Source organism: Photobacterium sp. GB-50, assembly GCF_003026755.1.
Classification (GTDB): Bacteria; Pseudomonadota; Gammaproteobacteria; order Enterobacterales; family Vibrionaceae; genus Photobacterium.
In genome coordinates, this window is the sequence record NZ_PYNX01000005.1 from 1 (window position 1) to 115,343 (window position 115,343).

Here is a 115,343-nt window from a genome sequence, read left to right on the forward strand (position 1 = left end):
TTGAGGCTTATCACTTTTAAGTAATGGTGCGCGCGGGAGGATTCGAACCTCCGACCGCCTGGTTCGTAGCCAGGTACTCTATCCAGCTGAGCTACGCGCGCACTAAATCGGTGTAACAGCAACAAGCATTGAGGCTTATCACTTTTAAGTAATGGTGCGCGCGGGAGGATTCGAACCTCCGACCGCCTGGTTCGTAGCCAGGTACTCTATCCAGCTGAGCTACGCGCGCACTAAATCGGTGTAACAGCAACAAGCGTTAAGGCTTATCACTTTTAAGTAATGGTGCGCGCGGGAGGATTCGAACCTCCGACCGCCTGGTTCGTAGCCAGGTACTCTATCCAGCTGAGCTACGCGCGCACTAAATCGGTGTAATAGCAACAAGTGTTAAGGCTTATCACTTTTAAATAATGGTGCGCGCGGGAGGATTCGAACCTCCGACCGCCTGGTTCGTAGCCAGGTACTCTATCCAGCTGAGCTACGCGCGCACTAAATCGGTGTAACAGCAACAAGCATTGAGGCTTATCACGTTTAAATAATGGTGCGCGCGGGAGGATTCGAACCTCCGACCGCCTGGTTCGTAGCCAGGTACTCTATCCAGCTGAGCTACGCGCGCACTGTTCTTTCTTACTTAGAGAAAGATATTCCTTTGAGCTATAAAAGGAAATAGTGCAGTCGACAAACCTTACCTTGCGATAATCGTTGACGAATGCAAAATAAATGGCGGTGAAGGAGGGATTCGAACCCTCGATACGGGATAAACCGTATACTCCCTTAGCAGGGGAGCGCCTTCAGCCTCTCGGCCACCTCACCACACAAATCGGTGTGAATAACAAGTTTACCACTCATCATCCTAAATAATGGTGCGCGCGGGAGGATTCGAACCTCCGACCGCCTGGTTCGTAGCCAGGTACTCTATCCAGCTGAGCTACGCGCGCACTGGGTGCTTCTCGCTAAAGAAACACCATATTGATATCAACAAGGTTGCCATCAATAATAATGGCGGTGAAGGAGGGATTCGAACCCTCGATACGGGATAAACCGTATACTCCCTTAGCAGGGGAGCGCCTTCAGCCTCTCGGCCACCTCACCACACAAATCGGTGCGAATAACAAGTTTACCACTCATCACTCTAAATAATGGTGCGCGCGGGAGGATTCGAACCTCCGACCGCCTGGTTCGTAGCCAGGTACTCTATCCAGCTGAGCTACGCGCGCACTAAATGCCTTAATGGCTAACTTATCTTATCAAGATAAAACAAGTTGAAAGATGGCGGTGAAGGAGGGATTCGAACCCTCGATACGGGATAAACCGTATACTCCCTTAGCAGGGGAGCGCCTTCAGCCTCTCGGCCACCTCACCGTCTTTCGGGGGCTCATATTACTGTCAGCCAAAAATAAGTCAATCACTTTATTGATAAAAAATGACAATCACGAACCGCATGCGTACTTAATAATCAATGAGGTAATTTATACAACGTAAGCGTTGAATTATTCACTTACTTTTAACTTAATGGGGCCTGTAATTACTCGCGATTAAATAAATATTTAAACGCATTCATTTATAACAAAAAAGGCCTAGTTTTATACCAGACCTTCTTCACATTAATAGTTACCAGAACCCTGAGAGTCTGTTTCTTTTTCCGCTTGAATTCGCATGTAAATTTCTTCGCGGTGAACAGATACTTCTTTAGGTGCATTAACACCAATACGTACTTGGTTACCTTTAACACCTAAAACAGTTACGGTCACTTCATCACCGATCATTAGGGTTTCACCTACGCGACGTGTCAAAATTAACATTTATGTGCTCCTTGAGTCATCTCAATCTTATAAGAATTTAACGTTTACTATCCAATATTATTTACGACTTCGTAAATAGCCACTGCTCAAGAAACAGCGAGATATGATTGATTATCCAGACTTTGGCCGTCAACCACAAACCTTTTATGGATTAAATCTACAGCAGCGACATGATCATCATCATTAATTAACAAAGATAAACATTGTTTGTCACTCTGGTAAGTATGCACTTTAATGTTAGCCTCCTTTAACACCTTTTGAACTGAATCCAAATAGTGTTCCGTGTTATCTCCTACTAAGGAAAGAATGGAGACCATACCAATATGGCGCATTTTACTATCAAAAACTAGCTTCAAGCGTGCAATATCATCATTTACAACAACTATTTGTGATTTATTCTCATCACTTGCATGAGCAATAATCCACGCAGTTCCACCAAATAATGCTAAATGTTTGCTGATCTCAGTTTCTGGAAGCGCTATTTCAAGCAACGCATGTTGATTTTGTAACGCGATACCAATAATAGTTGATGAAACCATACTATCAAAATTTACTAGCGTCCCTTCACTATCATCAAAAGAAGAAAGTACACGAAGTGGAACGCGATGCTGGCAAGCATACTCAACAGATTGTAGCTGTAGTACTTTCGCACCCAAACGAGCCATTGACGTCATGTAGTCAAAATGAATGACATCGAGTCGTATTGCTGTAGGAACAATTCTTGGATCGGTAGAATAAACGCCATCAACATCAGTAAAGATCTGACATTCGTCTGCATCTAACGCACTTGCAATCGCTACTGCGGTGGTATCAGAACCACCGCGCCCCAATGTCGTAATATTGCCATCAATATCACGACCTTGAAAGCCAGCGACAATAACAATGTTATCGTCGCCAAGTAATGCGGTTATTCGCTGCGTTTCAACTTCACGAATAGTGGCATTATTAAATGCATTATCTGTTCGAATAACAACTTGATCAGCGATCAACGATACCGCACTGTAGCCACGTTTATTCAATGCCATGGCTAACAAGGCAATTGACACCTGCTCTCCCGCTGCAAGCAATACATCTAGCTCACGCGGTGTTGGTATTTCGTCTATTTGCTTAGCTAAACCTAATAAACGATTGGTCTCCCCTGCCATCGCAGAAAGAACAACGACAACTTGATGGCCTGACTGGCGTGCTTTTATCACACGCTCAGCCACCGCTTCAATTCGCTCTATTGAGCCAACCGATGTTCCACCAAATTTCTGCACTAATAGTGCCACATTACCTCTCCAGTAATTACAGTTTATCAGCTAGCCATGGTGCAACGGTTTCTAGTGCTGCAGGTAATGCTGCAGCATCTGTACCACCAGCTTGCGCCATATCAGGACGACCACCGCCCTTGCCGCCAACTTGTTGAGCAACTAAGTTAACGAGTTCACCCGCTTTAACTTTGCCAATAAGATCTTTTGTTACACCTGCAATTAAGCCTACTTTGTCGTCGCTTACATTACCAAGTAGAACAACACCACTGCCTAGCTGATTTTTAAGTTCATCAACCATGCCACGAAGTGCTTTATTATCTGCGCCATTAAGTTTTGCGATTAAAACTTTAACGCCATTAATCTCTTGTGTTTGATTGATAAGTGTTGCGCCTTCTTGTGCCGCTAACTTATCTTTTAATTGTTGGATCTCTTTTTCAAGTTGCTTGCTGTGCGAAACTAATGCTTCCACTTTGCTTACAATTGATGCTGAATCAGATTTCACTAGACGAGCAGTCTTAGCTAGCATTACATCTTCGTTATGCATCGCTTCAATTGCCGCAGCGCCTGTTACCGCTTCGATACGACGAATACCAGCCGCGATACCGCTTTCAGATAGGATCTTAAATAGACCAATGTCACCAGTGCGAGTTGCGTGAATACCACCACAAAGCTCAGTTGAAAACTCACCCATGCTTAGTACGCGTACTTCATCATCGTATTTCTCGCCAAATAGTGCCATTGCACCTTTCGCTTTCGCCGCTTCGATGTCCATAATATTGGTTTCAATCGCATGGTTAGCACGGATTTGGTCGTTAACCATGGTTTCTACAGCGCGTAGTTGTTCTGGTTTAACGGCTTCTAGATTAGAGAAATCGAAACGTAGACCATCAGCTTTGACTAATGAACCTTTCTGAGCTACGTGCTCACCTAAAATGTTACGCAGTGCTGCGTGCATTAGGTGTGTTGCTGAGTGGTTTAGGCTGATTGCTGCACGGCGCGTTGAATCTACAGACGCTGTTAGTTTTTGACCAACAGTTAGTGTACCTTCAGCAACTTGACCTTTATGACCAATTGCTGCACCAAACTTTTGCGTATCAGCAACGTTGAACAGTACACCTTCAGCAGTAAGAATACCGCTATCACCACACTGACCACCTGACTCTGCATAGAATGGTGTATTCGTAAGTACGACTAGCGCCTCTTCAGCTGCATTTACGCTATCAACAGCAACACCATCACGGTATAGGGCAACAATTTCACCTTCACCGTCTGTTGCGCTGTAGCCACAGAATTCTGTTTCAGCATCAACTTTGATTGCATCGTTGTAATCAACACCAAAGTTACCCGCATCACGAGCACGTTGACGTTGTTCTTCCATTGCCGCTTCAAAACCGTCTTCATCAATAGTGAAGCCACGCTCACGAGCAACATCGTTGGTTAAATCAGCAGGGAAACCGTACGTATCGTATAGTTTAAATACTGTTTCACCATCAAGCACTTTACCGTCTAAGTTATCTAGTGCTTCGTTAAGAATTGTCAAACCTCGGTCAAGAGTACGACCAAAGTTGTCTTCTTCAATCTTAAGAACTTTTTCTACTAGTTCTTGCTGTGCTTTTAGCTCTTCACCAGCGGTACCCATGATCTCAGCAAGTGGACCTACAAGCTTGTAGAAGAATGCACCTTGTGCGCCTAGCTTGTTACCGTGACGCACTGCGCGACGGATAATACGACGAAGTACGTAACCACGACCTTCGTTTGACGGCATAACACCATCAGAGATCAAGTAAGCACATGAACGGATGTGGTCAGCCACAACGCGTAGTGATTGGTTAGACAGATCGTCAAAGCCGATCACTTTCGCCGCTTCTTTGATTAGCGTTTGGAAAATGTCGATTTCGTAGTTTGAGTGTACGCCTTGCATAATTGCAGCAATACGCTCAATACCCATACCGGTATCAACAGAAGGCTTAGGTAGCGGTTCCATTGTACCGTCAGCTTGACGGTTGAACTGCATAAATACGTTGTTCCAGATCTCGATGAAACGGTCACCATCTTCTTCTGGTGTACCTGGACGTCCACCCCAAATGTGATCACCGTGATCGTAGAAAATTTCTGTACATGGACCACAAGGACCTGTATCCCCCATCTGCCAGAAGTTGTCAGACTCAAAAGGTTTGCCACCTTTCTTATCGCCGATACGCACGATACGATCAGCTGGAATACCTATTTCTTTGTTCCAGATTTCAAATGCTTCGTCATCGGTTTCATAAACAGTCACAACCAAACGATCAGCTGGCAGTTTAAGAACAGAGGTTAAAAATTCCCAAGCGTATGCAATTGCATCATGCTTGAAGTAATCGCCAAAGCTGAAGTTACCTAACATTTCGAAGAATGTATGATGACGCGCTGTAAAACCTACATTTTCAAGGTCGTTATGCTTACCACCTGCGCGTACACAGCGCTGAGCCGTTGTCGCTCGCGTGTAGCTGCGCTTTTCTAAACCTAAGAAAACATCTTTAAATTGGTTCATACCCGCGTTTGTGAACAACAATGTTGGGTCGTTCGCAGGTACAAGAGAGGAGCTTTCCACTATTTGGTGGCCTTTGCTCTCGAAAAACGCAAGATACGCACGGCGGATCTCATCAGTGCTCATGTACATTGGCAAATCCTGAATTAATGCTTTATTGAAAGACAGAAAATCATACTTATGTGATCTTCCTCCTCGCCTTTTTGGGTATGAAAAACATACTTTAGTTAAAAGGTCGAGCTGAGTAATCGAACTAAGATAAATTTTTTGGGGGCTATTGTAAAACAACGGCAGCAATAACTGAAAATGTTATATGGGAAAATGCATTAAATAATCCGATTATTTAATGCATTTGGTAGGTGATAGCTCAGGATTGAATGAGACGTTCGCGTAATTTATGAGATAAACACTTTTCGGCTACCTATTTCGAGATCTCTTTTGCTGATAAGCCTTGAACAGAGTTAAGAAGTGAAGAAACGATCGAATCACTATCAATACTTTCACCATTTAACACCCGCGCTAAAATATCACTAGCAAATTGCTGCGGTGAAATCACAATATCAGGATTCACACTTTTCACTTTATTAATATTTTTACTGTCATTTACCAATGCAACCGTACGTGCACTGCTTTCTAATTCAATCGCTGACAGCACAATAAAAGCATTATCAGCATCGTCATCACTTAATGCGAGCACCGCTTTTGCATTCATGACACCGGCTTGAGTTAAGATCTCACCGTCGCTGTAATCCCCCACTACAACATCTAAATCTTCAAGTAAATCCTTCGCTGCTTGTTGAGTCCGAGGAGATACGATCACGGTGATTGGTTGTTTACGAGAAGACAGTTGCTTTATTGTATTGATTGCAAGGCTAGATAAGCCACAAATAATAAAATGATTAGTTCTATTCATTTTTTTAGTATTACCTTTAACAAGTCGCTCAAAACCACTATGAACAACAGGACCTAATACTGATGTCGCCGATGTAGCAAAGACCGTGATACCAGACACTATGACTGAGATAGTAAATAATCGTGCAGGCTCCGAAACGGGAACAATATCACCATACCCCACTGTCGACATAGTTTCTATCGCGTAATAAAACGCGGTCAATAATGAGGTAATTTTAGGGTCAAAACCATCTCCAAAATACAGCGCACCATAGGTTGACGTGAGCATTAACGTGATCACGCTGATCAACGCAAAAATACTACCCGCAGCAACACTGCTTCTTGAAAAATGGCGACGAACTAGAAATAAAATTAATAAAGAAATTAAGCCATAGTGAATATTATAGGTCTGATCAGGGTGGATATGCGCGGTATAAAGCGTATCGATGATCATTAAAGTGAAACTGATCATCCACGATATTCGAGCTCTAAAAAAGAGTCCAATAGAGCTTAAAGCTATAAATACACCCAGCATGAAATAAGGCGCGTTAGTTAAAAAACTATGGTTAATTTGCTCATAATCTTTCACATTAAAGATCGCGATCAAATCAATCGGTAAACCATAAATAGTATGGAAAATTAAACCGCTATTAACCAATACAAATAATGCGACAAAAATATGCCTAATACTATAGAGCCATAACGCGAAACGCTTAAAAATGCGTCCTGTCCAATGTAATAACGAAAAACCGTCTTTCACTTTCTATATACCTATTAAGCGATATCAATGAGTTACCGTTATAGCTTAGTAAAAAATAACGTTCATTTATATTAAAACAAAATACAACACTAAGGAGGATCTAATTTTCATTCTATAACTAAAATACACCAGATATAAAAAAACCCAATCCTAAGATTGGGTTTCTTGATACGAATTAACGTAATTTAGAATGCTTCGTCTTCTTCAATATCACTATTTTTCTCGTCAACTTGATCACCCTCAGTCACAGGTGTTAGTAGCAAGTCACGTAATTTTTTCTCAATTTCTGCAGCAATTGCAGGGTTTTCGACCAAGTACTTACAAGAGTTTGCCTTACCTTGACCAATTTTATCACCTTGGTAACTATACCAAGCACCCGCTTTTTCTACTAACTTATGCTTAACACCCAAATCAATGAGCTCGCCGTTACGGTTGAAACCTTGACCATAAAGAATTTGAGTTTCAGCTTGCTTAAACGGTGCTGCAATTTTGTTTTTAACTACTTTAATACGTGTTTCGTTACCAACAACTTCGTCTCCTTCTTTGATTGCGCCAGTACGACGGATATCAAGACGAACAGAAGCATAGAACTTCAGTGCATTACCACCAGTAGTCGTTTCAGGGTTACCGAACATCACACCAATCTTCATACGGATTTGGTTGATGAAGATACACATACAGTTTGACTGCTTAAGGTTGCCCGTTAACTTACGCATCGCTTGTGAAAGCATACGTGCTTGGAGACCCATGTGTGAGTCGCCCATTTCACCTTCGATTTCAGCTTTAGGTGTTAGAGCAGCCACTGAGTCAACAACGATTAAATCAACCGCGCCAGAGCGAGCTAATGCATCACAAATTTCAAGCGCTTGCTCACCTGTATCTGGCTGAGAAACTAATAGCTGATCGATATCAACACCTAGCTTCTGCGCATAGATAGGATCAAGTGCGTGTTCAGCATCGATGAAAGCACAGGTTTTTCCTTTACGCTGAGCTGCTGCAATCGTTTCAAGGGTTAAAGTTGTTTTACCAGATGATTCTGGACCGTAAATTTCTACAATACGTCCCATCGGTAAACCACCAGCACCGAGTGCAATATCTAACGATAATGAACCAGTTGAAATGGTTTCGATATCCATAGTACGGTTATCGCCCAACTTCATGATTGAACCTTTACCGAACTGCTTCTCAATCTGGCCTAACGCTGCGGCAAGAGCCTTTTGTTTGTTGTCGTCCATTCGACTCTCCAACGGATGCTAAAATGAAATGAGTGAAGTATTTCTATGCCGCCTAGTATACTGTCTATTCATACAGTGTCTATAGATGATCATAATTTTTTTGTTAAATGTGCATTAGCCTTGTGCTACTCCACCACACTTGATGCTCGTTCAAGCATGACAGACAATGCCTTAGCAATCGCTTGTAATCGTATATTTTTTCGATCGCCTTCAAAGTGGCAACACGTTGTTTGTCGCCAACCCGTTACATCAGCCCAACAAAACCAGACAGTACCGACAGGTTTTTCTTCACTGCCACCATCAGGGCCAGCAATGCCACTGATCGCCACACTGATATCTGCCCGTGAAGCCGCTAATGCGCCACAAGCCATTTCAAATACCACAGCTTCACTTACCGCACCAAATTCTGCTAACGTCGCGCTAGAAACACTTAACATTTCTTGCTTTGCTTCGTTGCTATAGGTAACAAACGAGCGATTAAACCAAGCAGAGCTGCCCGCAATTTCAGTGATCGCATAAGCAACACCACCTCCAGTACAAGATTCCGCTGTCGTTGCAACCCAATTTTTATTTTTTAATGCCTGACCTAAATCTGTCGCAAGTTGTTCTATATTCATTTTTATTTGCTCCTTGCTAGCGCTATCAACGTGAAATGCTCTCGATATTTCGTTTCATAATACGAATTACAATTTCTTTTCTCGACTTTACCCCTATCTAAGGCTAATGCAAATATCTAAAAAAACGTATTTCGCTACTTTGCCCTATAGCCAGATTCACGTATCCTTAGCGATCAAATATTCATGGGTCATGCTGTTATGTCGGCATGACCACGTTCAAGCAAGAGTAGGCAATATCGTGACGATAAAAGGCTTAGAAAAACATACACCTATGATGCAGCAGTTCTTAAGAATCAAAGCTGAGAACCCTGATATATTATTGTTCTATCGCATGGGTGATTTCTATGAAATGTTTTTTGATGATGCGAAACGTGCCTCTCAACTGCTTGATATTTCGCTAACCAAACGTGGCTCAACCAATGGCGAGCCTATTCCGATGGCCGGTGTGCCTTACCATGCGGTTGAAGGTTATTTAGCTAAATTGGTTCAGCAAGGTGTATCTGTTGCGATTTGTGAGCAAATTGGTGATCCGGCTACCAGTAAAGGCCCTGTTGAACGTAAAGTCGTACGTATCGTCACGCCAGGTACGGTCAGTGATGAGGCGTTACTCAACGAGCGACGTGATAACTTAATTGCCGCTATCTATACTGCAAATAATAAATTTGGCTACGCAACATTAGATATCACCTCTGGTCGCTTCATGCTCACAGAGCCAAACAGCGAAGAAGAAATGCAGGCTGAATTACAACGTACTAGTCCTGCTGAACTACTTTATCCTGAAGATTTTACCTACCTACATTTAGTAGAACCGTTTAAAGGCAAACGTCGTCGCCCTATTTGGGAGTTTGAATTAGATACCGCGCGCCAGCAACTCACTCTGCAATTTGGTACCCGTGATTTAATCGGCTTTGGGGTTGAGAATGCGGAGTTAGGGCTATGTGCGGCTGGCTGTTTAATGCAATATGTCAAAGACACCCAACGTACGGCATTACCACATATTCGTGCGATCACTTTAGATACTAAAGATCATGCGGTTATCTTAGATGCTGCGACACGTCGTAATTTAGAGTTAACGCAAAACCTTGCCGGTGGCTACGATAACACACTAGCTGCCGTCCTCGATCAAACCTCAACGCCGATGGGGAGTCGTTTATTAAAACGCTGGCTTCACCAACCTATTCGCGATCAAAAACAATTAAATGGTCGCCTAGATGCCATTGAAGCATTTAAAAATAGCGGCATGTTTGTCGATGTATCGGGCGTCTTGCGTCACATGGGTGACTTAGAACGTATTCTTGCGCGTCTTGCATTACGTTCAGCACGTCCACGCGATTTAGCACGCATGCGAACAGCAATGCAGTATCTACCAGAACTTGCTGAATTATTAGCGGAAATACCCCAAACACGCATTAACGACTTAGCCACTCACGCAGCGCCGATGGACGAGCTATGTGAATTACTTGAGCATGCCATTATTGAAAATCCACCGGTTATCATTCGTGATGGTGGCGTTCTTGCACCGGGTTATAACGCAGAACTTGATGAGTGGCGTGATTTAGCAGATGGCGCAACTAAATTCTTAGAAGAATTAGAAGCCAGTGAACGCGAACGTCACGACATCGACAGCCTAAAAGTGGGCTTCAACCAAGTACACGGTTTCTTTATTCAAGTAAGCCGTGGTCAAAGTCACTTAGTACCAAGTCATTATGTTCGTCGCCAAACACTGAAAAACGCAGAGCGTTACATCATCCCTGAGCTTAAAGAGCATGAAGATAAAGTCTTAAATTCTAAATCAAAAGCACTCGCTCTTGAGAAGAAGTTATGGGAAGAGCTGTTTGATAAGCTATTGCCTCACCTTGAACAACTGCAAAATGCAGCAAGTGCATTATCAGAGCTTGATGTATTAACCAACCTTGCTGAACGTGCTGATAGCCTTAATTACTGTCGCCCTGAGTTAATGACAGAAACAGGTATCGAAATCACAGCAGGTCGTCACCCTGTCGTTGAGCATGTGCTAAGTGAACCGTTCATTGCCAACCCTATTTCGCTTCATCAAGACCGTCGTATGTTAATCATCACGGGTCCTAATATGGGGGGAAAATCAACCTATATGCGCCAAACCGCATTAATTGCGTTAATGGCACATGTTGGCTCTTTTGTCCCAGCTGAAGCGGTAAAAATTGGTCCATTAGATCGCATCTTTACCCGTATTGGTGCCTCTGATGACTTAGCATCTGGTCGCTCAACTTTCATGGTTGAAATGACAGAGACGGCTAATATTCTTCACAATGCGACCAAGCAAAGTTTAGTCTTAATGGATGAAATTGGTCGTGGTACCAGTACTTATGACGGCTTATCGCTGGCATGGGCAAGTGCAGAATGGCTCGCGGATAAAATCTCAGCCATGACACTTTTTGCGACTCATTACTTTGAATTGACTGAGCTGCCATCACTATTAACAGGGTTAGCTAACGTCCACCTTGATGCCGTTGAGCATGGTGATGAAATCGCCTTTATGCATGCTGTACAAGAAGGTGCCGCAAGCAAGTCTTATGGTTTAGCGGTAGCGAGCTTAGCTGGGGTGCCTAAGACGGTGATTAAACGCGCTAAGATCAAACTACAGCAATTGGAGGCATCAGGTCACCAACAAGCTCTGCAACCTAGCGAGATCACAACGGGCGCACCTAAAGAAGAGCATCAATTAAGTTTGATCCCAGAGCCGAGTGAAGTAGAAGAAGCTTTAGCAAACGTTAATCCTGATGAGTTAACACCACGTCAAGCACTTGATGAGCTCTATCGTTTAAAAGCGCTGCTTTAATTAAACATCATTAAAATCAGATACAAAAAAGGACGCTGAAGCGTCCTTTTTTATTACTTTAAATTCATTATTGACTCTTAAAAAGTGATTTAAATAATTGTTAAAGCCATATTGAATCTAAACTTCTTGATTAAATAGTGATTCGATATTTAACCCTTGATGAGTCAACATATCACGCAAACGTCGTAAGCCTTCAACTTGAATTTGACGTACTCGTTCACGGGTTAAACCAATTTCTCGTCCCACATCTTCTAATGTTGATGCCTCATAACCTAATAGGCCAAATCGACGCGCTAACACTTCACGTTGTTTAGGGTTGAGTTCTTGTAACCAGTGAACAATAGAGTTTTTTATATCATCGTCTTGGGTTGATGATTCAGGACTGCCACCTTTCTCATCAGGAATAATATCAAGCAGTGCTTTTTCAGAATCCCCACCGATCGGATTATCGACCGAGCTCACACGCTCATTTAAGCGCAGCATACGGTTCACATCATCAACCGGTTTTTCCAGTTGTTGAGCGATATCTTCTGCTGTTGGCTCATGATCCAGCTTTTGTGCTAATTCACGTGCTGTACGTAAATAGACATTGAGCTCTTTAACGACATGGATTGGCAGCCGAATAGTACGGGTTTGATTCATGATAGCCCGTTCAATCGTTTGACGGATCCACCATGTGGCATAGGTAGAAAAACGGAATCCACGCTCGGGATCAAACTTCTCAACCGCGCGGATCAGGCCTAAATTACCTTCTTCGACTAAGTCGAGTAACGCAAGTCCTCGGTTACTATAACGGCGTGATATTTTAACCACTAAACGAAGATTACTTTCAATCATACGTTTACGGGCGACTTCATCGCCTCTTAATGCGCGTCGTGCATACAATACTTCTTCTTCTGCGGTAAGTAAGGGCGAATAGCCAATTTCACCGAGATAGAGTTGAGTTGCATCCAGTGCTTTTTGAGTGGACTCATATTTGGCAAGTTCAGCATCATCTGTATCATCGGTTACAGGTGATGCTGCGGTAGTTTCAGAACTATCATCAGCAGACGTAGGTGCTGGTACATCAATATCCAGTTCTTCGTCTAAAGTGAATGAATCAAGGTTTGTGGCTGTGCTGCTTCTACTCATAGCGCCTCCCAGATGGCGAGTTAGCAAGACATTACAACTTCATCATGTCATCTCTTATTACTGCATCATTGATCTTTCACTTTTTACTTCGGTAAATAACGCATCGGATCGACGGATTTACCCTTATAGCGAATTTCAAAGTGTAGCCTTACACTGCTAGCCCCAGTGCTTCCCATGGAAGCTATCTTTTGCCCAGCTTTTACTTGTTGTTGTTCTTTTACGAAAATTTTGTCGTTGTGTGCATAAGCACTTAAGTAGTCTTCACCATGCTTAATAATGACTAAATTACCGTAACCCGGTAGCGCATCACCAGCATATACAACAAGACCTGCGGCAGTCGCCTTAATAGCTTCTCCTCGCGTACCTGCAATATCAATACCTCTATTGCCGTTATCTGAATTAGAAAAACCAGCAATAATTTTACCTTTTACAGGCCAAGCCCATTTAGATGTTGCTGAACTTGTACTTGGCTTAGTTGTTACAGGTTTGTTAACTTTTGAGTTTTCAGAGTACTCTTTTGGTTTTGGCTGTGCAACCGTTTTATTGGTTGTTTTTTGCTCTGGTTGTTTAACAACTGGCTTTTTCGGTGTTGTTGGAGTGGTATTTACAACAGGAGGCTTGACCACAACAGGAGGCGTTGAAGAACTATATGATGAACTATTACTTCCACTAGAGAGCACTAAACGCTGGCCTGGATAGATAATATAAGGCTCTGATAGATTATTGATTTTCACAATATCTTTTACATTTTGCCCCGTAACATAGGAAATAAAATATAACGTATCTCCTTTCTTTACCGTGTATGAATTTCCTTTAAAACTACCACGCTCTAATTGTGAGTAATCTTTGCTGAGATTGGCAACCGGTGCTGGTGTATGACTACTACAAGCTGATAGCAGGATCATACTCGTCACCGCTAACAAGGAAGGTTGAATTATTTTTTTCATCATACACTCTGTATTCATGGTTTAAGCCAAATCTCCAGCCAATAAAGGCACAAATCTTACGGGTTCAATCACGGTTTCGCAAAATGCTTCGCCATTTCGAACAATCAATTTCAATTCTTGCTGTTGACAACCAACAGGTAAAATTAATCGTCCACCATCAACAAGTTGAGCAAGTAAGCTCTGGGGGATCTCACTTGCTGCAGCTGTCACGATAATCGCATCAAAGGGACCTTTGCTTGCCCATCCTTGCCAGCCATCGCCATGTTTGGTTGATATATTATGTAACTCTAACTGCTTGAAACGTCGTTTGGCCTGCCACTGCAACGCTTTAATTCGTTCAACCGAATAAACATGCTCAACCAGCTGTGCTAATACGGCGGTTTGATATCCAGAGCCAGTACCAATCTCTAATACAGAGGATTGATAGGTTAACCCTAGTAACTCTGTCATCCTTGCTACAATATAAGGCTGAGAAATCGTTTGTCCGCTACCTATGGGTAACGCATTGTTTTCGTATGCCTGATAGGAAAAAGCTTCATCAATAAAACGCTCTCGAGGCACTGTTGCAATCGCATTGAGAACACGTTGATTACTTATCCCTTTATTGTTTAAAAATGTTATCAAGCTATCTACTTGATTTTGATACCGCATGACTACTGGATCTCCACATTTTTCATCCAGCCCTCAATTCCAACCATGGCATCATGCGCGGTTAAATCGACTTGTAGAGGCGTGATTGATACCGCTCCTTGCTCTATCGCATAAAAGTCAGTACCAATACCAGCATCTTGGCATTGACCAGGAGGGCCTAACCAATATAGTGGTTGGCCTCTTGGATCATGCTCTTTGATCATATTTTCAGCACGATGTCTTGCCCCAAGACGAGTGACTTGCCAAGCTTTAAGTTGCTCAAAAGGCACATCAGGAACATTAATATTTAATATATTGTTGCTGGGTAATGGCTGCTTAGATAGCTGTTCAATCACTTGTTTCACAACCTTTGCTGCCGTTATAAAGTGTGTATTACCAACAAGTGATACTGCAATAGCAGGAACACCTAGAAAGTGCCCTTCTGTTGCCGCTGCCACAGTACCGGAATACAGCACGTCATCACCTAAATTAGCGCCATGATTGATCCCTGCAACGACAATATCGGGACGTTCATCCAACCATTCATTCAGTGCAAAATGCACACAATCAGTTGGCGTTCCTTGTACTGAAATACGGTTTTCAGCTTCTTGTCGAATACGCAGTGGATAATCTAAGGTCAATGAATTTGAAGCACCCGATCGATTTCGATCGGGTGCAACCACAATTACATCGGCCAGTTGGCTTAATTCTTTTGCAAGTGTATTAATGCCTTCGGCAAAAATGCCATCATCATTGCTGATCAATATTCTCATCATTCACAACCTCAGAGTTAAGTGGCATGATTAACTCACGCACTACCGAGGTGGCAAAACTACCAGCAGGCAGAGCAAATGAAACAATCAAATCTTTGTCTTCAAAATGCCATTGCATATTATTAGGCATTAATAATAATGCGCGACGATCATGACGCATTCGGTTATCTCGAACAAGCTTAACCAAAGCAGGTTCTTGCTCAACAATTGCTAACTCAAATGCTTGTGCTTCAGCTTGAGTTGGCAGAGCATTATCACCAAGCAACGGACCGGTAATCGCTACCTCGCCACTATTGACTTGCTGTTGGAGTACATCGGTTACCACATCAGCAACAAACGTGCGCTCATCGCCTGCCATTTGTAAGCAATCGCCTACCATAATGGTTGAGGTTAAACCTTGCTCAATTCGCTTTGATAATACTTGGTTAAACATCCAAGAACGTGCTGCTGATAAGTAAAAACTTCGCTTACTCTTATCACGTACACGGAATTCATCATTACCCCAAGCACGTGCTTTAACCACGTTATTACCACCATGACCAAAACGCTGCTCACCAAAATAGTTTGCAACACCTTGTGCTTTGATCATTTCCAGACGCTCAGTTAATGCATCAAGGTTATCTAGATCAGTAAGGCGTAATTGGAACCAGTTCCCCGCTAAATCACCTGGGCGTAATTTTTTATCATGGCGTGTCACTTCAAGAATTTCGACACCTGGATGTTCAGCTTCAAATTGGCTTAAATCAGGATCAGCTTTACCCGGTAAGTGAACGCTTAACCATTGCTCAGTGATTGCATGGCGATCTTTCAACCCAGCCCAGCTAACATCACGTGATTTAACACCACATGCTTTAGCTAACTCATTCACTACATATTTGGTGTTTTCACCGACTTTGCGAATTTTCACCATCAGGTGCTCGCCTGTACCGCTAAATTTAAAACCAAGTTCTTCATTAACGATGAAGTCCTGAGGACTGGCTTTAAGACGTCCGTGACAGATTGGCTTTGCATGTAGCCAATTAAAACAATCCATTATATTTTCTGCAGTGTTGGAGTGAGACATAAGCTCAAGATACCTTTTTAATTAAAACAACCGCTTCACAAGCAATGCCTTCTTTACGTCCAGTAAAACCTAAACGTTCAGAGGTCGTTGCTTTAACATTTACATTGGTGATATCTGTTTCCAGATCGTCTGCAATCGCTTGACACATCGCATCAATATACGGCGCCATTTTTGGCGCTTGTGCAATAATAGTAACGTCTACATTACCAAGGCTGTAACCTTGTGCTTTAACTTTACTGTAGACATCACGTAATAAAAATCGGCTATCAGCACCAGCCCATTCCGCATCTGTATCGGGAAAATGACGACCAATATCCCCTGCGCCTATTGCGCCAAGTAATGCATCACATACCGCGTGTAGTGCAACATCACCATCAGAATGAGCGATCAGACCTTGCTCATAAGGGATCGCTACCCCACCAATAATTACCGGGCCTTCACCACCAAATTTATGAACATCAAAACCATGACCAATTCGCATTATGGTTATTCCTTTAATAATTGTCGTAGGTAGAACTCAGCTAAAGCTAAATCTTCAGGTTGGGTTACTTTTAGATTATCCGCACGCCCTTTCACCAACACGGGGGAAAAACCACAAAATTCAAGCGCAGACGCTTCATCAGTGATCACCGCCTTTTTTGCTAAAGCGGTCGTTAACGCATCACGTAGCTGACCGACACGAAACATTTGAGGTGTTAATGCATGCCATAGTTGCTCACGGTCAACGGTGTGATCAATCACTGCTCGTGTATTTGAATTAACAGTACTGCGTTTCATGGTATCGCGTACTGGCGTGGCAAGGATTGCACCATATTCAGACGTTTCAGCCGCAGCCATTAATTGACGAAGATCTTCGATACGTACACAAGGGCGAGCGGCATCATGTACCATCACCCAAGCGTTATCATCATTGATTGCAGCTAAGCCTGAAAATACCGAATCCACACGCTCATTACCACCATCAACCACAATAATGCGAGGATCGCTCGCTAATGGTAACGTTGAAAAGTAAGGATCGTTCCTACTCACCGCAACCACAACATGTTGGACTTCAGGCAAGCTTAATAACCGCTCAACCGAATGTTCTAGAATAGTTTTACCAGCAATCGTTAAATATTGCTTAGGACGATCAGCGGCCATTCGGCTACCAATCCCTGCAGCAGGTACAATAGCAATGCATTTATCGATCATGAAAGGTTATCTCATCACTTAACTAAAATATGTAATTAGTTACTATCACTAACAACACGAATAAATGTTTCCCCTGGTTTCACCAAACCAAGATCGGTACGTGCACGCTCTTCCACAGCTTCTTTGCCGCCATGAAGATCTTTGATCTCCGCATACATTTGCTGATTACGCTGATGTAATTCGGCATTAGCGGCTTGTTGTAAGCTTACGCTCTCTGTGACAGCGGTAAATTCTTTCATACCGTTTTTGCCATACCAGAAATCATATTGTAGCCAAGCGATAAGAACCAATAATACAATAATAAACAGGCGCATACTTCTCCCTGCGACATAATTTTAAACAGCAAGCTGCATTCCGATTATTGAATAAACCTAAATAATTGGAATACATTTTGCGAGTCAGCAATAATCCCATAATCAGTCAATGGTGACTACTATTATGCCATGAGACTTTACATCTCCCTTACTTAGCCCTTCTTTTTGTTGAAAATAAAAACAGCATTCATGACAACAATACAAAATAAGCATTGATTCCTGCATAAATATTGATGCCGCTTAGTGATGCGTTTTTTATTTTAGCGATAAAAAAACCGCCTCTTGCAAGGCGGTTTTATTTACCAAATTGAGTAAACTCAATCATCGCTTAATAAAAAATTAAGCTTGGCCTTTAACTTCTTTAAGACCGTTGAAAGGAGCACGCTCACCTAGTGCTTCTTCGATACGGATAAGTTGGTTGTACTTAGCAACACGGTCAGAACGGCTCATAGAACCCGTTTTGATTTGACCTGCAGCAGTACCTACCGCTAGATCAGCGATAGTTGCGTCTTCTGTCTCGCCTGAACGGTGAGAGATAACAGCAGTGTAACCAGCGTCTTTAGCCATCTTAATAGCAGCTAGAGTTTCAGTTAGAGAACCGATTTGGTTAAGCTTGATTAGGATTGAGTTAGTGATACCTTTCTCAATACCTTCAGCGAAAATCTTAGTGTTTGTAACGAATAGATCGTCTCCTACTAGTTGAATTTTGTCACCTAGTAGTTCAGTTTGGTGCTTGAAGCCAGCCCAATCTGATTCGTCTAGACCATCTTCGATAGAAACGATCGCTGGGAACTTCTCAGTTAGATCTTTAAGGAAGTAGTTGAACTCTTCTGAAGTGAATTGCTTACCTTCACCTTTAAGATCGTAGATGCCTTGCTCTTTGTTGTAGAACTCAGATGCAGCACAGTCCATTGCTAGAGTAATATCAGTACCTAGCTCGTAACCTGCAGCTTCAACAGCTTCTTTAATTGCTTTAAGAGCAGCTTCGTTTGACTCTAGGTTTGGTGCGAAACCACCTTCGTCACCTACCGCTGTGCTCATGCCCTTAGACTTAAGAACTTTAGCTAGGCTGTGGAATACTTCAGAACCCATACGTACAGCTTCACGAAGTGTCTTAGCACCTACTGGCTGAATCATGAACTCTTGAATATCAACAGTGTTATCTGCGTGCTCACCACCGTTGATGATGTTCATCATAGGTAGAGGCATAGAGAACTGACCAGCAGTACCGTTTAGCTCTGCAATGTGCTCGAATAAAGGCATGCCTTTAGATGCCGCAGCTGCTTTTGCGTTAGCTAGTGATACAGCTAGGATTGCGTTAGCACCGAAGTTTGATTTGTTTTCAGTACCGTCAAGGTCGATCATAACTTGGTCGATTGCAGCTTGGTCTTTTGCATCTTGGCCGATTAGTGCTTCAGCGATTGGACCATTTGCAGCAGCAACAGCTTTCAGAACGCCTTTGCCTAGGAAACGAGATTTATCACCATCACGAAGCTCTAGAGCTTCACGAGAACCAGTTGAAGCACCAGATGGCGCAGCAGCCATACCTACGAAACCACCTTCTAGGTGAACTTCAGCTTCAATTGTTGGGTTACCACGTGAGTCAATGATTTCACGAGCTAGAACTTTAACGATCTTAGACATTGTGTTTCCTCTTGCTTTATCTTCAAATTAAAAGCTAAAAAAATAGCTGTAGCCATAACAACTACAGCTATCAGTAATCCTTACTGGTTAAGCTCACCACGGTGGTATGCACCCGCCGCTTTTACAAAACCTTCAAACAATGGGTGCCCATCACGAGGTGTCGATGTGAACTCAGGGTGGAACTGTGCAGCTACGAACCAAGGGTGATTCGGAACTTCAATAATTTCAACAAGTTTCTTGTCAGCAGACAAACCAGATACTTTTAGACCTGCTTTTTCAAGCTTAGGTAGTAACGTGTTGTTTACTTCGTAACGGTGACGGTGACGCTCATGGATCGTTGGCTGACCGTATAACGTACGCGCTTTAGAACCATCTTGTAGATGACATAGCTGAGAGCCAAGGCGCATTGTACCGCCTAGATCTGATTTCTCAGTACGCTCTTCAACTTTACCTTCACTATCAATCCACTCAGTAATAAGACCAACGACTGGATATTTAGTTTCAGCATTAAATTCAGTTGAATGCGCATCAGACATTTTGGCTACATTTCGAGCAAACTCGATTAATGCTACCTGCATACCTAAACAAATACCTAGGTATGGAATATTATTTTCACGTGCGTATTGAGCAGTAAGGATCTTACCTTCAACACCACGGCTACCAAAACCACCTGGAACCAAGATTGCATCAAGGCCAGCCAGTACTTCTGTACCTTTTGACTCAACATCTTGAGAATCGATGTATTTGATTTTTACTGATAGACGATTTTTCAGGCCCGCGTGTTTAAGTGCTTCGTTAACTGACTTATATGCGTCTGGCAGTTCAATGTACTTACCAACCATACCAATAACGACTTCAGAGGTAGGGTTCGCTTCTTCATAAATAACTTGTTCCCACTCAGAAAGATCAGCTTCTGGTGCTGTAATACCAAAGCGCTTACACACTAAATCATCAAGACCTTGAGCCTTAATTAATTGTGGGATTTTGTAGATTGAATCTACATCTTTCATTGAGATAACAGCTTTTTCCTGCACGTTACAGAACAGGGCAATTTTTGCACGCTCATTGGCAGGGATCATACGATCAGAACGACACACTAAGATGTCTGGCTGAATACCAATAGAAAGAAGTTCTTTTACTGAGTGCTGAGTTGGCTTAGTTTTCACTTCGCCAGCCGCTGCTAGGTAAGGAACAAGTGTCAAGTGCATGAACATGGTGTTTTCACGACCTTGCTCTACGGCTAATTGACGAATAGCTTCCATAAATGGGAGTGATTCAATATCACCCACAGTACCGCCTACTTCAACGATTGCTACATCATGACCTTCAGCACCCGCTAACACGCGAGATTTGATTTCATTCGTGATATGAGGAATTACCTGAATCGTTGCACCTAAGTAATCACCACGACGCTCTTTGCGTAATACGTCTGCGTACACGCGACCAGCTGTAAAGTTATTACGCTTAGTCATCTTGGTACGAATGAAACGCTCGTAGTGACCTAAGTCTAGGTCAGTCTCTGCACCGTCTTCCGTAACGAATACTTCGCCGTGTTGAATTGGGCTCATTGTGCCTGGATCAACGTTGATGTAAGGGTCAAGCTTCATCATAGTCACGTTAAGACCACGTGCTTCTAAAATCGCTGCAAGTGATGCAGCAGCAATGCCTTTACCTAGAGAGGAAACTACTCCGCCCGTAACAAAAATGTAATTCGTAGTCATGTTTAACCTGGAAGATTGGTGTAGAGGATAAATGTATCTGGACGGGAAATTAGTATACCAGACACCATTTATCGCCACAACGTGAAAACTATCACACCGCCATTTGATTTTTTTTGCTTCACATCAAGTAAGCGTTATGAACTGAAATATCAAGCTTTAACAAGCAGAACAATACCATAATGGTATAATGCATTTAAAAATCATGCTGAATTTTTAATTACTGGTTTTTACTTTCTTTCTCTTTAACACGATTCCATGCTTCATCTAGCTCAGTTAATGAACACTGACTAATGATCTTTCCTTGTTCTAGCACACTTTTTTCCACTTGGCGAAAACGCTTTTCAAATTTTTTATTGGCTTTTTGTAATGCCATCTCTGGTTTTACTTTTAAATGACGACTTAAATTCACCACTGAAAATAGTAGATCACCGAGCTCTTCTTCTATTCGTTGTTGTTCTGGCACCGCTTGAATCACTTCGTCCATCACTTCATCAAGCTCTTCTTTTACCTTATCAACCACTGGTGCTAATTCATCCCAATCAAAACCAACATTCGCGCAGCGTTTTTGAATTTTATCAGCACGCATTAATGCCGGTAATGTGTTAGGAATATTGGCAAGCAAGCTCTCATCTTGCTCTTTAGCTGCGCGCTCTTTGGCTTTTTCGGCTTCCCAGTTTTGTTGAACGGCTGCTTCATCATCAAAATCAGCATCACTAAAAACATGGGGATGGCGACGGACCAGCTTTTCACTTATGCCTGCCACTACATCGTCAAATTCAAACAACCCTTGTTCTTTGGCCATCTGACTATAAAAAACAACTTGGAACAATAAATCACCTAATTCTTCTTTTACATCGTTCCAGTTTTTCTGCTCGATGGCATCAGCCACTTCATAGGCTTCTTCAAGGGTATAGGGAACGATTGAATCAAAGTTTTGTTTCAAATCCCACGGACAACCACGATGTGGGTCTCGCAACTGAGACATAATTGCTAATAATTGTTCCATTTGAGACGCCTGTTTATTATCCATACCACCAACTCTTTAAAATGGCGCTTTAAGCTTCTAACTTTAAAAGCGCCAAAACTTCGATAGTTAATACTAGAAAACTAATTTAGAAATTCATAGCAACGATCAATCATCATCATGTTGGCAATGTTCATGTTGCTTATGATGATCTCTAGCATGATCACAATTTTCATGTCCATTATCGCCATCATAATGATGATTCTCACATCGATGTTGATGTGACTCATGGCGATGGTGTCTACACCCTTGGTGATGTGAATCATGGTGTTGGCAATCAGAGTGATGAGAGCACGTGTGATTAGAAGAATCTACGCTATAAGACTCTGCTAACGCATAGTTTGGCAACAGAAATGACATTAACAATAACAGTACTATTGTAAGACTTTTTTCTCTAATCATGCTTAATACATTCGACTTCATAATACCCCCGTTAATTATTTAAACGTTACTTTATCTGCACCCACTTTCATTCCCTGCAGGCAAAGAATAAAAAACAGCAATTGTTTGATGTCATCACTAGGTACATTGATAAAATTATTATCAGGAATAAGAAATGTTGAAATAAGTAATAAAACACTCGTAATACTATTTTTAGTTAATAATTTTAATAGTAAATTTTTCATAATAGTTCTCTTGCCGCTTTATTTATAAAGCAACATCATTAATTAATAACAACCATCACTCATCTATATAATTAAGATGGGATAATTAATTTGTGAAATTAACACTTACTTTGAATCCAATTTAGATCCAGAAATAAGCAAACTATTAGGCAATAGGAGGGCGATAAATTGATTTTATAACGGCAAGAACAAGCGAATCTTGAAGATATTCAATCGGTAACAGCTTACTGACACGAGTGATAATCAGCGGAGGAAAAGAGAGTAGATGAAATGGATTACTGCCAGTACGAGGCAGTACTCGACAACATGAGCACTGTGAACAATCATTACAACTATTCTCACATTGCAAACTACAGTGGTGAGATTGTTGAGTAGCCGTTTGCTGGTATTGCAGTTCGCTCTTAATATTACTTGCTAAATTAGCAACATTAGAGACTTGAACATTTTGACTCATATACGCAGCATTCACACTACTACTTAACAGTAACATTGCTATAAATAATGCATATAATATTTTATGTAATTGAGATAAATACATACAGAGTCTTTATTTTAAAGTTAATAGAATACTATCGGTCTATTATATATGAGTCAACATCAAGTCTTATTTTAGATCATTAAATAAATAAATTATTCCATTTTAAGATGTGCGCGTTAATAATTACTACTATTCATTATGTCGTAATAAATAAAAAGGGAAGCATATTGCTCCCCTTAATTTATATTTTAATCAGTTAATTAACCGTATAAACGTTTAGCCTCGGCAACATCTTTAACTTGTTCGATGCGTTTAAGTACACGTCCCAACACTTCTAAATCAGTTAATTCAAGTTCAAAGTCCATGATAGACATTTGCTTTTTATAATCAACTCGGCTTTTCATTCCCGCTACTTTCACTTTTTCATTCATTAAAGTATTGGTTAATTCTTTCAATAAGCCATTACGCTCAGAAGCCGTCACACGCACGGTAATGGTATAGTTACCGACAAAACCACCGCCCCAAACCGTATCAATAATACGCTCTGGCGCATGATGACGAAGCTCTTCAAGCTGCTCACAATCCATACGGTGAACAGAAATACCACGGCCTTGTGTAACAAAACCTTGAATATCATCGCCAGGAATAGGCTGACAACAACGCGCAAGGTGAGTCATCAGGTTATCAACACCTTCAACAACAACAGCATCACGTTGCGGTTTTTTGTGGCTTGTGGCTTGTTTATTACTTGCCTCAGATAGCTTTTCTAAAAGCTGCTGATCTTCTTCTTCAGCTGTTGGTTTATTCACTAGCGCATTAATATGGTTGATCACCTGATTAATACGTAAATCACCACTGCCAATCCCCGCATATAGCTCTTCAGGCGATTTCACATTAAAACGTTTTGCCGCATAATATTGCGCATCTTTTAATGTTGCATGAATTTTTACCAGCTCAGCTTCTAAGATCTCTTTACCCGCAATAATATTCTTATCACGATCTTGCTTACGGAACCACGCATGCACTTTGGCACGAGCACGGCTAGATGTCACAAACCCTAAGTTAGGGTTTAACCAATCTCGTGACGGATTCGGCTCTTTTTGCGTGATGATCTCAACTTGATCGCCCATTTGAAGATGATAAGTGAAAGGGACAATACGCCCTTCTACTTTGGCACCAATACAACGGTGGCCCACTTCAGAGTGAATATGATAAGCAAAATCAAGCGGTGTCGCATTCGATGGCAAGTCAACCACATCCCCTTTAGGGGTGAAAGCATAGACGCGATCATCAAATACCTGACTACGAAGCTCATCCAGCATTTCGCCAGAATCTGACATTTCTTCTTGCCATGCTAATAGCTTACGCAGCCAATTGATTTTCTCATCGTAAGCCGATTGTGCACCGCCTGATGCTGTACCTTCTTTATACTTCCAGTGTGCCGCAACCCCTAATTCAGATTCTTCATGCATTTGCTTGGTACGGATCTGAATTTCAATCGTTTTACCTTCAGGGCCTAACACCACAGTGTGGATAGACTGGTAACCATTAGGTTTTGGGTTGGCAACGTAGTCATCAAACTCTTTCGGTAAGTGACGGTATTTAGTGTGCACCACACCTAATGCGGCGTAACAGTCTTGTAGCTCTTCAGCAACAATACGTACAGCTCGAACATCAAAAAGCTCATCAAATTCTAAGCTTTTCTTCTGCATTTTGCGCCAAATGCTATAAATATGCTTAGGACGACCTTGCACTTCTGCTTTAATATTTGATGCTTTCATCGCGTCAGATAAATCATCAACAAAATGGGTAATGTAGCCTTCACGGTCGATACGACGCTCAGATAACTGCTTAGCAATTTGTTTGTAAGTATCAGGATGCTGATAACGGAAGGCGTAATCTTCAATTTCCCATTTAAGCTGACCAATACCAAGACGGTTTGCTAATGGTGCATAAATGTTGGCACATTCTTGCGCTGCAGCACGACGCACTTCATCTGGCTGATCTTTAACTTCACGTAAATTACAGATACGTTCAGCCAATTTAATAACCACACAACGGAAATCATCAACCATCGACAGTAACATACGTCGAATATTATCCACCTGCGCAGCTTGCGCAGTTTCTTCCGCCGTTGATTTTAACTGACTGATTGCACACATTTGTTCAACACCTTGAACTAAATGTAAAATCGTCCCGCTATATTCTTCTTTTAACGCGTCAGTGCTGTAACAACCACCTTCCACTAATGGGTATAACAAGGCTGCAATTAACGTATCAGCATCCATACTCAAGGTGACAAGGATTTCGACTAGCTCACGACCACGCCACAACAGTAACTGACCATTTTCTTGTTCAGCGGCAAGTTCAATACAACGCTGATATGTTCCTTCTATCCGACTCGATACTTTTGCATCTTGACGTAAACTCTCGACCCACGAGACAAGCTCAAATGTGGTATTTTCCTTTAAATGCGCACCGCGAACTGCGACCATGTTTCTATCCTGTTTTCTCTGAATACCGATGATTGTCTTACATCACATTGCTATTTTTTTTATGGTGATTAGCTTTTAACAAACAACGCCATTGATTCTAAATGCCCTGTATGAGGGAACATATCCATCATACCAAGACGTGCCAACTTATACCCTTGCTGCAACAACATTTGACTATCACGAGCCAATGTTGCTGGGTTACATGATACATAGACCACTTTGCTTGGCGCTAAATTTACAATATGCTGCATCACGCCAGCCGCCCCAGCTCGTGCTGGGTCTAGTAAAATCTTATCAAATTGCTCTTGCGCCCACACTAGTTTCGTTACATCTTCATCCAAATTTGCTTGATAAAATGTTGCGTTATCTAGACCATTTGCTGCCGCATTAGCAGTCGCTCGCGCGACCATATCATCAACACCTTCCACGCCGACTACCGCTTTCGCTCGTCTTGCTAGCGGAAGGCTGAAATTGCCTAGCCCACAGAATAAATCGAGTACCCTATCCTGCGGCTGAATATCAAGCCAATTTATCGCTTGCTCAACCATTTTTACGTTTACGTCTCGATTAACCTGAATAAAATCTTTTGGTGAGAACGTCAGTCTTACATCGTCAATATCGTAGTACGGCTCCTCACCTAACACATGCTCAAGCTCATCTGACGACGGCGCTAAAAATAGCATCAATGCATGTTCAGTAGCGAAAGCTTTAATCGCTGCGAGATCGTTGTCATTGAATGGCTGCAAATGACGAATTAACAATACGCGACCATTATCTGCATTAACCAATTCTATATGGCCAACATGTTTACGTCCTTTAAGGTTGCTTAACAGTTCACGTAATGGCGGTAACAAATCATTAAGTGTGGTTGCCAAAACAGGACAAGCATTCACATCAACGATGTCTTTACTCTGTTTTTTACGAAAGCCAAATACCATTTTGCCATTAGGTAGCATACGGACACTAAAACGTGCACAGCGACGATAATGTTCACTTTGCCCAACAATAGGCTCAACTTGTGAGGCATCGTCTTTTTCTGTGATCGCAAATTTCGCCATCAATTCACTTAGCGCCTGTTGTTTGGCGATAACTTGACCTTGGTGGGATAAATGTTGCAAGTTACAACCGCCACACTGGTCATAGATTGGACAATGAGGTTTAATACGCGCAGCACTGTCTTTTAAACGTTTGATCACGCGAGCTCGGGCATAATTTTTTTTGTCTTCCGTCAATTGCACAACAACGGTTTCATCGGGTAATGCACCATCAATGAAAACAGGTTTGTTGTTCAAATGGCCGATGCCAGCGCCGATATGATCTAAACGGCTGATAGTTATTTCTTTATGCTTCGTATCAGTTTTACGTTTTTGAGGCTTAAAAAAGCGTGCCATAAAATTTTGCTCACTGTTCAGGCATTGAGTATTTGTCGAACAGCACTGATTTATTTAATCTAGTGCTACTGATGGGAACCAATTCTCCCACAGATTTATCTGCTTGTAATTAAGAGAACCATGACCAGATATGGACTTCGTGCCAGAGTATTTACTCTGACATTAGCACCTACACTTATTATTGGCTTATTATTAAGCGCTTTTTTCACCATGAGCCGTTATCAGGATCTAGAACATCAGCTGATTTCTACAGGTGCAAGTATCATCGAGCCGTTAGCTATTTCAGCGGAATACGGCATGACAGAAAAAAACCGAGAAGCAATTCGTCGGTTGATTGGTTATACCCATAGAAAACATTCCGACATCATCCGCAGCATCGCGGTGTTTGATAACCATAACCATATTTTTGCCACATCTAACTTTCACCGTAATTTTGATTCCTTCATGTACCCAAAGGGCAAACCTATTCCTCGGCTACTGGATACCCAGTTAACCGATAACACCTTAATATTACGCGCGCCCATTCTTACCGAAGGTCAATTTGGAACGAATGTTGGTAGCGATGTTCGTGGTAAAGCCCTCGGCTATATCGCTATCGAGCTGGATCTCAGCACGCTACGTCTACAACAATACCAAGAAGTATTTACCGCCTTAATGGTGTTATTACTGGGCTTAACCCTGTCATCATTGTTTGCGTATCGCTTGATGCAAGACGTAACACAACCCATTTCTCATATGATCAGTGTGGTAGATAGGATCCGTCGCGGCCACCTTGATATTCGAATTGAAGGCCGATTGTTGGGCGAATTAGATACCCTGAAAAACGGTATTAATGCTATGGCAATTTCGTTGTCGGAATACCACATTGAAATGCAACAAAGTATCGATCAAGCAACATCCGATCTACGTGAAACCTTAGAGCAGCTAGAAATTCAGAACGTTGAATTAGATATTGCGAAAAAGCGTGCGCAGGAAGCGGCACGGGTGAAATCAGAGTTTTTAGCCAATATGTCTCATGAGCTCCGCACTCCGCTAAATGGGGTCATTGGCTTTACCCGACAAATGCTCAAAACCAAACTGAATACTAGCCAGAAAGATTACCTATTAACGATTGAGAATTCAGCCAATAACCTGCTGACCATCATCAATGACATTCTCGATTTCTCGAAGCTCGAAGCGGGTAAACTGTTACTGGAAAACATTCCTTTCGACTTTACAGATTCACTCGATGAAGTCATGCGTTTACTTGCACCAAGTGCCCACGAAAAAGGCCTAGAGCTGACACTGAAGATTGACGATCGTATTCCAGCAGGCTTAATTGGTGACCCATTACGTATTCAGCAAGTGGTCACTAACTTAATTGGTAATGCCGTTAAGTTTACCGAGCATGGCAATATTGATGTCTCTGTCGAGTTAAAATCCGAAGTCGATAATAATATCGCCCTGCAATTTATGGTCCGCGATACTGGTATTGGTATTTCAGAGCGTCAGCAAGCGCAATTATTCCAAGCATTTAGCCAAGCCGACGCCAGTATTTCTCGCCGTTATGGCGGTACAGGATTAGGTCTAGTGATCACCCAGAAACTGGTAAGTCAAATGGGCGGTGAAGTGAGCTTAACTAGTCGCTTACACCAAGGCTCGACCTTCTGGTTCACCATCAAAATGAACAAAACAGATCTACCTGTATCACAGCCTATTGATACCACTTCACTTGAAGGTAAGTCATTACTTCTGGTTGAGGCCAACATGCAAGCAGCATCAGTGATACAGCAACGTCTAATGTTAGCAGGCGTACATGTTACTTACCGCGCTTCTATGCCTGATGATATTGATCACCATGACTTCGCTCTATTGTGTTTATCGCCGGGTGAGCAGCCACCACTGCCAGTCATACTCAATGATGTATTTAAAGCAGAGCAAACCGCTGAAAAGGTCTTGGTTTGCTTACCGACAACAGAACTTGCGTTATCAGAAAAACTGACCCAAACAGGTGTGTCGGCCTGTCTAGGTAAACCGCTGGCGCAACGTAAACTGTTTGAAGCACTCTGCGATAATGATGATGAGCAGCAAAGTGAATTAGAAGTACCTTTATTACCCACCACTACCGAAACACTACAACCACTAACGGTGATGGCGGTTGATGATAACCCAGCGAACTTAAAACTGATTTCTGCACTACTTGGTGAACGAGTAGAAACCGTTATTACCGCAACCGGTGGTAAAAAAGCGGTTGAATATGCTCAAAGTAAAGCCTTTGATTTGATCTTTATGGATATTCAAATGCCGGAAATGGATGGCGTGACAGCCTGTCAGAAAATCCATGAAACAGCACTTAATAAAAATACCCCAGTGATTGCTGTTACCGCTCATGCTATGGCAGGTGAGCGCGAGCGCTTAATCAATGCAGGTATGGATGATTACCTCACCAAACCGATTGAAGAGCAGATTCTGCAGCAAATTTTAGCAAAATGGATTGCCCCAACCGCAGCACAAGCAACGCCACCATCTGTAAACAGAATGCCAGTGACGCTTGAAGGACAAGTTAATGATGTCGCTCCAGTAATAAACAATAACCACGTTAGTTTTGATTGGGATTTAGCGTTAAAACAAGCGGCAGGAAAAGAAGATTTAGCCTATGACATGCTGCAAATGCTGCTTGATTTCATGCCTGAGGTAGAAATGCTGGTAAATGAAGCACTGGATGGTAAAGATGTTGAACTCTGGCCACCGATTCATAAATTACACGGTAGCTGCGCTTACAGCGGTGTTCCACGCCTGAAGAATTTATGTTTGGAAATTGAAACCGCACTTAAGGCTAATGCAACCCTGTCCAATATTGAACCAGAGCTATTAGAGCTGGTTGATGAAATGGATAACATTGTCAAAGCGTCTAAAGACTATCGAAACTAACCCGTTTTTGTTTTAAAACAGATAAGCTAACGATCAAAAAAGCGGTAGATATATTATCTACCGCTTTTTATTTATTAACGTGAAAAACGAATCACGATTCAACGTTCTAAAATGACCGTTGCAACAGCGTAATGACGCTCATCAGCAATGGTAAGGTGAACATGATTCACGCCCATTGCTTGCGCTAGTTCATTTGCTTTACCTGATAAGCTCAGTAATGGCTTACCACGCTCATCATTTTTAACCGTAAAATCATGGAAAGAGACGCCACACGCAATACCGGTACCGAGTGCTTTTGATGCTGCTTCTTTTACCGCAAAACGTTTTGCTAAAAAGCGCCCTTTTAGCTTCAATTGCTGAAACTGTTCAAGCTCAGAGCTAGACAGTATTTTCTGGGCGAACGCATCACCTGAGCGAGCAAAGACTTTTTCGACTCGCTCAATTTCAGCAATATCAGTCCCTAAACCAACAATCGCCATTAACCACGCGCTTCCTGCATTAGCAAACGCATATCAGCCACTGACTTTTCTAACCCATCAAACATTGCTCGTCCCATAATAGAATGACCAATGTTAAGTTCATACAGCTCTGGCAATGCGGCTATCGGCTTAACATTGTGATAAGTTAAACCATGTCCTGCATTTACTTTAATACCTAAATTGTGAGCGTAGCTTGCACCTGCAGCAATCTTCTTCAGCTCATCCGATTGTGCCTCTTCGGTTGTCGCTTCTGCGTATTGCCCAGTATGAAGCTCAATAAACGGTGCGCCACATGCATGAGCTGCATCAATTTGCGCGCGATCAGCATCAATGAAAAGTGACACTTTGATCCCAGCAGCTGTAAGTTTTTCTGTTGCCGCTTTTACTTTTTCAAGTTGACCTGCGACATCTAGACCACCTTCTGTGGTTAACTCTTCACGCTTTTCTGGTACTAAGCAAACATATTCAGGCTTAACATCTAACGCAATTGCCACCATTTCATCAGTGACGGCCATTTCTAAATTCATGCGAGTTTGGATCGTCTCACGTAAAATACGCACATCACGATCATTAATGTGACGACGATCTTCACGCAAATGAATAGTGATGCCATCAGCGCCTGCTCGCTCGGCTACTTCTGCAGCATGAACAGGATCTGGGTAACGTGTACCACGTGCATTACGTAATGTCGCAATATGATCGATGTTCACGCCAAGTAATATATTGTTCATGTTCCGATTCTCCTTCCTCGCGGGATAAACAATTCCCGGCTTTTTAATGGCTTAGAACCAAGATACGGTTTTAATGCCATCCTTGTAAATCGTTTTGCTGCGCGCAACTGCTCTGGGGTTTCAAATCGCCTCGCAGCAATGGCTTTTAATTCATTACCACGAAAGGTTAATAAACCAATTTTCATTGAAGCAATAAACCCCTGCTGCTCGCGATAGTTATAGGTCATATCATCTTCAACACTTAATCCACTACCAGCGCAATGCAGAAAATCAATCCCGTAGCCTAGATGATGTAGCAAAGAAAGCTCGAAGCGGCGCAAAGCAGGCTCTGGGTTATCCGCTTGTGCTAGCTCTCTAAGCACATTCAAATAATCCAGAAACAACTGTGGGTAAGGGGTATGGTTGCCCAATACACGTACCAGTATTTCATTCACATACATTGCTGAATATAAAATATAGCTGCGTAAGGGTAAACCTATACTGATAGGTTCGGCATGAGTGAGAACAGGCATCGCACCTTTACCACTCCACTTCATAAATAAGGGAGTAAAAGGTTGGAGTGTGCCTTTTAGATTAGAACGTTTACGGCGAGCGCCTTTAGAAAGAAGAGTAAGACGGCCATGATCCTCGCTAAATACATCAAGGATCAGGCTCGTCTCACTATAGGGACGAGAATGAAGGACAAAACAACGCTGTAGCCCTTCCATTACTACCCTTATAAGTCGTCGATGTAACCAAGGCTACGCAGTGCACGTTCGTCATCTGCCCAACCTGATTTCACTTTAACCCAAAGTTCAAGGTAAACTTTACGTTCAAACAAGTCTTCCATGTCTAAACGCGCTTCGCGCCCTATCACTTTGATTTTATCGCCACCTTTACCAATCACCATTTTCTTCTGGCCTTTACGTTCAACCAGAATCAAACCATTGATATCGAAACCATCGGTTTCAGGGTTGTAATCGAATCGCTCGATTTCAACCGTCACAGCGTATGGCAATTCATCACCCGTAAAACGCATCAGCTTTTCACGGATAATTTCAGAGGCCATAAAGCGTTGAGAACGATCAGTTACGTATTCTTCAGGGAAGTAGTACTCACACTCAGGTAAGTGCTGACGTACGATTTTCTCTACCGCATCAATGTTTGTACCATGCTTTGCTGATACCGGAATCACATCAACAAACTCCATCTTACTTGCAAGCTCTTGCAAGTGAGGGAATAGCTCATGCTTATCTTTTACGTTATCAACTTTATTCACTAACAATACCGTTGGTAACTGGCTCTTTGCCAGCTTGTTTAATACCATCTCATCGTCAGCCGTCCACATAGTGCCATCAACTAAAAACAATACTAATTCAACATCGGTTAATGAACTGCTTGCAGCACGGTTCATTAAACGGTTAATTGTACGTTTTTCTTCAATGTGCAATCCTGGAGTATCAACATACACAGCTTGATAGCCGTCACGTGTGTCTACACCCATAATACGGTGGCGCGTGGTTTGTGGTTTACGAGAAGTAATAGATAACTTCTGCCCCACTAAACGGTTTAGCAAGGTTGATTTACCGACATTCGGTCGACCAACAATGGCGATAAAGCCACAATGTTGTTTATCTGTCATGATTCCAACTGATTTAGTGCAAGTTCTGCTGCTGCCTGCTCTGCCTTGCGCCGACTGCCGCCTTTGCCAATTACAGGTTTATCCAAACCTGTTACGTCACACTGTACTGTGAACTCTTGATTATGAGCTTCACCTTGTACCTTAGTTACAGTATATGCAGGTAGCGGTAAACGACGACCTTGTAAACACTCTTGAAGACGTGTTTTTGGATCTTTTTGATTGATACCTGGCTCAATCGTATCAAGACGAGTTTTATACCAAGCCAATACGATACTTCGTACTTGCTCAACATCGCTATCTAGATAAATCGCGCCAATGATTGCTTCAACACAGTCAGCAAGAATCGAATCGCGACGGAAGCCACCACTCTTTAACTCGCCAGGTCCCAGTAACAAATGGTCGCCAAGCTCGAATTCCCGACCTAGCTCTGCCAATGTTTTGCCACGGACTAGTGTTGCACGCATTCGGCTCATATCACCTTCATCCACTGAAGGAAAACGGTGATATAAGTCATCAGCAATAACAAAACTTAAAATAGAGTCACCTAAAAACTCTAGGCGCTCATTGTGGGTGCCATTAGCACTGCGATGTGTCAGTGCTAATGTCATCAACTCACAATTAGTAAATTGGTAGCCCAGCTTGCGCTGAAGCCTATTCGCTGGAGTTGTCATTTTCTCTCGATTATTTAATGCTACCGATACGATTAAAACGTACACCGGTAGGGATCCAAGATGGAAGTAAACTATCTGCTTGTCGATCAAACTCAAAGCTGATCCAAATAGCTACCGCCTTGCCAACAAGATTCGCTTCTGGCACAAAGCCCCAGTAACGACTGTCAGCACTATTGTCACGGTTATCACCCATAACAAAATAGTTTCCTTCTGGTACAACCCACTCACCAATACCAGGACGAGGCTCATATGCCATACGACGATCACGACGTAATGGGTTGATCAGAATATGGTGATCAACATCACCCAGTTGTTCTTTAAACTCAACTAAACGTGCCATTCCTTGCTTAAAGTCACTATCAGTCATATCGGTTAATTTAACCGGTTTACATACTGAAGTACCTTTAGGTTGAATACACAGTTGCTTATCTTCACTGTAGCGAACAGTATCGCCAGGTAGGCCAACAACACGCTTAATATAATCAATCTTTGGCTGAGGTGGGAATTTAAACACCACTACATCACCACGCTTTGGCTCACCTGTACTGACGATTTTATCGTGGAAAACAGGGTCTCGTAGACCATAAGCAAATTTTTCAACCAGAATAAAATCACCTACGTATAAAGTTGGTAGCATTGATTCTGATGGAATTTGAAAAGGTTCATAAATAAAAGAGCGGAATACCATGATCAAAGCAATGACAGGGAACATTGAACTTGCTGATTCAACCCATGCAGGCTGTGGCGCAACACTTTCTAGCGTTTTAGCATCAACTTGACCACCGGATTGTTCAGCTGCTGCAGCTATTTTTAATTGACGCTTCGGTGCCCAAAGAAACTTATCAAGTGCCCAAATGATCCCTGTTACTAGCGTAGCTAGTACCAGAATCAAAGAAAAAGTGTTTGCCATGTTATCCCTTATGTTTAACCCGACCAACAGAAGAATGTTGATCTGCTCTGCCCCATTTAGAGCGTCAGAGTAAAAGAAAGTGCCATTTAATTAATAAATAAGCACTTTCTAATCGTTTTGAAGCTTACTAGCTAAAGATAATTATTTATCTTTACCCACATGAAGAATCGCTAAGAATGCTTCTTGAGGCAGTTCTACGTTACCGATCTGCTTCATACGCTTCTTACCTTCTTTCTGTTTCTGCAACAGTTTCTTCTTACGACTAATATCACCGCCATAACACTTAGCGATTACGTTTTTACGTAATTGCTTCACGGTAGAGCGAGCAATAATATGCGTACCAATCGCGGCTTGAATTGCAATATCAAACATCTGACGAGGGATAAACTCTTTCATTTTTTCAACAACATCACGACCACGAGATTGTGAGTTATCTTTGTGAGTAATGATAGCAAGTGCATCAACACGCTCACCATTAAGAAGAATATCAACACGTACCATGTCTGATTCTTGGTAACACTGGAAATTATAATCAAGTGACGCATAACCACGAGATGTTGATTTCAAGCGATCAAAGAAATCCAGAACCACTTCTGACATTGGAATATCATACGTTAGTGCAACTTGATTGCCGTGGTAAACCATATCAACCTGTACACCACGCTTTTCAATACATAAGGTAATAACATTACCTAAGTATTCGCTTGGCACCAAAATATTACAGCGAGCAATTGGCTCACCCATAATCTCGATATCATTCACTGCTGGCAGTTTAGCTGGGCTATCAACGTACAACATTGTGCCGTCTGTTTTCTTCACTTCATACACTACAGTCGGTGCTGTAGTGATCAGGTTTAGATCATATTCACGCTCTAGACGCTCTTGAATAATCTCCATATGAAGCATACCCAAGAAACCACAACGGAAACCAAAACCTAACGCAGACGAGCTTTCTGGCTCATAAAACAATGACGCATCATTCAGGCTTAATTTACCTAAAGCATCACGGAAGTTTTCATAATCATCAGAAGAAACAGGGAATAGACCTGCGTATACCTGCGGTTTCACTTTCTTAAAGCCAGGCAGCGCGGTTTCACAACCACCTTTTGCCAGCGTTAAAGTATCACCTACAGGTGCGCCAAGAATATCTTTAATACCACAAACAACCCAACCAACTTCACCTGTATTTAGCTCTGTTGTATCAATTTGTTTTGGTGTGAAAATACCTAAACGGTCAACACCCCAGATTTGACCTGTGGTCATAACTTTAATCTTGTCATTTTTCTTTAGCTTACCGTTTTTAATACGAACTAAAGAAACAACACCTAAGTAGTTATCAAACCATGAATCAATGATTAGCGCTTGTAATGGCGCATCTGGATCACCTTCAGGTGCAGGAATTGCTTCAACAATCTTTTCAAGAACATCGTCAACACCCAAGCCTGTTTTCGCTGAACAGCGAACAGCATCAATAGCATCGATACCAACAATGTCTTCAATTTCTTCAGCTACACGCTCAGGTTCAGCCGCAGGTAAGTCAATCTTATTTAAGATTGGCACTACTTCCAAATCCATCTCAATGGCAGTGTAACAGTTAGCAAGAGTCTGAGCTTCAACGCCCTGACCCGCATCAACCACCAGCAATGCGCCTTCACAAGCAGCAAGTGAACGAGAAACTTCGTATGAGAAGTCTACGTGTCCCGGTGTGTCGATAAAGTTTAATTGATAAGTTTCACCATCTTTAGCCGTGTAATCGAGCGTCACGCTCTGGGCTTTGATGGTAATACCGCGTTCGCGTTCAAGATCCATAGAATCTAAAACTTGTGAAGCCATTTCTCGATCAGAAAGGCCGCCACAAACTTGAATTAGACGGTCGGATAAGGTCGACTTACCATGGTCGATATGTGCGATAATCGAAAAGTTACGAATGTGCTTCATGAATGGCGTGACTAGCTCGTGATTAAAATGAATGGGATCTTACGATCAAGTTGTCGGATTCTACCGAATTTAAACGCTACTCGCTATCTTTCGATGCGGCATTTATCAGCTTATCTGATGAAATCGGTGCGCCGAGAACTCGAATAAGGGTTGGCTTATACGCTGAATTACCTTCTAAGCGTTTGGCATAGTGCCGTGCAATCAGTAATCCTAACGTTGTCGCAATAACAGCAGAACTGATAACACCCAGTTCGTTACTGTGGGCTAAATCAACAAATACCCATTGCCCCAATGCACTGCCTAACAGTAAAAAAAGCAATGGGAGCATATAGATCAATAAGGCAGAGCTTAACATACTTCGCTCAGATAAGCCGATTTCAACTACCTGCCCGATAGAGAGCGGCGATTGCGTCGCTATTTTTACATCATGGACACGACCAGGCATTGCTTTCGTTACAATGCCTGTTCCGCAACTATCACGTGATGCACAATGGCCACAGCTTGTTTGTTGCTGGCAACTTACCGTTACCATTCCTTTTTCAACAGCGGTCACTGTCGCTAAAGTGCGCATCATGACTAATTACCTTTTACTGCCTTATTGGGTGTCCCTTTAGTGTTATCGAAAGTGACACTTTCTGCAATCTGTCTTGCTGTTGGTGGCGGAATATCGCCGACAACCGTAATTTCTTTATTGTCTTTAACTATATTGCTCAATGTTCGGCGACCTTGACGGACAAGTTGCCCACTTAACGCATAACTATCAATATCAGACACATATACAGAGAAGCTAAATAAACCATCACTGTACATCCGACTTTCAACCGGGCGCTCTGTCATTAATAGGCGGTGGCGATCGCCTGAAATTAATTTAAAGCCATCTGGTAACCATGACACTTTCCAATCAAGGTTAGCTTTTTCTTGTACTGGTAATTTTACCACTTCTGGTAGTTTTACCGTTTTTAACTTGCTGAGCATTTCAGCCACTTTCGGATTCACCGCATAAGAAACAGCGCGAAATTGCTCTAATAAATCACCATTTCGATCTAATAAATCAGCACGCATCACTAAGTGACTTAGCTGATCAATCCATATTAAATATGAGTAACGTTCGCCGTCTTTGGGTGCAATACGGATAACATCGCAGGTAACACCCGCTTCTCGTGCGCGGCCCATTGAAATGAAATCATAGTAATGGGCTAACTCTTGAATATTAGCCTTCATAAGCGGCATGATAGGCGCCACTATTTTTGCACTTTTTACGGTGAATGGATCAAGACCGGGCTCAAAGTAACTCACCTCATTACCGCGTTGAATCACTTCTTGAGGAGGGCCACTTAAGTAGAGTAAATGACTATAGCCTTGACCATCCTCTAACGCATGTCGATAACGCAAGGTATCAATACTGTTCTTTTTTACTCGAATGTAAGATATTTCGTAACTCAGCTTTTGGCTTGCCTGCTCCATTTGAAGCAACAAAGCCTCTGCCGAAGGCTTTTCAGCTTCAGCAAAGGCTTGGAGAGGCAAAAGCAAGCTGACCAATGCTATCGCACCGACCAGAATCTTTTTCATTAATCTGCCACAGAATTATGTTGTTTAAGTAAAGAGTGATCAAGGCTGCCGTCTTGCGCATTAAAACGCAGCTGTAACTCATAATCTTGCAACATGGAGTTAATACGACGACGTTGCTCCATCAACTGCGCTTCAGTTGGTGCACGATCTGTATTGCTTGCCATATTGGTATTTAAACTTACCGGTTCCGCTTTACCTGTAAACGGAATGGTTTGTAACACAGGCACATCATTGTTAGTTGAACCTGATGAATTATCTTCATTATCATACTGCTGGACGCCAACAATAACAGCTAAAGAGACACAAGCAGCAACGGCCACTTGGCCAAATTGAGTAAGCCATGACGGTAACGTGTGCTTGGCTTTAAATGGTGTTGGTTGATCTTCAATTGCTTGCGAAATTGGCTCTGCAACAACCGCAACGGGTGTTTCAGTATGTCCAACTGAATGGGCAGGTTCATCGTCTAACGCTAATGCGACATTCGCTGCAATATTCCATTCTTTGCATTGCGGAGCATCACCGCGTAACACATCACCAATTAAGGTATAGTCACGCCATATAAGCTCATCTTCTTTGTCAACAGTCAGCGCATTTATAATGCTCTGATCTAGCTCTTCGCCATCAAGTAATGCCGAGATCTTTTCTTTATCAGCCATTTTTTCCACCGTTGGGTGCAACATTATTGCTGCATGAGAGGACGGATACGTTTTTCAACCGCCTCACGTGCACGGAATATACGAGAGCGAACTGTACCTACTGGACATCCCATTACCTCTGCAATTTCCTCATAACTTAGACCATCCAGTTCACGTAATGAGATTGCGGTTTTGAGATCATCTGGTAGCGCTTCAATCGTGCTAAAAACAACCCGCTTCAATTCATCTGACAACATTTGGTTCTCAGGGTTCGAAATTTCTTTCAGCGCACTACCACTTTCATAGTATTCCGCATTTTCTGCATCAACATCAGATGCAGGCGGACGACGCCCCTGAGCGACTAAATAGTTTTTTGCGGTATTGACTGCAATTCGGTAGAGCCATGTATAAAAGGCACTCTCACCACGGAATGTTGGCAACGCTCGGTACGCCTTAATAAACGCCTCTTGCGCCACATCTGGTACATCACCAGAATTACTGACATAACGTGATACAAGGTTACAAACTTTGTTCTGGTATTTAATAACCAGAAGGTTGAAAGCTTGCTTATCTCCCCGCTGTACTCGCTCAATTAATACCTGATCAGTTTGCTGCTCGCTCATTCGAGCGTGTACTCCTATATCTGTCTTTACTCAATATTGCATTAGCTAAATAAAGCCACAAATACTTGCGTTAAGTGCTCTATCAAAAATGCTATATCATGATTTGTTCGGCGTCGTAACGCGAAATAAGCCGAGTGTCACCTTAAACAAATCATTGAGTTATGAAATATTTATGAGCATGAGCACTACTTATGACCGGAGGATAATGGCAAAGTTCCTACGCCCATTAAATAATTTCGGCTTATTTTACTAATTATTTTATCACTGTGACTTATGCACGGTGTATATAAGTGATCACTATCTTACCTTAATTCACGATATTAACGGGCTTTTCAGCGTGAAAAAAGCAAAATTAATAACAAGTTTTAGGATTATTACGTGACATAAGTTTTTTGTTATTCACCTTTTATCGCCATTCGTTCGCGCATTGACGCTAGGTATAAAAATTGTCATGCGATATATTTGAATACTTAATCGTCTATAAAACTTATTTGTCGTACAATTTTCATGCTAATTTGACGTGAATTTGTTAGGATACGGACAGATAACAAAAGGATATGAGATCAAGTATGAATCAGATTCATCAACATAACTGCGATGTACTGGTTATTGGCAGCGGTGCCGCTGGCCTATCATTAGCACTACACCTTTCTTCTTCTGCCAATGTTACCGTGTTATGTAAAGGACCGCTGAATGAAGGCGCAACTTATTACGCACAGGGCGGAATAGCTGCAGTATTTGATGAATCAGACAGCATCGATTCACATGTTGAAGATACCCTTATTGCTGGCGCCCACTTATGTGATAAAGACGTCGTTCGTTTTATTGCCGAGAATGCTAAAGAATGTGTTCAGTGGTTGATTGATGGCGGCGTACCGTTTGATCGTGAAGAATCTGATAGTGATGATAACCCTCGTTTTCACTTAACCCGTGAAGGCGGCCACAGCCATCGTCGTATTCTCCATGCCGCTGATGCAACAGGCATGGCAATGCAGACCTCACTTCAAGATCAAGCCCGTAATCATCCCAATATTACCATTTTAGAACGTCATAATGCGCTCGATTTAATCACTGAAAAAAAACTTAATCCAGATACCGAATCAAACCGCGTATTAGGCGCTTATGTGTGGAATCGTGATAAAGAAATGGTAGAAACACTGGGGGCTAAATTCGTTATTCTAGCCACTGGCGGTGCTTCAAAAGTCTATCAATATACCTCTAACCCAGACGTTTCTTCCGGTGATGGTATCGCCATGGCGTGGCGTGCTGGTTGTCGTGTGGCAAACCTTGAGTTCAATCAGTTTCACCCAACCTGTTTATTCCACCCTGAAGCCCAGACTTTCTTGCTAACAGAAGCACTGCGTGGAGAAGGGGCGTATTTACGTCGTCCTGATGGCTCTCGTTTTATGCCTGAATTTGATGAGCGTGCAGAGCTCGCGCCTCGTGATATTGTTGCCCGTGCCATCGACTATGAAATGAAACGTTTAGGCGCTGACTGCATGTACCTTGATATCAGTCATAAACCTGCAGACTTTGTTAAAAAACACTTCCCGATGATTGATGAAAAGCTACAAAGCTACGGCATTGATATCACGAAAGAGCCTATTCCTATTGTTCCCGCCGCTCACTATACCTGTGGTGGCGTTATGGTTGATAAAAAAGGTAAAACGGATATTGATGGCTTATATGCTATTGGGGAAGTGAGTTACACAGGCTTGCATGGTGCCAATCGTATGGCATCAAATTCACTGCTAGAGTGTGTGGTTTATGCTTGGTCAGCAGCAAAAGATATTCAAGCAAAAATGGATACCATTGTCATACCACCAGCGCTACCAATATGGGATGAAAGTAAAGTAAGTAACTCGGATGAAGAAGTCGTTATCCAACATAACTGGCACGAATTACGTTTATTTATGTGGGATTATGTCGGTATTGTCCGTTCAACCAAACGACTTGAACGTGCCATGCACCGAATAGAGTTACTGAAAAATGAAATTAGCGAGTATTACAGCCATTTCCGAGTTTCAAACAATTTAATTGAACTACGTAACCTTGTATTAGTTGCTGAGCTCATCATTCGTTGTGCTATTGAGCGAAAAGAAAGCCGCGGTCTTCACTATACCCTGGATTACCCAGAGTTAGACGAAAATGCCAAACCCACCGTATTAGTACCTGAAAATCGCTAAGTTACCAGTAGCCAGCTTCAATAAAAATCCCGACCAAATGTCGGGATTTTTTCGTTACAACCACTACACTTTATAGCCAGTAATAGCTTTGTCTAATTCTTCGGCTTGCTCTGCCACTACATTTGCTACCACGGCATTTTGATGAGCAACCTGAAAATTGTTTTCTGTAATATCTCGAATAGAAGTAATGTTCACCGTAATATCTTCAGAAGTGATACTTTGCTGCTCCACAGCAGTCGCTATTTGTGTACTCATATCCATAATTTGCTGCATTTCTGACATAATGCTCGCAATCTTATGCTCAGCACTATTAACTTGCTCTACACTGGCTTCGCCCTGCTCGCGACAATCCACAATATGCGTTACTACTTGATCTGTTTGCCGCTGTAACGAACTAATAATGGTTGTGATTTCTTCTGTCGATTGGCGTGTACGTAATGCCAGAGAACGAACTTCATCAGCAACAACCGCAAAACCTCGACCTTGCTCCCCAGCCCTTGCCGCTTCAATTGCCGCGTTTAATGCTAATAAATTCGTTTGCTCTGCAATCGACATTATTACATCTAATACTGAGCCAATTTCTTCAGATAAACTCGATAAACTTTCGACTTCCCCATTGGTATTTTCTAAATTCACGGCCAATAAACGAATACGATCCTTCGTCGCGCTCACTTCATCAATACCTTCTTGTGCAATATGCTGGCTACGCTCAGCATTCGCAGCTGCCACTTCAGTATTGTTTGATATTTCACGGATAGTTATGCCCATTTCAGTAATAGCAGTGGCAACAGAATTAGTCTCTTCTTGTTGTTGTTTCATTGCCTTTTCGGTATCACGACTTCGTTGCTGTAATGATCCTGATGCATCGCTTAGTTGCTCTACAGCGGCTTTTACATTTCCAATCAACTGACGTAAATGTGCTAATAGATAGTTAAAATTTTGAGCCATTTGACTAAATTCATCATTACCGCTTTGATCTGCTTGTAAACTTAAATCATGGCTCTTTGCAATTTGAGCCATTAACGAACTTAAACTGGTTAACCGGCGTTGAATCGACATACTAATAACCCACGATAAGCCAAGTAATAGCGCTATAATTATAATTACAACCACACTGGTTATCGCGATAATCTTTTGTTTTTGCTCATCAATCAGCTGCGTCAACCGCTCACTAACAGTCGCAAATGTCTTTTCAACCAAATGGGATTGAGTGCGAATATCTCCTCGTAATCCTTGGTTGTAACTGAGCCCAATAATCATTTTTTGTTGTAATACAGCCTCAACAGCGGCGGTAAAAACACTAAATGCATTGCCATAATCAGCCATAAACTGGGCGTTATTCTTCGCCAACTGTTGTTGATATAACGTGGCGTATTCAGGATCACCAGTAAGAACAAACAACTTAGCCGTTTGAATAAGTTCATATAATGCTGGCGCATTGATGTCTTTCTCAACCACTAACTGATTGATTTTTTCAGAAGAAGATAAAAAGGTGCGGTATTTACCCTGCGAAGTATCTAAGCCCTGCACCTCATAGGCTGAAATTAACGCCATCATTTTTTGCTGGTAATTTGTCATCGCAACAGGCAATTTATCAAGTTCAGGAACAGCGATAGACAGATCGGATAACTCTTGATTTAAGAGAGAGAGTTGTTGCTTGAATAAACTGATATTATTTTGAAACTTAGCGCGATACTTCAAGTTCTTACGCATCAAAAAGTCTTTTTCATTACGCCTTAAGTTAAGCAATGTTACTTCTAGTTGACCTATCCCTTGCACCACATGACCGATAGTTTCAACTCTGTCGTTAGCTAGTTTACTCATAGCAAGTACAGAAACTAAAGCGATAACAGAGATAACACTGAGCCCCATTAACTTATGTTTTATTTTCATTTTTAATTCCTGTTTTTATATTTATTATTATTTTTATCAATATATATTTTTACCGCGAATTGAAATAAAAATGTAATAAAAATTTTAAATAAAGATAAAAACTCTGAATTCAGCTCACAATCTAACTAGTACAAACTGAGGCTTTCCAAAATTAACGGAACGAGAAGTAAAGATAAGTAAACATTTTTAAATGGCGATAATGACGTTCGGACAAACTATCACGCCAGACAATAACCCAACGATGAGATAGCCCCTCCACTTTAAATATGATCAACCAACGGGTTAACGGGCGAGCATAAATCACGCGACCTCGTTGCTGTTGATAATAAACTTCCCCCACAGAAGAAAGTCGCAAACGCCCTTGTAATCGATAACTGTATATCGCCGAATTAAGGTATTCGTCATACAGCTTCTCACACAAAATCAAAGTAATAGGAAGAATAAGTAAGGAACTTGAGAATAAGAGGAATATAGCCACACACAGGTAAGCTACCGTTAATGTGGCTATCTGTAATTTAGATGGGAATAAATAAAGATCAGCGTAATTTACTGTTGTTGTGAGCAACAATCATATCCACCATATTTGCATGGGCTTCATTTTCACTGCGGCCGTGTTTCATCACCCATGTAAAAAGATCAGGATCATCACACGTTAATAGATTAATAAAATCTTGCTGCTGTTGCTCTGATAGTTCATCAAAACGCTCTTCAAAGAACGGCATAATAATCACATCTAACTCTAGCATTCCACGTCGGCATGCCCATTTAACTCGTGCTTTATCTTCCGCGCTTAACATATTTAACCTCGATAACTAGAACTAAAAACCTATTTAATGCTGTAGATTTAAAACAAAGAGAAACAGCTATTTATAGTAGCAGTGACATCACTTCCCGACCATGCGCTTAAACAAGCAATCATTAAAGATGAGACATGAAAACGATAAATCCCCTCTCAATGACTCTTGTCTGATTTCCACAGCGAGACGATGGTTAATTATTTCATTTACTTGGTATACCATGTCGTAATAATGACAACATTCTGTGGACAGAGATATGAGTACTTGGTCAACAAATCTAACGTTTTCCCCCCTTGCTTTATCATCGCAAGATCCTCTTCCAGCTTTAGCATTAAGTAAGCTTGATGACTGGGGGATGGTCACGTTAATTGGTGCCGACAGTAAAGCCTATTTACAAGGTCAGTTAACCTGTGATCTTGTATCACTAGAAGCGGGTAAATCAACATTAGCAGCACATTGTGATGCAAAAGGTAAAATGCGTACTGTGATGCGTATTTTCCATATCGACAATGGCTATGGTTATCTTCAACGCCAAACTGTCATGGCAACCCAGATCCCTGAGCTAAAAAAATACGCGGTTTTCTCTAAAACCGACATTAATCAATCAACTGACGTAGTCCTAGGTCTTAGTGGAGAACAAGCTCAAAACGCGATTGATAACTACTTTACAGGTAATGATGATGTCCGTCATAACGACACAGCAACCGCGGTAAAAGTAGATAACTTACGTTGGTTTGTTATCACACCACCTGAGCATGCTGAAACGGTTGCTCAACACTTTGCGGCTAACGCAACGCTAACCGATGCTGCGTTGTGGAACTTATACGATATAAAAGCAGCCCTCCCCCGTGTTGAAGCAGTAACTGAACTTGAATTTATTCCACAAGCGATGAACCTTCAGGCGGTTAATGGTATTAGCTTTAAAAAAGGGTGTTACACAGGCCAAGAAACGGTTGCTCGTGCAAAATACCGTGGTATTAACAAACGCGCAATGTACATCGTGAGCGGTGAATCCACACAATGCCCACAGGCAGGTGATGCACTTGAACGTAGCGTTGGTGAAAACTGGCGTAAAGGTGGTACGGTTATCACTGGCTACCAATTTAATGATCAACAAGCGTTAGCTTTAGTGGTATTACCAAACGATCTCGATGACGATGCACAATTTCGATTTGCATTACAACCAGATGCTATCTGGGAAAAACATCCATTACCTTACGCTTTAGATGATGACGCATAATTCTATCGATACTGCTGTTACCCGTTTTCTTGAAGAAGAAGGCGTTGATTTTCGCCTTCTTCATCACAGCAAGCCAGCAAAAACCATAGAGGAAGCGGCTCAAGAACGTGGGGTTGACCCAAAGCAACTGGTCAAATCCATTTTGCTCAAAGATATGGCAGGGTTTCATGTTTTAGCCTGTGTACCAGGCCCGAATGCTGTTGATCCTAAGAAAGTCCGTGAGCTATTTGGTTGTCGTCGTATGACCTGTGCTGATGCGTCTGATGTTGAAAAAATCACAGGTTTAGTCATTGGCACGGTTGCGCCATTAGGCTTGAAACGCCCACTACCTATTATTTTCGATCATCAAATAGAGCAACATACTAAAGTGAACATTAGTAGTGGTGATCGTATGGCTGGGCTTGAGTTAGCTACCGATGATTTAGTGATCTTATGTGATCCTATGTTTGGTGATATCAGCCGAGACTAATCCATTAAAAATAAAGCCCCAAACTAAGGGGCTTTCATTTAATTCTAACACGTTAACTGGCTTTACTTATCTCATCATCTTCTACCCATCCACCGTGGTCTTGGCGTGGATGATAATGCGTGGGTAATTTTTTACTTCTTTGCGTCCATGGCGATTCTTTAATGGCTTTCGTCATATCTTCATAGCCGGCTTCACGGCGTAAACGAATAGAACGACGTGAGAACTCTGCATCACTTAATGGAATATGGCCTTTCAGTGGATCAAACGTAATATGCACGATATCAATATGCCTGCCTATTTTTAGTGACACCACATCAGGCACTTGTTCACTATCAACAACATCTTTTGAATGTTCTAAAATATGATCAAGATTACGTTTTGCTACAAGCGCTTCAATATGCTCACAAGAGCGACTCGCGTATTGGATCTCTTTTTCACGCCATAACACTTCACTCATGGTTTGTGGTAATTCACCTTTCGCATTCCATAAATCAACCATAAAGACGAGTAAATCTTCATCTTTTTCAGCTAAATCTAAAATACCATTGATCGGTGAATTGGAAACGCACCCACCATCCCAATAATGATCATCACCAATTTTGGTGGCTGGAAAACCGGGTGGTAAAGATCCACTCGCAATAGCATGAGCGGGTTGTAATGGCTGTGTATGACTATCAAAAAATACCAACTCTCCCTTGGTGACACTTGTTGCGCCAACAGTTAAACGGGCTTTCTGTTGATTAATAAGAGAAAAATCAGACAGGTCATCGATAGTGGAAAATAACGGGCTAGTATCATAAAAGCTGGTTGCTGATTCACCAGGCAATGACAACCATGGATTAATAATACGAGGTACAAAAAAGCCAGGTTGGCCCATTGTTAATGCTTGAGATGCACTAAAAGTATTAAACATCGGTGCCATGGCTGGTAATAAATCAACATCAGTCTCAGGTCTTGATATACGATCCCAAAAGTCAGCCAATTTATTTAAACGATCTTCAGGTTCATTGCCAGCCAAGATGGCACTGTTCAACGCGCCGATAGAAATGCCAGCAAACCAGTCTGGTGTGTATCCCGCTTCTTCCAGTGCTTGATACGCGCCAATATGATAAGCACCTAATGCACCACCACCTTGTAGAACAAGGCAAACCTTTGGTTTTTTCTTAGTACGTGTTCTAGCCATCATCATCCCTATTTATCTGATAAGTCCGAGTATTACTCTACAGATTAAAAAGGCACCAGCTTGATAAAAAAACAGATAATCGATATAAAACAAGGCGAACTCACAAGCTGTTTTTTATCAATTGCAATTTGTTTCATATTTTACTCTTGCAATTAGCACTCTTTGATACTCGCTCTTTTATTGTGCCAATTTCGCTTATTAATGTTATTTCTTACTAGGTATTCCACACTATGTCTGTTTCTCCTTCACATAAAAAAGATATCAACTGGCGTGGGGTTGATCTCAACCTACTGATCTCCTTTTCCGCTCTATTGGAAACACAAAGTGTTACGAAGGCAGCAAACAAACTTGCGATTGGACAATCTGCCATGAGTCATAATTTGTCTCGTTTAAGGCAACTCCTTGACGATCCTTTATTTGAACGTCAAGGACATAATATGATCCCAACACAAAAAGCGTTAGAGCTCTCGGTCACTGTCGAAAAAATTCTAAACTTAATCACTAGAGAGTTATTACAACCGAGCACATTTGAGCCAGAGCTGTTCACTGGAACGTTTAAAATAGGCCTAACCGACTACGCAGAGTTACTTTTCGCCCCCGCCATTTTTGATGCCATTCATACTTGCTCACCACATAGTCATCTCAGCTTCTTTAATGTTGATCGGCATAACTATCAAACCGTTTTTAATGATCAACGATTAGACTTGGTGATTGGCTCAATGACAAATATGGGCAAAGACATTAGTAGCCAATATTTATATACCGAAGATCATGTTTGTTTATTCGATAGCAAAGCAACCGGACTCAATGCCCCTATCACCATAGAACAATATAGTGCGCATCCGCATGCATTAGTTTCACCAGATGGACAACTCACTACCCAAGTTGATGAGCAACTAAAAAATCATGCCTTACAACGTCAAGTCGCGGTAGGTTCACGTAACTTTTTGACCATCCGCCATTTACTCAAAGGAAGGGATTTACTGTGTGTGGTTTCTCGCTTAATGGCACAATTAGATCTGTTTCATGATGATTTGACCCAATGCCCAACCCCTGTCGATATTGCAGATTTCGATATTCGTTTATTATGGCTACATCGCAATGGCACTCACCCTCGTAATGAGTGGCTACGTCAACGAGTTGCCAGTACGGTTATCGAACAGGTAAAACAACTCCAGCAATAATAACGGATAACAAAAAAGCAGAGTCATGCATACTCTGCTTTCTACGACTACTTACCCGATTGAGGTTCTTGAATTTGGTATAACTTGTGTTCGTCACAAGGTTCATCGCAGTTACATTCTTTATCAACACCCACGTTGGCTAAACCACCACAACTGCCTTTGATGGTACGTTGTTTTAAAAACCAACCTATCGCCATAGCAAAAATAACAAGCAGAAAAATACCTAGTGTTAACAGAAATGTGGTCACAACTTAAAACCTCCAATTTTTGTTAAACCGCTAACAGGCGATAATGATGACATCCCTACTTTAGCAACAGGCGCTTTCTTTTTAGTGCCGCAACCGCAGCCACATGCGCCTTTTTCACGCTTACAATCTCGACCTTGCTCTGCCGATGTTAACGCTTCTTTTACTGCGCTACCTGATAACACATCAGCCAATGTTGTGCGTGGTGCAACTCGACTAACATGAAAGCCTGCATGTAATAATCGAGCCAGTGAACGCTGACCAATATTACCTAAGACTATTTCAGACACGCCATACTCAACCAGTTGACTTTGGATTATTTTTTTATGCTTACAGCCTAGTTCGCGACTACCTGTATTTTCAATTCTAGCCACTTGCTGTCCTTGTTGATCGTAAATAACAAAAACAGCCGCTTTACCAAAGTGCCCTGCAACCTGCTCACGGGGTGTTAACGCAATCGCCATTGCCATAATTTTTCCTCACTCACTTAACCGAGCGCTCACAACGAATATGATCGCTTTTATCACTTATCAAAATAAAAGCGTTCATGGTGTTGGGATATAACCGTCAAGTTCTAACGCCAACCCTTGAACTAACACTTGCGCCACTTTTTTTCGTCCCGATGCCACTATATTGCCTAATGTTTGACGAGAGACACCGAGTTGCTTTGCCGCTTCTAGCTGTTGCAAACCTTGCATATCAACTAACCGAAGTGCTTCTAATTCATCGCTATCTAAACGTAATGACACGAGTTCTTTCATCGGTACGCCATTGGGCTTAAAGCAACTGTACGCAGGACGACATCCTATTCGACGTTCAATCTTAGGCCTAGCCATAGTTCACCTTATCCATCTAACTATGGTGAATTATTAGCGTATGCCAAAAACATTACTTTGATCTAGATACGTAACAAGCAATAAAAATTTTTCTTATCTAAACACATTGATGATTTATAAATTCACAAAATAAAATCCCAATATAACGGCTTTAAAAAACAATGAAGATGAAAGTACCATGCGCGGATATTGTAGCGAAGAGAAGATAACAGGCGTGAAGATGACGCGAACGACCTTAAAAAAATAGAATCTATTTATTTTATTCGACAATACCAAAAACCTTAAAATCAGAACAATTGTCTGGATTTTTATTTATTTGCTAATTAATAAGTTAGATAGTTACATATAGGAAACAGCATATGCTAATTATGTCACAGAAGTGTCATGCACAAACTGCTATACTTAGCGCCGTCAATAGCCAGGAAGGTTGGAGTTAGCAGTATTATGCGGATGTTTAAACGCTACTTACCAAAATTAATCGCCAAACATATCAGTCGCTTATTTAGTGGTCGCCTCTACATTGACGGACGCGGTGGGTACCATTTTGAAAATGGTTTACTACTGGTTCCTATCAAAGCAAAGAAACGTCATTACGATACCGTGAATGAGGTGAATTTAGAAGTAAGACGCTTACGTGAAACCTATGAAGCTTAAACACTATTGCTAACGATAAAGCCCATATCAAAATGGGCTTTTTTGATCTTACAGCTCTTCATCTTCAACAATAATGGTGGCGTAGTCTTCCGCCATTAATAAATCATTCAGTTCGTTATCATCATTCACCCTAATCTGAAATAACCAACCGTCACCATAAGGATCACTATTGACGAGCTCTGGCGCCGAATCTAATTCATCGTTAATAGCAATCACAACACCAGACAAGGGGGCATAAATATCTGAGGACGCTTTTACCGATTCAGCCATCGCACACTCTTCCCCCACATCTGTGGACGATTCAATGTCAGGTAATTCAATATAAACCATATCCCCAAGCAATGATTGAGCATGGTCGGTAATACCAATAGTATAAATCCCATCACCTTCAGAACGAATCCATTCATGGCTATGGGTATATTGTAATTCAAGAGGAACGTAACTCATTTTCACATCCTTATAAAAGTAGCGGGAATCGTTAAAACACTACTGTCACCATGTCAGATCTATATAAATTAACGCACATTATTTATCTCTGATATTTACTGTAGGTGAAAAAATCCATTTTGTTAGTCACGAAAAACAAAAAAGTCACCATCAGGTGACTTTTTCAACATTCAGTAACACGCATGTTATTTTTCGTAGCGAGCAAGCTCTGGTAATTCACCACTCAAACCTAACGCTTTACGCATAAACTCGTCTTTCACACCTGGTGCTTTATCTGCTACTAACATGCCGATGTCACGGAATAGTTTTTTCGCTGGATTTGAACCTGAAAACAGATCTTTAAACCCTTGCATCGCAGTGATCATCTTCGCCGCTTCAGCCTTACGCCAACGTTCATATTGACGTAAATGCGCCTGTTTACCAATGTCTTTATCTGCTAGCCATAATGCTTTTAGCTCTTGTGCCAAAGCCGCTGCATCAAGCAAACCAAGGTTTACTCCCTGTCCAGCCAAGGGGTGAATAGTATGTGCAGCATCACCGACTAACGCGACCCGTTCACGAACGAAATCACGCGCATAACGCATACGCAGTGGAAATGCTTGACGCTCACCTTCGACGCGACATAAACCTAAGCGATTATCAAATGCAGTCGTTAGATGCTGATTAAACAACTCATCCGACATATCACATAATTGTTTAGCTTCTTCTGGCGGTACAGACCACACAATAGAGCATAAATCAGGTTCAGATAACGGTAAAAAGGCTAACGGCCCTTGTGGCCGAAAAATTTGTCGTGCCACTTTCATGTGTGGCTCTTGGCTACGAATATTGGCCACAATGGCACTATGACCATAGTCCCAATGGGTTAATGGAATATCGAGTTGCTGACGTACCCAAGAGTTTGCCCCATCAGCACCAACAACCAACTTCGCCGTCAGATGTTTACCAGAGGCTAATGTTAGCCAGGCTTCTGATTCACCAAACGCGATGTTTTCACAGCGCTCTGGCGCTAATAAAGTCACATTACTAAGCTGCTTTACACGATCTAATAAGGCAAGCTGAATAACTCGATTTTCAACAATATGCCCCAGATCAGGCTGCGCTAATCGCTGTGCATCAAAATGGATTTGAGCAAAGCTATCTTGCTCCCATACCGTCATTTCCGAATATGGGCTCATACGACGACTTGCAATCCCTTCCCATACGCCTAAGCGACGGAAAATACGTTCACTGGCACGGCTTAATGCCGATACACGTAAATCAGGTAATGACTGCAATTGAGGATCGGGTAAATGTCCTTCAATAACGGCAACTCGAAGTTCAGTTTCAGCCAATGCTGCCGCTAACGTTAGCCCCACCATTCCGCCGCCAATAATCGCGACATCAACACTTTGCATCATAGCTATCGTTCTACCTGTCCCATAGCACGACGCAATAGCGGTGCTTTTAATGTGTTTGAAAGATTCATTGTAACCAAACCGATATTTCGTCCAGCTGTCAGCAATGGATTATCATTAGCAAATAAGTTTACCAATCCTGTTGTCATCATAATGGTATTTTGACGATCAGGCATACGGCGTTCACGATAACGTCCTAACACCTCAGGTAAACCTATATCGTTACCCTGTTGACGACCTGAAACGATCTCTTCTGCAAGTGTCACTACATCTCGAATACCGAGGTTAAATCCTTGTCCTGCGATAGGATGTAATGTTTGTGCCGCATTACCAATCACGGCAAAACGATGCGATACAAGCGAGTTTGATTGACGAAGTAACAATGGATAGCATGAGCGTTTACCCGTTTGGACTAACGCACCTAAACGCCACCCAAACGCGTGTTGCAACTTGGCAAGAAATTCTGCGTCAGATAAATCCATGATCACTTGTTGTTGCTCTGGTGGTACACACCATACTAAAGAGCTTCGCCCTTGAGACATTGGCAGTAAGGCAACCGGACCATGTTCTGTAAAGCGTTCAAATGCTTGATTATAATGAGGCTCAGAGGTTGTAATATTGGCAATAATAGCAGTTTGTTCAAAATCATAGTCTGAGCGACCAAGCTTCACCAACTGACAGCAATGAGAAATAGCCCCATCAGCAGCCACCAGCAATGACGCCTGTATGCGTTCACCGTTATCAAGCTCAATAGTTGCGTTATCTACGCTGCGCTCAATTTGCTTAACACTGGCAGGACAATATAGATCAATATTTTCTAGCTGCTGCAGTTTATGATGAAAAACTTCACCAGCATCTGCAAGTTCAATCACATAACCTAGCGCATCAACCGCCTGCTCTTGTGATGAAATTCGGACCATGCCTGCATGACCACGATCTGAAACATGAATATCGTTTATCGGTGTTGCAACATCACGCAAGGCTGACCACATACCAATGTTATCCAGTAAACGGGTCGTGCCATACGATAACGCGATACTTCTTGCATCATAACCCGGATGAGTATCAAACTCAGGCATCACAGCTTCAACCACTGCAACACGTAATGAGTGACGACTCAATACATCTAATGCGATAGCAAGACTCGCTCCTGCCATTGCACCACCAGCAATTACAACATCATAGTGCTTCACTATTTATCCCTTCACAAAACAACGTTTAGTGTAACGTTGGTTTTTCCTCTGTATCTTCAGCAACAGGACGCTGACCTAATTCAGAGTGACAACTCAATACACACATACGAACATGCTCAACAACTTGTTCAAATAAGGCTGCTTGTTCTTCTATATCGTCATCTTCATCAATACCTAACTGAGCGATCTCTTGAAGATCAGCTAAAGCTTCAGTGACAGCTTCAGATAATTGGTTCTTTTGGAGATCCATCAGTCCTAAACCAGAAATAAAGCTAGTAACCCATTCCGTTAATGCATCTGCTCGCATCATTAATGGCTCATCATCATCTGGCATCAGTAATGAAAACTCAAAGCCACCACTAAACAGCTCATTCGCTGTTGTCGTAAACAAAGAGCGGATCATTATTTTAGCGCCGTCGGTTAATGGCTCACCTTCGTTGGCATAATCACTAACAGGTCCAACCCAGCTTTCATCATCAATCGCTAAACCACCGCAAATCATGCCACTTAATAAACCATGTAATTCAGCAGGTGCCGCTGCAAGCCCTTGCTCTTTTAAGGCAGATTCAACAGCTTGGTATGTAGGTAGGGTTATTTCACTCATGGTTTATTACCTTTATTTTTAGATCAAACAACGAACAAAGCGCTCTATTGTTACTTTCACATTGCTATATCCACTTGATTTAAATAATTCAAATCAAGCAAACACCAATAATTACATTTTTACTGAATTTCTAAAGCAGAAATAACAATGGGTCAGTAACCGCCTGTGTTATGCTAACACTTAAGCTCTGTTCGGCAAATCATAACGCCGAGCATAACGTTCAATAGTTAACCACCCATCAATTTGGTGTGATTAATATCTGTTTAGTTAGAAGCTATTGAGCACAAAGTGAAGTATAGCCGCTTGCATGTTGTAACCGCTTTTCCTATGATTTGGCGACAAGCAAAAGCGGAATGAATACCCATTAGGCATGGAGCAAACCGAAGATTTATGAGTACTCAGGCTGTAGAAATTCAAGTATTCGGCAGAAATATCAAAGTTAATTGCCCAACTGGTCAAGAGGATGCACTTCGTGCTGCCGCTTCTGATTTTGACCAACGCTTGAAAGATATGTCAGAGCGCACTAAAGTATCCAATGTAGAGCAACTGTTACTCTTTACAGGGCTTAACATCTGCAACGAGTTACATGCAGAGCGACTAGAACATAACGGAAGCGCTGGCGTTTTATCCAATAAGATCAGTGCACTAGAAGAAAAATTAGATAAAGCATTGCAAAATTATCCAAAGCGTTGATAATGAATTAACCCTGGGGTGTGCGTCAGTGAATGAACGTCCCCGAGCCGATAAGCAAATACCCAGGATCTGCTTTTATTAGCTATTGAGCATGCTCAGCTCGACTGAGAAGCCTACGGTTAATGTTGCCGATCCACCTTGAACGTCTGGTTCAAGGGCATTATTTCGCAACGGCACCTTGGGGAACTCCTCTGTTTTACTTCCCATTTCATTAACATATTCATACAATTTAGCAAAATCCCAACTCAAGGATTGAGCCAAATGACACCACAGCTTGTAACCCCACGACAAAAAATCAGACAACAGATCCGCATACAGCGACAACAACTTCTTCCAGAACAACAAAGGCACGCTAGCCTACAATTACTTAAACAAATTAAGCAATGCCAACAATTTCTGGCGAGTCAACATATTGCGCTTTATTTGACCAATGACGGTGAAATCAGCACTCACCCCATTATCGACTGGTTATGGCAAAACGGAAAATCTGTTTATCTACCAGTGTTGCATCCTTTTAGCAAAGGACACTTGTTATTTCTTCACTACACCTCGAACACCCCTATGCGTAAAAATCGCTATCAAATTTCAGAGCCCGTTCTCGATGTGCGAGCAGTCAAACCTGTGAATGAATTAGATATTATTTGCACCCCATTGGTGGCTTTTGATAACTCCGGGCAACGCTTAGGTATGGGAGGGGGCTACTATGATCGCACTCTTAGTCAGTGGCATCAGCATAAACAAGGCCCTTACCCGCTAGGGTTAGCCCATGATTGCCAACATGTAGAACAATTACCAAGTGAACAATGGGATGTGCCGTTACCTAAAATCATTACCCCGTCAAAGATCTATTGTTGGTAACAATACAAATGCGAGCATCAAATCCCCCTATTGAAGCAATCGTTTACTTTAGTTTCAATGAAAATGGATAATCTAACTAATTGTTATAAATAACCTTATGTTTTTATTTCTTATTTTGCATTGTGATTGTTCATAATCGCACTGACGAACGATTTCCAATTCGTTATAATTAGCATCAACGCTTACTCGGCGTATTAGTCATAACGAGGAGAATGGCATGACACAAGATGAAATGAAAAAAGCAGCAGGTTGGGCAGCACTTGAATACGTACAGAAAGGAACAATTGTAGGTGTAGGTACTGGCTCTACGGTTAATCACTTCATCGATGCCTTAGCAACTCGCAAAGAAGAAATTAAAGGTGCTGTTTCAAGTTCAGTCGCTTCAACTGAACGTCTTGAACAACTAGGCATTACTGTATTTGATGCAAATGAAGTTGCTTCACTTGATATTTATGTCGATGGTGCTGATGAAATTAACGCAGACTACGACATGATTAAAGGCGGCGGTGCAGCGCTTACTCGTGAAAAAATCGTGGCTGCAATTGCGAAAAAATTTATCTGTATCGTTGATGATACCAAGCAAGTTGACGTATTGGGTCAATTCCCGCTTCCAGTTGAAGTGATCCCTATGGGGCGCTCTTTCATTGGCCGTGAGTTAGTAAAACTTGGTGGCGATCCTGCTTACCGTGAAGGCGTTGTGACCGATAACGGTAATATGATCCTTGATGTCTACAACATGAAGATCACCGATCCTAAAGCAATGGAAGATAAGATCAACGCCCTACCCGGTGTTGTAACTGTTGGTCTATTTGCTCACCGGGGCGCTGATGTATTATTGGTTGGCTCAGCTGACGGTGTAAAAAAATTCGAGAAATAACATACAATGATCGCGTTTTATTCGAAATGATCAAACGCTATTGATCCCATTATAAATGTTATTTCCTTTCAAAACGGCATAGCTTATTGATTCTAATTCTAGCTTATGCCGTTTTTTATTATCTTTTTTGTAATATTCTTACCCATAGTGGCTATTTTTTGATACTTTATTAATAAGCTATTAGCAAACGTTTAACCATTTCGCTACTGTGGCTGTAAAGAAGACATTTCACCACCTGACATTTCTTTGTTTTACATTCAGTTAGCTGCGTTTTTAAGGATGAGAACCATGGCCAAAGTTTCACTCAATAAAGATAAAATTAAAATTCTATTATTAGAAGGACTACACCCTTCATCTCTAGAAGTGCTAAAACAAGCAGGTTACACCAACATTGAGTACCACAAAGGATCACTTGCTGGTGAAGAGCTACTAGAAGCGGTAAAAGATGCCCACTTCATTGGTATTCGCTCTCGTACACAATTAACACCTGAAGTTTTTGCTGCAGCGAAAAAACTTACCGCTGTTGGTTGTTTCTGTATTGGTACTAACCAAGTTGATTTAGATGAAGCTATGCGTCGCGGTATCCCCGTTTTCAACGCACCATTTTCAAATACCCGTAGTGTTGCTGAGCTTGTTTTAGGTGAACTGCTTCTTCTTTTACGTGGCATTCCAGAAAAGAACGCTAAAGCGCATCGTGGCGAATGGATAAAATCTGCAGACAACTCATTTGAAGCGCGTGGTAAAACCCTAGGTATTATCGGCTACGGTCATATTGGTACTCAACTTGGTATCTTGGCTGAAAACCTCGGAATGCGCGTTTGTTTTTACGATATTGAAAGTAAATTAACCTTAGGTAATGCAACACAAGTCGCATCGTTAAGTGAGCTTTTAAATAAATCCGATGTGATTTCACTGCACGTACCAGAAACACCAGAGACACAAAACATTATGGGTGCTGAAGAATTTGCACGCATGAAGCCAGGTTCTATCTTTATTAACGCAGCTCGTGGTACCGTCGTGGATATTGATGCGCTTTGTAGTGCGTTAGAAAGCAAACATATTGCAGGCGCAGCTATCGATGTATTCCCTGTTGAACCGAAAACCAATAACGACCCATTTGAATCCCCTCTACTGCAATTTGATAACGTTATTTTGACGCCTCACATCGGAGGCTCAACCCAAGAAGCACAAGAAAACATTGGTATTGAAGTGGCAGGTAAACTAGTGAAATACTCAGATAATGGTTCAACGTTATCTGCTGTTGGCTTCCCTGAGGTATCACTCCCTGAGCACCGTGGTTGTTCTCGTCTACTCCATATTCACGAAAACCGCCCAGGTATTTTAAACCAAATCACAACAATTTTTGCTTCAGAAGGTATCAATATCGCTGCTCAGTTCTTACAAACAGGCGCTGAAATTGGTTATGTCGTCATTGATGTTGAAACTGAACGTTCAAAAGAAGCACTAGCAAAACTGAAAACAATCGAAGGTACTATTCGTGCGCGTATTCTTCACTAATTACAGCGTGAATAAATAGTAAAAAGGAGAGCATCAGCTCTCCTTTTTTATTCCATCAACTAACAGCAATTACGATTATTTGGCTAACTTGAAAATCACGTTCACACTATCAGAGATAACAATGTTATTCTCACTGTAGCTTTGGTTAACCGCTGCGGAGTCTTGCATCGCACTACCGACATAATTAGCCATTCGATACGGCATTGGACGAGAAGCCGTGTTGTAATCAATCTGCCATACACCTTCAACTTTATCACCAAAGCCTTTCGCTAAAGATGCAGCCACTTCTTTGGCATTGGTAATCGCAGCTTGGCGTGCTTCTTCTTGGTATTTCTTCTGATCTTTTACTTTCAACGTAATGTTGTTGATCTGATTAATACCATCACCTAATGCACCATCAAGGTAAGTATTAAGATTCTCTAATTTGTATACCGTTACAACCACATTACGGGTTGCTTTAAAGCCTGTGAACTCTGGTGCTTGATCTTTCGGATAACGGTACTGTGCAGAAAGAGAAATATTGGCACTATTAATATTTTTACGTTCAACACCCGCTTTGGTTAAACGCTCAATAAACTTAGTCACAGCCTGATCTGCAGCTTGCTTTGCACCTGAAGCTGTTGGTTGTGTCGCAACCACATCCACAGAGAATACTGCCATATCAGGCTTCACCACGACTTCACCGCGCCCTGTTGTTTCTAAATGAGGAAATGATAGATCAGCGGCAACAGCGCCTGTAGAGATAAGTGCACTGGTACTTAATAATATAGCTAATAGGTGTTTTTTCATTATCAATCCTCGCTAACAAAGAGTTATTTTTATTTATCGTAGTCATAAGATAAATAATCTATCAACTTTGACCCCAAAAAAATGAAATCTATCCCTTATTAGATTATTTATTTTGAACATCGTTCCTTTATGATTAATTAATGACTATTTCTATTTTCTGTAGATAAAAAAATGGAGCCAATTAGGCTCCATTTCTATTCGTTATGCTTTAAATAAATTAAGCATCAACTTTATTTAGGTGAACATCCATTTGTGGGAATGGGATTTCGATACCTTCTTTATCAAGCTCTTCTTTAATTGCTTGGTTAAGATCGAAGTATACCGCCCAGTAATCAGGCGTATTAACCCATGGACGTACCACAAAGTTCACTGAAGAGTCAGCAAGTGCAACAACACCAATTGTTGGCTCTGGATCTTTAAGAACACGCTCATCAGCAGTTACAACACGCTTAAGTACTTCTTTGGTTTTTTGAAGATCAGCGCTGTAAGAAACACCAATGACAAGATCAATACGACGTGTCGCATTACGAGAATAGTTTGTAATTGGGTTACCAATGATAGATGAGTTTGGTACGACTACTGTTTTGTTGTCAGGCGTACGTAGCTCAGTAGAGAAAATCTGGATAGATTCTACAGCACCAGACACACCGGCTACTTCTACGAAGTCGCCAGATTTGAATGGACGGAAAGCAACAATCAGAACACCTGCAGCAAAGTTCGATAGAGAGCCTTGAAGGGCAAGACCAACCGCAAGACCCGCGGCACCGATCACTGCTACCACTGAAGCAGTTTGAACGCCAATACGGCTTAGTGCAGCAATTAATACGATAACAAATAGTAGGTAACGAACTAAGCCGTGAATAAATTCAACAACCGCGTTATCCATATCTTTTTTACGTAATACTTTAGCAACTGCGCCAGCAACGGCTTTTACGATCATATTACCGACAAACAGGATTAGCAGTGCTGATACAAGATTTACTGCGTATTGGATCAAAAGATCCTGGTTATTACTCAGCCAGTTTCCAGCGTGTAACACACCATTAGTTAATGTGTTATCAGAAATTTTTTCGACAACCTTGTCTGTAACGCTCTCAGTCATTTGAAGTGCTCTCTCTTATGTTTACTTAAAATAAATCTATAGCGTAAGTCGTAGATAGCGTGATTATTCTAGGAGTTACGCCATTAGAACTGTCTTTCCGTTTGTCTATCTCATCGCGAAAAAACACACTACGGAATATTGATACCAATTATTCCTGTTTTTATTAGTAAATAGCTACTAAAAAAAATGATGTTTACATAAATTAACTTAAATATCACTAAACAACAATTTAAGTACAATCCATTATGAAATACAAAAAAAAAGCCCGCCAAAAGCGGGCTTTTCACTTTTTATATGGCTGAAGTTCGATTAAAGAACATCAACTGCGTTTAGATCAGCGAAAGCTTTTTCTAGACGCTCAACCATTGATACTTGACCTGCACGTAGCCATACGCGTGGATCGTAGTATTTCTTGTTAGGCGCTGATTCACCAGTTGGGTTACCGATTTGACCTTGTAGGTAATCGTGGTTTTCAGCTTCGTAGCGACGAATACCATCCCAACAAGCCCACTGTGTATCTGTATCGATGTTCATTTTGATAACACCGTAACCGATAGACTCTTGGATTTCAGCTTCAGAAGAACCTGAACCACCGTGGAATACGAAATCTAGAGAGTTAGTTGGAAGACCAAACTTCTCTGAAACGTATGCTTGAGAATCACGTAGGATAGTTGGAGTTAATACAACGTTACCTGCTTGGTAAACACCGTGTACGTTACCGAAAGAAGCAGCGATAGTGAAACGTGGGCTAACAGCGCTTAGTTTCTCGTATGCATATGCAACGTCTTCTGGAGAAGTGTAAAGCTCAGATGCGTCCATGTGAGAGTTATCAACGCCGTCTTCTTCACCACCAGTACAACCTAGTTCGATTTCTAGTGTCATGTCCATCTTAGCCATACGCGCAAGGTACTTAGCTGAGATTTCGATGTTCTCTTCTAGCGACTCTTCAGAAAGGTCGATCATGTGAGAAGAGAATAGAGGCTTACCAGTTTGAGCGAAGAACTCTTCACCCGCGTCTAGTAGACCGTCGATCCAAGGAAGCAGTTTCTTAGCAGCGTGGTCAGTGTGAAGAATTACAGGAACACCGTAAGACTCAGCAACAGCGTGAACATATTTAGCACCAGCGATAGCGCCAAGGATTTGTGGACCTTGACCTTCTAGTTTAAGACCTTTACCGCCAAAGAATGCAGCACCGCCGTTAGAGAACTGAACGATAACTGGAGACTTAACTTTAGCTGCCGCTTCTAGTACAGCGTTAACAGAATCTGTACCGATACAGTTAACAGCTGGAAGTGCGAAGTTGTTTTCTTTAGCTACTGCGAATACTTTCTGAACGTCGTCGCCAGAAATAACACCAGGTTTTACAAAATCAAAGATCTTAGACATAACAATAGTCCTATTATTTACTTTGTTGTCTGTGGAAAAATTCTTGTGCAAACGTTTGCGATTGCTTGCTATTCTACTGAAAGTTGATAGCTATCACAAACATTTAAACGTGGAAGCAACACTCATATTTAGCGTAAATTCGGCTCCCACGCCCAAAATAATTATGCTTTAGCGCGAGACTCTAGCATTTCAACTGCTGGTAATTTCTTACCTTCAACGAACTCAAGGAACGCACCGCCACCTGTTGAGATGTAAGATACTTTATCTTTGATGCCGTACTTATCGATAGCCGCTAGTGTGTCACCACCACCCGCTACAGAGAAACCTGCAGATTCTGCGATTGCATTCGCAACAACTTCGGTACCTTTACCAAATTGCTCGATTTCGAATACGCCTACAGGGCCGTTCCAAAGAATCGTTTTCGCATTCATGATGATGTCAGCAAGCGCTTGTGCTGAATCAGGACCTAGGTCAAGAACCATGTCGTCAGCTGCGATGTCTGATGCTGATTTAACTGTTGCTTCAGCGGTGTCAGAGAACTCTTTAGCACATACAACATCCGTTGCTACTGGGATGTCAGTGCTTGCCATTAGCGCTTTAGCCGTTGGGATTAGGTCTGCTTCGTATAGAGACTTACCTACATCGTTGCCTTCAGCCGCGATGAATGTGTTAGCAATACCACCACCAACAACAATTTGGTCAGCAATTTTAGATAGTGACTCAAGTACAGTTAGCTTAGTTGATACTTTTGAACCACCAACAATAGCAACCATTGGACGCGCTGGGTTGTCCATTGCTTTGCCTAATGCTTCTAGCTCGCCTGCTAGTAAAGGGCCAGCACATGCAACTGGTGCAAACATACCCACACCGTAAGTTGATGCTTGTGCACGGTGAGCGGTACCAAATGCATCCATCACGAATACGTCACAAAGTGCAGCGTATTGCTTAGATAGTTCGTCTTCGTTTTTCTTCTCGCCCTTGTTGAAACGTACGTTCTCAAGAACAACAAGCTCGCCTGCATTTAGCTCAAGACCATTTAGGTAATCTTTTGCTAATTTAACGTCACAATCTAGTGCGTCGTTTAAGTAGTTAACTACAGGCTGTAGAGAGAATTCTTCTGCGTATTCGCCTTCCGTTGGACGACCTAGGTGAGAAGTAACCATTACTTTAGCGCCTGCTTCTAGGCAACGCTTAATTGTAGGTAGAGATGCAATGATACGTGCATCTGAAGTTACTTTACCGTCTTTTACTGGCACATTTAGGTCAGCACGAATAAATACACGCTTACCAGCTAGATCCAGATCAGTCATCTTGATTACAGACATGTTTTGTCCTCTCAAACATTATTAAAAATAAAAGTTCATAAAATTGACAGCCTGTCGTCATTAATGTTCCAACGCCAAGCCCAGTAATTCTTACTATTTTACTTTTCAGCATCCGTATTTTCGGTTGCATGCATTGCTAACGCTGTATCCAACATACGATTAGCAAAGCCCCATTCATTGTCACACCACACCAACAATTTAATTAAATGCTGGTTGCTTACCCTAGTTTGGCTGCCATCAACGATTGCACTATGGGGATCGTGATTAAAGTCAATCGACACTAAAGGCGCTTCTGTGTAATCCACAATACCACTTAATGTACAACGAGACGTATTTTTTAATGATTGATTTACGTCATTAACTTTCACATTTGTTTTAACTGTGACACTCAAATCCATAGCAGTGACATTTATTGTGGGCACTCTCACAGAAATCGCTTCAAATTTGTCGGAAAACTTCGGAAATATACGACCAATTCCAAGGTGTAGCTTAGTATCAACAGGAATAATTGACTGACTTGCTGCGCGCGTTCGGCGTAAATCAGGATGATAAGCATCAATGACTTGTTGATCATTCATAGCGGAATGAATGGTCGTAATAGTGCCTGATTCAATACCAAACTGATCATCTAAGATTTTAATAATGGGGACAATACAGTTGGTCGTACATGAACCATTGGAAACAATGCGGTGCTGAGATGTTAATTGTTGATGATTAACACCATAGATAACGGTGCAATCAATATCTTTGCTAGCAGGATGGGAAAATAATACTTTTTTAGCGCCTGATGCGATATGCGCTAAACCGTCATCACGAGAACCAAACTTACCAGTACAATCTAAAACAATATCGACATCAAGATCATGCCAAGGCAATAGTTTTAGATCAGGTTGGTGGAGGATACGAATTTGATCTTGGCGACCATTTTCATGGGCAATAAGAAGATGCTCCTGATCATGACTGACAGGATTTTTGAAACGCCCATGGCTAGAATCGTATTGAAGTAGATGAGCCATTGCTTCCAGCTCTGCTAATTCGTTAACAGCCACGACGTTAATCTGATGATGTTTGTCGCTTTCATACAATGCGCGAAGCACACTGCGACCAATGCGACCGAATCCATTTATTGCGACTTTTAGTGTCATATCCGTGCTACAAAAATACTAAGCTGCGTTAGTGTATACCAAGCTAGATACAGAATCACCATAATTGTGACATCTCTCACCAAGCAGACTTAATCTCTAATAGAACCAAATAGATAGTCTCTCCACTCATCAATATTTTCGCGTATATCCTCTACTTTAACCTTAAAATATCACTGATTTATAGGCTTAAAACAGCGAAAAATCACGTATTAAAAAGTCACTATTTGTTCATTCAGCGTCTTTTTCTACGCATTAATAAACGGCGTTTAAGATTAGGATTGGCATTAACAAACCTTCACTTTTTTACATATAGCTAATAGATAAATGAAAAAAAGTTCATATTAAGCAATTCCAAAGAGGTGGTTATGTCGAAAGTAAAAGTCATTATTGGCGCAGTATTTTTCACCGTCGTACTTTACTTTTTGTCTGTTTATTGGTCATTTGAACCAGATACATTTAATCCAGACAGTTATGCGGCAGAGCAAGCCAAGCTCAATCAACAAACTTTAACGACTGGGTATGAGACCACCACAACGCTGATTCATATTTCAGAATTACTGATTAATAAGCAAGGTGGGTTCCTTACTAACGATAAATTACCACCCAGCTTATTAATGGATAACATGCCAGCATGGGAAACGGGGGTATTAACGCAAGTACGAGATATGGCACTGGTACTAAAAGATAATAAATTCTTGTCATATTATAGATACCGCAATCTATAACTAAATCCACCAGCATACGAAGCGGACTTTATAGCCGATTAAATATTGCTTGTACTCAGGTATATAAAGTCTGTTTATCGTTATTTTTAATAAAAGAAACTTTATATAGTCAATTTGTGATTACATTTTTGAGTTAAAAAAGGCCACAGTGTAAACATTTAAGATAAATATAATTATTTATCAGTACGTTAGATGAAAACTATGTCTATCAACCACCACAATAGAGCTATTCAATTTTTTTATACAATAAGAAACCCTAGTTTTCATATTGTTGATTTTATCTGTTCTCGATGTATTATAGACGTCTAGACGGAAGTAGCTCTATACATACAAACGTACATATAGCTATATAACAGCGTTATAAACGCTACCGTGCGACTAAATTCAAAAGAAAGTGAGACTACCGATGGCAAAACATTTATTCACTTCTGAGTCGGTATCAGAAGGTCATCCAGATAAAATTGCAGATCAAATTTCAGATGCTGTATTGGATGCAATTATTGAACAAGATCCTAAAGCGCGTGTAGCTTGTGAAACTTACGTAAAAACCGGCATGGTAATGGTTGGTGGTGAGATCACCACATCTGCTTGGGTTGATATTGAAGAGCTAACACGTGAAACCGTACGTGAAATCGGTTATGTCCATTCAGATATGGGCTTTGATGCAAACTCTTGTGCAGTAATGAACACCATCGGTAAACAGTCTCCTGATATCAACCAAGGTGTTGATAAAACCGATCCAAAAGAACAAGGTGCTGGTGACCAAGGTATCATGTTTGGTTACGCAACCAATGAAACTGAAGTCTTCATGCCTGCGCCAATCACTTACTCTCACCGCTTAGTTCAGCGTCAAGCTGAAGTACGTAAGAACGGCACGCTTCCTTGGTTACGTCCTGATGCAAAATCTCAGGTAACGTTCGCTTACGATCAAGGTAAAATTGTTGGTATTGATGCGGTTGTTCTATCAACTCAGCACAGTGATTCAATTTCAACGTCTGATCTACGTGAAGCAGTAATGGAAGAAATCATCAAACCAGTACTGCCTGCGGAATGGTTAAATAAAGAGACAAAATTCTTTATCAACCCAACCGGTCGTTTCGTTATCGGTGGCCCAATGGGTGACTGTGGTTTGACTGGTCGTAAGATCATCGTCGATACCTACGGCGGTGCTGCACGTCACGGTGGTGGTGCTTTCTCTGGTAAAGATCCATCAAAAGTTGACCGCTCTGCAGCATATGCAGCACGTTATGTAGCAAAAAATATCGTCGCAGCTGGCATGGCAGATCGTTGTGAAATCCAACTTTCTTACGCTATTGGTATAGCCGATCCTACATCTATCATGGTGGAAACATTTGGTACTGAAAAAGTAGCACATGAGATCATCATTGAAGCTGTACGCCAACACTTCGACCTACGCCCATATGGCCTACAAGAAATGCTAGATCTTCTACAACCAATCTATAAGAAGACTGCAGCTTACGGTCACTTTGGTCGTGAAGAGTTCCCTTGGGAAAAAACAGACAAAGTAGCTGCACTTCGCGATTTCGCAAACATTAAGTAATACACTTAATCGTGCACAAAAAAAAAGGACGCTTAGGCGTCCTTTTTTATTACTTGCCGTTTATCTATGTGCAATAAAAACACCTTGCTTCCCTACTCTCGCCAGCGCGTTATCTTCGGTGTATAGTGCCGATCTCAATAACCAAGAACGAGTAACAATGAATTCACTGCAACAACAAGTTATCAAACGTGTCGAACACGCCATCAAAACCGCCAATCAACGCCTTAATAAACGTTTAAAAATGCCGACGGTGACTTTTACCCAACGAGGGAAAATTGCGGGAAGTGCACGCTTACAAAGCTGGGAAGTCCGTTTTAACCCAGTTTTACTCAATGAAAACGCAGACGCTTTTCTAAACGAAGTTGTTCCACACGAAGTGGCACATTTAATTGTGTTTAAACTGTTTGGCCGGGTAAAACCGCATGGTAGAGAGTGGCAATTGATCATGCGAGAAGTGTTTCAAGTAGCACCAAGAACAACACATCGCTTTGATGTCAGCTCAGTCTCAGGTGACACTTATCTCTATAAATGTAGCTGTAGCGAATATCCGTTAACTATTCGCCGGCACAACCGTATTTTACGTGGACAAGCCAACTACCATTGTCGCCGATGCCGTGAAGTTTTGGTGTATTCGCCTCAGTAGCGTACGATTCTGTATGAAAATAATCAAAAAGCACAGTTACAAATAATTGCGACACACTTCTCAAAGAGAAAAATATCAGTAAGCTAGTGATACGATAAATAATTAATGAACTACATTCATGACACGTATCTCAAGCTGTTTTGCTATTGCCCTACTATTACCTGTTACCGCATTTGCGACCTCTTATAAGCCAAGCGAACTTGGCAACACGACTAATCCCTCTTTCAGCAAAGCAAAAAAAATCATGCAAACGGAAATTTATATTTCTCCTCAAGACATGAAAACCATTTACTGTGGTGCTGATTTCAACAATAAAAAATACGTGACATTACCCTCCGGTTTTTCTACTGAAGTGTATAAAAAACGCGTTAAACGCTGGGAAGCGGAGCATGTTGTTCCAGCCGAGAACTTTGGTCGTGCTTTTAGTGAATGGCGTGAAGGTGCTGCCGTTTGTGTTGATAGTAAAGGAAAAGCCTTTAAAGGCCGTAAATGTGCTGAAAAAGCCAATAACGAATACCGCTTAATGCAATCCGACCTTTATAATTTATACCCTGCCATTGGCGCCGTTAATGCTGCAAGGCAAAACTATAATTATGTAATGCTGCCTAAAACCAACAGCAAGAATTATCGTTCATTTGGTAGTTGCGACATGATCATTGATAAAAAGGATCATGATGCTCAACCGCCCGAGCGTGCTCGTGGTGTGATTGCTCGTACTTATATGTACTTTGAAGCCGTATACCCAAAATATAAAATGAGTCGTCAACAACGCCAATTAATGAATAGTTGGGATAAACAGTACCCTGTATCTAAATGGGAATGTGAGCGTGCCGCTAAAATTGAAAAAATCCAAGGTAACGTTAACCCTATTCTTGCGAGACGTTGTTCATAACAGCATCTTTTACTTACACGCACTTTAGCGTTCAAAAACGCGTTATGTGTAAATAACGCGTTTTATTTAACCTCGAATAATTGGCGAACAGAGCATCCATGTTAAGATTCGTCATTACTCTTTTTTTATTGCATAGATGACCGCATTATGAGAATTCCACGTATTTATCATCCAGAATCTTTACCTTCCCACGGCAAGGTAATGCTCAGTGACGATGCTGCTAACCATGTTGGTCGCGTTATGCGTATGCAAGTAGGCCAAGAGCTATTAATGTTTGACGGCAGTAATGCAGAGTTTCCCGCCGTGATCACCAACGCAAGTAAAAAAAGCGTTGAAGTAGAGATCCAATCTCGGGTTGAACACAGTATTGAATCCCCACTAGATATCCATTTAGGTCAGGTGATTTCACGTGGTGATAAAATGGAATTCACCATTCAAAAATCCGTCGAGTTAGGGGTGAATACCATTACACCACTAATTTCAGAGCGTTGTGGCGTTAAATTAAATGCTGAACGTTTTGAAAAAAAACTCGAACAATGGCAAAAAATCGCCATTGCAGCTTGTGAGCAATGTGGTCGTAATGTTGTCCCTACTATTCGCCCAGTGATGAAACTGGAACAATGGTGTGCTGAAGAATATGATGGTCTAAAGCTCAACTTACACCCTCGCGCTAATTATTCGATAAACACGCTTCCAACACCAGTCACTAATGTTCGTTTATTGATTGGCCCTGAAGGCGGTTTATCTGCTGATGAAATCAGCATGACAGAACAATATAAATTTGATGAAATTTTGCTGGGGCCTCGCGTACTTCGTACCGAAACCACCGCAATGACAGCCATCACCGCACTGCAAGTACGCTTCGGTGATTTAGGCTAAATTAGAGATTAGGAGAACACAATGATCAAACTGGGTATCGTGATGGACCCTATCGAGTCTATCAATATCAAGAAAGATTCTAGCTTTGCTATGATGTTAGAAGCTCAGCGTCGCGGCTGGGAAATTCATTACATGGAAATGAATGATCTATCTTTAGAGCAAGGTAAAGCGATTGCCCGTACGCGTGTCGTCACAGTACAACAAGATCCTGATCACTGGTTTGATTTTCACAGCGAGCAAGAAATTGAATTATCAGATCTTGATGCTGTACTAATGCGAAAAGATCCTCCTTTCGATACTGAATACATTTACGCGACTTACATCCTTGAGCGTGCCGAAGATAATGGCGCTCTGATTGTAAACAAGCCACAAAGCCTACGTGACTGTAATGAAAAGCTGTTTACGGCATGGTTCCCTGAGCTAACACCAACCACTATTGTTACTCGTCGCGCCGAGAAACTAAAAGCCTTCCACCAAGAGCACGGTGATGTGATCTTAAAGCCACTTGATGGTATGGGTGGTTCGTCAATTTTCCGTGTAATGAAAGGCGATCCTAACGTATCGGTTATCATTGAAACGCTAACTAATATGGGCCAAAACTACTGCATGGCACAAACCTTTGTTCCTGATATTAGTAATGGTGATAAGCGTATCTTAGTGGTTGATGGCGAGCCTATGCCTTACTGCCTAGCACGTATTCCTGCTAAAGGGGAAACTCGCGGTAACTTAGCTGCTGGCGGACGTGGTGAAGCGCGTCCAATCAGTGAAACTGATCGTAAGATCGCAGAAACCGTTGCGCCAGTTCTAAAAGAAAAAGGCCTCATTTTTGTTGGACTTGATGTGATTGGTGACAAGCTAACGGAAATTAATGTGACTAGCCCAACCTGTATCCGCGAGATTGAAGCGGCTTTTGATATCTCAATTACAGGTAAATTAATGGATGCTATCGAACGTCGAGTAAACGCGAAGTAATATCGCTTTACTGACAATCATCAACCATACTCAAATTAAGAATGCAGCGGCAATGTCGCTGCTTTTTTACCTATCAGTAACGAGTGAACGCTCGCTGATTTGTATCAAACTCTGGTGTTGTAGATGAATTTGACCAACCACTTTTTAGTGGCGATGCCCACTATGCAAGATCCTCAATTTAAGCAAAGTGTTATTTATCTTTGTGAGCATAATAATGAAGGCGCAATGGGGATCATTATTAACCAACCTATCGATATTTCTATTGCTGATATGTTGGAGCAAATAGAAGTTGAGAGAAAGCTACCTGTTGCCGATCCTATTAGCTTAGAATCACTGGTACTTAATGGTGGACCCGTTTCTGAAGATCGTGGTTTTGTACTTCACACCACGAAAGGTGAATATAGCTCAAGTTTACCTGTGAATAACGAATTAGCCGTGACCACCTCACTGGATATTTTATCTGAGCTGGGTACTGCGCAAGCGCCAAACCAATTTCTGGTCGCGCTAGGTTATGCCGGATGGGATGCGGGGCAATTAGAGCAAGAACTGGTTGATAACAATTGGCTCACCATTGAAGCAGATGACACCATTATTTTTTCCACTCCTATCGACGAACGTTGGCATAAAGCAATTGAAAAACTTGGCTTTACACCAGCAAACCTTTCTTTAGACATAGGTCACGCATGAGTCAATCTCGCAGTGTATTAGGTTTTGATTACGGCACCAAAAGTATTGGTGTTGCTATTGGTCAAGAGCTGACAGGAACCGCTACTCCCCTTGCCGCTTTAAAAGCCAAAGATGGCATCCCCAATTGGGATGATATTGAAAAGATTTTAAAAGAATGGCTACCTGATTTAGTCGTTGTAGGATTACCTTTAGACCTTGAAGGTAAAGAGCTTGAAAGCATTACACCACGGGCGAAAAAATTTGCTAATCGCTTACATGGTCGTTTTGGTTGCCAAGTTGAACTACACGATGAACGTTTAAGTACTGTTGAAGCAAAAGCAGAACTGTTTGAGCGTGGTGGTTATCGCTCATTAAGTAAAGGTAATATCGACTCACAATCTGCTGTCGTTATTTTAGAAAGCTGGTTTGAACGTCAATACAGCGCTTAATATTACAAGTTTCTGAAACAAAAAAGACAAGTGCTGTTGAGGTACTTGTCTTTTTTATTATCTAAAATCTAACAATTGTCGAACCTTGTACAGCTTTTTTCTTATTGATCATCATAAAGCTAAACACGATCAAAACCTGTACTAAGATCCTCCTTCAAGGCCTTGCTGTTTCTTGTTTGTACAGCTTGTACAGCTTTTGTACCTCTTGAACTCAAAAGCTGTTCCGACAATTATCACTAAAATAATTTAAATGATTTTCAATAGGTTAAAATAAAACTCAAATAAAGCATTAAATATAAGTAACTAGTTTATGATGATCCTAATGCGTTAGGATCATCACAAGCATATTACTGAAGATCTAATTTCACCCCAGATAGCGTACTGGTACTGTTTGACGTTTTATTATTAGGATCACCCACTTTAATCATTAAGCGAAGATCATTCGGTGAATCAGCGTGGTGCAGTGCATCTTGCTCGGTGATTTTCCCATCTCGAAATAATGCATATAACGATTGATCAAACGTCACCATTCCAGCCTGATTTGATTTTGCCATCACATCTTTAATTTCATGTAACTCACCGCGACGGATCAAATCAGCGACACGTGGCGTATTGAGCAGCAGTTCATAAACACCATGTCGTCCAACACCATTGGCATCAGGGATCAACTGTTGCGCTAAAATACATTTTAAGTTTAACGACAAATCAAACAAAAACTGCTCACGTCGCTCTTTTGGTACAAGATGAAGAATACGCTCAAGTGCTTGGTTGGCGTTATTCGCGTGTAGTGTTGCCATACACAAGTGCCCTGTTTCGGCAAACGTCATCGCATATTCCATCGTCTCACGACTTCGGATCTCGCCGATCAAGATCATATCTGGAGCTTGACGCAGTGAGTTTTTCAATGCCACTTCATAACTGGCAGTATCAAGCCCAACCTCACGCTGAGTTATGATGCATTTATTATGTTCATGGATAAACTCAATCGGATCTTCAACCGTTAAAATATGGCCACTGCGATTTTGATTTCTAAACCCCGTCATTGCCGCCATTGATGTCGACTTACCCGAGCCTGTCGCCCCAACCACCAGTACTAAACCACGTTTAGCCAGTGCTAATCTTTCCATATCCAGCGGTAGGTTAAGCTCATGAATATTCGGTATCTTGGTTTCGATTCGACGGACCACAATACCGGGTAATTCACGTTGCCAAAATGCACTTAATCGAAAACGACAACCATTACGGACAATCGCAAAATTGGCCTCACGGGTCGCAACAAATTCTTTATATTGCTCATCGTCCATCGCTTCGTGGAACAACGAATCCACTGCTGCGCGATCAAGTAATTCGCCAAGATGATGTAAGTTGCCATCGACTTTCAGTAAGCATGCTGAGCCGACGGTGATATATAAATCCGACGCTTTACGCTCAACCATTTGCGCTAATATACTATCTAAATTCATCTCTTTTCCTACCTCGTTAAACCTGAGGTGTTATTAGAAACCGCGCTGACTGGTATCAACAATACGACGACCTTCTTCAGCTTCAACTAAGCCTTTTGCCACCAGCATCTTCACGCTTTGCTCCATGGTTTGCATTCCCATCGATGAGCCGGTTTGGATCATTGAAAACATTTGTGCGACTTTATCTTCACGGATCAAGTTACGAATCGCAGGTGTTGCCATCATAATTTCATGGCTGGCTACACGACCACCGCTCACACACTTTAATAAGCTTTGTGATATCACTGCGCGTAACGACTCCGATAACATAGAACGAACCATGGATTTATCACTACCAGGGAAAACATCAATGATACGATCGACCGTCTTTGCCGCAGAACTGGTATGCAAGGTACCTAAAACTAAGTGCCCCGTTTCAGCAGCGGTTAACGCTAAACTGATCGTTTCCTGATCACGAAGCTCACCCACTAAAATCACATCGGGATCTTCACGCAGTGCTGAACGCAGTGCGTTTTGGAAGCCCAATGTGTCACGGTGCACTTCTCGCTGGTTGATCAAACAACGTTTACTGCTGTGAACAAATTCAATCGGATCTTCAATCGTCAGAATATGACGGTTATAGTTGGTATTGATATAATCAACTAACGCAGCAATGGTGGTCGATTTACCCGAGCCAGTCGCACCTGTTACTAATACCAAGCCACGTGAAAGCTGGGCAATATCATAAAAAACATCAGGAACGTTTAACGATTCCAATGTTGGAATATGAATAGGAATGGTTCGAAACACCGCCGAACAACCACGAGACTGATGAAAAGCATTAACCCTGAAGCGACCGATGTCGGGAATTTCAAATGAAAAATCGACTTCTAAGTTTTCTTCATACTCACGGCGCTGGGCATCGTTCATAATGTCAAACACTAAACGGTGTACTTCACTGTGATCAAGTGCTGGCATACTGAGCTTTCTAACATCGCCATCAACACGAATTATCGGTGGAACACCTGCAGAAAGATGTAGATCCGATGCGTTATGCTTTACACTAAAATCCAGTAATTCGGTGATATCCATAAATTTTCCCCAAGAATCAATTATGACTAGTATCAAACAAAATATTGCTGAGGTCATCAACCAGATCACCTTAGCAACTGAAAAATGCGGCAGGGCTGCAGATTCCGTGCAACTATTGGCAGTAAGTAAAACCAAGCCAGTGGAAGCGATCGAAGAAGCCATTACTGCAGGCCAGTATGCCTTTGGCGAAAACTACGTACAGGAAGGTGTTGATAAGGTTAATCACTTTGCGAGCCATCCGGAGAAAAACTTGCTTGTATGGCATTTTATTGGGCCGATCCAATCTAATAAAACTCGCCTTGTCGCAGAGCATTTTGATTGGGTGCACTCTATTGATCGTATAAAAACAGCAAAACGTTTAAGCGATCAACGTCCAACGTCAATGGCACCGCTGCAAGTTTTACTGCAAGTTAATAGCAGCGCTGAGGCAACAAAATCGGGAATAACCTTGGCTGAAGTGCCTGCACTGGCCGCAGAAATAGCTGCAATGCCAAATATTGAACTGCGCGGTTTAATGTCGATTCCACAACCGGCCACAGATTACGACAGCCAATTTGCCACTTTTAAAGCGTTGGCTGATACACTAGAACAGTTGAAATTGACTTATCCCAATGTTGATACATTATCAATGGGAATGAGTGGTGATATGGAAGCGGCAATTGCAGCAGGTAGTACAATTGTTCGTATTGGCACCGCGATTTTTGGTGCTCGTGATTACGGTAACAAAGAATAATTACTAATATTCGTACTGTTCATGATAACAACAGCTCAATTAAGGTAAAAAACATTAAGTTTGTACCTATTTATAAGGATTTTACATGGAACAACGCTCAATTGCTTTTATTGGGGCAGGTAATATGGCTCGCTCAATTATCGCAGGATTAGTTGCTAGCGGTTACGATGCAAAAAAGATTACGGCCACCGCCCCTAGCGATGCTCGCCGTGAACCTTTAGCGCGTGACTTTGGTATTCATACCACTAGCGATAACCTAAATGCTGCTCAAGATGCTGATGTTGTTGTTCTTGCGGTTAAACCACAACTTATGGAAGAAGTGTGTAAACCACTGCAAGACATTGACTTTGCGGGAAAATTAGTAATTTCTATTGCCGCTGGCATTAATTGCGAGCGCTTATGTGAAATGTTAGGCCAGCAAGTTGAATTGGTTCGTGTAATGCCAAATACTCCCTCTTTAATTGGTAAGGGGATGAGCGGCTTATATGCAAACCCACAACTCACAGAAACCGACCGATTATTTGCCACTCAACTATTACAAGCCGTAGGCGAAATTTGTTGGGTACAAGAAGAATCAGGTATCAATGGTATTATTGCCGCAGCAGGCAGTGCTCCCGCCTACTTCTTTTTGTTTATGGAAGCAATGCAGCAAGAAGCGATGAACCAAGGGTTTGATGCCGATACTGCGCGCTTACTGGTTCAGCAAGCCGCTTTAGGTGCCGCTGAATTAGTAAAAGCGAATCCAGATACTTCATTGTCGACACTACGTGATCAAGTCACTTCAAAAGGTGGCACGACAGCTGAAGCTATTAATACATTTAATCAACATCAATTCTCAGATATTGTTGCTAAAGCGATGCAAGCAGCCGTATCTCGAGCTAAAGAAATGGAACAATTGTTTTAAGGTTTATCTATGAATCCTTTCGTTTATCTAGTTCAAACCGGCTTTGATCTTTACATCATGGTCGTATTATTACGAGTTTGGTTACAATGGTCTCGTGCAGACTTTTATAATCCCTTCTCACAATTTATTGTTAAAGCGACTCAACCGATCGTTGCGCCATTACGCCGCGTGATTCCATCAATTGGTTCGCTAGATATGGCAACGGTACTGTTTGCTTATGTACTGTGTGTCGCTAAATTTATCATCATTATTTCAATCAGCAGTGGTGGTTTTTCCTTTGAACCAAGCTTCCTGTTCTTAGGGCTATTAGCATTATTAAAAGCAGCTGGTAGTTTATTGTTCTGGGTACTATTGATCCGTGCAATCTTAAGCTGGGTTAGCCAAGGTCGAAGCCCTATCGAATATGTCATGCACCAATTAACAGAACCACTAATGGCACCTGTTCGCCGCGTTCTTCCTGCAATGGGCGGTTTAGATCTGAGTGTTCTAGTGATCTTTATTGCACTACAATTTGCTAACTACGCGATGGGCTCTTTAGTTGGTAACGTGTGGTACATGCTGTGACAGAAAAGACCATCTTTCGTGATGATGACGATCTCATTATTCGACTTTATATCCAACCGAAAGCAAGCCGCGATCAGATCGTTGGCTTGCATGGCAACGAAGTAAAAATTGCCATTACCGCACCACCGGTAGACGGAAAAGCCAATGCCCATTTAGTAAAGTACCTTGCAAAACAATTTAAGGTCGCTAAGGGGCTAATTCATGTAGAAAAAGGCTTACAAGGTCGGCACAAACAAATTCGGATTGAAGCCCCGAAAGTTATTCCCTCAGAGATCGCCACCATCATGTAATTTGATTGGTTCAATAAAGCGAATATCAATCACCGATATTCGCTTTTTTTATCCCCTTACTCTTAGCTACAATCATCAAGTCAAGCAACACATCGCGACAGAAAGGAAATACTTCAGTGACTCACTGAAAGATAAGGATCGTTCATGAAAATATTACTCAGCCTGCTACTGCTCGTTTTCACGCTACCTAGCCATGCCGGACAATTCAAAAAATTTGGCGACTTAGAAGTACATTATTCTAGTTTTGCCTCAACATTTTTAACCCCAGAGATTGCCAGCCACTATAAAATTCAGCGTAGCCGTTACAGTGCCTTGGTCAATATTGCAATTCTTGATACCAGTAAAGAAGAAAAAACAGCGGTTAAAGCACAATTAACCGGTATTGCTCGTAATGTATTAGGGCAGCAAAAGAAGTTAAATTTTAGAGAAATAAAAGAAGGTAAATCAATTTATTACCTTGCTGAATTTAAACACACTAATGATGAAACGTTTAATTTTACGATCACTATTTACTCTAACGGTAAAAAAGAAACACTGATCTTTAAGCAGACCTTCTTCGTTGACAAGTAACCACTTGAGCATCAATCTCTTCTACAATCACTAGGCGCACTCGCGCCTTTTTTATTACGATAACAACCGTTATTATAGCCGCCAATATTACATAGCTTGACGTTCAAAAGGCATCAAAATGAGTAAACTTGTACTAGCAACAGGCAACCAAGGCAAAGTGAAAGAAATGGCCGATTTACTGGCTGATTTTGGTTTTGATGTAGTCGCGCAAAGTGATTATAACGTTTCATCCGTTGCTGAAACGGGCACCACATTTATTGAAAATGCGATCATTAAAGCGCGCCATGCCGCAAAGGAAACGGGCCTTCCAGCCATTGCCGATGACTCTGGCTTAGAAGTTGATTACCTCAACGGCGCTCCTGGTATTTATTCTGCACGTTTTGCCGGTGAAGACGCATCAGATGCTGACAACATTGATAAACTACTTGCAGAAATGAAAGATGTCCCTGCCGAGCAACGTACTGCACGTTTCCATTGTGTGCTTGTGATGATGCGTCATGAAAACGATCCTACTCCACTGGTTTGCCATGGCTCTTGGGAAGGCAGCATCTTAACTGAACGTCATGGCGAAAATGGTTTTGGTTACGATCCGGTATTTTGGGTACCTGAAGATCAATGTGCTTCAGCTCAACTTCCACCTGCTCGTAAAAAGCAACTATCACACCGTGGTAAAGCACTACAGCAATTGTTTAGCGCATTAAAGGCCGATTAAATGCTTGTACCTCCACCACTGAGTTTATATGTCCACATCCCTTGGTGTGTACAAAAATGTCCTTATTGTGATTTCAACTCTCACGCCTTAAAGACAGATCTTCCTGAGCTTGATTATATTGATGCCTTAATTGACGACTTAGAAACCGATCTTAGCGCTTATCAGTTAATCAATGGAGCACGACCTCTCCACTCAATTTTTATTGGTGGAGGGACGCCTAGCTTGATCTCTCCAAGTGAGATCGGTCGTTTATTAAAAGCCATTGAGCAACGCATTCCATTTAGTGATGATATTGAAATTACTATGGAAGCCAACCCTGGCACAGTAGAGGCGGGTCGTTTTGAAGCTTATCGCCAAGCTGGTGTAAACCGTATTTCTATTGGTATTCAAAGTTTTCAAAATGAAAAACTCGAACGTCTTGGCCGTATTCATGGCGCAGATGAAGCAATTCGTGCAGCTGGCCTTGCAAAGAAAGCGGGATTAAACAGCTTTAATGTCGATCTTATGCATGGCTTACCGGATCAAAGCGTGAGTGATGCGATCAGTGATTTAAAACAAGCGATCGCACTCGATCCACCGCACTTGTCTTGGTACCAGCTGACAATTGAACCCAATACCCTGTATTACTCAAAACCACCGACATTGCCTGATGATGACGACTTGTGGGATATTTTTGAGCAAGGTCATCAGCTTTTAACAGAAGCCGGTTATCAGCAATATGAAATATCAGGCTATAGCAAGCCGGGAAAACAATGTCAGCATAACCTTAACTACTGGCGTTTTGGTGATTACCTTGGCATTGGTTGTGGCGCACATGGCAAAATCAGTTTTGCTGATGGGCAAATCATCCGTACCGTTAAAGTCAAACACCCTCGTGGATATTTACAAGCGGATAAGCCGTATTTAACGCAAGAGAATAAGGTTGCTGATGGTGAACGTCCATTCGAGTTCTTTATGAATCGTTTTCGTTTATTAGAATCCTGTCCAAAACAAGATTTTGTCGCAAGAACAGGTTTAGCGTTAACAACCATAGAACCGACAATTGATTGGGCGATAGCGCAAAACTATCTCCAAGATACGGGCGATCATTGGCAAATCACCGAGCACGGTAAATTGTTCTTAAATGATCTCCTAGCCGCCTTCGTTGACGATGATAACGAATAATATCTAATAAAAAAACGAGCACTATGTTATTCACAGTGCTCGTTTTTCTCTGGTTAGATACTAACTAATTTAACGTGACGCTGCGCCAGTTTTTTAATGCAGGAATCGCATCTTGCAACCGTTGTTCTTGTTCTATTCGTAGCGAAACAAATTCACACACTTGCTTATCAATACGCTGAGAATGCGACAACAAATAGGGCAAGTCATTATCTAAAAGCTCGTAATAGTCCGATAATAATTGTGTTTGTTTAGAATTCAGTGCGACCTTATGTACATCGAAAAACATCCGCCCTTTAGCATCCACAATAAATTCTTGTTTACCTTGTACTAAGGTTAACCGTCCTTCATTTAAACTCAGTGAGTTATGCCATAGTGGCTCACATTCAACCGCATGAGCTGATACCGTAAAGAAACTGAACATCGCTACTATTGCGCCTAATATCGATGTTTTTAATTCGTGAAACCCCTTATTCATTAACATACGATTCTCCCCCTAATGTGAGCCTCGCGGTTTATGTATACGGGCTCACTAAAAAATAGAACGTCCAATACGCTCAGATAACTTCTCTAACGCTGCAGTCCCTGCAACAGAATTACCGGATTGATCAAGTTCTGGCGACCATACTGCAATCGTCATCTCACCCGGTACAATCGCAACAATACCACCACCTACGCCAGACTTTCCTGGCATACCAACACGATAGGCAAATTCACCTGCGCCATCATACAAACCACAAGTCGCAAGCAATGCATTTATATGCTTACTTTGAGTTTGGCTGATAATTCTTTTTTTCGCGCCTAAAGGAAGCCCTTTATTTGCTAAATAGCTAAATGTTCTGGCGAGATCGACACAACTCATCTTGAGCGCACAATAACTAAAATAATTAGTGAGCACTGGCATCACTTCATTATCAAAGTTACCGAATGAACGCATTAAATAAGCAATGGAAGCATTACGATCGCTATGTTGCATTTCAGAGCTAGCGACGACTTTGTCGTAGACAATATTCGGATTACAAGAAAGCTCTCGTACCAATTCCAACATCCGGTATTGCGGTGCACATAAACGACTATGCAGTAAATCCGACACCACAATCGCACCTGGGTTAATAAACGGATTACGTGGGATGCCTTTTTCTAGCTCAAGCTGGATCATGGAGTTAAACGCTTGACCTGATGGCTCTTTTCCAACTCGAGACCACAACTCTTCCGATTCATATAAGGTCATTGCAAGTGTTAACGACAACACCTTAGAGATAGATTGAATAGAAAAACCTTCTTGGCTATCACCCGCCTGAATAATTTCTCCGTCGTTATAGCACACTGCTATACCTAATTTACTCGCAGGTACGTTAGCTAAAGCCGGAATATAGTCAGCCACTTTTCCTTGACCTATCAATGGTCTCACTTCATCTAATATTTCATTTAGCAGTGTAGCTGTTGGCTTCATATCTCTTTCTCCAAGGGGAAAAAAAGCCAACACAAGGTTGGCTTTTTCATTGATTTAACCAAGCGTCATTAAATCAATAATGTCTTATTTCTTCAGCATATAATACCAAAGAGAAATTATTCAGTACGCTCGTACTTCATATCCCAAACCCCGTGACCTAAGCGGTGACCACGAGCTTCGAATTTGGTTAATGGGCGATCTTCTGGACGATCAATATAAGCACCGTTTGTTGCCGTATTGCGGTAACCAGGCGCTGCATCCATCACTTCAACCATATGCTCAGCGTAGTTTTCCCAGTCAGTTGCCATGTGGAAAATACCGCCAATTTTAAGCTTTTTACGCAGCATTTCAGCAAATTCAGGCTGAACAATACGACGCTTATGGTGACGTGCTTTATGCCATGGGTCTGGGAAGAATAGCTGTACGGTATCTAAACTACCATCAGGGATCATGTATTCAAACACTTCAACGCCATCGTGACACATTACACGAAGGTTAGTTAAACCCGCATCTTCCGCACCCATTAGACACGCACCCACACCTGGGCTATGTACTTCGATCCCAATAAAGTTTTTCTCAGGGGCATTTTTAGCCATTTCAACTAATGATGCCCCCATACCAAAACCAATTTCCAACACGACTGGCGCTTCACGGTTATATACTTCTTTCCAGTCCAGCATTTGCTTGGCGAAATCAATACCCATAGTTGGCCAATTGTTTTCCATCGCATGTTCTTGGCCCTTAGTTAAACGGCCTTCACGACGGACAAAGCTACGGATCTTACGAACCAGTTTGCCATCTTCGGTAAATTCGGTCAGGGTCACTTCACCTGACTTCTTTGAAACTTCGCTCATGCTAATAACTATCCAAACAAAAAAGAAACGGATCGGCATTATCCAAAGTTATCGACTCAATTCAAGTCTATCAATTGCGACAATGGCCAGTTTATGGTGCAATCTTGCCCATAATAGACAATAAATAACGTTGCACTTCTGTTTGCAGTATAAGTGATTGCACTAGCGGACACCAATTTTCACTGTGTAGCAAAAATAACTCGATAGCTATTCTTCATTGGCAAATGCCATATCCTTTTGCGCAGTATAAAAGATAAGTAGCTATAAACTGTAAAGTGAGCACAACATTGAGTACGACATTTTCCGATGCCATTTTAGCGTGGTATGACAAATTCGGCCGCAAAACTCTACCTTGGCAACAAAACAAAACCCCATATAAAGTATGGCTTTCAGAGATCATGCTACAACAAACCCAAGTAGCAACCGTGATCCCTTACTTTGAACGTTTTATGGAGCGCTTCCCTACCGTGCAAGACTTAGCGGCTGCCGAGCAAGATGAGGTCTTACACTTATGGACAGGGCTCGGCTATTACGCTCGCGCACGTAACCTCCATAAAGCAGCGCAGTTAATTGTTAGTGAACATAACGGCATTTTCCCAACAGATATCGATCAAGTCCAAGCATTACCGGGCATTGGTCGTTCAACGGCTGGTGCTGTTCTGTCACTCTCACTCGCTCAACATCACCCTATTTTAGATGGCAATGTGAAACGTACGCTTGCCCGTTGTTACGCGATTGAAGGCTGGCCAGGTAAGAAAACCGTTGAAAACACGTTATGGCAAATAGCAGAAACAAATACGCCCGAAAAGGGCGTTGAGCGCTATAACCAAGCCATGATGGATATGGGAGCAATGATTTGTACCCGTAGTAAACCTAAATGTGAATTATGTCCCGTAAGCACACAATGCATTGCACTCAAAGAATTACGACAAACCGATTTTCCGGGTAAAAAACCCAAAAAAACCTTGCCTGAAAAACAAACATGGTTCGCTATTTTACAATGCGACGATAAAGTTTGGTTAGAACAACGCCCACAGGTCGGCATTTGGGGTGGTCTTTGGTGCTTCCCTCAACATGACAATGCTGATTTAACGTCGCTATTGGACAAGCAATTAGGTCAACAACTGTCACTTATCGAACAGCAAAGTCAATTAACTGCTTTTCGTCATACGTTTAGCCATTATCATCTTGATATCGTGCCGATTTTATACGAACTTAAATCACAACCTACAGAAATCAATGAAGCTTCAGGTCAATGGTATGATCTTAATAATCCACCAAAAATCGGATTAGCAGCACCAGTACAGAAAATTTTGGACAGTTTGGCATACTCGTTAAACCATCAAAAATAAGACGGTTTTTACCGCTTTTATTTCCGCTCAGTGATGCTAGATGCCAGTCACTGACTCTGGTATAACTATCAACTAATCACTCATTTTCGCTGAGCCTGTATATCAGCGAGTTACAGTAAGGAATATTTCATGAGTCGTACTGTTTTTTGTACTCGACTACAACAAGACGCTGAAGGTTTAGACTTTCAACTTTACCCTGGTGAACTAGGCCAACGTATTTTTGATAATATTTCTAAGCAAGCATGGGCTGAATGGCAAGGTAAGCAAACCATGTTGATCAACGAAAAAAAGCTCAACATGATGAACCCTGAACATCGCCAGTTATTAGAAACTGAAATGGTGAAGTTTTTGTTTGAAGGTCAAGATGTGATTATCGACGGTTACACGCCGCCAGAAAAATAAAATTTATAATTGAGATTTCATCTCTTAATTTGCTTAACTTGATGAAATCTCAATAATGAATATCAAAATCACACCACAACGAACAAAAAGCCAACAAACGACACTGTTTATCTTTTTTTATGAAAAAAAGTGTTGACGAAAAGGCTGAAAACCCTTTTAATAGCGCTCCGTTGCCTCGATAGCTCAGTCGGTAGAGCAGAGGATTGAAAATCCTCGTGTCGGTGGTTCGATTCCGCCTCGAGGCACCATTACTTCTCTTTCGAAGTATGGTGCAAAGCAACCACAATCTGTTCCTCCTTAGTTCAGTCGGTAGAACGGCGGACTGTTAATCCGTATGTCGCTGGTTCAAGTCCAGCAGGAGGAGCCACTATTTATTTCTTGGCTCAACAGAGCGGGGAAATTAAAAGAATATAGTGTGCCGACTTAGCTCAGTAGGTAGAGCAACTGACTTGTAATCAGTAGGTCACCAGTTCGACTCCGGTAGTCGGCACCATTTATTCTCTTACTCACGTAAGAAATGCAAAAATAGCAATTTAATTGCTGTGTTTGCCTCGATAGCTCAGTCGGTAGAGCAGAGGATTGAAAATCCTCGTGTCGGTGGTTCGATTCCGCCTCGAGGCACCATATTCATCTCGCTTGATACGTCAAGTCAGATAAAAGAGACAATTCCTCTTTAGTTCAGTTGGTAGAACGGCGGACTGTTAATCCGTATGTCGCTGGTTCAAGTCCAGCAAGAGGAGCCACTATTTATTTCTTGGCTCAACAGAGCGGGGAAATTAAAAGAATATAGTGTGCCGACTTAGCTCAGTAGGTAGAGCAACTGACTTGTAATCAGTAGGTCACCAGTTCGACTCCGGTAGTCGGCACCATTTATTCTCTTACTCACGTAAGAAATGCAAAAATAGCAATTTAATTGCTGTGTTTGCCTCGATAGCTCAGTCGGTAGAGCAGAGGATTGAAAATCCTCGTGTCGGTGGTTCGATTCCGCCTCGAGGCACCATATTCATCTCACTTGATACGTCAGGTAAGATAAAAAAGATAATTCCTCCTTAGTTCAGTTGGTAGAACGGCGGACTGTTAATCCGTATGTCGCTGGTTCAAGTCCAGCAGGAGGAGCCAGTTAAGAAACCTTGTCGCAAGACAAGGTTTTTTTTCGTCTTAAATTTGTTAACTTTTCTCATCCTCCCTTCTCCAATACTATTTTTAGATAAAATAATTCCTCTCAAAATCACTACTCCACGATCTTTTTTAATCGCCTTACCAGCAATGCGATCTTTTCAGTTAAAGACTTAATAATGACTCCTTTTCTTTCGATATTTCACAAAATAATCTTTAATTATTTCTGTTGCTTGCTTCACAAACTAATGTTCAAACAGGTATCAGCCCCCAATAAAAGCTTACTTTTCAAACAAACGGAACAAAAAAGACAAGGTTGATAATTATTTAGAAAAAAAGCATTGACGCAAAGACCGAAAACCTTTTTAATGCGCTCCGTTGCCTCGATAGCTCAGTCGGTAGAGCAGAGGATTGAAAATCCTCGTGTCGGTGGTTCGATTCCGCCTCGAGGCACCATGCTTCCCTTTCGAAGTATGGTGCAAAGCAACCACAATCTGTTCCTCCTTAGTTCAGTCGGTAGAACGGCGGACTGTTAATCCGTATGTCGCTGGTTCAAGTCCAGCAGGAGGAGCCACTATTTATTTCTTGGCTCAACAGAGCGGGGAAATTAAAAGAATATAGTGTGCCGACTTAGCTCAGTAGGTAGAGCAACTGACTTGTAATCAGTAGGTCACCAGTTCGACTCCGGTAGTCGGCACCATTTATTCTCTTACTCATGTAAGAAATGCAAAAATAGCAATGTAATTGCTGTGTTTGCCTCGATAGCTCAGTCGGTAGAGCAGAGGATTGAAAATCCTCGTGTCGGTGGTTCGATTCCGCCTCGAGGCACCATATTCATCTCGCTTGATACGTCAAGTCAGATAAAAGAGACAATTCCTCTTTAGTTCAGTTGGTAGAACGGCGGACTGTTAATCCGTATGTCGCTGGTTCAAGTCCAGCAAGAGGAGCCAAAATAAAGTGTGCCGACTTAGCTCAGTAGGTAGAGCAACTGACTTGTAATCAGTAGGTCACCAGTTCGACTCCGGTAGTCGGCACCATTTATTCTCTTACTCACGTAAGAAATGCAAAAATAGCAATGTAATTGCTGTATTTGCCTCGATAGCTCAGTCGGTAGAGCAGAGGATTGAAAATCCTCGTGTCGGTGGTTCGATTCCGCCTCGAGGCACCATATTAAAAAGTAACGTTATTGACGTTATGACAAAAAGAACAAAACGTGCCGACTTAGCTCAGTAGGTAGAGCAACTGACTTGTAATCAGTAGGTCACCAGTTCGACTCCGGTAGTCGGCACCATCTTTTGAAGCCTCATCTTTGATGAGGTTTTTTTTCGTCTTGAGAAAATCTCCTCTTTCTAATCACATCCCCCTTTGAGACAAAAAAAGCCCCGCTACATGAGCGAGGCTTTACCTATAATGATGAATACACGCGGTTAACCACCAGTGAACATATTAGTGATCCAAGCGGCAGGTTTATTGCTTGAACACTGCGCTTTTAATTGCCCATTTTTATCCCAAACCGGCAAGGAGACACTTCCGTTACAGTTTGGTATTAATGTGCCATTGGCTTGCTTATCATACTTCATGGTGGTGATCTGCTTAGGCCATGGCAGCGTTAATGGCGCTGGCTTACGACGGGTTAAGTAATCAGCATAAATTCTTAATGCACCGCTAGAGCCCGTTAAACGCACTGGCGTATTGTCATCACGTCCAACCCATACTACCGCCACTTCATGCCCATCAGCACCTGCAAACCAGCTATCACGGTTTTTATCCGTGGTCCCCGTTTTACCTGCCAATTTCGCGGCACTAAATTTACTCTGTAAGTAACGTGCGGTACCTTGACTCACGACTCGCTTCATATCATAGGTTGTTAGCCATGCTGCCTGCTCTGGCACCACTTGAGAGGCTTTAGGGTAGTTTTGATAAAGAATCCTACCTTTCTGATCAACAACCGCGCGCAATGCCGTTAAATCTGCTCTGCGACCACCACTTGTGATGGTCTGGAACATTTGTGCCACCTCATAAGGTGATAAGGTAAATGAACCTAGCAGAATTGATGGCAGTTTAGGAATTTCATCGCGATCGACACCAAGTTTGCTCATAGTATTAATCACACTTCCCAGCCCAACTTTTAAACCCAGATTAACGGTAGGTACATTCAATGAGTTCGCTAACGCATAATAAAGTGGTACTTGCCCTCTAAACTTACGATCGTAATTTCGTGGACGCCATGTAGTACCTTTGCTACCACGTAATACAATCGACTTATCATCCAGGCTGGTTGCTAGATTGAACTTATTAGGCTCGCTCAATGCCGTTAAATACACCGCAGGCTTGGCTAATGAACCTATTTGACGGCTCGCATCTAACGCACGGTTAAAGCCTGCATAACCTGGGCGACTACCACCGACAATAGCACGTACTTCTCCGCTTAGGCGATCAACAACCACCATTGCTGTTTCGACTTTAAGCCCTGCTTTTTTATTCAGCTTTGGCACCATTGCGGCAACACTTTGCTCTGCTGATTGCTGTGATAATGGGTCTAAGGTACTAAAGATACGTAGCCCTTTACCTGACTTGTAAATATCACCGACATCACGCTCTAATTCACGTTGTAGCTGCTGGAAATAAGCAGGCTGTCGACTCGCGATCTTCGGTGTTTTTTGCACCCCTAATGGGCTAGAGGCTGCCACTTCATATTCAGCACCTGTAAGGGTATTATTTTTCAACAATAGGCTGAGGACTAAATCACGGCGTTCTAGCGTACGTTCAGGATGTCGCCAAGGGTTAAACTGAGAAGGCCCTTTCACCATGCCCACCAGCATGGCTAACTGTGCTGATGTGAGCTCTTCTAATGGACGACCAAAATACAATCTTGCTGCTAATGGGAAACCATGAACTTCTTTACCGCCATTTTGACCAAGATAGATCTCGTTAAGGTAAGCTTCTAATATCCGATCTTTGCTATAGCGATAATCAATAATAACTGCAATATAGGCCTCACGAACTTTACGCCATAGGCTACGTTCACGACTTAGAAATAAGTTCTTCGCGAGCTGCTGAGTTAAGGTACTGCCTCCTTGTACCGTTCGACCTGCACGTAAGTTCACGAACATGGCACGAATGATCGCCAATGGTGATACACCATCATGCTGATAGAAATCTCTATCTTCTGTTGCGAGCAATGCATCAATTAAGAGTGGTGGAAACTCATCGCGCTTCATAAAAATACGCTGCTCATTGCCTGAAAGGCCCAACATGCCTAACATTTTAGGTTCAATGTTGAAATAGCCTAACGAGCGCTTGGTGATGAGATCTTTAATACTTGTTAACGTAGTGCCCGAAAACGTCAGTAACACATGCTGTTTTTTCTCAGCTCCTTCAGGAAAATCAAACGGACGTCGGATCAATTCAATGCGAGTTGATGAAGCAGAGTATTCCCCAATACGGGTTGGCGTGTGCACTTTGTGGTATTTCAATAAATCCAATTCACGGCGCACATCCATAATACTGATATGTTGATCTGGGCGAAGTGTTAATACTCGACCATACACAACAGACGGTAAATCCCATATTTGACCATCCATTTTATTACGTACAATCGTATCAAGGTAAATCCCTATCACCAGCATTGCGGCAACAACCACTAAGCCGATTTTAAAGCTCAGCCAACCCAGTTTACGTAACCAGGGACGATCTGTTTTAACCGATTTTTTTGTTTTTTTCTTGGCTGTTCTTTTAGCCGGCGCCTTTTTAGTCGCACTCGCAGCAGGAGTACGTTTAGTGGGCTTTTTTGCTGTAGGTTTTACTGGGGTTTTCTTTCGTGGTGTCGTCGGCTTTTTTCCACCACTGTCTTTGGGCGGTGCAACATGCTTTCTTGACTGAAAATGAAGAGGCAACTTAATCATAATGCATCAACTAAGGTCATTCCTATCTTAAAATAGGAGCAACAACCATTGCTCCTAAAAACGTGATTATGGCTAATAATGAACACTATACCTGATTATATATACAGGTCTATTGCTAGATATACTTTTTGGTTTTACGGGTAGGTACATGATTAGCAGGATCGTCCGGCCATGGGTGTTTAGGGTATCGACCTTTCATTTCCTTTTGTACTTCCTTATAAGAGCCCTGCCAAAAAGCAGCTAAGTCTTGGGTAATTTGCAGTGGCCTTTGTGCGGGAGACAATAATTCCAATACCAATGCCACTTTGCCATTAGCAATACAAGGCGACACTTTTTCACCAAACATTTCTTGTAACTTCACCGCAAGCACGGGTTGCTGTTGCTCATGATATCGGATCTTTATCGTCGTCCCTGTTGGTACTTGATAATGCGTAGGCAGTAGCAAATCGACTTGTTGCTTTTTATCCCAACCTAAATACGCTTCTAATGCGCTAACTACATCTAACTTAGCGACACCTTTCATGGTTTTGATCCCATTCATATAAGGCAGTAACCAACGATCAGCCGCTTCAAGTAAATCTGTTTCACCTAATGCAGGAAGCTCAAGTTCAGGTAACCAGCGAGCAGCACAACGTGCACGTGTCAGCAATGAAGAGGCTTTATCTGTCCACGTTAATACCGATAACCCTTTGCGTTTTATTGCATTAACCAACGCTTCACTGGTAAGCGCGGGATCAGGATCGGCAGCAATATCTCGACTAACGATGAGTTTGCCACAATAGATCCGATGCTCAGCACTTAAGCGCCCTTTTTTATCATCCCAATCCAGCCAGTCTTTCTTGGTAAATAACTGAGGGTGCATCAGTTGTAATTGGGCTAAATCAGCAGACACAGCAGAAAATACTCGACTGTCACCTTGCCGTGTTTTCACCACATCCGCCACCACCAAGGTATGTTCAGATGCTAAATTTTGATCAACATCGAGTATCACACCTTGGCCGTTTGCCAACTGATAACGTCCATCATAGTTACGTGTCATCGCAATACGATCAGGAAAACCTGCTGCTAACAATGCACCTAACCATAGGTTATTCACTATTAATGACGTGCTCTTAGGTTTGTCATCAAGGTGTTGATAAAGTTTTTGTCGGGTTTGTTTCGCCCGCTGGCAATAATGCCCCGATTTGACAAGCTTTTGACTTTCCAATAAATGTAATTGAAAACCGAGATCCGGATTGTCCATCCCTCGCGGCGGATCTTCTAATAACGCCACAAGCATGGCTGCTGTCGACAATATAGTTTCATCCTGTTGCGCTCGGTAGCGTTCAAGGGCAAAGGCTAGAATCGCGGCATGACGAGGGTCGGCACCTAAACCTTGGATCAGTTTTCCTCGCTCAGTTTGTTGACCTCGCGTATCTATGGCGCCAAGTTGCACCAATAATTCACGAGATTGTTGCAATGCGATTGCGGGAGGAATATCAAGCCATTGTAATTCAGCGGGATCGTGACAACCCCACTGCACTAATTCCATTGCCAATGAGGTTAAATCGCTACGTAAAATTTCAGGCTGCGGGGTTGCTGGTTGACGCTTTAGTTGCTCTTCACTGTACATTCGCAGACAAATACCCGCCGATAAACGTCCAGCTCGTCCTGCTCGTTGCTCTGCCGATGATTGTGCAATACGTACTTGCTGTAAGCGGCTAATACCTGATTTTGGATCCCACTGTGCGATACGCTCTAACCCGCTATCAACCACTAATCGAATACCTTCAATGGTTAAACTGGTTTCAGCAATATTCGTCGCCAACACCACTTTACGTTGCCCATTGATTGGCGTACTGATCGCTTGTTGCTGCTGTTCAATACTCAATTGACCATAGAGCGGACAAATCATAGTTTTATTGTCGACACGATCCTGTAACGCTTGCTCTAACCGTTTAATTTCGCCGACACCCGGTAAAAATACCAGCATAGATCCTGGTTCAGTGTTGAGTAATTGGCATATTGCTTGTGCCATTTTTTCAATAAGATCTCTAGGTTCAGTTTGCCCAGCGTAGCGATATTCAACAGGGAAGCAGCGTCCTTGTGATTCGATATAACTTGCCTCAGGCAATAGCGCTATCAATGCTTGCTGAGATAAGGTTGCTGACATCACCAGAATCTTTAAATCATCGCGAAGCGCTTGCTGTACTTCGAGTGCTAACGCTAATGCGGTATCGGCGTGAATAGAACGCTCATGAAATTCATCGAAGATCAGTAAATCAATGCCAGTCAGCTCAGGATCCTGTTGCAGCATCCGTGTCATCACACCCTCGGTGACAATCTCAAGCTTGGTCTTTGCACTGACTTTGGTTTCACCTCGTACACGTAAGCCGACCGTTTCCCCAACTTTCTCACCTAACTGACGAGCTAAATATCCCGCAATATTTCTTGCAGCTAATCGTCTTGGCTCTAACATTACGATACGTCCGGTAAACATATTTTGTTGTAATAATGAAAGCGGTAGAAATGTCGACTTACCTGCCCCCGGTGGCGCTTTTAAAATCAGTTGAGATGAAGATGTCAGTGCTGATAATAAATTGGGTAATACGTCTACTATTGGGAGTTGTGACAAGCTGAGTACCTTATGTCATGATCGAATTTATCGGCTAATGCCATGCCTTTAATTGCCATTGTAGCGAAAAGGTAACCTACAACGAAAAACAATAATCAGCCACTGAGAGAACTATGAAATTTGCGCAACCTTTACAAGCGGCCAAACTGATCAAACGTTATAAGCGTTTTTTAGCCGATATTGAACTTGATAATAATGACATTCGCACTATCCATTGCGCTAATACAGGTGCCATGACCGGTTGTGCCGAGCCTGGCAGTACCGTTTGGTATTCCACCTCTGATAATCCAAAACGTAAATACCCCAATAGTTGGGAGCTCACTCAAACACTGAGTAATGATTGGATTTGTGTAAACACAGCTCAAGCCAATCGATTAGTGGAAGAAGCCATTAAAAATGACGTAATTGATGAACTAACAGGTTACACATCACTGCGAGCTGAAGTTAAATATGGCACTGAAAATAGTCGCATTGATTTATTACTTGAGTCAGAAAGTCGACCACCCTGCTATATTGAAGTAAAAAGCGTCACCTTATTAGGGAAAGATAGACAAGGTTATTTTCCTGATGCCGTAACCACTCGAGGCCAAAAACACCTTAGAGAGTTAATGGAGATGGTCGATCAAGGCAACAGAGCGGTGCTTTTATTTGCAGTATTACATTCGGGAATTGATAACGTATCAGTAGCTGATCATATTGATCCAATATACGCTCAGCTATTAACGCAAGCAGTGAAGGCTGGTGTTGAGGTTCTTTGCTACAAAGCAGAGCTCAATAAAGAGCAAATCAAGCTGACTAATTGTATAGAATTTCGTCATTCAAACTAAAAAATGATGGTTTCTTCACATTGGTATAGAATTGAAGAAAGACATTAATTGCCACAGCCAACCCTTTCTGCTATAGATACCGCCCAAAATTAACCAGTGACGGTTATTAGGTACATTAGGAGATGCTATATGCCAGAGAGCAACGTTAAAAAATCACTAGGCATCCTGGCTATTGCTGGGGTTGAACCTTACCAGGAAAAAGCTGGTGAAGAGTATATGGGTGAAGCTCAACGCGATCACTTCCATAAGATTCTTTCAGCATGGCGTAATCAGCTTCGTGAAGAAGTTGATCGTACAGTAAACCATATGCAAGACGAGGCCGCTAACTTCCCAGATCCTGTCGATCGTGCAGCTCAGGAAGAAGAATTCAGCCTTGAATTACGTAACCGTGACCGTGAACGTAAACTGATTAAAAAAATCGAAAAAACCCTAAAGCGCATTGAAGAAGATGATTTCGGCTTCTGTGACTCTTGCGGTATCGAGATCGGTATTCGTCGTTTAGAAGCTCGCCCAACAGCAGAACTTTGCATTGACTGTAAGACACTTGCAGAAATCAAAGAAAAGCAAATGGCTGGCTAATTACGTCGCCTGCGTTAATGCCTAATTTTAGAGGGAGCGAAAGCTCCCTCTTTCGTTTACACTAGCGTGCGATTTAATTTGTGTCGCGCTATTATTAGCGCGACTTATCCATGTTGATCATTGCTTGCGCTCTAATCACGCTCAATTGAGCTTAAGATTAGCTCGCACCAAACTGAATAAGGTTCTGCGTAAAGAATCTTATTCAGTTTGGAGGGTTGCCTTGCAGCAGTATCCCCTAGCTCTGGTCAACATATTTTAACGCCGAGCCTAGTCACCTAATCAGGTCTAGGCTGCTTTATTGTTCATAATTTATGACACAGACGACACAATATATAGGACGCTTTGCGCCATCACCATCAGGGCCACTTCATTTCGGATCATTGATAGCCGCACTCGGTAGCTACTTGCAAGCCAAGTCACACCAAGGGCGCTGGATTGTCAGAATGGAAGATCTCGACCCACCACGAGAAATGCCAGGTGCTGCAGATGATATTCTTCGTACTCTTGAAGCTTATGGCTTTACGTGGGACGGTGGAATTATGTATCAAAGCCAACGTCATGATGCATACCAAAGTCAAATCGACCAATGGTTAGCCCAAGGCGATGCTTATTATTGTCAATGTAGTCGTAAAGCAATCAAAGAAGCTGGCGGTTTTTACCCAGGTACCTGTCGTAACCTCAATCAACAGCCTAAAGACAGTGCTGTTCGTTTAAAAGTGGACAAACCTATCACTCTTTTCGATGATCAATTACATGGTCAAATCGCCCTACCAACGACTGTTGCGGGAGAGGATTTTATCATTCGACGTCGAGACGGGTTATTTGCTTATAATCTTGCGGTTGTGCTTGATGATATCGAACAAGGGATCACTGAAGTTGTTCGTGGTGCTGATTTAATTGAACCTACGGGACGTCAAATCGGCTTATACCAACAACTTGGTCATGCCCCTGTAAGCTATTTACACTTACCGCTCGCTGTAACGGAAAATGGCAATAAATTGTCAAAACAAAACCATGCGCCAGCGATTGATAAAAACAATCCTCGCCCGGCTTTAGTTGCAGCGCTACAGTTTTTAGGCCTTGCGCCGCCAGCAGAACTTGCTGAACTAACTGTAGAAGAAATTTTATTGTGGGGCGTTGAACATTGGCAGCTCGATAAGCTACCAAAAACCACCGCTATCACACTAGCATTCTAAAATAGTCTGCCGTGATATATTATATACGGCTGTTTGTTGAACCAGATGCACATAATGGGGTGTATTATCTTTAATCGAGTAGCCAGCTTTTGCCGTAAAGTATTGAATCGCGACAGTAGTACTCGCGTTCCAGAGGAACAAACTTTGCAAGTTTACCAACGCCAAGAGCACAGCATTTCACGTAAAGATATCAGCGAAAATGCGCTGAAAGTACTATATCGTCTAAACAAAGCCGGTTACGACGCTTACTTAGTAGGTGGCGGCGTACGTGATTTACTACTAGACAAACAACCTAAAGACTTCGATATTGCAACCAATGCAACACCAGAAGACATTAAAAAGCTATTTCGTAACTGTCGCTTAATTGGTCGTCGTTTTCGTCTTGCCCATATCCTATTTGGTCGTGACATTATTGAAGTGGCAACATTCCGCGGACACCATTCCGACGCGCCAGTACAAACGACGACACCAAAAGATAGCAAACAAAAACCGCAAATCTCGTCGCGTAGCCAAGAAGGTATGTTACTTCGTGACAACGTCTACGGCACGATCGAAGAAGATGCAGAGCGTCGTGATTTCACCATCAACGCACTTTATTACAGTGTGAAAGATTTTACGGTGACCGATTACGCCAACGGTGTTCACGATCTTAACAATCGTATTGTTCGCTTAATGGGTGATCCTGAAACCCGTTACCGTGAAGATCCTGTACGTATGCTACGCGCAGTACGTTTCGCGGTGAAACTAGACATGGAAATAGATCCTGCAACGGCAGCACCGATCAAAGATCTTGCGCCACTCATGCTAGATATTCCATCGGCACGTTTGTTCGAAGAAAGCCTCAAACTGCTGCAATCAGGGCAAGGTTTAGAAACCTACCGTATGCTACGCGAATACAACCTGTTCCAACAACTTTTCCCTATTTTGGCCGAGCACTTTACTGAAGATAATAGCAGCCAAACAGAGAAGATGATTGAGCACATCTTGGCATCTACCGATAAGCGTATTGCAGAAGATAAACGCGTAAACCCTGCCTTTATCTATGCGGCAATGCTCTGGTATCCAATGATGATCCGAGCAGAAGAAGTGTCTTTTGCCAGTGGTTTATCGTTCTACGACGCCTTTATGATGGCTAGTAACGATATTCTTGATGATCAAGTTCGTACGATTGCGATCCCACGCCGCCATACCACGACAGTTCGCGATATTTGGCAACAGCAATTACGTTTTGCTCGTCGCAGTGGCAAGCGTGCGTTTAAAACCATGGAACACCCTAAATTCCGTGCCGCTTACGACTTCTTAGAAATGCGTGCCCTATTTGAAGGTCATGATGTTAAAGAGTTAGCGCAATGGTGGAGTGAATTCCAAAACGTGGATCGCAACCAACGCAGTAAAATGGTGTTAAACCTGAATGAAAGTGGCAGTCGTCGCCCACGTCGTCGCCGTCCGCAGCAACGCCGTAAAAAGCCACAGCCGAAATCATCATGATCCGAGCTTATATCGCAATAGGCAGTAACTTGGGCGATCCTATCGCCCAAGCTAATAGCGCCATTGATGCGTTACACGCACATCCCGATATGACGGTCATTGCTGTCTCATCCCTATATAGCAGTACACCGATGGGACCGCAGAACCAACCCGATTATATCAATGCCGTGGTAGCAATCGATACCGATTTAGCGCCGCTCGCATTACTTGATCAAACCCAAGCCATTGAACTTGAACATGGTCGAGTACGTAAAAATGAACGTTGGGGGCCAAGAACCTTGGATCTCGACATTCTGTTATACGGTGATCTCATGCACCACTGTGAACGTTTAACCGTTCCACATTACGGTATGAAAGTACGAGAATTTGTACTCTACCCGTTAGCTGAGATAAGCCCTAAGTTAACCCTACCTGACAACACCCCTTTATCCACTCTATTGGATCAGGTAGACCTAAATGGCTTAGCTATCTGGCAAAAATAAAAATCTATCAGGGCGAGGAAAAGCTATGAAGAAAATTACTATCAACGATCTCATGAAATGGAAGCAAGAAGGTCGTAAGTTCGCATCAGTCACTGCATACGATGCAAGTTTTGCTCAATTATTTGAGCAGCAGGAAATGCCAGTATTACTGGTTGGTGATTCTCTTGGCATGGTTTTACAAGGCCGTGAAGATACGCTTCCTGTTACTGTAGAAGAAATCGCTTACCACACGCGTAGTGTTCGTGCGGGTAGCCCCAATGCATTACTGATGGCTGATATGCCATTTATGAGTTATGCAACGCCAGAACAAGCTTGTGAAAATGCAGCAAAGCTAATGCGTGCTGGCGCTAATATGGTCAAACTAGAAGGTGGTGCATGGTTAGCAGATACCATTTCTATGCTAGCTGAACGTGCCGTCCCTGTTTGTGCTCACCTCGGTTTAACACCACAATCAGTCAATATTTTTGGTGGATACAAAGTACAAGGCCGTGATCTCGACAAAGCCGATGAAATGGTTAAAGACGCTATCCTATTAAAAAATGCAGGCGCACAGATCATTGTTCTTGAATGTGTACCAGCTAGCCTTGCTGAGCGCATTACCAAAGCAGTAGAGATCCCTGTGATTGGTATTGGTGCAGGTAACAGTACCGATGGTCAAATTCTAGTTATGCACGATATGTTCGGTATTTCTGCCAATTATATGCCGAAGTTCTCGAAAAACTTCCTCGCAGAAACTGGCGACATGCGTGCGGCTGTCACTAAATATATTAAAGATGTTGAGACAGGTGAATTTCCAGGCTCTCAACATACCTTTGAATAAGGAATAAAAGATGCAAACATTCGCCGAGATTGCCCCACTAAGAGAGCAAATTCGTACCTGGCGCCGTGAGGGTCGCCGTATCGCTTTTGTTCCAACAATGGGTAATTTGCATGAAGGTCACTTAACGCTAATGCGTAAAGCACGTAAACATGCCGATGTTGTTGTTGCTAGTATCTTTGTTAATCCAATGCAGTTTGATAAGGCAGAAGATCTACAAACGTACCCACGTACGTTAGAGCAAGATATTGCAAAACTAAGTCAACAAAATATGGTTGATGTGGTATTCACACCAACGCCAGAGGTGATGTACCCTGCCGGCTTAGACAATCAAACATTTGTTGAAGTGCCAGTCCTATCTAGCATCTTAGAAGGCGAATTACGTCCTGGTCATTTTCGTGGTGTAGCAACCATAGTTAATAAACTTTTTAATATTGTTCAGCCAGATGTAGCCTGCTTTGGTGAAAAAGACTTCCAACAATTGGCACTTATTCGTCAAATGGTTATCGACCTTGAGCTTGATATCAAAATTGTTGGTGTACCTACAGTACGTGAAATGGACGGTTTAGCCATGAGCTCGCGCAATGGCAAACTAACCGTTGATGAACGTCAACGAGCGCCAGTACTTGCCCGTACTATGCGTTGGGTCAGTAGCCAAATGCGTGGTGGTCGCACTGACTATGACGAGCTTGTAATCGATGCCAATGATCAATTACGTGCGGCAGGTTTACAGCCTGATAAATGTTTCATTCGTGATGCAGTCACCTTACTGCCTGTAACCGAAGGAACTCAGCAAGCAGTGATCTTGATGTCATCTCAATTAGGTAAAGTCCGCCTGATTGATAACCAAGTTGTTGACTTGGGACCGACTCAAACATCAGATGAAGATGTCGCTGAATAAACGTTAGTAATAACGATTAATAAAAAAATACCGCTCATTAAGCGGTATTTTTTTATCTCAAATATCACGTTATGAACGTAATCCAATACCGCGTGATATTAGATAGTATGCCACGCTATACAACGCAATAACAAAAACACTCAATACAGCAAACGATGTACCAATTCCCACATCAGAGACGCCAAGAAAGCCGTAACGGAAGGCATTCACCATATAAACGATTGGGTTGATCTTCGATACACCTTGCCAAAATTCAGGCAGTAGATTGATCGAGTAAAACACCCCACCAAGATAGGTCAACGGCGTTAGCACGAACGTTGGAATAATACTGATATCATCAAACGTGCGGGCAAATACCGCATTAATTAAACCGCCTAATGAGAACACGATAGATGTCATTACCACGGTGGCTACAATCACACCAATATGTGCAATGTGAAGCTTTACAAACAACAATGATACAATCGTAACTAATGTCCCTACGGCTAAACCACGTAGTACACCACCACCGACATAACCGGCAATAATGATGTAGTTAGGAACTGGCGCAACCAATAACTCTTCAATGTTGTGCTGAAATTTAGCACTAAAAAAAGAAGACGCTACATTAGAATAAGAATTAGTGATCACTGACATCATGATCAAACCTGGAACGATATAGGCCATATAACTAAACCCTTCCATATCACCTATTCGGCTACCAATTAAGTTACCAAAAATAATGAAATACAAGGTCATGGTAATGGCAGGTGGGACTAACGTTTGCACCCAAATACGTGTAAATCGATGGATTTCTTTGGCAATTAAGCTTTTAAAAGCGATCCAATATTGTTTCTTCACGCCTCAACCCCTTTATTATTCTGTGCTTGGTGTACCAAAGTGACAAACAATTCCTCTAAACGGTTACTCTTATTGCGCATCGATTTAACCTCAATCCCTTGCTCTGTTAATTGACTAAATACAGGATTTAAACTTTCGCCTTTTTTCAGTTCAATTTCCAACGTCGCACTATCAACCAATAGGCTATTGAAGCCAATCAGGTTTGGTGGCGTCTGTTGCGGGTTGATATCTAAAATAAACGTTTCTAATTCAAGCTTTCCCAATAAGTGTTTCATTGAGGTATGCTCAATCAATTCACCATGATTAATAATACCGATATTACGACACAGCATTTCGGCTTCTTCCAAGTAGTGAGTGGTAAGAATAATCGTCACCCCTTCTTGGTTTATTTTACGTAAAAACGTCCACATAGATCGGCGTAATTCAATATCGACACCCGCGGTTGGCTCATCTAAAATCAGCAACTTAGGTTCATGCATTAATGCACGAGCGATCATTAATCGACGCTTCATCCCACCGGATAAATTACGCGCACGCTCACTGCGCTTACCCCATAAATCAAGCTGTGATAAATATTTCTTAGCACGCTCTTTAGCAAGCGATCGCTCTACACCGTAATAACCTGCTTGGTTAATCACGATTTGCTCAACCGTTTCAAAAGGATTGAAATTAAATTCTTGTGGCACTAACCCTAGCTGGTTTTTCGCATCGACTTTTTCAGAGTCTAAATCATAACCAAAGATTTTTACCGAGCCCGAGGTCTTATTCACCAGTGAGCTAATGATGCCAATAGTGGTCGATTTTCCCGCACCATTAGGCCCTAATAACGCAAAAAAATCCCCTTCATCAACGGTTAAGCTCATATTCTTTAAAGCTTCCACACCGCCTTTGTAAGTTTTTCTTACATTTTTTATTTCTAAAGCGTTCATAAATTGCAATCTTTCTGTTACAAAATTAAAAGGAATTATTAATTATCTATCACTAATCCGATTTGCTATTAGCGAAGCTTGTGTATAGTAAGGAACATATCAATATAAGGTATCATCATGGCAGATATTAAGCAGCTCTTCGCAAACAACCTATCTTGGTCAGAGAACATTAAAAATGAAGATCCTGACTACTTTACCGAACTGGCAAAAGGACAACATCCACAATACCTTTGGATCGGTTGTTCAGACAGTCGTGTTCCCGCAGAACGTTTAACGGGACTTGTCTCTGGTGAATTATTCGTCCACCGAAATGTAGCCAACCAAGTGATCCACACCGATCTTAACTGTTTATCCGTGGTTCAGTATGCTGTTGATGTACTGAAGGTAAAACATATTATTATCTGTGGTCACTATGGCTGTGGTGGCGTTACCGCTGCCATTGAAAACCCACAGCTAGGTTTAATCAATAACTGGCTACTGCATATTCGCGACCTTTACTTAAAGCACCGTACTGATTTAGGTGCCCTTCCTCGCCAAGAGTGGGATGATAAATTATCTGAAATTAACGTAGCCTCGCAAGTCTATAACTTGGGTAACTCAACCATTTTGCAGCAAGCATGGGAACGCGGACAAGAAGTGAAGATTCATGGTTGGATCTATAGTACAAGCAATGGCGTACTTAAAGATCTTGGTGTTACCTCAACCAGTCGTGAAACGCTTGAAGTCGGCTACCAATCGGCAATGTCTTCACTGCTGCCACCGTTAGAACAGTCTATCAATGATCATATTACTGAAAAAACTAACTAAGCTTTAGAATCGATCATGATAAAAAAAGCGACCATCAGGTCGCTTTTTTTTTATTCCGGAACCACTTTACCAATGAAAGGTAAATGACGGTATTTTTGTGCGTAGTCGATACCGACACCCACAACGAATTCATCAGGAATAACAAAACCGTGCCAATCAACTTTCACGTCCACTTCACGACGCTCTGGCTTATCAAGTAAGGTACAGATACGAATCGAGTTAGGTTCACGCAGCGATAAGATCTCGTACACTTTATGTAATGTATTACCGGTATCGATAATATCTTCTACCAGCAGTACATCTTTGCCTTTGATGTCATCATCAAGATCTTTCAAAATCCGCACATCACGACTACTTTCCATCGTATTACCGTAGCTTGATGCAGTCATAAAATCGACTTCATGAGGCAAGTCAATCGCACGTGCAAGATCTGCCATGAACACAAAAGAACCACGCAATAAACCTACCATCACTAGATCTTTTGAATCTTTGTAACACTCAGTAATTTGCTTGCCTAGCTCTTTAACACGTTCTTGAACTTCCTGCTCAGAAATCATTACTTCAATTGTATGTTTCATTTTCTTCTCCACTTGTGCGACTGCACTAGCCATCACAGGCTACTTATTTCAAAGGAATCGCATTGTACCACTCCTCAGAAATAATGGTTATTTAATCAATAGTGTCAATAATCCGAAACACTTTAGATTAGTTATATTTGCCGAACAGTTGTTTATTATGTAACCTAGCTTTATTAAAGCAGATGCATAAACAGTTTTTATTCTTAGGCTAGGGATTATTAATTATGGATACGATTACAAAAAAAACCCGTACTCGTCTTTCACCTGAAAAGAGAAGACAACAACTTCTTGATTACTCATTAGAAGTTTTTGCCAGAAGAGGTATCGGTCGTGCAGGGCATGCTGATATCGCTGAAATGGCAAACGTTTCTGTTGCAACTGTGTTTAATTACTTTCCAACCCGTGAGTCACTGGTTGAACAAGTACTCATTGAAGTTGAAAACGAGTTTAGTGCATTACTAGAAGAATGTTTGGGTGATAAAAACAAGACACTGCATGCACGTTTAACCTGTATAAGTCACAATCTTATCGATACAGTTTTAGAGCAACAAGATTGGATTAAAGTATGGTTTGAATGGAGTACTTCGGTACGTGATGAAGTATGGCCACAATTTGTTGAAACCAACCGTAATAACCTTCATAAAGTACGTGATGCGTTTGCCCAAGCTATCGATAATGGTGAAATTACTACCGCACAAAAAGCCGATGATTTAGCGAAATTATTACACGGTATTTGTTACGTAATTTATATCCAAGCTAATTTACTGCCAGATCAAACTGCACTCCAAGAACAAGCTGAAATCTACCTTGAAGCATTAGCTTTAAATCGCTAATTCAAGTGCATAAATAATAAAGCCTGCATCATGCAGGCTTTATTATTATTGAGCTCAACTATCTCTTTGCAAACAGCTACGCAACCGCAAACACCACTGGTAAATGGGGCTCAACTTCAACTGCAACACGATCGCCAACATTCATCAATAAATTTGAATTAACAATCAATTTATAACCTGAAAAATCAACCGTGTAACGACAGCTATCTCCCATGAATTGTTGTTCGATAATTTCACCATCACCATCGTTTTGTAGCATGACACGCAAGTTTTGTGGCCTTAATAGCCAATCAACAGACGTCTCATCAAGTAACGTTTCATTAGACGCTAACGCTAACTCACCTAATGGTGTCAGCAAACGCGTTTGATTTTTTACCGTCGCTGGAAGGTAAGACCCGGTACCGAGGAAATCAGCAACAAATCGACTACTTGGCTGATAATACAACTCTGTAGCACTACCAAATTGTTCAATCACACCATGATTCATTACTGCCATTTTATCAGCAAAAGCGAAAGCTTCTTCACGGCTATGGGTAACAAAGATCGCTGTCACTCCCTGCGCTTTAAAGATTTTTCGAATATCACGAATCAAACTATGTCGTACTTGTGTATCTATGTTAGAAAATGGCTCATCTAACAAAATCAAATCAGGCTCACACGCCAGTGCCCGAGCAATCGCGACACGTTGCTGTTGTCCTCCTGATAATTGGTGTGGATAACGATCCTCTAACCCTGTTAAATGCACCAAGGTTAACATTTCTTGGATCTTGGCGTCTGTACGGGCTTTATCCCAATGGCGTAGACCAAAGGCAATATTTTGCGCCACGGTTAAATGCGGGAACAAGGCATAGTCTTGGAAAATCATCCCAATATTACGTTTTTCTGGTGGTACCCATTGCTGCTTATCAACAATTGTCCGCCCATTAATCGACATTAAGCCTTGTTCTAAAGGCAGCAATCCTGCAATCGCTTTTAACAGCGTTGTCTTACCACAGCCACTTGCGCCTAGCAGACAAACGATCTCACCTGAGTTAACCGCTAACGATAAGTCTTGCAACACAGCCTGACCATGGTAACTACAGGTTAAGCCGCTGACAGATAATGCATGTTTCATTAGTTCTTTTGCTCCAAAGATCGGTTAACCAATACCAAGGGAATTAAACCCACAACCACCAGCAAAATAGCCGGTAATGCAGCTAGCTCTAGCTGTTCATCTGACGCAAAATTAAATACGTAAGTCGCTAAGGTTTCAAAATTAAATGGCCGTAATAGTAAGGCTGCATTGAGCTCTTTCATAGACTCAATAAACACCAGTAACCCCGCAATTAAACAACCCCGACGTATTAACGGCAAATGGACTTTTCTCAACATCGCCGTTGAGGCATAACCCATGGTTTTCGACGCCATATCTAATGATGGCGATACTTTAGTTAAACTTGTTTCAATGCTACCAATCGCAACGGCAGCAAAACGGACCACAAAGGCAAAAATAATCGCGAATATCGAGCCTGAGAAAATTAACCCCGGACGACCTAGCCCTAAGCTAATCGCAATATCATTAACCAGATGATCAGCACTGGTTAGTGGGATCATCACCCCTATCGCCAACACAGTACCCGGTACTGCGTAGCCTAATGACGATAAACGGATTGGTATTTGGCTAAGACCGTTACCATCAAGGCGTCGATAAAAGTTAACCAAAAGCCCTAACATTACCGCTATAACAGCAGCAGTAATCGAGACAAATAAGCTATTTAAGCTGTACTGTTTAAATTCAGGTGTCCAACTTTGGCTAAAATACTCAACAGCGTAATAACCCAGTTGTAGCAGAGGAAAAATAAAAGCACAGCCAACAAGCCCCCAACACCATACGAGTGCTAGCCACTTTTTCCATCCTCTTAAGTTGTACTTAACATCCCCATCGTTATCGCATTGATGTTGAAACATCTTTTGCTTACGACGACTGAAACGCTCACAACTGATCAAAAAGAAAATAACAAGCAACATGATGGCTGATATTTTCGCGGCAGCATAAAGATTAGAATAACCTAGCCACGTATCATAAACCGCTGTCGTTAGTGTATTAACGGCAAAGTAACTAACCGTACCAAAATCTCCTAATGCTTCCATCGCCACAAGCGACACCCCAACAGCAATAGCCGGACGTGCTAACGGCAGTGAAATGCGGCGGAAACTTTCCCAGGGTGTGCAACGAAGCAAACGTGCTGATTGCAATAAGCTGACGCTTTGCTCCATAAAAGCAGCACGAACAAGAAGATAAATATAAGGATACAGTACTAACGCTAAAACAAAACATGCCCCGCCTAATGAGCGAAGATCAGGAAACCAGTAGTCACTAACATGCTGCCAGCCGAACATACTACGTAAAAAAATCTGAATTGGGCCCGCGTAGTCAAACCAATTAGTATAGAGGTAACCAACAATATAGCCGGGCATAGCTAAAGGTAAAACAAGTGCCCATTGAAGTGTTTTTTCAGTTGGTAAGCGGCACATTGCCATTAACCAAGCAGTAGGAAGACCGAAGCACAGAGATAACAGTACAGTGCCAAAAACTAAAGCAACAGTATTAAAGGCATAGGTAGGCATCACCGTATTCATTAGGTGACCAAACACCTCATCTGAATTACCCATTGCAGTAAAAAATATTGCCAGAATGGGAAAAACCAGTAGCAGAGCAAAGGTCCAACTACCGGCTTTCCAGAACAAAAACTTTTCTTTCATTGACTACTACTTAGTATTTTCCAATATCTCAACCATAAGAAAAACGGCAAGATTAAGTATCGACATTCCCTAGTGATGGGAAGAGGAAACTACCACAACTTATTGTGAAATTTACCAAGCATGATGCAAAAATGGGGCTTAGCACCCCATTTATTTTGTAACTAATTACAGATCAAACTTCACTTCATCCAGCAGTTTTGTTGCTGCATTGTGGTACTGTGCAATCTTGTCTAGTGATACATCGTCAGCTTTAAAATCACCCCAAGATGCCACAAGCTCTGAGCGCTTCACACCCTCTTTAACTGGGTATTCATAGTTCACTTCAGCGTACATTTCTTGTGCTTTATCAGACGTTAAGAATTCCATTAACTTAAGTGCGTTAGCTTGGTTTGGCGCGTATTTCGCCATTGCCATTCCACTTACGTTAACGTGCGTACCATTACCTTCTTGACCTGGGAAATTAATATAAACCGCTTCAGCCCATGGTTTTTGGTTTTCATCGTTAACCATCTTACCTAGGTAGTAGCTGTTACCAATCGCTAAATCACATAGGCCTTCTTTAACCGCTTTAACTTGTCCGCGGTCGTTACCTTGAGGTTTACGAGCAAGGTTTGCTTTCACACCTTCTAACCATGTTTTCGTTTCTGCTTCGCCGTAATGTGCAATCATCGATGAAACGAGTGAAACATTGTATGGGTGCTTACCTGAACGTGTACAAATTTTACCTTTCCACTCAGGCTTTGCTAAATCAGCATAATCAAAAGACGCTGGTAGCTTACCTACACGATCTTTTGATGAATATACGTTTCGCGTACGCAATGTTAGAGCAAACCACTCATCTTCGTTATCACGAAACTGTGCAGGAACATTACCATCAATCAGCTTGCTATCCACTGGCTGAACTAATTTCTTATCAGATAGCTCTACCAAACGGCTAATATCGGTTGTTAGGACAACATCAGCAGGGCTGTATTCACCTTCTTGCTCAAGCTTTTCAGCAAGACCTTTTTTAGCAAACTTCACATTAACTTTAATACCAGTTTCTTTTGTGAATTCGTTAAACATAGGCTCAACTAAGAAAGGTTGGCGGTATGAATAAACATTAACCTCTTCAGCCGCAGTGGCAACTTGAGGAGCGGCTAAACCCATAAGGATTGCTGAAGCTAAAAGCTTTTTCATTGATTATTCCCTTAAATGCAAAATGTAATGATAACGTTTCTCAATAAGATTCATTATACGTAAAACACTTACCTTCGCAATCCAGTAGTTACAATTTATTACAATCAAAAATAAAACTCGCCACCCATTTCTAGGTGGCGAGTTTTTATCTATAAATTAATCAATTACTTATATTTTATTTCACGCTAACAAATTCTGGGTAGGCGTCAACACCACAATCATGTGAATCCATACCTTCCAGTTCTTCCTCTTCTGTTACGCGAATACCAACCGTGACTTTTAGTACACCCCATACCGCTAAACTTGCTGCAAACACCCAACCGAAGATAACCGCAGCACCAAATAACTGAGTCATAAAGCTTGCATCAGCATTACTAAATGGCACGACCATTAGACCAAATAAACCACATACACCGTGTACTGAAATCGCACCTACTGGATCATCAATCTTCACTTTATCAAGCGCAATGATACTAAACACAACTAATGCACCAGCAACCACACCAATAATTAACGCAGCAACAGGTGATGGCGATAATGGATCTGCCGTGATAGCTACAAGACCGGCTAACGCGCCGTTTAACACCATAGTTAAATCAGCTTTACCCCATGTTGTTTTACATACTGCTAGTGCTGCAATGGCACCAGCGGCAGCTGCGGCATTCGTATTTAGGAAAATTTGACCAACAGCCGTTGCGTTTTCAAAGTCAGATACCATTAACTGTGAACCGCCGTTGAAACCAAACCAACCGAACCACAGAATAAATGTACCTAATGTCGCAAGTGGCATGTTTGAACCCGGAATTGGGTAAATCTCGCCATTTTTACCATACTTACCTTTACGTGCTCCCAGTAACAATACACCCGCTAGTGCTGCTGCAGCTCCTGCCATATGTACAATACCTGAACCTGCAAAGTCGCTAAAGCCTGCTTCTGATAGGAAACCACCACCCCATGTCCAGTAACCTTCTACAGGATAGATAACCGCTGTTAGCACTACAGAAAAGATTAAGAATGACCATAGCTTCATACGTTCAGCTACCGCACCAGAAACAACAGACATCGCAGTCGCAACGAAGACAACTTGGAAAAAGAAGTCAGATTCTAAAGAGTGATCAGCGCCTTCAGCTTGCGTACCAATTAATGCTCCAAACGAGGGTAACCAACCACCCGCACTATTATCGACGTACATAATGTTGTAACCAACCAGTAGATACATGGTACAAGCGATAGCGTATAAACAGATATTTTTAGTTAAAATTTCAGTGGTGTTTTTCGAACGTACAAGGCCTGCTTCTAACATCGCAAAACCTGCCGCCATCCACATCACTAATGCGCCAGACAGCAAAAAGAAAAATGTGTCTAACGCATAACGTAATTCTATTACTGTTGTTGATAATTCCATGGTCGTCTTCCCCTAATAACCCAATTCATCAATTCTTTTATTGTTGTGAACTACAGTGCTTCTGTGTCCACTTCACCGGTACGAATACGTACCGCGTGCTCAAGATCGTAAACAAAAATTTTGCCGTCACCGATTTTCCCGGTTTGTGCGGCATTGCTGATAGCTTCAACAATGGCATCTAAATTCTGAGCTTGCGTTGCAATTTCAATTTTCACCTTAGGTAAAAAATCAACCTGATATTCAGCACCACGGTAAAGCTCTGTATGCCCTTTCTGTCGGCCAAATCCTTTGACTTCCGAGACGGTCATACCTTCTACACCGACATCGGCTAATGCTTCACGTACGTCGTCTAATTTAAATGGCTTAATAATGGCGTTAATTATCTTCATTGCTTGCTCCTCAAATACCCAATCCTTGATGTTTACAGTTATTTAACAAACAAGCATTGTGCCAACTTTTATTTACATTAAAATTCAATAGCTTAAGATATTTAAAGGAAATTAACGAAAAAAGGCTGCACCATCACAGTGCAGCCTCCTCACTAACATGAAGCATAAAAACGCCTCAAATCAATTCTATTTTTAAAGCTCGATAAGAAAATTAAAAACGCGCAATAAAAGTACGCCAACCTTCTAACACTTGCTCAAGATCTTCAAAACCACAAACAGAAAGACTTTCTTCATCATAGAAATGAAAATCCTCTTCAAAGTCTTCCTCTTCTTCTGAAAACAAACAGTTAGCTTGAACCAAGGCTTCATTATCTTGCAATAATAGGGTTAATTCCTCCCCCACTAAACGCCATTCTTGGCTACTGTTTTTCATTGCACTAAGTTGATCCATGATGAGATCGAGCTTCTCGGTATCCTTACCTATTTCTTCAATGATCCAACGACCCAATACTTCATGACCCATAGAGAAAATAGCGTGATAAGTACCGTCCAAGGTATTTTTTTTAAATTCGTAGTCCATACCTTTCGTTCCTCATAGATGATCTTCTTGCTTTAATAAGCTGATAAAATACAGCCTATATGCTGCCGCCCATTGTCAGGATCTACTCAAGAAATGCAACTCAATACCACAAGTAGACGCAAATCGTGCTACACAATGACGTAACCATAACAAAAATGCTCGTATTCCTTCTCTTCGTTTAGAGCTCATTATTATGAAAATTATTATTGCTCCTGATTCTTACAAAGAAAGCTTAACGGCAATGGAAGTGGCTACCGCGATTGAAAACGGTTTCCGCCAAGTATTACCAAACGCTGAATACATAAAGCTTCCCATGGCTGATGGTGGTGAAGGCACAGTTCAATCATTGGTGGATGCTAGCAACGGTCGCATTATTGAGTGCACAGTAACAGGACCGTTAGGCGAACAAGTGAATGGCTTCTTCGGCTTAATGGGGGATGGAAAAACCGCGATTATTGAAATGGCTGCAGCTTCCGGTTTACATCTTGTTAGCCCTGAGCAGCGAAACCCCATGTTAACCACCAGCTTTGGGACTGGTGAATTAATTCTCGCAGCATTAGATAAAGGAGTTGAACACATCATCGTCGGTATCGGTGGTAGCGCAACTAACGATGGTGGTATCGGGATGGCACAAGCGTTGGGGGTACGTCTACAGGATGAAAACAACAACCCAATTTGCTTCGGCGGCGGTGCGTTAGCTCGCTTACACCATATTGATATTAGTAATATCGACCCTCGTCTTGCTCAGGTCAAATTAGAAGTTGCCTGTGATGTCGATAACCCACTGTGTGGAGAAAAAGGTGCATCTCAGGTATTTGGCCCACAGAAAGGTGCAACACCTGAGATGGTAGTGCAACTCGATAGCAACCTCGCCCATTATGCAGAAATCATTAAACGCGATTTAGGTACTGATGTAAAAGACATGGCAGGTGCAGGGGCTGCTGGCGGTATGGGAGCTGCTTTACTTGGACTATTTAACGCACAGTTACGCCCAGGGATAGAAATCGTTATGGATGCGGTCAATTTAGCAGATGTATTAAAAGACGCTGATTTAGTGATCACTGGTGAAGGCCGCATTGATAGCCAAACGATTCACGGTAAAACCCCGATTGGTGTGGCACGTACGGCCAAGCGTTTTAACAAACCTGTCATTGGTATTGCAGGATGTTTATCTTATGACTGTGATGTTGTTTATGAGCACGGTATTGATGCGGTATTCAGTGTCGTACCACGCTCGGTAAGTTTAGCTGAAGCACTTGCAGAAGCTGCAATTAACGTTGAGCTCACAGCACGTAATGTCGCAGCGATTTACACCTTAGGTCGCTAATAAAAACTTTTTCCATACCAACAAAAAACGCCTCGAATATTCGAGGCGTTTTTTATTATTTAATCAACAACTAAGCACAATGACTAAGCTGGTTGTTGAATGATCACTTCATCCGCTTTCTTAGTGTAATCTTCCATACGGTGGAAGTTTAAGTAACGGTAAGTATCCGCCGCTGTTGCATCAATTTGTTTCGCGTATTCTAGATATTCTTCCTTCGTTGGAATACGACCTAAAATAGCACCAACTGCAGCAAGCTCAGCTGAAGATAGGTAAACATTGGCACCTGTACCTAAACGGTTCGGGAAGTTACGGGTTGATGTCGACATCACTGTCGCCTTATCTGCAACACGTGCTTGGTTACCCATACACAGTGAACATCCCGGCGTTTCAATACGAACCCCAGCACGACCAAAGATACCGTAGTAGCCTTCTTCCGTTAGCTGATCTTTATCCATCTTCGTTGGTGGTGCGACCCACAAACGTGTATCTAGCTGACCACCAAATTTCTCTAGCAGTTTACCTGCTGCACGGAAGTGGCCAATGTTCGTCATACATGAACCGATAAACACTTCATCAATTTGTGTACCTTGAACGTCAGACAATAAACGCGCATCATCAGGATCATTTGGCGCACATAGAATTGGCTGATTGATATCTGCCAAGTCAATTTCAATCACGTGTGCGTATTCAGCATCGCTATCTGCGGTCATTAGCTCAGGATTGGCTAACCACTCTTCCATCGCAGTAATACGACGCTCAATGGTACGACGATCGCCGTAACCTTCAGAAATCATCCACTTCAGCATCACGATGTTTGAATTTAAGTATTCTGCAATCGATTCTTCAGAAAGCTTAACCGTACAACCTGCCGCACTACGCTCTGCCGATGCGTCTGATAGCTCAAATGCTTGCTCAACCGTTAGGTGCTCAACACCTTCGATCTCCAGTACTCGACCAGAGAATTCGTTGATCTTACCTGCTTTCTCAACGGTCAGTAGACCCTGCTGAATCGCGTAGTATGGGATCGCATGAACCAGATCACGTAGCGTGATACCTTCTTGCATCTCACCTTTAAAGCGAACCAGAATAGATTCAGGCATATCTAACGGCATAACACCTGTTGCCGCAGCAAAAGCGACAAGGCCAGAACCAGCTGGGAATGAAATACCTAATGGGAAACGGGTATGTGAGTCACCACCTGTACCAACGGTATCAGGCAGTAGCATACGGTTTAGCCATGAGTGAATAACACCATCACCCGGACGAAGTGATACACCACCACGATTCATAATAAAATCAGGTAATGTGTGGTGAGTATTAACATCAATCGGTTTCGGATAAGCCGAGGTATGACAGAACGACTGCATCGTAAGTTCAGCAGAGAAACCAAGACATGCTAAGTCTTTTAATTCATCACGAGTCATAGGACCTGTGGTATCTTGCGAACCTACCGTTGTCATCTTAGGCTCACAGTAAGTGCCTGGGCGAACACCTTCAACACCACATGCTTTACCTACCATCTTCTGCGCTAAGGTATAACCCTTACCGCTATCTTCAACCGCAACAGGACGACGGAAAATATCCGATGATGGTAAACCCAATGATTGGCGTGCACGATCGGTTAGGCCACGACCAATGATCAATGGAATACGACCACCCGCACGTACTTCATCAATCAGCACATCCGTTTTTAGCCCAAAAGTAGACACTAGCTCATCACTTTCGTGACGACGAACTTCACCTTTAAATGGGTACACATCAATCACATCACCCATCGCGAGTTGAGTTACATCAACTTCAATCGGTAGTGCGCCTGCATCTTCCATCGTATTAAAGAAGATAGGAGCGATCTTGCCACCTAAAACATAACCACCCGCACGCTTGTTCGGTACATAAGGGATATCATCGCCCATGAACCAAAGCACAGAGTTAGTCGCAGACTTACGAGAAGAGCCTGTACCTACAACATCACCAACATAAACAAGCTGATGACCTTTTTCTTTTAACGCTTCGATTTGCTTAATAGGACCCACAGAGCCTTGTTGATCAGGCACGATACCTTCACGTTCATTTTTCAGCATCGCAAGCGCGTGAAGTGGGATATCTGGACGAGACCATGCATCAGGTGCTGGTGATAAGTCATCGGTGTTGGTCTCACCTGTGACTTTAAATACAGTCAGGGTGATTTTTTCAGCCAATGCTGGTTTAGATAGGAACCACTCAGCATCAGCCCATGATTGGAGAACTTGCTGAGCAAATACATTGCCTGCTTTTGCTTTTTCTTCTACATCGTAGAACGCATCAAACATCAATAATGTATGAGATAACGCTTTAACTGAAATCGGAGCTAGCGTGTCATCATCAAGCAAAGAAATAAGTGGTTCGATATTGTAACCACCTTGCATTGTGCCGAGTAACTCTGCGGCTTTTTCTTTACTTACGATAGGTGATTGCGCGTCACCTTTAGTGATCGCTGCAAGGAAACCCGCTTTTACGTATGCCGCTTCATCAACGCCCGGGGGAATACGATTTTCTAGTAGATCCAGCAGAACACTTTCTTCACCTGCTGGCGGATTTTTTAGTAACTCAACAAGAGCGGCAACCTGTTCAGCATCCAATGGTTTAGCAACAACCCCTTCAGCAGCACGCTCTTCGACGTGTTTACGGTAGGCTTCAAGCACGACATATTCCTCATATTACGGTCTGGCACCATAGGCCAAACATCCTTGGAAGTGAGTGATCTCTAGATTCTTATAATCATGTTTTGCTGAACATTGTCAGAGCCAAAACCCTTTAGGAGAGACCAAAACTGTGCAGTATTATACCATTTTTAACGTAAACTTAAAAACTACTGCTTTTTTACAACATTCACATTTTAGGAAAATTCTTTGTTCATAATGTGTAAAGCGATCCTCAATATTTATAACGCATAAAATAAAAGACGCTTGTTTCACATTAGTTTTATTTTCTCTTTTTTAGCTACAGGTCATATTTAGTGACGTAAATCACTAAAGTTTTGTAACAAATTTGCAGATACATAACGGCGTATTTTCATTTCATTGATCAGTATTGCGTTGTCACGTTGTGCATGGTCTGTTCATTTGCTCATAAATATAAGCCGTTTTATGAATTACAAACATTTAAGTATCAAACCCATGATGGTCAAACCGTTGTTGGCGAAGCACGTAATACCATAAATCAACTGTCATCGGATATTAGCCAAGTCAGCGATGTCATTGACTCACTGGCAAGTAATACCCAGTCGATTGGTAGTATTTTAGATGTGATCCGTGGGATCTCAGAACAAACTAACCTACTTGCCCTTAATGCCGCGATTGAAGCAGCACGTGCTGGCGAACAAGGACGAGGGGTTGCGGTCGTGGCCGATGAAGTGCGTAATCTTGCTAGTCGTACTGCCGATTCTACCGACGAGATCCAAGCGATGATCAACCGCCTCCAGCAAGAAGCATCCAATGCCGTGGTTGCGATGGAGCAAAGCCGTCAGCTGTCTGAAAATGGGGTATCAGCTTCTGATCAAGCATCTGTTGCTTTAGTGTCGATTTCTGAGCGTATTAGTTTAATTGCCGATATGAATACCCAAGTGGCTACCGCGACAGAAGAGCAGTCAACCGTGGTACAAGACATTAATTGTAATATTGAAGAGATAAATGAAACCACTCAGCTAACCGCAGAAACAGCCGCGCAATTAGCCGATTCAAGCCAAGCATTACGCCAACTATCACAACGTCTTGATGACATGGTCGGTACGTTTAAGTTGTAACCTGAAATTAAATGTTAGCATTGCTAAACAGCAGACAACAAAAAAGCGCCCTTAGGCGCTTTTTTATTATCATAACAAGTAGTAATTACTTCTTACGCTTTACCGCTTTTGCATTTGGAAGGTCAGTGATAGAGCCTTCAAATACTTCAGCAGCAAGACCTACTGATTCGTGTAGTGTTGGGTGAGCGTGGATAGTTAATGCGATATCTTCAGCATCACAACCCATCTCGATCGCTAGACCGATTTCACCAAGTAGTTCACCACCGTTAGTACCTACGATAGCACCACCGATCACACGGTGCGTGTCTTTGTCGAAGATCATCTTCGTCATACCGTCAGCACAATCAGATGCGATAGCACGGCCTGATGCCGCCCATGGGAATGTAGCAACTTCGTAGTTGATACCTTCAGCTTTCGCTTCTTTCTCAGTCTTACCAACCCACGCAACTTCTGGCTCAGTGTAAGCAATTGAAGGAATAACTTTAGGATCGAAGTAGTGCTTCTTACCAGAAATAACTTCAGCCGCTACGTGACCTTCATGCACACCTTTGTGAGCCAACATTGGTTGACCAACAACATCACCAATTGCGTGAATGTGAGCAACGTTAGTACGCATTTGCTTATCAACGTTAATAAAGCCACGCTCATCAACATTGATACCCGCTTTTTCAGCGTCAATTAGCTTACCGTTTGGTACACGACCGATAGCAACAAGAACAGCATCGTAACGAACAGGCTCAGCAGGTGCTTTTTTGCCTTCCATCGTTACATAAATACCATCTTCTTTTGCTTCAACAGCTGTTACTTTCGTTTCAAGCATCAGGTTGAATTTCTTCGCGATACGCTTAGTAAATACTTTAACGATATCTTTATCCGCAGCTGGGATCACTTGATCGAACATCTCAACAACGTCGATTTGAGAACCTAGCGCGTGGTAAACCGTACCCATTTCAAGACCGATGATTCCGCCGCCCATAACAAGTAACTTCTCAGGAACTTCTTTAAGCTCTAGCGCATCTGTTGAATCCCAAATACGTGGGTCTTCATGCGGAATGAATGGTAGTTCGATTGGGCGAGAGCCCGCCGCGATAATCGCGTTATCAAAGTTAACCGTTGTTGGGCCATCAGCACCGTCAACAACAATGCTGTTAGGGCCAGTAAATTTACCGTAACCGTTCACAACATTAACTTTACGCATCTTAGCCATACCGCCAAGACCGCCAGTTAGCTGAGTAATTACCTTATCTTTCCACAGACGGATCTTATCGATGTCTGTTTGTGGTTCACCAAAAACAACGCCGTGCTCAGCCATTGCTTTTGCTTCTTCGATAACTTTCGCTACGTGAAGTAATGCTTTTGATGGGATACAACCCACGTTAAGACATACACCACCTAGTGTGTTGAATTTTTCAATTAGAACCGTATCTAGACCTAAGTCAGCGCAACGGAATGCAGCAGAGTAACCAGCAGGGCCTGAACCCAACACCACTACCTGGGCTTTAATTTCTTTACTCATTATGACCTCGTTGTAAGTCTTATATCCCTAACAAGCTATCAGGTAACTTTTACGTATTTGTATACGTTTATCTTTCAGATGGACAACAAGTCTACAGACCTGTTAACAGAGTGAAAAATAAATTACTGCAGCCTGTGAGCTACACAACAATTCCATGCCTACGCATTGTAGGCATGGCGTTGTGGATGTGAAACCTTAAAGTACTAAACGACGGATGTCTGATAGACAGCCATTTAGGTAAGTGATGAAGCGCGCACCTTCAGCACCATCAATCACACGGTGATCGTATGATAGTGATAATGGAAGTTGTAGACGCGGTTCGAACTCTTTACCGTTCCATACTGGTTTCATTTCAGACTTAGATACACCTAGGATACCTACTTCTGGTGCGTTCACGATTGGTGTGAATGCAGTACCACCTAAGCCACCAAGGCTTGAGATAGTGAAACAGCCGCCTTGCATATCAGATGCAGTTAGCTTACCAGCACGCGCTTTCTTAGAAATAGCCATTAGCTCTTCAGATAGCTCGTAGATACCTTTCTTGTTCACATCTTTAAATACAGGAACAACTAGGCCGTTTGGCGTATCGACTGCGATACCGATGTTCACGTATTTCTTCAGGATCAAGCTCTCGCCATCGTCAGATAGAGAAGAGTTGAATGAAGGGAATGCTTCAAGTGCTTTAGCAGCCGCTTTCATGATGAACACAAGTGGTGTGATCTTCATGCCAGAGTCTTTCTTCGCTTCAATCGCGTTTTGCTCTTTACGGAATGCTTCAAGCGCAGTGATATCTGCGTTATCCCACTGTGTAACGTGAGGGATCATTACCCAGTTACGGTGTAGGTTAGCGCCAGAGATCTTCTTAATGCGAGATAGTGACTTAACTTCAGTCTCACCAAACTTGCTGAAATCAACTTTCGGCCAAGGTAGTAGACCAAGCGCTGCGCCATCGCCTTTACCTGACGCAGAAGCTGCTGCACCAGACTCAAGACGCTTAAGTGCATCTTTAACGAAGTTTTGTACGTCTTCTTTAAGAACGCGGTTCTTACGGCCAGTACCTTTAACTTTCGCAAGGTTAACACCGAACTCACGAGCTAAACGACGAACAACTGGTGATGCGTGTGCGTATTCGTTGTTTTCAACGAAATCACCTGTTGCTGCAGGCGCTTCAGCTTTTGCTGGAGCCGCCGCAGGTGCTGCCGCTTGAGCCACAGGAGCCGCTGCAGGTGCTGCAGGTGCTGCACCAGCAACCGGAGTGCCGGCCACTTCAAATACCATGATTAGTGAGCCAGTAGAAACCTTATCGCCTTCTGCGATCTTGATTTCTTTAACTGTACCAGCGAATGGTGCAGGCACTTCCATAGAAGCCTTGTCACCTTCAACAGTGATTAGCGATTGCTCTTCTTCCACTGTATCGCCAACAGATACCATGATTTCAGTAACTTCTACTTCGTCACCACCGATATCAGGAACGTTAACTTCTTTCGCTGCAGATGCTGCTGGTGCTGCTGGAGCAGGCGCTGCTGCTTGAGCAACAGGTGCAGAGCCAGCCACCGGAGTGCCGGCCACTTCAAATACCATGATTAAAGAACCAGTAGAAACCTTGTCGCCTTCTACAATTTTGATTTCTTTAACTGTACCAGCGAATGGTGCAGGCACTTCCATAGAAGCCTTGTCACCTTCAACAGTAATTAGAGATTGCTCTTCTTCTACTGTATCGCCAACAGATACCATGATTTCAGTACATTCAACTTCATCACCACCGATATCTGGAACATGAACTTCTTTCAGTTCAGCCGCTGCTGCTGGAGCTAGAGCAGCAGGCGCTGCTTCAGCCACAGGAGCAGGTGCAGCTTCAGCTGCACCCTCGGCTTCGAAAATCATGATTAGAGAACCAGTAGAAACCGTGTCGCCTTCAGCAACTTTGATTTCTTTAACGATACCCGCTTGAGAAGCAGGAACTTCCATTGAAGCTTTATCGCCTTCAACAGTGATCAGTGATTGCTCTTCTTCAACCTTGTCGCCAACGCTAACAAGAATCTCAGTTACTTCAACCTCATCCGCACCGATGTCTGGTACATTAATTTCGATTGCCATTTTTAATTTGCCTCTTATGCGTATAGCGGGTTGATCTTGTCAGCGTCGATATCGAACTTAGCAATTGCATCTACAACTACTGCGTTATCAATATCGCCACGTTTAGCGAGTTCAGAAAGTGCAGCAACAACAACATAGCCAGCATTCACTTCGAAGTGACGACGTAGGTTTGCACGGCTATCAGAACGACCGAAACCATCAGTACCAAGAACCTTGTAAGACTCAGATGGCATGAATGCACGTACTTGTTCTGCGTAGTTCTTCATGTAGTCCGTTGCAGCGATTGCAGGCTCAGAACCCATTGCAGTTGTTAGGTAAGGAACCTTCTTCTCTGCAGTTGGGTGAAGCATGTTGTAACGCTCACAATCTTGACCATCACGAGTTAGTTCGTTGAATGATGTTACAGAGTAAACATCAGACGCTACACCGTACTCTTCACTTAGGATCTGTGCCGCTTTACGTACTTCGTTCATGATAGTACCAGAGCTCATTAACTGAACTTTAGACTTATCACCAGCGTGAGACTCAAGCTTGTAAATACCCTTACGAATGCCTGCTTCAGCGCCTTCTGGCATTGCTGGCATTGCGTAGTTTTCGTTCATTACTGTTAGGTAGTAGTAAATGTTCTCTTGATTTTCACCGTACATGCGACGAATACCGTCT

General features: G+C 42.2%; 106 protein-coding genes, 26 tRNA genes, 1 other RNA gene and 1 pseudogene (1 of these 134 running past the window's edge). 56 read left to right on the forward strand and 78 right to left on the reverse strand.

Annotated elements, in window-relative coordinates; translation table 11 throughout:
• Nucleotides 1–24 precede the first annotated feature (24 nt).
• The 16 genes from C9J41_RS08690 to pncC all read right to left on the reverse strand — a co-directional run bounded on the left by C9J41_RS08690 (nt 25) and on the right by pncC (nt 9,082).
• Nucleotides 25–101 (reverse strand) — tRNA-Arg (locus C9J41_RS08690).
• Nucleotides 102–152: 51 nt separating this feature from the next.
• Nucleotides 153–229: transfer RNA gene (locus C9J41_RS08695), tRNA-Arg, on the reverse strand.
• A 51-nt stretch (nt 230–280) separates the two neighbouring features.
• Nucleotides 281–357: transfer RNA gene (locus C9J41_RS08700), tRNA-Arg, on the reverse strand.
• A 51-nt stretch (nt 358–408) separates the two neighbouring features.
• Nucleotides 409–485 (reverse strand) — tRNA-Arg (locus tag C9J41_RS08705).
• Nucleotides 486–536: 51 nt separating this feature from the next.
• Nucleotides 537–613: transfer RNA gene (locus tag C9J41_RS08710), tRNA-Arg, on the reverse strand.
• A gap of 105 nt (nt 614–718) precedes the next feature.
• Nucleotides 719–810, reverse strand: a tRNA-Ser gene (locus tag C9J41_RS08715).
• A 48-nt stretch (nt 811–858) separates the two neighbouring features.
• Nucleotides 859–935, reverse strand: a tRNA-Arg gene (locus C9J41_RS08720).
• Nucleotides 936–997: 62 nt separating this feature from the next.
• Nucleotides 998–1,089, reverse strand: a tRNA-Ser gene (locus tag C9J41_RS08725).
• Nucleotides 1,090–1,137: 48 nt separating this feature from the next.
• A tRNA-Arg gene (locus C9J41_RS08730) sits at nt 1,138–1,214 on the reverse strand.
• Nucleotides 1,215–1,267: 53 nt separating this feature from the next.
• Nucleotides 1,268–1,359 (reverse strand) — tRNA-Ser (locus C9J41_RS08735).
• A gap of 242 nt (nt 1,360–1,601) precedes the next feature.
• Nucleotides 1,602–1,799 (reverse strand): carbon storage regulator CsrA, encoded by a 198-nt coding sequence (gene csrA, locus C9J41_RS08740; RefSeq protein ID WP_005371488.1) that lies wholly within the window; start codon nt 1,797–1,799, stop codon nt 1,602–1,604.
• An 86-nt stretch (nt 1,800–1,885) separates the two neighbouring features.
• Entirely contained in the window at nt 1,886–3,070 is a 1,185-nt protein-coding gene (locus C9J41_RS08745; RefSeq protein ID WP_107206644.1) for an aspartate kinase, read from the reverse strand.
• 16 nt (nt 3,071–3,086) lie between these two features.
• On the reverse strand, nt 3,087–5,711 hold the full coding sequence (gene alaS / locus C9J41_RS08750; RefSeq protein WP_107294470.1) for an alanine--tRNA ligase: 2,625 nt from the start codon (nt 5,709–5,711) through the stop codon (nt 3,087–3,089).
• A gap of 289 nt (nt 5,712–6,000) precedes the next feature.
• Nucleotides 6,001–7,230 carry a voltage-gated potassium channel protein gene (gene kch / locus C9J41_RS08755; RefSeq protein WP_107206642.1) on the reverse strand — a complete coding sequence of 410 codons (1,230 nt, stop codon included), beginning with the start codon at nt 7,228–7,230 and terminating at the stop codon, nt 6,001–6,003.
• 185 nt (nt 7,231–7,415) lie between these two features.
• Nucleotides 7,416–8,465 (reverse strand): recombinase RecA, encoded by a 1,050-nt coding sequence (gene recA, locus C9J41_RS08760; RefSeq protein ID WP_107246402.1) that lies wholly within the window; start codon nt 8,463–8,465, stop codon nt 7,416–7,418.
• Nucleotides 8,466–8,590: 125 nt separating this feature from the next.
• Nucleotides 8,591–9,082, reverse strand: coding sequence for a nicotinamide-nucleotide amidase (pncC, locus tag C9J41_RS08765; RefSeq protein WP_107206640.1), 492 nt, complete (start codon nt 9,080–9,082; stop codon nt 8,591–8,593).
• A 238-nt stretch (nt 9,083–9,320) separates the two neighbouring features.
• Here pncC and mutS point away from each other — a divergent pair, with 238 nt between their 5' ends.
• Nucleotides 9,321–11,900, forward strand: a complete 2,580-nt coding sequence (mutS, locus tag C9J41_RS08770; protein WP_107206639.1) for a DNA mismatch repair protein MutS — start codon at nt 9,321–9,323, stop codon at nt 11,898–11,900.
• 117 nt (nt 11,901–12,017) lie between these two features.
• On the opposite strand, the gene rpoS is transcribed toward mutS, so the two are convergent.
• From rpoS to rlmD, 15 genes are all read right to left on the reverse strand, one after another.
• Nucleotides 12,018–13,031 (reverse strand): RNA polymerase sigma factor RpoS, encoded by a 1,014-nt coding sequence (rpoS, locus tag C9J41_RS08775; protein WP_107206638.1) that lies wholly within the window; start codon nt 13,029–13,031, stop codon nt 12,018–12,020.
• A gap of 83 nt (nt 13,032–13,114) precedes the next feature.
• Nucleotides 13,115–13,978: a peptidoglycan DD-metalloendopeptidase family protein gene (locus C9J41_RS08780; protein WP_107206637.1), complete on the reverse strand. Its 864-nt coding sequence runs from the start codon at nt 13,976–13,978 to the stop codon at nt 13,115–13,117.
• A gap of 21 nt (nt 13,979–13,999) precedes the next feature.
• Nucleotides 14,000–14,629, reverse strand: coding sequence for a protein-L-isoaspartate(D-aspartate) O-methyltransferase (locus tag C9J41_RS08785; RefSeq protein WP_005371478.1), 630 nt, complete (start codon nt 14,627–14,629; stop codon nt 14,000–14,002).
• A 2-nt stretch (nt 14,630–14,631) separates the two neighbouring features.
• Nucleotides 14,632–15,381: a 5'/3'-nucleotidase SurE gene (gene surE / locus C9J41_RS08790; protein ID WP_107206636.1), complete on the reverse strand. Its 750-nt coding sequence runs from the start codon at nt 15,379–15,381 to the stop codon at nt 14,632–14,634.
• The gene (gene truD, locus C9J41_RS08795) at nt 15,359–16,414 is read right to left on the reverse strand and encodes a tRNA pseudouridine(13) synthase TruD (protein ID WP_107294507.1); all 1,056 of its coding nucleotides are present in this window, start codon (nt 16,412–16,414) and stop codon (nt 15,359–15,361) included. The genes surE and truD overlap by 23 nt, the downstream gene beginning before the upstream one ends.
• A gap of 34 nt (nt 16,415–16,448) precedes the next feature.
• A complete protein-coding gene (gene ispF / locus C9J41_RS08800) occupies nt 16,449–16,925 on the reverse strand; it encodes a 2-C-methyl-D-erythritol 2,4-cyclodiphosphate synthase (protein ID WP_107206635.1) in 477 nt (158 codons plus the stop codon).
• A gap of 5 nt (nt 16,926–16,930) precedes the next feature.
• Nucleotides 16,931–17,635, reverse strand: a complete 705-nt coding sequence (ispD, locus tag C9J41_RS08805; protein WP_107294471.1) for a 2-C-methyl-D-erythritol 4-phosphate cytidylyltransferase — start codon at nt 17,633–17,635, stop codon at nt 16,931–16,933.
• A gap of 35 nt (nt 17,636–17,670) precedes the next feature.
• Entirely contained in the window at nt 17,671–17,949 is a 279-nt protein-coding gene (gene ftsB, locus C9J41_RS08810; RefSeq protein WP_005371471.1) for a cell division protein FtsB, read from the reverse strand.
• 339 nt (nt 17,950–18,288) lie between these two features.
• Nucleotides 18,289–19,593: a phosphopyruvate hydratase gene (gene eno / locus C9J41_RS08815; RefSeq protein WP_005371469.1), complete on the reverse strand. Its 1,305-nt coding sequence runs from the start codon at nt 19,591–19,593 to the stop codon at nt 18,289–18,291.
• 80 nt (nt 19,594–19,673) lie between these two features.
• A complete protein-coding gene (locus tag C9J41_RS08820; RefSeq protein ID WP_107292456.1) occupies nt 19,674–21,314 on the reverse strand; it encodes a CTP synthase in 1,641 nt (546 codons plus the stop codon).
• A gap of 217 nt (nt 21,315–21,531) precedes the next feature.
• Entirely contained in the window at nt 21,532–22,344 is an 813-nt protein-coding gene (gene mazG, locus C9J41_RS08825; RefSeq protein WP_107294472.1) for a nucleoside triphosphate pyrophosphohydrolase, read from the reverse strand.
• 431 nt (nt 22,345–22,775) lie between these two features.
• Complete coding sequence (locus tag C9J41_RS08835; RefSeq protein ID WP_107246391.1) at nt 22,776–22,964, reverse strand: hypothetical protein; 189 nt, start codon at nt 22,962–22,964, stop codon at nt 22,776–22,778.
• A 145-nt stretch (nt 22,965–23,109) separates the two neighbouring features.
• Nucleotides 23,110–23,418 carry a hypothetical protein gene (locus tag C9J41_RS08840; protein WP_146151675.1) on the reverse strand — a complete coding sequence of 103 codons (309 nt, stop codon included), beginning with the start codon at nt 23,416–23,418 and terminating at the stop codon, nt 23,110–23,112.
• A gap of 284 nt (nt 23,419–23,702) precedes the next feature.
• On the reverse strand, nt 23,703–25,937 hold the full coding sequence (gene relA / locus C9J41_RS08845) for a GTP diphosphokinase (RefSeq protein WP_107206629.1): 2,235 nt from the start codon (nt 25,935–25,937) through the stop codon (nt 23,703–23,705).
• A gap of 68 nt (nt 25,938–26,005) precedes the next feature.
• Entirely contained in the window at nt 26,006–27,328 is a 1,323-nt protein-coding gene (rlmD, locus tag C9J41_RS08850) for a 23S rRNA (uracil(1939)-C(5))-methyltransferase RlmD (RefSeq protein WP_107294475.1), read from the reverse strand.
• Nucleotides 27,329–27,448: 120 nt separating this feature from the next.
• Here rlmD and barA point away from each other — a divergent pair, with 120 nt between their 5' ends.
• Nucleotides 27,449–30,238, forward strand: a complete 2,790-nt coding sequence (barA, locus tag C9J41_RS08855; protein ID WP_107206627.1) for a two-component sensor histidine kinase BarA — start codon at nt 27,449–27,451, stop codon at nt 30,236–30,238.
• Between the two features lie 98 nt (nt 30,239–30,336).
• Here the strand turns inward: barA and acpS are convergent, their stop codons facing one another.
• The 11 genes from acpS to rpoE form a co-directional block, all read right to left on the reverse strand.
• Complete coding sequence (gene acpS, locus C9J41_RS08860) at nt 30,337–30,717, reverse strand: holo-ACP synthase (RefSeq protein ID WP_105060928.1); 381 nt, start codon at nt 30,715–30,717, stop codon at nt 30,337–30,339.
• Complete coding sequence (pdxJ, locus tag C9J41_RS08865; protein WP_045128801.1) at nt 30,717–31,448, reverse strand: pyridoxine 5'-phosphate synthase; 732 nt, start codon at nt 31,446–31,448, stop codon at nt 30,717–30,719. The genes acpS and pdxJ overlap by 1 nt, the downstream gene beginning before the upstream one ends.
• Nucleotides 31,445–32,155, reverse strand: coding sequence for a DNA repair protein RecO (gene recO / locus C9J41_RS08870; RefSeq protein ID WP_005371446.1), 711 nt, complete (start codon nt 32,153–32,155; stop codon nt 31,445–31,447). The genes pdxJ and recO overlap by 4 nt, the downstream gene beginning before the upstream one ends.
• Nucleotides 32,156–32,163: 8 nt before the next feature.
• Nucleotides 32,164–33,069 (reverse strand): GTPase Era, encoded by a 906-nt coding sequence (era, locus tag C9J41_RS08875; RefSeq protein WP_005371444.1) that lies wholly within the window; start codon nt 33,067–33,069, stop codon nt 32,164–32,166.
• Entirely contained in the window at nt 33,066–33,740 is a 675-nt protein-coding gene (gene rnc / locus C9J41_RS08880; RefSeq protein ID WP_107206626.1) for a ribonuclease III, read from the reverse strand. The genes era and rnc overlap by 4 nt, the downstream gene beginning before the upstream one ends.
• A gap of 10 nt (nt 33,741–33,750) precedes the next feature.
• Nucleotides 33,751–34,650 carry a signal peptidase I gene (gene lepB, locus C9J41_RS08885; RefSeq protein ID WP_045150084.1) on the reverse strand — a complete coding sequence of 300 codons (900 nt, stop codon included), beginning with the start codon at nt 34,648–34,650 and terminating at the stop codon, nt 33,751–33,753.
• A 141-nt stretch (nt 34,651–34,791) separates the two neighbouring features.
• A complete protein-coding gene (gene lepA, locus C9J41_RS08890; protein WP_107206625.1) occupies nt 34,792–36,588 on the reverse strand; it encodes a translation elongation factor 4 in 1,797 nt (598 codons plus the stop codon).
• 76 nt (nt 36,589–36,664) lie between these two features.
• On the reverse strand, nt 36,665–37,162 hold the full coding sequence (locus C9J41_RS08895; protein ID WP_107246383.1) for a SoxR reducing system RseC family protein: 498 nt from the start codon (nt 37,160–37,162) through the stop codon (nt 36,665–36,667).
• A gap of 2 nt (nt 37,163–37,164) precedes the next feature.
• On the reverse strand, nt 37,165–38,157 hold the full coding sequence (gene rseB, locus C9J41_RS08900) for a sigma-E factor regulatory protein RseB (protein WP_107206623.1): 993 nt from the start codon (nt 38,155–38,157) through the stop codon (nt 37,165–37,167).
• The gene (locus C9J41_RS08905; RefSeq protein ID WP_199187045.1) at nt 38,157–38,813 is read right to left on the reverse strand and encodes an RseA family anti-sigma factor; all 657 of its coding nucleotides are present in this window, start codon (nt 38,811–38,813) and stop codon (nt 38,157–38,159) included. Before C9J41_RS08905 ends, rseB begins: the two co-directional genes overlap by 1 nt.
• Nucleotides 38,814–38,836: 23 nt before the next feature.
• Nucleotides 38,837–39,415 carry an RNA polymerase sigma factor RpoE gene (rpoE, locus tag C9J41_RS08910; protein ID WP_107206621.1) on the reverse strand — a complete coding sequence of 193 codons (579 nt, stop codon included), beginning with the start codon at nt 39,413–39,415 and terminating at the stop codon, nt 38,837–38,839.
• A 569-nt stretch (nt 39,416–39,984) separates the two neighbouring features.
• Between rpoE and nadB the strand changes: the two genes are divergently transcribed.
• On the forward strand, nt 39,985–41,601 hold the full coding sequence (gene nadB, locus C9J41_RS08915; protein ID WP_107206620.1) for an L-aspartate oxidase: 1,617 nt from the start codon (nt 39,985–39,987) through the stop codon (nt 41,599–41,601).
• 63 nt (nt 41,602–41,664) lie between these two features.
• On the opposite strand, the gene C9J41_RS08920 is transcribed toward nadB, so the two are convergent.
• The 3 genes from C9J41_RS08920 to C9J41_RS08930 all read right to left on the reverse strand — a co-directional run bounded on the left by C9J41_RS08920 (nt 41,665) and on the right by C9J41_RS08930 (nt 44,291).
• A complete protein-coding gene (locus C9J41_RS08920; protein ID WP_107206619.1) occupies nt 41,665–43,494 on the reverse strand; it encodes a methyl-accepting chemotaxis protein in 1,830 nt (609 codons plus the stop codon).
• 151 nt (nt 43,495–43,645) lie between these two features.
• The gene (locus tag C9J41_RS08925; RefSeq protein ID WP_369917494.1) at nt 43,646–44,062 is read right to left on the reverse strand and encodes a protein YgfX; all 417 of its coding nucleotides are present in this window, start codon (nt 44,060–44,062) and stop codon (nt 43,646–43,648) included.
• Entirely contained in the window at nt 44,031–44,291 is a 261-nt protein-coding gene (locus tag C9J41_RS08930; RefSeq protein ID WP_005371425.1) for a succinate dehydrogenase assembly factor 2, read from the reverse strand. Before C9J41_RS08930 ends, C9J41_RS08925 begins: the two co-directional genes overlap by 32 nt.
• 256 nt (nt 44,292–44,547) lie before the next feature.
• Here C9J41_RS08930 and ygfZ point away from each other — a divergent pair, with 256 nt between their 5' ends.
• Nucleotides 44,548–45,531: a tRNA-modifying protein YgfZ gene (gene ygfZ, locus C9J41_RS08935; RefSeq protein ID WP_107294476.1), complete on the forward strand. Its 984-nt coding sequence runs from the start codon at nt 44,548–44,550 to the stop codon at nt 45,529–45,531.
• On the forward strand, nt 45,521–46,000 hold the full coding sequence (locus C9J41_RS08940) for an aminoacyl-tRNA deacylase (protein ID WP_173425483.1): 480 nt from the start codon (nt 45,521–45,523) through the stop codon (nt 45,998–46,000). Before ygfZ ends, C9J41_RS08940 begins: the two co-directional genes overlap by 11 nt.
• 52 nt (nt 46,001–46,052) lie before the next feature.
• Here C9J41_RS08940 and C9J41_RS08945 read toward each other — a convergent pair whose 3' ends face one another.
• Nucleotides 46,053–47,183, reverse strand: coding sequence for a patatin-like phospholipase family protein (locus C9J41_RS08945; RefSeq protein WP_107206617.1), 1,131 nt, complete (start codon nt 47,181–47,183; stop codon nt 46,053–46,055).
• 230 nt (nt 47,184–47,413) lie between these two features.
• Between C9J41_RS08945 and C9J41_RS08950 the strand changes: the two genes are divergently transcribed.
• Entirely contained in the window at nt 47,414–48,367 is a 954-nt protein-coding gene (locus C9J41_RS08950; protein WP_107206616.1) for a LysR family transcriptional regulator, read from the forward strand.
• A 47-nt stretch (nt 48,368–48,414) separates the two neighbouring features.
• Here the strand turns inward: C9J41_RS08950 and nqrM are convergent, their stop codons facing one another.
• The 3 genes from nqrM to C9J41_RS08965 form a co-directional block, all read right to left on the reverse strand.
• Nucleotides 48,415–48,615: a (Na+)-NQR maturation NqrM gene (nqrM, locus tag C9J41_RS08955; RefSeq protein ID WP_005371409.1), complete on the reverse strand. Its 201-nt coding sequence runs from the start codon at nt 48,613–48,615 to the stop codon at nt 48,415–48,417.
• Nucleotides 48,612–49,082: a NifB/NifX family molybdenum-iron cluster-binding protein gene (locus tag C9J41_RS08960; RefSeq protein WP_107287289.1), complete on the reverse strand. Its 471-nt coding sequence runs from the start codon at nt 49,080–49,082 to the stop codon at nt 48,612–48,614. Before C9J41_RS08960 ends, nqrM begins: the two co-directional genes overlap by 4 nt.
• A gap of 75 nt (nt 49,083–49,157) precedes the next feature.
• Nucleotides 49,158–49,448, reverse strand: a complete 291-nt coding sequence (locus C9J41_RS08965; RefSeq protein WP_107294477.1) for a DUF134 domain-containing protein — start codon at nt 49,446–49,448, stop codon at nt 49,158–49,160.
• Between the two features lie 444 nt (nt 49,449–49,892).
• Here C9J41_RS08965 and C9J41_RS08970 point away from each other — a divergent pair, with 444 nt between their 5' ends.
• Nucleotides 49,893–50,102 carry a DUF1107 domain-containing protein gene (locus C9J41_RS08970; RefSeq protein WP_199187043.1) on the forward strand — a complete coding sequence of 70 codons (210 nt, stop codon included), beginning with the start codon at nt 49,893–49,895 and terminating at the stop codon, nt 50,100–50,102.
• A 48-nt stretch (nt 50,103–50,150) separates the two neighbouring features.
• On the opposite strand, the gene gcvH is transcribed toward C9J41_RS08970, so the two are convergent.
• The 4 genes from gcvH to C9J41_RS08990 form a co-directional block, all read right to left on the reverse strand.
• Nucleotides 50,151–50,549, reverse strand: a complete 399-nt coding sequence (gene gcvH / locus C9J41_RS08975; protein WP_107246374.1) for a glycine cleavage system protein GcvH — start codon at nt 50,547–50,549, stop codon at nt 50,151–50,153.
• Nucleotides 50,550–50,734: 185 nt separating this feature from the next.
• Nucleotides 50,735–51,949 carry an FAD-dependent 2-octaprenylphenol hydroxylase gene (locus tag C9J41_RS08980; protein ID WP_199187041.1) on the reverse strand — a complete coding sequence of 405 codons (1,215 nt, stop codon included), beginning with the start codon at nt 51,947–51,949 and terminating at the stop codon, nt 50,735–50,737.
• Between the two features lie 2 nt (nt 51,950–51,951).
• On the reverse strand, nt 51,952–53,139 hold the full coding sequence (gene ubiH / locus C9J41_RS08985) for a 2-octaprenyl-6-methoxyphenyl hydroxylase (RefSeq protein WP_107246372.1): 1,188 nt from the start codon (nt 53,137–53,139) through the stop codon (nt 51,952–51,954).
• A gap of 25 nt (nt 53,140–53,164) precedes the next feature.
• Nucleotides 53,165–53,743: a YecA family protein gene (locus C9J41_RS08990; RefSeq protein ID WP_107206610.1), complete on the reverse strand. Its 579-nt coding sequence runs from the start codon at nt 53,741–53,743 to the stop codon at nt 53,165–53,167.
• A 390-nt stretch (nt 53,744–54,133) separates the two neighbouring features.
• Here C9J41_RS08990 and zapA point away from each other — a divergent pair, with 390 nt between their 5' ends.
• From zapA to serA, 5 genes are all read left to right on the forward strand, one after another.
• Nucleotides 54,134–54,436 carry a cell division protein ZapA gene (gene zapA / locus C9J41_RS08995; RefSeq protein ID WP_107206609.1) on the forward strand — a complete coding sequence of 101 codons (303 nt, stop codon included), beginning with the start codon at nt 54,134–54,136 and terminating at the stop codon, nt 54,434–54,436.
• Between the two features lie 7 nt (nt 54,437–54,443).
• A non-coding RNA gene (ssrS, locus tag C9J41_RS09000) (6S RNA) lies at nt 54,444–54,625 on the forward strand.
• Between the two features lie 72 nt (nt 54,626–54,697).
• A complete protein-coding gene (locus C9J41_RS09005; protein WP_107246369.1) occupies nt 54,698–55,294 on the forward strand; it encodes a 5-formyltetrahydrofolate cyclo-ligase in 597 nt (198 codons plus the stop codon).
• Between the two features lie 217 nt (nt 55,295–55,511).
• A complete protein-coding gene (gene rpiA / locus C9J41_RS09010; protein ID WP_107294478.1) occupies nt 55,512–56,171 on the forward strand; it encodes a ribose-5-phosphate isomerase RpiA in 660 nt (219 codons plus the stop codon).
• A 288-nt stretch (nt 56,172–56,459) separates the two neighbouring features.
• Nucleotides 56,460–57,689 (forward strand): phosphoglycerate dehydrogenase, encoded by a 1,230-nt coding sequence (serA, locus tag C9J41_RS09015; protein ID WP_107206607.1) that lies wholly within the window; start codon nt 56,460–56,462, stop codon nt 57,687–57,689.
• Between the two features lie 75 nt (nt 57,690–57,764).
• On the opposite strand, the gene C9J41_RS09020 is transcribed toward serA, so the two are convergent.
• From C9J41_RS09020 to epd, 5 genes are all read right to left on the reverse strand, one after another.
• Complete coding sequence (locus C9J41_RS09020) at nt 57,765–58,478, reverse strand: oxidative stress defense protein (RefSeq protein WP_107206606.1); 714 nt, start codon at nt 58,476–58,478, stop codon at nt 57,765–57,767.
• 217 nt (nt 58,479–58,695) lie between these two features.
• Nucleotides 58,696–59,580 carry a small-conductance mechanosensitive channel MscS gene (gene mscS / locus C9J41_RS09025; protein WP_107206605.1) on the reverse strand — a complete coding sequence of 295 codons (885 nt, stop codon included), beginning with the start codon at nt 59,578–59,580 and terminating at the stop codon, nt 58,696–58,698.
• A 309-nt stretch (nt 59,581–59,889) separates the two neighbouring features.
• Complete coding sequence (gene fbaA / locus C9J41_RS09030; protein WP_105060950.1) at nt 59,890–60,966, reverse strand: class II fructose-bisphosphate aldolase; 1,077 nt, start codon at nt 60,964–60,966, stop codon at nt 59,890–59,892.
• Between the two features lie 161 nt (nt 60,967–61,127).
• On the reverse strand, nt 61,128–62,291 hold the full coding sequence (locus C9J41_RS09035; RefSeq protein WP_107206604.1) for a phosphoglycerate kinase: 1,164 nt from the start codon (nt 62,289–62,291) through the stop codon (nt 61,128–61,130).
• A gap of 98 nt (nt 62,292–62,389) precedes the next feature.
• Nucleotides 62,390–63,436 carry an erythrose-4-phosphate dehydrogenase gene (epd, locus tag C9J41_RS09040; protein WP_107206603.1) on the reverse strand — a complete coding sequence of 349 codons (1,047 nt, stop codon included), beginning with the start codon at nt 63,434–63,436 and terminating at the stop codon, nt 62,390–62,392.
• A gap of 365 nt (nt 63,437–63,801) precedes the next feature.
• Between epd and C9J41_RS09045 the strand changes: the two genes are divergently transcribed.
• The 8 genes from C9J41_RS09045 to ruvX all read left to right on the forward strand — a co-directional run bounded on the left by C9J41_RS09045 (nt 63,802) and on the right by ruvX (nt 70,223).
• On the forward strand, nt 63,802–64,161 hold the full coding sequence (locus C9J41_RS09045; RefSeq protein WP_233220404.1) for a DUF2333 family protein: 360 nt from the start codon (nt 63,802–63,804) through the stop codon (nt 64,159–64,161).
• Between the two features lie 406 nt (nt 64,162–64,567).
• Nucleotides 64,568–65,722, forward strand: coding sequence for a methionine adenosyltransferase (metK, locus tag C9J41_RS09050; protein ID WP_107206601.1), 1,155 nt, complete (start codon nt 64,568–64,570; stop codon nt 65,720–65,722).
• A gap of 157 nt (nt 65,723–65,879) precedes the next feature.
• Nucleotides 65,880–66,365: a SprT family zinc-dependent metalloprotease gene (locus C9J41_RS09055; RefSeq protein WP_107206600.1), complete on the forward strand. Its 486-nt coding sequence runs from the start codon at nt 65,880–65,882 to the stop codon at nt 66,363–66,365.
• 118 nt (nt 66,366–66,483) lie between these two features.
• A complete protein-coding gene (locus tag C9J41_RS09060) occupies nt 66,484–67,257 on the forward strand; it encodes an endonuclease (RefSeq protein ID WP_107294479.1) in 774 nt (257 codons plus the stop codon).
• Between the two features lie 147 nt (nt 67,258–67,404).
• Nucleotides 67,405–68,136, forward strand: coding sequence for a 16S rRNA (uracil(1498)-N(3))-methyltransferase (gene rsmE / locus C9J41_RS09065; RefSeq protein WP_045084455.1), 732 nt, complete (start codon nt 67,405–67,407; stop codon nt 68,134–68,136).
• A gap of 21 nt (nt 68,137–68,157) precedes the next feature.
• Nucleotides 68,158–69,108: a glutathione synthase gene (gshB, locus tag C9J41_RS09070; RefSeq protein ID WP_045084456.1), complete on the forward strand. Its 951-nt coding sequence runs from the start codon at nt 68,158–68,160 to the stop codon at nt 69,106–69,108.
• Between the two features lie 123 nt (nt 69,109–69,231).
• Nucleotides 69,232–69,795, forward strand: coding sequence for a YqgE/AlgH family protein (locus tag C9J41_RS09075; protein ID WP_107206597.1), 564 nt, complete (start codon nt 69,232–69,234; stop codon nt 69,793–69,795).
• Complete coding sequence (ruvX, locus tag C9J41_RS09080) at nt 69,792–70,223, forward strand: Holliday junction resolvase RuvX (RefSeq protein WP_107206596.1); 432 nt, start codon at nt 69,792–69,794, stop codon at nt 70,221–70,223. Before C9J41_RS09075 ends, ruvX begins: the two co-directional genes overlap by 4 nt.
• 347 nt (nt 70,224–70,570) lie before the next feature.
• Here ruvX and C9J41_RS09085 read toward each other — a convergent pair whose 3' ends face one another.
• Together C9J41_RS09085 and C9J41_RS09090 are read right to left on the reverse strand one after the other, a co-directional pair.
• Nucleotides 70,571–71,686, reverse strand: a complete 1,116-nt coding sequence (locus C9J41_RS09085) for a PilT/PilU family type 4a pilus ATPase (RefSeq protein WP_107260179.1) — start codon at nt 71,684–71,686, stop codon at nt 70,571–70,573.
• Between the two features lie 33 nt (nt 71,687–71,719).
• Nucleotides 71,720–72,757: a type IV pilus twitching motility protein PilT gene (locus C9J41_RS09090; RefSeq protein WP_005371345.1), complete on the reverse strand. Its 1,038-nt coding sequence runs from the start codon at nt 72,755–72,757 to the stop codon at nt 71,720–71,722.
• 22 nt (nt 72,758–72,779) lie between these two features.
• Between C9J41_RS09090 and C9J41_RS09095 the strand changes: the two genes are divergently transcribed.
• From C9J41_RS09095 to hemW, 7 genes are all read left to right on the forward strand, one after another.
• On the forward strand, nt 72,780–73,490 hold the full coding sequence (locus C9J41_RS09095) for a YggS family pyridoxal phosphate-dependent enzyme (RefSeq protein ID WP_107206594.1): 711 nt from the start codon (nt 72,780–72,782) through the stop codon (nt 73,488–73,490).
• An 85-nt stretch (nt 73,491–73,575) separates the two neighbouring features.
• The gene (gene proC / locus C9J41_RS09100; RefSeq protein WP_107294480.1) at nt 73,576–74,394 is read left to right on the forward strand and encodes a pyrroline-5-carboxylate reductase; all 819 of its coding nucleotides are present in this window, start codon (nt 73,576–73,578) and stop codon (nt 74,392–74,394) included.
• A 9-nt stretch (nt 74,395–74,403) separates the two neighbouring features.
• Nucleotides 74,404–74,958 carry a YggT family protein gene (locus C9J41_RS09105; RefSeq protein ID WP_005371338.1) on the forward strand — a complete coding sequence of 185 codons (555 nt, stop codon included), beginning with the start codon at nt 74,404–74,406 and terminating at the stop codon, nt 74,956–74,958.
• Nucleotides 74,955–75,248, forward strand: coding sequence for a DUF167 family protein YggU (gene yggU / locus C9J41_RS09110; protein ID WP_005371336.1), 294 nt, complete (start codon nt 74,955–74,957; stop codon nt 75,246–75,248). The genes C9J41_RS09105 and yggU overlap by 4 nt, the downstream gene beginning before the upstream one ends.
• Nucleotides 75,249–75,392: 144 nt before the next feature.
• Nucleotides 75,393–75,818 (forward strand): DUF4426 domain-containing protein, encoded by a 426-nt coding sequence (locus tag C9J41_RS09115; protein ID WP_107260181.1) that lies wholly within the window; start codon nt 75,393–75,395, stop codon nt 75,816–75,818.
• A 118-nt stretch (nt 75,819–75,936) separates the two neighbouring features.
• Complete coding sequence (locus C9J41_RS09120; protein WP_045084464.1) at nt 75,937–76,530, forward strand: XTP/dITP diphosphatase; 594 nt, start codon at nt 75,937–75,939, stop codon at nt 76,528–76,530.
• Entirely contained in the window at nt 76,531–77,694 is a 1,164-nt protein-coding gene (gene hemW, locus C9J41_RS09125; protein WP_107206592.1) for a radical SAM family heme chaperone HemW, read from the forward strand.
• Nucleotides 77,695–77,758: 64 nt separating this feature from the next.
• Here hemW and C9J41_RS09130 read toward each other — a convergent pair whose 3' ends face one another.
• The 3 genes from C9J41_RS09130 to trmB all read right to left on the reverse strand — a co-directional run bounded on the left by C9J41_RS09130 (nt 77,759) and on the right by trmB (nt 79,998).
• The gene (locus C9J41_RS09130; protein ID WP_107246360.1) at nt 77,759–78,175 is read right to left on the reverse strand and encodes a hypothetical protein; all 417 of its coding nucleotides are present in this window, start codon (nt 78,173–78,175) and stop codon (nt 77,759–77,761) included.
• 48 nt (nt 78,176–78,223) lie between these two features.
• Entirely contained in the window at nt 78,224–79,144 is a 921-nt protein-coding gene (gene glsB, locus C9J41_RS09135; protein WP_107206590.1) for a glutaminase B, read from the reverse strand.
• A gap of 116 nt (nt 79,145–79,260) precedes the next feature.
• A complete protein-coding gene (gene trmB, locus C9J41_RS09140) occupies nt 79,261–79,998 on the reverse strand; it encodes a tRNA (guanosine(46)-N7)-methyltransferase TrmB (protein WP_045153679.1) in 738 nt (245 codons plus the stop codon).
• A gap of 287 nt (nt 79,999–80,285) precedes the next feature.
• Here trmB and mutY point away from each other — a divergent pair, with 287 nt between their 5' ends.
• The 18 genes from mutY (at nt 80,286) to C9J41_RS09230 (ending at nt 84,159) form a co-directional block, all read left to right on the forward strand.
• Nucleotides 80,286–81,350 carry an A/G-specific adenine glycosylase gene (gene mutY, locus C9J41_RS09145; protein ID WP_107290682.1) on the forward strand — a complete coding sequence of 355 codons (1,065 nt, stop codon included), beginning with the start codon at nt 80,286–80,288 and terminating at the stop codon, nt 81,348–81,350.
• A 129-nt stretch (nt 81,351–81,479) separates the two neighbouring features.
• Nucleotides 81,480–81,752 carry an oxidative damage protection protein gene (locus tag C9J41_RS09150; protein WP_006647282.1) on the forward strand — a complete coding sequence of 91 codons (273 nt, stop codon included), beginning with the start codon at nt 81,480–81,482 and terminating at the stop codon, nt 81,750–81,752.
• A 172-nt stretch (nt 81,753–81,924) separates the two neighbouring features.
• Nucleotides 81,925–82,000, forward strand: a tRNA-Phe gene (locus C9J41_RS09155).
• Between the two features lie 43 nt (nt 82,001–82,043).
• Nucleotides 82,044–82,119: transfer RNA gene (locus C9J41_RS09160), tRNA-Asn, on the forward strand.
• A gap of 50 nt (nt 82,120–82,169) precedes the next feature.
• Nucleotides 82,170–82,245 (forward strand) — tRNA-Thr (locus tag C9J41_RS09165).
• Between the two features lie 55 nt (nt 82,246–82,300).
• Nucleotides 82,301–82,376: transfer RNA gene (locus C9J41_RS09170), tRNA-Phe, on the forward strand.
• 43 nt (nt 82,377–82,419) lie between these two features.
• Nucleotides 82,420–82,495, forward strand: a tRNA-Asn gene (locus C9J41_RS09175).
• A 50-nt stretch (nt 82,496–82,545) separates the two neighbouring features.
• Nucleotides 82,546–82,621, forward strand: a tRNA-Thr gene (locus C9J41_RS09180).
• 55 nt (nt 82,622–82,676) lie between these two features.
• Nucleotides 82,677–82,752: transfer RNA gene (locus C9J41_RS09185), tRNA-Phe, on the forward strand.
• Nucleotides 82,753–82,795: 43 nt separating this feature from the next.
• Nucleotides 82,796–82,871, forward strand: a tRNA-Asn gene (locus tag C9J41_RS09190).
• A gap of 377 nt (nt 82,872–83,248) precedes the next feature.
• Nucleotides 83,249–83,324 (forward strand) — tRNA-Phe (locus C9J41_RS09195).
• Nucleotides 83,325–83,366: 42 nt separating this feature from the next.
• Nucleotides 83,367–83,442 (forward strand) — tRNA-Asn (locus tag C9J41_RS09200).
• A gap of 50 nt (nt 83,443–83,492) precedes the next feature.
• A tRNA-Thr gene (locus C9J41_RS09205) sits at nt 83,493–83,568 on the forward strand.
• A 55-nt stretch (nt 83,569–83,623) separates the two neighbouring features.
• Nucleotides 83,624–83,699 (forward strand) — tRNA-Phe (locus C9J41_RS09210).
• A 43-nt stretch (nt 83,700–83,742) separates the two neighbouring features.
• Nucleotides 83,743–83,818: transfer RNA gene (locus tag C9J41_RS09215), tRNA-Asn, on the forward strand.
• Nucleotides 83,819–83,829: 11 nt separating this feature from the next.
• Nucleotides 83,830–83,905, forward strand: a tRNA-Thr gene (locus C9J41_RS09220).
• 55 nt (nt 83,906–83,960) lie between these two features.
• Nucleotides 83,961–84,036 (forward strand) — tRNA-Phe (locus tag C9J41_RS09225).
• Between the two features lie 47 nt (nt 84,037–84,083).
• Nucleotides 84,084–84,159 (forward strand) — tRNA-Thr (locus C9J41_RS09230).
• A gap of 136 nt (nt 84,160–84,295) precedes the next feature.
• Here the strand turns inward: C9J41_RS09230 and mrcB are convergent.
• Complete coding sequence (gene mrcB, locus C9J41_RS09235) at nt 84,296–86,773, reverse strand: penicillin-binding protein 1B (RefSeq protein WP_107294481.1); 2,478 nt, start codon at nt 86,771–86,773, stop codon at nt 84,296–84,298.
• Between the two features lie 115 nt (nt 86,774–86,888).
• Nucleotides 86,889–89,387: an ATP-dependent helicase HrpB gene (hrpB, locus tag C9J41_RS09240; protein WP_107294482.1), complete on the reverse strand. Its 2,499-nt coding sequence runs from the start codon at nt 89,385–89,387 to the stop codon at nt 86,889–86,891.
• Nucleotides 89,388–89,500: 113 nt separating this feature from the next.
• On the opposite strand from hrpB, the gene sfsA reads away from it, so the two are divergent.
• The 7 genes from sfsA (at nt 89,501) to panC (ending at nt 95,677) form a co-directional block, all read left to right on the forward strand.
• The gene (gene sfsA, locus C9J41_RS09245) at nt 89,501–90,214 is read left to right on the forward strand and encodes a DNA/RNA nuclease SfsA (RefSeq protein ID WP_107206586.1); all 714 of its coding nucleotides are present in this window, start codon (nt 89,501–89,503) and stop codon (nt 90,212–90,214) included.
• Between the two features lie 129 nt (nt 90,215–90,343).
• Entirely contained in the window at nt 90,344–90,793 is a 450-nt protein-coding gene (gene dksA, locus C9J41_RS09250; protein ID WP_006647288.1) for an RNA polymerase-binding protein DksA, read from the forward strand.
• A 311-nt stretch (nt 90,794–91,104) separates the two neighbouring features.
• Nucleotides 91,105–91,989 (forward strand): tRNA glutamyl-Q(34) synthetase GluQRS, encoded by an 885-nt coding sequence (gene gluQRS, locus C9J41_RS09255; protein ID WP_107206585.1) that lies wholly within the window; start codon nt 91,105–91,107, stop codon nt 91,987–91,989.
• Between the two features lie 54 nt (nt 91,990–92,043).
• Nucleotides 92,044–93,477 (forward strand): polynucleotide adenylyltransferase PcnB, encoded by a 1,434-nt coding sequence (gene pcnB / locus C9J41_RS09260; RefSeq protein ID WP_255418315.1) that lies wholly within the window; start codon nt 92,044–92,046, stop codon nt 93,475–93,477.
• Nucleotides 93,474–93,959 carry a 2-amino-4-hydroxy-6-hydroxymethyldihydropteridine diphosphokinase gene (gene folK / locus C9J41_RS09265; RefSeq protein ID WP_107206583.1) on the forward strand — a complete coding sequence of 162 codons (486 nt, stop codon included), beginning with the start codon at nt 93,474–93,476 and terminating at the stop codon, nt 93,957–93,959. Before pcnB ends, folK begins: the two co-directional genes overlap by 4 nt.
• A 25-nt stretch (nt 93,960–93,984) precedes the next feature.
• Entirely contained in the window at nt 93,985–94,779 is a 795-nt protein-coding gene (gene panB, locus C9J41_RS09270; RefSeq protein ID WP_107206582.1) for a 3-methyl-2-oxobutanoate hydroxymethyltransferase, read from the forward strand.
• Nucleotides 94,780–94,789: 10 nt separating this feature from the next.
• Nucleotides 94,790–95,677 (forward strand): pantoate--beta-alanine ligase, encoded by an 888-nt coding sequence (gene panC, locus C9J41_RS09275; RefSeq protein WP_107206581.1) that lies wholly within the window; start codon nt 94,790–94,792, stop codon nt 95,675–95,677.
• A gap of 69 nt (nt 95,678–95,746) precedes the next feature.
• Here panC and C9J41_RS09280 read toward each other — a convergent pair whose 3' ends face one another.
• Both C9J41_RS09280 and C9J41_RS09285 read right to left on the reverse strand, forming a co-directional pair.
• Complete coding sequence (locus C9J41_RS09280) at nt 95,747–96,517, reverse strand: ABC transporter permease (RefSeq protein ID WP_107206580.1); 771 nt, start codon at nt 96,515–96,517, stop codon at nt 95,747–95,749.
• Entirely contained in the window at nt 96,514–97,446 is a 933-nt protein-coding gene (locus tag C9J41_RS09285) for an ABC transporter ATP-binding protein (RefSeq protein WP_107260193.1), read from the reverse strand. The genes C9J41_RS09280 and C9J41_RS09285 overlap by 4 nt, the downstream gene beginning before the upstream one ends.
• Before the next feature lie 117 nt (nt 97,447–97,563).
• Here C9J41_RS09285 and can point away from each other — a divergent pair, with 117 nt between their 5' ends.
• Nucleotides 97,564–98,253, forward strand: a complete 690-nt coding sequence (gene can / locus C9J41_RS09290; protein WP_105060977.1) for a carbonate dehydratase — start codon at nt 97,564–97,566, stop codon at nt 98,251–98,253.
• A 50-nt stretch (nt 98,254–98,303) separates the two neighbouring features.
• Here the strand turns inward: can and hpt are convergent, their stop codons facing one another.
• On the reverse strand, nt 98,304–98,831 hold the full coding sequence (gene hpt, locus C9J41_RS09295) for a hypoxanthine phosphoribosyltransferase (protein WP_107206578.1): 528 nt from the start codon (nt 98,829–98,831) through the stop codon (nt 98,304–98,306).
• 224 nt (nt 98,832–99,055) lie between these two features.
• On the opposite strand from hpt, the gene C9J41_RS09300 reads away from it, so the two are divergent.
• Complete coding sequence (locus C9J41_RS09300) at nt 99,056–99,664, forward strand: TetR/AcrR family transcriptional regulator (protein ID WP_107206577.1); 609 nt, start codon at nt 99,056–99,058, stop codon at nt 99,662–99,664.
• A 76-nt stretch (nt 99,665–99,740) separates the two neighbouring features.
• Here the strand turns inward: C9J41_RS09300 and C9J41_RS09305 are convergent, their stop codons facing one another.
• The 6 genes from C9J41_RS09305 to C9J41_RS09330 form a co-directional block, all read right to left on the reverse strand.
• Nucleotides 99,741–100,778 carry an ABC transporter ATP-binding protein gene (locus C9J41_RS09305; RefSeq protein ID WP_107206576.1) on the reverse strand — a complete coding sequence of 346 codons (1,038 nt, stop codon included), beginning with the start codon at nt 100,776–100,778 and terminating at the stop codon, nt 99,741–99,743.
• A complete protein-coding gene (locus C9J41_RS09310; RefSeq protein WP_107206575.1) occupies nt 100,778–102,406 on the reverse strand; it encodes an iron ABC transporter permease in 1,629 nt (542 codons plus the stop codon). The genes C9J41_RS09305 and C9J41_RS09310 overlap by 1 nt, the downstream gene beginning before the upstream one ends.
• Nucleotides 102,407–102,571: 165 nt before the next feature.
• Nucleotides 102,572–103,585 (reverse strand): Fe(3+) ABC transporter substrate-binding protein, encoded by a 1,014-nt coding sequence (locus tag C9J41_RS09315; RefSeq protein WP_107206574.1) that lies wholly within the window; start codon nt 103,583–103,585, stop codon nt 102,572–102,574.
• A gap of 175 nt (nt 103,586–103,760) precedes the next feature.
• The gene (locus C9J41_RS09320) at nt 103,761–104,990 is read right to left on the reverse strand and encodes an ammonium transporter (RefSeq protein WP_107206573.1); all 1,230 of its coding nucleotides are present in this window, start codon (nt 104,988–104,990) and stop codon (nt 103,761–103,763) included.
• A gap of 50 nt (nt 104,991–105,040) precedes the next feature.
• Nucleotides 105,041–105,379 carry a P-II family nitrogen regulator gene (locus C9J41_RS09325; RefSeq protein WP_008987933.1) on the reverse strand — a complete coding sequence of 113 codons (339 nt, stop codon included), beginning with the start codon at nt 105,377–105,379 and terminating at the stop codon, nt 105,041–105,043.
• 211 nt (nt 105,380–105,590) lie between these two features.
• Complete coding sequence (locus C9J41_RS09330; protein ID WP_005371287.1) at nt 105,591–105,959, reverse strand: YacL family protein; 369 nt, start codon at nt 105,957–105,959, stop codon at nt 105,591–105,593.
• Between the two features lie 193 nt (nt 105,960–106,152).
• Between C9J41_RS09330 and C9J41_RS09335 the strand changes: the two genes are divergently transcribed.
• On the forward strand, nt 106,153–107,286 hold the full coding sequence (locus C9J41_RS09335) for a glycerate kinase (protein WP_107294484.1): 1,134 nt from the start codon (nt 106,153–106,155) through the stop codon (nt 107,284–107,286).
• A gap of 83 nt (nt 107,287–107,369) precedes the next feature.
• Here the strand turns inward: C9J41_RS09335 and acnB are convergent, their stop codons facing one another.
• Nucleotides 107,370–109,967, reverse strand: a complete 2,598-nt coding sequence (gene acnB / locus C9J41_RS09340; protein WP_107246347.1) for a bifunctional aconitate hydratase 2/2-methylisocitrate dehydratase — start codon at nt 109,965–109,967, stop codon at nt 107,370–107,372.
• 467 nt (nt 109,968–110,434) lie between these two features.
• On the opposite strand from acnB, the pseudogene C9J41_RS09345 reads away from it, so the two are divergent.
• Nucleotides 110,435–111,067 (forward strand): annotated as a pseudogene (locus tag C9J41_RS09345) (methyl-accepting chemotaxis protein); the annotation flags it as partial.
• Between the two features lie 85 nt (nt 111,068–111,152).
• Here the strand turns inward: C9J41_RS09345 and lpdA are convergent.
• The 3 genes from lpdA to aceE form a co-directional block, all read right to left on the reverse strand.
• Entirely contained in the window at nt 111,153–112,583 is a 1,431-nt protein-coding gene (lpdA, locus tag C9J41_RS09350) for a dihydrolipoyl dehydrogenase (protein ID WP_107294485.1), read from the reverse strand.
• A gap of 195 nt (nt 112,584–112,778) precedes the next feature.
• Nucleotides 112,779–114,680 (reverse strand): pyruvate dehydrogenase complex dihydrolipoyllysine-residue acetyltransferase, encoded by a 1,902-nt coding sequence (gene aceF / locus C9J41_RS09355; RefSeq protein ID WP_107294486.1) that lies wholly within the window; start codon nt 114,678–114,680, stop codon nt 112,779–112,781.
• Between the two features lie 14 nt (nt 114,681–114,694).
• Nucleotides 114,695–115,343, reverse strand: the final stretch of a protein-coding gene (gene aceE, locus C9J41_RS09360) for a pyruvate dehydrogenase (acetyl-transferring), homodimeric type (RefSeq protein WP_107206568.1). 2,018 nt of this gene lie beyond the right edge of the window; 649 of the gene's 2,667 nt are visible here — the last part of the coding sequence; the start codon falls outside the window, past its right edge; it ends in the stop codon at nt 114,695–114,697.

Coding starts and splice junctions, on each gene's coding strand:
- csrA (WP_005371488.1), bottom strand. CDS start 1,799: ATGTTAATTTTGACACGTCGCGTAGGTGAAACCCTAATGATCGGTGAT.
- alaS (WP_107294470.1), bottom strand. CDS start 5,711: ATGTACATGAGCACTGATGAGATCCGCCGTGCGTATCTTGCGTTTTTC.
- recA (WP_107246402.1), bottom strand. CDS start 8,465: ATGGACGACAACAAACAAAAGGCTCTTGCCGCAGCGTTAGGCCAGATT.
- pncC (WP_107206640.1), bottom strand. CDS start 9,082: ATGAATATAGAACAACTTGCGACAGATTTAGGTCAGGCATTAAAAAAT.
- rpoS (WP_107206638.1), bottom strand. CDS start 13,031: ATGAGTAGAAGCAGCACAGCCACAAACCTTGATTCATTCACTTTAGAC.
- C9J41_RS08780 (WP_107206637.1), bottom strand. CDS start 13,978: ATGAAAAAAATAATTCAACCTTCCTTGTTAGCGGTGACGAGTATGATC.
- C9J41_RS08785 (WP_005371478.1), bottom strand. CDS start 14,629: ATGCGGTATCAAAATCAAGTAGATAGCTTGATAACATTTTTAAACAAT.
- surE (WP_107206636.1), bottom strand. CDS start 15,381: ATGAGAATATTGATCAGCAATGATGATGGCATTTTTGCCGAAGGCATT.
- truD (WP_107294507.1), bottom strand. CDS start 16,414: ATGGATTGTTTTAATTGGCTACATGCAAAGCCAATCTGTCACGGACGT.
- ispF (WP_107206635.1), bottom strand. CDS start 16,925: ATGCGAATTGGTCATGGTTTTGATGTTCATAAATTTGGTGGTGAAGGC.
- ispD (WP_107294471.1), bottom strand. CDS start 17,635: ATGATCGATAAATGCATTGCTATTGTACCTGCTGCAGGGATTGGTAGC.
- ftsB (WP_005371471.1), bottom strand. CDS start 17,949: ATGCGCCTGTTTATTATTGTATTATTGGTTCTTATCGCTTGGCTACAA.
- eno (WP_005371469.1), bottom strand. CDS start 19,593: ATGTCTAAGATCGTTAAAGTTCTAGCTCGTGAAATCATTGACTCACGT.
- C9J41_RS08820 (WP_107292456.1), bottom strand. CDS start 21,314: ATGACTACGAATTACATTTTTGTTACGGGCGGAGTAGTTTCCTCTCTA.
- mazG (WP_107294472.1), bottom strand. CDS start 22,344: ATGGATAATAAACAGGCGTCTCAAATGGAACAATTATTAGCAATTATG.
- C9J41_RS08835 (WP_107246391.1), bottom strand. CDS start 22,964: ATGAAAAATTTACTATTAAAATTATTAACTAAAAATAGTATTACGAGT.
- C9J41_RS08840 (WP_146151675.1), bottom strand. CDS start 23,418: ATGAGTCAAAATGTTCAAGTCTCTAATGTTGCTAATTTAGCAAGTAAT.
- relA (WP_107206629.1), bottom strand. CDS start 25,937: ATGGTCGCAGTTCGCGGTGCGCATTTAAAGGAAAATACCACATTTGAG.
- rlmD (WP_107294475.1), bottom strand. CDS start 27,328: ATGGCACGCTTTTTTAAGCCTCAAAAACGTAAAACTGATACGAAGCAT.
- barA (WP_107206627.1), top strand. CDS start 27,449: ATGACCAGATATGGACTTCGTGCCAGAGTATTTACTCTGACATTAGCA.
- acpS (WP_105060928.1), bottom strand. CDS start 30,717: ATGGCGATTGTTGGTTTAGGGACTGATATTGCTGAAATTGAGCGAGTC.
- pdxJ (WP_045128801.1), bottom strand. CDS start 31,448: ATGAACAATATATTACTTGGCGTGAACATCGATCATATTGCGACATTA.
- recO (WP_005371446.1), bottom strand. CDS start 32,155: ATGGAAGGGCTACAGCGTTGTTTTGTCCTTCATTCTCGTCCCTATAGT.
- era (WP_005371444.1), bottom strand. CDS start 33,069: ATGACAGATAAACAACATTGTGGCTTTATCGCCATTGTTGGTCGACCG.
- rnc (WP_107206626.1), bottom strand. CDS start 33,740: ATGACAACTCCAGCGAATAGGCTTCAGCGCAAGCTGGGCTACCAATTT.
- lepB (WP_045150084.1), bottom strand. CDS start 34,650: ATGGCAAACACTTTTTCTTTGATTCTGGTACTAGCTACGCTAGTAACA.
- lepA (WP_107206625.1), bottom strand. CDS start 36,588: ATGAAGCACATTCGTAACTTTTCGATTATCGCACATATCGACCATGGT.
- C9J41_RS08895 (WP_107246383.1), bottom strand. CDS start 37,162: ATGATGCGCACTTTAGCGACAGTGACCGCTGTTGAAAAAGGAATGGTA.
- rseB (WP_107206623.1), bottom strand. CDS start 38,157: ATGAAAAAGATTCTGGTCGGTGCGATAGCATTGGTCAGCTTGCTTTTG.
- C9J41_RS08905 (WP_199187045.1), bottom strand. CDS start 38,813: ATGGCTGATAAAGAAAAGATCTCGGCATTACTTGATGGCGAAGAGCTA.
- rpoE (WP_107206621.1), bottom strand. CDS start 39,415: ATGAGCGAGCAGCAAACTGATCAGGTATTAATTGAGCGAGTACAGCGG.
- nadB (WP_107206620.1), top strand. CDS start 39,985: ATGAATCAGATTCATCAACATAACTGCGATGTACTGGTTATTGGCAGC.
- C9J41_RS08920 (WP_107206619.1), bottom strand. CDS start 43,494: ATGAAAATAAAACATAAGTTAATGGGGCTCAGTGTTATCTCTGTTATC.
- C9J41_RS08930 (WP_005371425.1), bottom strand. CDS start 44,291: ATGTTAAGCGCGGAAGATAAAGCACGAGTTAAATGGGCATGCCGACGT.
- ygfZ (WP_107294476.1), top strand. CDS start 44,548: ATGAGTACTTGGTCAACAAATCTAACGTTTTCCCCCCTTGCTTTATCA.
- C9J41_RS08940 (WP_173425483.1), top strand. CDS start 45,521: ATGACGCATAATTCTATCGATACTGCTGTTACCCGTTTTCTTGAAGAA.
- C9J41_RS08945 (WP_107206617.1), bottom strand. CDS start 47,183: ATGGCTAGAACACGTACTAAGAAAAAACCAAAGGTTTGCCTTGTTCTA.
- C9J41_RS08950 (WP_107206616.1), top strand. CDS start 47,414: ATGTCTGTTTCTCCTTCACATAAAAAAGATATCAACTGGCGTGGGGTT.
- C9J41_RS08960 (WP_107287289.1), bottom strand. CDS start 49,082: ATGGCAATGGCGATTGCGTTAACACCCCGTGAGCAGGTTGCAGGGCAC.
- C9J41_RS08965 (WP_107294477.1), bottom strand. CDS start 49,448: ATGGCTAGGCCTAAGATTGAACGTCGAATAGGATGTCGTCCTGCGTAC.
- C9J41_RS08970 (WP_199187043.1), top strand. CDS start 49,893: ATGCGGATGTTTAAACGCTACTTACCAAAATTAATCGCCAAACATATC.
- gcvH (WP_107246374.1), bottom strand. CDS start 50,549: ATGAGTTACGTTCCTCTTGAATTACAATATACCCATAGCCATGAATGG.
- C9J41_RS08980 (WP_199187041.1), bottom strand. CDS start 51,949: ATGATGCAAAGTGTTGATGTCGCGATTATTGGCGGCGGAATGGTGGGG.
- C9J41_RS08990 (WP_107206610.1), bottom strand. CDS start 53,743: ATGAGTGAAATAACCCTACCTACATACCAAGCTGTTGAATCTGCCTTA.
- zapA (WP_107206609.1), top strand. CDS start 54,134: ATGAGTACTCAGGCTGTAGAAATTCAAGTATTCGGCAGAAATATCAAA.
- C9J41_RS09005 (WP_107246369.1), top strand. CDS start 54,698: ATGACACCACAGCTTGTAACCCCACGACAAAAAATCAGACAACAGATC.
- rpiA (WP_107294478.1), top strand. CDS start 55,512: ATGACACAAGATGAAATGAAAAAAGCAGCAGGTTGGGCAGCACTTGAA.
- serA (WP_107206607.1), top strand. CDS start 56,460: ATGGCCAAAGTTTCACTCAATAAAGATAAAATTAAAATTCTATTATTA.
- C9J41_RS09020 (WP_107206606.1), bottom strand. CDS start 58,478: ATGAAAAAACACCTATTAGCTATATTATTAAGTACCAGTGCACTTATC.
- mscS (WP_107206605.1), bottom strand. CDS start 59,580: ATGACTGAGAGCGTTACAGACAAGGTTGTCGAAAAAATTTCTGATAAC.
- fbaA (WP_105060950.1), bottom strand. CDS start 60,966: ATGTCTAAGATCTTTGATTTTGTAAAACCTGGTGTTATTTCTGGCGAC.
- C9J41_RS09035 (WP_107206604.1), bottom strand. CDS start 62,291: ATGTCTGTAATCAAGATGACTGATCTGGATCTAGCTGGTAAGCGTGTA.
- epd (WP_107206603.1), bottom strand. CDS start 63,436: ATGACACTAAAAGTCGCAATAAATGGATTCGGTCGCATTGGTCGCAGT.
- C9J41_RS09045 (WP_233220404.1), top strand. CDS start 63,802: ATGTCGAAAGTAAAAGTCATTATTGGCGCAGTATTTTTCACCGTCGTA.
- metK (WP_107206601.1), top strand. CDS start 64,568: ATGGCAAAACATTTATTCACTTCTGAGTCGGTATCAGAAGGTCATCCA.
- C9J41_RS09055 (WP_107206600.1), top strand. CDS start 65,880: ATGAATTCACTGCAACAACAAGTTATCAAACGTGTCGAACACGCCATC.
- C9J41_RS09060 (WP_107294479.1), top strand. CDS start 66,484: ATGACACGTATCTCAAGCTGTTTTGCTATTGCCCTACTATTACCTGTT.
- rsmE (WP_045084455.1), top strand. CDS start 67,405: ATGAGAATTCCACGTATTTATCATCCAGAATCTTTACCTTCCCACGGC.
- gshB (WP_045084456.1), top strand. CDS start 68,158: ATGATCAAACTGGGTATCGTGATGGACCCTATCGAGTCTATCAATATC.
- C9J41_RS09075 (WP_107206597.1), top strand. CDS start 69,232: ATGAATTTGACCAACCACTTTTTAGTGGCGATGCCCACTATGCAAGAT.
- ruvX (WP_107206596.1), top strand. CDS start 69,792: ATGAGTCAATCTCGCAGTGTATTAGGTTTTGATTACGGCACCAAAAGT.
- C9J41_RS09085 (WP_107260179.1), bottom strand. CDS start 71,686: ATGAATTTAGATAGTATATTAGCGCAAATGGTTGAGCGTAAAGCGTCG.
- C9J41_RS09090 (WP_005371345.1), bottom strand. CDS start 72,757: ATGGATATCACCGAATTACTGGATTTTAGTGTAAAGCATAACGCATCG.
- C9J41_RS09095 (WP_107206594.1), top strand. CDS start 72,780: ATGACTAGTATCAAACAAAATATTGCTGAGGTCATCAACCAGATCACC.
- proC (WP_107294480.1), top strand. CDS start 73,576: ATGGAACAACGCTCAATTGCTTTTATTGGGGCAGGTAATATGGCTCGC.
- C9J41_RS09105 (WP_005371338.1), top strand. CDS start 74,404: ATGAATCCTTTCGTTTATCTAGTTCAAACCGGCTTTGATCTTTACATC.
- C9J41_RS09115 (WP_107260181.1), top strand. CDS start 75,393: ATGAAAATATTACTCAGCCTGCTACTGCTCGTTTTCACGCTACCTAGC.
- C9J41_RS09120 (WP_045084464.1), top strand. CDS start 75,937: ATGAGTAAACTTGTACTAGCAACAGGCAACCAAGGCAAAGTGAAAGAA.
- hemW (WP_107206592.1), top strand. CDS start 76,531: ATGCTTGTACCTCCACCACTGAGTTTATATGTCCACATCCCTTGGTGT.
- C9J41_RS09130 (WP_107246360.1), bottom strand. CDS start 78,175: ATGTTAATGAATAAGGGGTTTCACGAATTAAAAACATCGATATTAGGC.
- glsB (WP_107206590.1), bottom strand. CDS start 79,144: ATGAAGCCAACAGCTACACTGCTAAATGAAATATTAGATGAAGTGAGA.
- trmB (WP_045153679.1), bottom strand. CDS start 79,998: ATGAGCGAAGTTTCAAAGAAGTCAGGTGAAGTGACCCTGACCGAATTT.
- C9J41_RS09150 (WP_006647282.1), top strand. CDS start 81,480: ATGAGTCGTACTGTTTTTTGTACTCGACTACAACAAGACGCTGAAGGT.
- mrcB (WP_107294481.1), bottom strand. CDS start 86,773: ATGATTAAGTTGCCTCTTCATTTTCAGTCAAGAAAGCATGTTGCACCG.
- sfsA (WP_107206586.1), top strand. CDS start 89,501: ATGAAATTTGCGCAACCTTTACAAGCGGCCAAACTGATCAAACGTTAT.
- dksA (WP_006647288.1), top strand. CDS start 90,344: ATGCCAGAGAGCAACGTTAAAAAATCACTAGGCATCCTGGCTATTGCT.
- gluQRS (WP_107206585.1), top strand. CDS start 91,105: ATGACACAGACGACACAATATATAGGACGCTTTGCGCCATCACCATCA.
- pcnB (WP_255418315.1), top strand. CDS start 92,044: ATGGGGTGTATTATCTTTAATCGAGTAGCCAGCTTTTGCCGTAAAGTA.
- folK (WP_107206583.1), top strand. CDS start 93,474: ATGATCCGAGCTTATATCGCAATAGGCAGTAACTTGGGCGATCCTATC.
- panB (WP_107206582.1), top strand. CDS start 93,985: ATGAAGAAAATTACTATCAACGATCTCATGAAATGGAAGCAAGAAGGT.
- panC (WP_107206581.1), top strand. CDS start 94,790: ATGCAAACATTCGCCGAGATTGCCCCACTAAGAGAGCAAATTCGTACC.
- C9J41_RS09285 (WP_107260193.1), bottom strand. CDS start 97,446: ATGAACGCTTTAGAAATAAAAAATGTAAGAAAAACTTACAAAGGCGGT.
- can (WP_105060977.1), top strand. CDS start 97,564: ATGGCAGATATTAAGCAGCTCTTCGCAAACAACCTATCTTGGTCAGAG.
- hpt (WP_107206578.1), bottom strand. CDS start 98,831: ATGAAACATACAATTGAAGTAATGATTTCTGAGCAGGAAGTTCAAGAA.
- C9J41_RS09300 (WP_107206577.1), top strand. CDS start 99,056: ATGGATACGATTACAAAAAAAACCCGTACTCGTCTTTCACCTGAAAAG.
- C9J41_RS09305 (WP_107206576.1), bottom strand. CDS start 100,778: ATGAAACATGCATTATCTGTCAGCGGCTTAACCTGTAGTTACCATGGT.
- C9J41_RS09310 (WP_107206575.1), bottom strand. CDS start 102,406: ATGAAAGAAAAGTTTTTGTTCTGGAAAGCCGGTAGTTGGACCTTTGCT.
- C9J41_RS09315 (WP_107206574.1), bottom strand. CDS start 103,585: ATGAAAAAGCTTTTAGCTTCAGCAATCCTTATGGGTTTAGCCGCTCCT.
- C9J41_RS09320 (WP_107206573.1), bottom strand. CDS start 104,990: ATGGAATTATCAACAACAGTAATAGAATTACGTTATGCGTTAGACACA.
- C9J41_RS09325 (WP_008987933.1), bottom strand. CDS start 105,379: ATGAAGATAATTAACGCCATTATTAAGCCATTTAAATTAGACGACGTA.
- C9J41_RS09330 (WP_005371287.1), bottom strand. CDS start 105,959: ATGGACTACGAATTTAAAAAAAATACCTTGGACGGTACTTATCACGCT.
- C9J41_RS09335 (WP_107294484.1), top strand. CDS start 106,153: ATGAAAATTATTATTGCTCCTGATTCTTACAAAGAAAGCTTAACGGCA.
- lpdA (WP_107294485.1), bottom strand. CDS start 112,583: ATGAGTAAAGAAATTAAAGCCCAGGTAGTGGTGTTGGGTTCAGGCCCT.
- aceF (WP_107294486.1), bottom strand. CDS start 114,680: ATGGCAATCGAAATTAATGTACCAGACATCGGTGCGGATGAGGTTGAA.